The following is a 114,695-nucleotide window of genomic DNA, read 5'->3' as shown; positions in this document are numbered from 1 at the left end:
GAGCGTTCCATCCTGTTCAACCAGAGCCAGGTTGTCGGCCATGCGCAGCTCGCCTGGATCTTCGATTGCGTCGCCCGGCTCGGCTGGATGAACCGGATGACCCAGTTCAAGGACAAAGCTGGCAAGAATGCCGAAGCCGTGTCGCTCGGGCTGTTCGCCTATCCCGCGCTGATGGCGGCCGACATCCTGCTCTACCACGCCACGCATGTTCCCGTCGGCGAGGATCAGAAGCAGCATGTGGAACTGACCCGGGACATCGCGGCCAAGTTCAACCATGACTACGGCGTCGATTTCTTCCCGATGCCGGAACCGGTGATCGAGGGCGCGGCGACGCGGGTGATGAGCCTGCGTGACGGGTCGAAGAAGATGTCGAAATCCGACCCGTCCGACATGAGCCGCATCAACCTGACGGACGATGCCGACACCATCGCCAGCAAGATCCGCAAGGCCCGCACGGATGCCGAGCCGCTGCCGGAAACGCTGGAGGGGCTGAAGGACCGGCCGGAGGCGCGCAACCTCGTCAACATCTACGCGGCTCTGGCCGACACCAGCCCGGAGGCCGTGGTGGCGGAGTTCGCGGGTCAGGGCTTCGGCGCGTTCAAGCCGGCGCTTGCGGATCTGGCCGTAGCACAACTCACCCCGATCTCCGGCGAGATGCGGCGTCTCACCTCCGACCCGGCGGAGATCGACCGGATCCTCGCCCGCGGGGCGGAACGCGCCAACGCCATCGCCGCGCCCGTCATCGACCGGACCTACGATATCGTCGGCATGATCCGGGGGGCGCTATGATCGTCAGATCTCTGGCGGATGTGATCTCCGGCCCGAACCACGCAACTGGTCCGGGCTGGGAAAGCCGCCGTATCCTGCTGAAGCCGGACGGCATGGGATTCTCCCTCCACGATACGCTGGTGAAGGAGGGGGAAGAACTGCATCTGGAATACAAACACCACCTGGAAGCCAACTATTGCATCTCCGGGGAGGGTGAGGTGACGGAGGTCGCAACCGGGCGCACATGGCCGATACGGCCCGGCACGCTCTATGCCCTCGACCGCAATGACGCGCATGTGCTGCGGGCGACGAAGGGCGATCTTCGGTTGGTCTGCGTGTTCAATCCTCCTCTTTCCGGCAATGAACGTCACCGCGAGGACGGAAGCTACGCGCCAGAGGAATAGCGCGGGTCGCGGCGGTTCCATCGAGAACATGCCCGGAGACACGGCTGCAGAGTCATGACTGGGGAATGCTGTTTTCTCCTTGCCCAACCATTTTCTCGTACTCCGATGGCCTGAAACAAGCTCAGGATGGACCTGCACTCCATATCGCTGCTGGTAGAGATGAGCTTTCAAGCAGCCTCCGCCCCTGCGACGGGATGGTCGATGCCTTCTGCCGGCCTTCGGTCACTACGGGATGCGTGTGAGCATTTTCCATCGCTCGAGAGCCGGAGAGGAACTCCACCCCGAAAAGGTCGAACGCGGCTCCCGGTGCTACCCCCGCACGGCGCGGCACCCACCCCAACGCCATAGAACACATGCTTGCTGATCGGAATGACATCTCGCCCGACATTCCGGCGAAGCCCCAGCCGAAACGCCCGTCCGCTTCCAGCCCCCGGCAGGTTCGGGATTGGCCACTCCAGCCGCAAATCTTTCGGTAGCTATGAGGATCCTACCCTTCAGACTGGCGACAGGACGCGCGCCGCGCTAGGAGGCGGGCGGCATCCTGCCTTACAGAAGGAGACATCCATGTCTGACATCACCCGTATCGAAACCGGCGCCCGCATGAGCGAGGCGGTCGTCTACAACGGCCTGATCTTCCTTGCCGGGCAGATCGGCGCGCCGGGAGCCAGCGTCCGTGAACAGACGGAAGCCGCCCTTGCCGAGGTTGACCGGCTTCTGGCGGCTGCGGGTTCGGACAAGACCCGCATCCTCTCCGCGCAGATCTGGCTCGCGGACATCGCCGATTTCGCCGAGATGAACGCTGTTTGGGATGCCTGGGTCGCGCCCGGCCACACCCCTGCCCGTGCGACGGGCGAGTCAAAACTGGCTGCGCCGGATTACAAGGTCGAGGTCATCGTGGTTGCCGCCGCGAAGTGACTGCCGCCGCCGCGACCGGTTCGGGTGCCGCAGGACGCGGCGCCCGACCCCTCGCATGGTTCTGAATGACCGCCTTCAACGGCAGGGTTCAGACCTCGGCGTTGGCCTCCGCACGACTCTTGCCGGCCACGTCCATCGCAAGCGTCGCCGCCATGAACTGATCCAGATCCCCATCCAGAACGCCCTGCGTGTCAGAGGTTTCCACCCCCGTGCGCAGATCCTTCACCATCTGGTAAGGTTGCAGCACGTAGGAGCGGATCTGATTGCCCCAGCCGGCATCGCCCTTGTTTTCGTGCGCGGCATTGATGGCCGCGTTCCGCTTGTCGAGTTCGAGCTGATAGAGCCTCGCGCGAAGGGCATTCATCGCCGCTTCCCGGTTCTGGTGCTGCGACTTCATGGAGGACGTCACGACGATATTGGTCGGCAGGTGGGTGATGCGCACGGCGGAGTCGGTTGTGTTGACGTGCTGGCCGCCCGCGCCGGAGGAACGGTAGGTATCAATGCGGATATCGCGGTCCGGGATGTCGATCTCGATATTGTCGTCCACAACCGGATAGACCCAGACAGAGCTGAACGAGGTGTGCCGTCGGGCGGCGGAATCATAGGGCGAAATCCGCACGAGGCGATGCACGCCGGACTCGGACTTCAGCCAGCCATAGGCATTGTGACCGGAGATCCTGTAGGCGACGGAGCGAATACCCGCCTCCTCCCCTGGCGTCTCCGCTATCATCTCGACCGTATAGCCCTTTTTCTCCGCCCAGCGGACATACATCCGCGCGAGCATGGAGGCCCAGTCACAGCTTTCCGTACCGCCCGCTCCCGCGTTGATCTCAAGGAAGGTATCGTTGCCGTCGGCCTCTCCATCCAGAAGCGCCTCCAGCTCCTTCTCCGCGGCAGAGTCCTTCAGAGAGCGTAGCGCGGCTTCAGCTTCACGCACGACCTCATCGTCGCCCTCGGCTTCCCCGAGTTCGATCAGTTCCATGTTATCGTTCAGATCACGGTCGATGCTGTCGTAATTGGACACGGCATCCAGCAGCGACTGCCGCTCCCGCATCAGCTTCTGCGCACGCGCCGGATCGCCCCAAAGCTCGGGATCCTCAATAATGGCGTTGAATTCTTCAAGCCGGTGCTTCGCGGTTTCGCCGTCCATGCGCTGCCACAGCAGCTTCAGGCTCTTGCGGATGCTCTCGACAAGGTTCTGGGCCTCAGCGCGCATGGGTCTGCCTCCTTCGGATCAGGCCGGGGTGATATCCTCTTGCTCGGCTCAGGGCAAGCGGGCGCCGGCAGCGGTCAGTAAAGCCCGCCTGAGGACATGGTGCCGAAATCCGCCTTTTTCGGAATGACACGAATCTCTCCCGTCGAGGTGCGCACTTCCGTGCCTTCATCCGTCTCGCCCCGCCCGAAGAGCGGCAGGTTCTGACCCATGGCAAAGCCGCCATCCACATAGACGCCGATCCCCATGCTTTCCGTCCCGTTGCGGAAGTATTCGGCGATTACGTTGTCGCCGGTGGCGTCCGCGGGAAGCGGCGCACCGGAAAAGCGGTCGATCTTGACGAAATGTCCACCCGGCGGCACCACGAAATCAGTGCCGCCGAAGCGTTTTACCGCCTCCTCCATGAACGCCTGGAACACCGGCACGCAAAGCGTTCCGCCATAAGCGGAGGAGCCAAGCGTCCGCGGCTGGTCGTAACCCATGTAACAACCCGCCACGATATTGGAGGTGTAGCCGATGAACCACACATCCTTTGCGTCGTTCGTCGTCCCCGTCTTGCCGGCCACCGGAACCCGCAGCCGGACACCGGAGCCCGAGCCACGCTGGATGACCCCCTGCAGCATCGACGTGACCTGATAGGCGGTCACCGGGTCCATCACCTGCTCATTGTGTGAGACGACGTTCGGGGCCACGCCGGGCGCCAGATAGGGGCTGTCACAATCCACGCAATCGCGCTGATCATGGCGGTAGATCGTCTTGCCGAAACGATCCTGCACACGGTCCACCAAGGTCGGCTCCACGCGCTCGCCACCGTTGGCGAGCATTGCATAGGCAGAGATCATCTTGAAAAGCGTGGTCTCCTGCGCGCCGAGCGCGTTGGCCAACAGGGGTTGCAGAGGGGCGTAGATGCCGAAGCGATCAGCATATTCAGCAACCCTCGCCATGCCGATCTCCTGCGCGAGACGGACGGTCATCAGGTTGCGCGACTGCTCGATCCCTGTCCGCATAGGCGTCGGACCATAGTATTTATTGGACGAGTTCTTGGGCCGCCAGATACCCTGCGGCGTGTTCACCTCGATGGGCGCGTCCACGATGATCGTGGCCGGGGTGTAGCCCTCGTCCAGCGCGGCGGCATAGACGAACGGTTTGAAGGAGGAGCCCGGCTGACGCATCGCCTGCGTGGCGCGGTTGAAAACCGAATCCTGATAAGAGAAGCCGCCCTGCATGGCGAGAACACGGCCCGTGCTCACATCCATCGCCATGAAGGCACCCTGCACTTCCGGCACCTGCCGGAGCGACCAGTTTCCGCTGCTTTCCTTGCGGACCATAACCACATCGCCCACATCGACAAGATCCGCGGGCACCTTGGCTTTCTGAGCCAGCCTGCCATTCGAGATGAGCTTCCGCGCCCATGTGACATCGCTGGCCGGAACCGTCCCGGTGCCCTCCTCACCCTGAATGCCGATGGTCGCGGCGGATTTGTCGAGCGAGAGAACCACCGCCGGATACCAGCCATCGATGTCCCGCGGCACATCGGTGGAGGCCAGCGCGGCGCGCCAGCTCTTGTCATCCTTCAGCGCCTCGGCGGGAAGGGTCTTCCCGGTGCCCCGCCAGACGCCACGGCTGCGGTCGAATTTCTCCAAACCTTCACGCAGCGACTCGGCGGCTAGGTGCTGAAGCGGCGGGTCGATCGTAGCCCGGATAGCGAGTCCGCCACCGAAGAACTCCTGCGTCCCGAAGGTGGAGGACAGCTGGCGACGGATTTCGTCAGTGAAATAGTCGCGGGGCGGCAGGCTCTCCCTGAACGCGGGAAAGTCGCCGTTCTGGACGGACCTGAGGGGCTCCGCGAGGGCGGCGTCGCGGGTTGCGGCGTCGATGTACCCGTTCTGGAACATCTCCCGGATGACGTAATTCCGCCGCTGGGTCAGGCGTTCCTTCGCCCGAACAGGATGGTAGGAGGACGGAGCCTGCGGCAGCGACGCGAGGAAAGCCGCTTCGTCCACGGAAAGCTGGCCCAGCGTCTTGTTGAAATAGGTCTGTGCGGCGGCGGCAACGCCGTAGGCGTTCTGACCGAGGAAAATCTCGTTAAGGTAGAGTTCGAGGATTTTGTCCTTCGAGAGCGTCTCCTCCAGACGGGTGGCAAGGATCAGCTCCTTGATTTTCCGCTCCCCCGTCCGGTCCCCCGAGAGCAGGAAGTTCTTCATCACCTGTTGCGTGATGGTGGATGCCCCCCGCACACTCTGTCCCCGCGAGGCGATGGCTTGCCATGCGGCCGCGACGATGCCCCGGGTGTCGAACCCGTGGTGATGGTAGAAGTTCTTGTCCTCGGCAGAGATGAATGCCTGCTTGACGATATCCGGGATCTCGTCGATCGGCGCGAAGATACGGCGCTCCTCGGCGAATTCGTCGATCATGCGGCCCTCGCCGGAATAGACGCGGCTGATGGTCGGCGGTGTATACTGGGCAAGCTGCTCATGGTTGGGCAGATCGCGGGAATAGCTCCAGAACACCCCCCCGATAAGGAGTGCGCCAAAGACCAGTGCCAGCGTGATAAGACTGAACACCGTCCCGAAGAATGAGAATATCGCCCTGAGCACTCGGTTCGTCCCTCGCTGCCTGAACGGGCTCTTATATGTCGCCGGGGCCCTGGGGTCAAAATAGCACAGGCCTCCCATCGTGGCGACCGGGCGTCACTTTGCCGCGAGTGGCTCGTGTCACCTGCGGCGAAGAACCGCCGCCACCGCATCATCCTGCTGCCAGACCGCGAGTCCCGTGGCTATGGCCTCCGCCATCCGCGCCCGCCAATCGGGGTTGGCGATGCGCGCAAAATCGGCGGGGTTGGAAAGATAGCCCAGCTCGATGAGCACTGAGGGCATGCTTGGCGATTTCAGCACGGAGAAGCCCGCCGCACGCCGTGGCGTCTTGTAAAGCGGCCCCGCCCCAGAGCCGATAGCGGCAACCAGCGCGTCGGCCAGATGCTCCGCGCGCGGACCGGTATCGGTCCGCGCCAGATCCACCAGCACCTGCGCGATACGGTCGTCATGACCATTCAGGTTCACTCCCGCGAGAATGTCCGTCCGGTCGTGCCGCTCCGCAAGCGCTGCCGAGGCTCGGTCGGAAGCAGCGGTTGAAAGGGTATATACGGTCGCACCGCTCGCCTGCCCCTCCGCCAGCGCATCCGCATGAAGAGACAAGAACACATCCGCTCCCACCGCATGGGCGCGGCTGATGCGTGTCTCCAGCGGCACGAAGACATCCTCCTCCCGGGTGAGGCCAACCGTGAAACCGGCGGCCTCCAGCACGTCTCGAAGCTCCAACGCAAAGGCAAGCATCAGACGCGCCTCGTTCGTGCCGCCATGCTCCGCGCCGGGATCAATCCCGCCGTGACCGGGATCCAGCATCACGTAGGTAGCGCCGGAGCCGCGGGGCAGCGGAGCCGTTTGCGTCGGCCCGACCACATCCGGGCGTGCAGCGGAAGCAAAGACCTCTGGCCCTGCCGGAGAAAGGCGCAGCCGAAGCACCGGATTGGCAGGTGAAAGGAGGGCTTCCGTCACCACTCGTGGACGATCCAGCGTGAGTACCAGCCGTGCCACCCCGTTCCCCGCCTTTTCCACCCGGGCATCCAGCAACCCACCACCGATCAGTCCTCGCGGATCGAACGCGGAGAGATCGGCATCGTTCAACTCCACGACCAGGCGCGGGGGATCGGCGCGAAGCGTGAGCCGATAGGGCACTGCCCTGTCCAGAGCCAGAGCCAGCCGCAGCTCCCACCACCCCGTCTGCGCATGGGACCGGCTCGCGTCGATATGGGCAGGCGCCGCTGCAACCGGCAGGGATGGCAGGCAAAACAGGAACAACAGCGCGGCCAGCGCGCGGACAAGGGGGTGGTGCATATCGCTCTCCGGACGTCTGGCGCGCCCTGGAACTGAAGCTAACCTATTGTGCGGGGGTCGGAAATCCCTCTCTTTCCGCCATGAAAACCGCAAGCCGGCGCAGCCCCTCCCGAATGTCCTCCGTGGCGCGGGCATAGGAAAACCGCAGTGTCCGCGCGCCGCGCACCGGATCGAAGTCCAGCCCCGGCGTCACAGCGACGCCTGCCTTGTCCAGAATCTCGGCGGCAAAGGCCAGACTGTCCGATGTCATCTCCGATACATCGGCATAGATATAAAAGGCACCATCGGGCGGGGCGATCCGGGTGAACCCCGCCTTTGGCAACCCCTCCAGCAGCAGTCTCCGGTTCTCCGCGTAGACGGCGAGATTTCCGTCCAGTTCCGCCCGACAACCGAGTGCGCCCAGAGCCGCCACCTGACTGGCGTGGGACGGACAGATGAACATGTTCTGTGCCAGCCGCTCCACCAGCCGCACATGGTCGGGGGGAACCACCATCCAGCCAATCCGCCAGCCCGTCATGGAGAAATATTTGGAGAAGGAGTTGATGACATAGACATCATCCGAAATCTCCAGCGCGCTCACCGCCGGAGCTTCGTACTGGATCCCGTGATAGATCTCGTCAGAGATGAAAGCGGTGCCGGAGCGGGCACAGATGTCAATCAGCCGCACCAGCGAGTCGCGGTCCAGCATGGTGCCCGAAGGGTTGCCGGGAGAGGCCACGATCATCCCCGCCAGATCGCCTGCCCGGCGGATATCCTCCGGCACCGGCTGATAGCGGTTTTCCAGCGCGGCCTGAACGCCCACAGGCTCCAGTGACAGCGCGCGGAGGATCTGACGGTAGGAGGGGTAGCCGGGCTCTGTCACGCCGACGCGCTCCCCCGCGTCGAAGAGCGCGGAGAAGGCCAGCAGGAACGCGCCTGAGGAGCCCGCCGTAACCACGACCCGCTCGGGATCAAGCTCGATGCCGTACCAGTCGCGATAAAGCCCTGCGATGCCCGCGCGGAGAGCCGGCAACCCCAGCGCCACCGTATATCCCAAGGCGTCGCTCTCCAGCGCCCCACGCAGCGCATCCCTTGCGCCACGTGGGGCGGGCGTTCCCGGCTGGCCCACTTCCATGTGGATGATGTGGCGGCCTCCCGTTTCGGCCCGACGCGCGGCTTCCATCACATCCATCACGATGAAGGGATCCACCTGTCCCCGCCTTGAACTCCGCATCGCTCCCTCCTTATGATGGCCGCATACCGACGGCGTCGTTGTCTGCCGCGGCATTGGGTGGGTCAAGACCCGTTCCGCCGTGAGGAGAGCCGCCCGAGACCCTATTTCCGCTGTTCAAGGAACCCCAGATGCCCCTGCCCCTTCGCCGCTTCGCGCTCGGTGCGCTGCTCGCCCTCGGAACCGCGATGCCGGCCGCCGCGTTCGACATCAAGTCAATGACGGCAGAGGAGAAGGCCGCCTTCGGCGCCGCCGTTCGGGACTATCTGATGGAACACCCGGATGTTCTGATCGACATGTCGCAGGCTCTCGAATCCCAGCAATATGCCCAACAGGCACAGGCGGATATCAAGATGCTACAGAACAACCATGACGCTATCTACAACGATGGCTACTCTTGGGTGGGTGGTAATCCCGAAGGGGATGTCACGTTGGTCGAATTCATGGACTACCGCTGCGGCTACTGTCGGAAGGCTAATCCGGAAGTGGAGGAACTGATCCGCGCCGATGGAAACATCCGTTTCATCCTGAAGGAATTTCCCATTCTGGGCGAGGCTTCGCTCACCTCTTCCAAGTTCGCGATCGCGGTCAAGAACCTTGGAGGGGATGCGGCCTACAAGACGGCGCATGACGCGCTCATGGAACTCAGAGGCGAGCCTACGGAAGCGACGTTGGCCGATCTCTCCAAGAAGCTCGGGCTGGATGCTGCCAAGGTGAAAGCCGAAATGGACTCGCCAGAGGTGACAGCAGTCATTCAGAAGAACCATGATCTGGCGGAAGCCCTGCAGATTCAGGGGACCCCGATGTTCGTGATCGGCAACACTCTGGTTCGCGGCTACGTTCCGATCGACGGACTGCGCAAGATTGTGGCTGACGCCCGCGGTTAAGCTCTCGCGATTGCCGTGGTTCGGACAGGAGCGCCGAGCCACGGTAGTCAGTTATTCCGCAGCAGTGGCCGCGGCAGCTTCCTCATCTTCACGCGCTCTGATTTCTTCGGCGCGCTGCTCCACAAGTCCGACGATATGGTCCACCATTTCATCGTTCGACATGCGGTGCGACTGCTTGCCCGCCATGTAAACCATACCGTTGCCCGCACCGCCCCCGGTGAAACCGATATCTGTCATCAGCGCCTCGCCCGGACCGTTGACGACACAACCAATGATGGACAGCGACATGGAGGTGGTCACATGGGCCAGCCGCTCCTCCAGCTTCGCGACGGTCTCGATCACGTTGAACCCCTGACGCGCGCAGGACGGACAAGAGATAATCGTGACACCCCGGTGACGTAGCCCCAGTGATTTCAAGATATCGTAACCGACCTTCACCTCCTCGACAGGATCGGCGGAGAGCGAAACCCGGATCGTATCGCCAATCCCCATCCAGAGCAGATTGCCCAGTCCGATCGCGGATTTGATCGTGCCGGACATCAACCCGCCCGCTTCGGTGATCCCAAGGTGGATCGGGCAGTCCGTCACCTCACCGATCGCCTGATAGGCGGCGGCGGCAAGGAACACGTCCGACGCCTTTACCGAGATCTTGAATTCGTGAAAGTCGTTGTCCTGCAGAAGCTTGATGTGATCCATGCCGGATTCGACCATCGCATCCGGGCAAGGTTCGCCGTATTTCTCCAGCAGATGCCGCTCGAGCGAGCCGGCATTCACTCCGATACGGATGGAACACCCATGATCGCGGGCAGCCCGCACCACTTCCCTAACCCGCTCGGCCGAACCGATATTGCCGGGATTGATGCGCAGACAGGCGGCCCCTGCCTCCGCAGCTTCTATGGCACGCTTGTAGTGGAAATGGATATCCGCGACGATCGGCACCGGGCTTTCGCGCACGATCTCCCGCAGCGCCGCGGTGGATTCTGCATCCGGCGTCGACACACGCACGATATCCGCGCCAACGGCGGCAGCACGATTGATCTGGTCGAGCGTTCCGGCGACATCGGTCGTCAGTGTATTCGTCATCGTCTGCACCGAGATCGGCGCATCCCCTCCGACGAGGACAGAACCTACCCGGATCTGGCGTGATTTGCGGCGGTAGATGTTGCGCCAAGGGCGCACATGGTTGAGCGACATTCTGCTCTCCTCTCGCACCCCTAGATAGCTGCGCCAGCATGGGTCGGCAACTACTCGGTCGCCTCCGCCATGGCGACGACCTTCGCAAGCGCGGGATCCTTTGCAAGATCGGCCACCTGAAAGCTGGTTTTCAACGCGTCTGGCGAGAGCTTCACATTCTTGACAACCTGTGCACCCGCTGCGGCAGGTCCATAAGTCTCACCGTTCACTGCGAAATACACGGCCCCGGAATTGCCGGCACGGAGCGTCGCCGGTTCTTCGCTTTGCGGAAGGGGGAAACGCTCGCCCGCGTCCAGTATCTTCTCGAGGATGATCGTGCCATTGGACGCTTGCACACGAACCCAAGCGGGACGCACCGCAATGATCGCAACCTCCGGCGCTGCAGCAGCGACTACCTGCGGCAAGGCGACATTGGGCGTCTGCATGGGAATGGGCAAGGGGAGCGCGGCTTCCGCGAGTTCCACAGGAGCGTTGTGCGCCAGAATACCGGTAGTCGCGGGATCAATGGCGGCAATCGGCCCGTCACGGCTCTCGATAACCGGAACGTCCAGCGCTTGCGGGCGGTAGAGCCGATCAAAGGCCTCGGCCGAAGGCCGCACCGGATCGAGAACCGCGGAATCGGCCGTCACCAGCGGCTCGACTCCCGCGAGCGGATCAAGCTCCGCCGTCACTCCCGGGGACTGATCCACGGGAGAAAGCTTTACACGCTGAATTTGCTGAAGCACGGACCAGCCGCCGTATCCCAACCCGGCGATGAGTCCAACCAGCACAAGCACAGAACCGATGGCGCGCGGTTCCACGTGACTGAAAACGCTTTGCTTGCGCGGCAGGAACTTGGGATTCGGATCGGCCAGCGGATCGCGATATTCCTTATGTGCCTTCCGCAGAGGAACCGGCGCCGGGCCGCGCAGGCTCGACGCTTCCGCCGACATACCATGAGCCACGGCAAAATTGGCCTCGGCGCAGAATCGCTGAAAGGTCTGTTCCGGGTCCATTCCCAAGTATCGCGCATACGAACGGACATATCCGGCGATGAAGCTCGGCGCCTCGAACGCGGACGCGTCCGTATTCTCTATTGCCGCGATGTATGTCGCCTTGATCCGCAATTCACGTTGGACATCCAACAGCGATTTGCCCAGCGTCGCGCGCTCTCCGCGCATGATGTCGCCGAGCTTCAGATCGAAGTCGTCAAAACCCTTGGGTCTGTCCACGTCCCCCACCGGGAGTGAAGACCTCCGCCCGATCATGCGCTCTGCCCCATGCCCTAAAACCTGCTGCCCCAGGTCGATTCGCCTCGCACAGGATGACTTCGACCTTTTGATTATCTCTTAACACAGGACAAGGGGTTTTGCACTAAGGGAACATCCTCAGGCAGAAAGTTCGGCGCGATTCAGCGCGCAATGGGACCAGAGTGCATCCATCGCACGAACAAGCTGATCCATGTCTGCCGCGGAGTGAACCGGGGACGGCGTGAAGCGCAGCCGCTCCGTGCCGCGTGGGACGGTAGGGAAGTTGATCGGCTGGACGTAAATACCGAAATCCTCGAGCAGATGATCCGAGAGCATTTTGCAATGCCGCGGATCACCGACCAGCACCGGCACGATATGAGAGCCATTGTCCATCACCGGCATGCCCAGACCGCGCAGGCGCAGCTTCAGCGCCGCCGCTTTCGCCTGATGGATATCGCGACGGCCCTGATCGCCCTTCAGATGCCGCACGGACGCCGCCGCCCCTGCCGCGACAACGGGGGGCAGCGAGGTGGTAAAGATGAATCCCGGAGCGTAGGAACGCACGGCGTCGGCCATCTTCGCAGAAGTCGCGATGTAGCCGCCAAACACACCAAAAGCCTTGCCCAGAGTACCGTTAATGATGTCGATCCGATGCGCGAGCCCGTCACGCTCCGTCACGCCGCCGCCGCGCCGGCCATACATCCCGACCGCATGCACCTCATCGATATAGGTCAGGGCACCGAATTCTTCCGCCAGATCACAGATCTCCCGAATAGGACCGAAGTCGCCGTCCATCGAATAGACCGATTCAAAGGCGATCAGGACGGGCCGCCCCTTCTCGACCTTTTCCAACAGCGCTCGCAGATGGGCCAGATCGTTATGACGGAAGACGTGACGCTCGCACCGGGCATTGCGGATGCCCTGGATCATGGAGGCATGGTTCAATTCGTCCGACAGGATCACCAGCCCCGGAAACAAGGTGGAGAGGGTGGAAAGCGTCGTGTCGTTGGCCACATAGGCAGAGGAGAAAACCAGCGCCGCTTCCTTGCCGTGCAGATCGGCAAGCTCGGCTTCCAGCATCCGATGGTAGACGGTGGAGCCTGAGATGTTGCGTGTGCCGCCCGAACCCGCTCCGGTCTCTTCAAGCGCTGCATGCATCGCATCCAGCACGACGGGATGCTCCCCCATGCCCAGGTAGTCGTTACCGCACCAGACGGTGATATCCTTCTTCGACCCGTCCGGCCGCGTCCAGACGGCCTTCGGGAACTGACCCTTCCGACGCTCTATGTCGATGAAGGTCCGGTAGCGGCCTTCGGTGTGCAGATGGCCGAGGGCTTCGTCTAGGGCCAGTTCGTAATTCATCCGTCGCTCCCTGGCGGCTTGCTTGGGCAGGGCGGCCAGAGCCGCACATCTCTTTTTTCAGAACGATCCGGCCGCACCGGAACGTCTTTAACCAAAATCCCCGACTCGCCTCCTGTCAACCGCCGCTGGCTTGCCGGTGATGAGACTTTGGTCGGAGAGACTCAATCCGCCAGAAGCACGCGGCAGTCTCCCGCGCCTTTCGTGGCACAGTCCTGAACGGCCTTTTCGCGCGCCCCGGCTCCGGTTGCAATGGCCCAGTGTCCTGTCTCAAGCGACCCGGCCAGCGCCTTTGGGGCCTTCGCGGACAGATAAACCTGCTCGAATCCCGCCGTCGCATCGGTGGAAAGCTGCACCGGTCGACCCTTCTTCCAGCCCACGGGCAGGATGTCTCCCACGAGGACGCAGGGCTTCGAACCCTTCTTGCGCCGTGCGTTGCAGGCGGCCAGAGCGGCCTTCCGCGCAGGCTCGACGGCGTGATAGTTCGCAGCGGCGAAAGTCGCTTCCGACATCAACCCCTCGTCCGGCGACAGGGCCACGGCACCATAGTATTTCTGCGTGGCGGCAACCTGCTCTAATACTTTGATATCGCTGGCAGATAGGAAGGGTTGCGTACCGATGGACGCCTGAGCCCCTTTCGGGGAGAACAGCGCCCCCTTCGCGACCGCCCCACTCACCGGCTCCGCCGCAGCAGCACCGGCAACAAGCATCAGGGCCGCCGTCATGCTCCAGATCCGCATCCGTCTTCTCCATCCTCAGGGAAACTCTGCCGGGGTCGTCTCTGGACAGGGCTGATATGCCTGATAGGCTCCGTCCGCAATCGGAAGGAGATATTCCATGTCACTCGATCAGGATAGGCTAGACGAGGTGCTTGCCCGGGTGGACGCGCAGTTGCCTGATTCGCTCGACCGCCTCATGGACCTGCTGCGCATCCCATCGATCTCCACCGACCCGGCCTTCGCGGGCGATTGCAACCGGGCGGCGGACTGGCTGGTGGATGAGTTGACGGCGATCGGGTTTGAGGCGTCCAAGCGACCCACACCAAAGCATCCCATGGTCGTGGCACATTCGGAAGGCACGGGTCCGCACCTGCTGTTCTACGGCCACTATGACGTACAACCCGTTGACCCGCTTAATCTGTGGGACCGAGATCCGTTCGATCCCCAGCTTGAGGATACACCTGCGGGCAAGGTCATCCGCGGGCGCGGCTCGGCGGATGACAAGGGGCAGCTCATGACCTTTGTCGAGGCGTGCCGTGCCTGGAAGGCAGTGACCGGAACGCTGCCCGGTCGGCTGACGATCTTCTTCGAGGGGGAGGAGGAATCCGGCTCCCCCTCCCTCGTTCCGTTCATGAAGGAGAACGCAGAGGAGCTGAAGGCGGACATCGCACTCATCTGCGACACGGGCATGTTCGGGGACACACCCGCCATCGTGACCCAGCTTCGCGGGCTTCTCGGGCAGGAGGTGATCCTGACCGGAGCGGATAAAGATCTCCACTCCGGCTCCTTCGGCGGCATCGCGATCAATCCGATCCGGGTTCTGGCGGATATCATCGCCGGCCTTCACGACGAAAACGGCCGCATCACCCTGCCCGGCTTCTATGATGGCGTGCCGGAACTGTCGGATGAGATGCGGGCCCAGTGGCAGCGGCTCGCCTTCGACAGCGCGGATTTTCTTGGGCAGGTCGGCCTGTCCGTACCCGCAGGTGAGACCGACCGGACCCCCTTGGAGATGATCTGGTCCCGCCCCACCTGCGAGGTCAACGGCATCTCGGGCGGTTACGAAGGCGCTGGTTTCAAGACCGTGCTGCCGTCGAAAGCTTCTGCCAAGATAAGCTTCCGTCTGGTCGGCACGCAGGATCCGAACAAGATCGAAACAGCGTTTCAGGACTATGTCCGCTCGCGTCTTCCGGCGGATGTAAAGGTGGAGTTCAAGGACCACTCCGCCTCTCCCGCAAGCCAGGTGGAGATATCCAACCCGGCATTCGAAAAGGCACGCCGCGCGCTGTCGGACGAATGGGAAATTCCTGCCGCCTATATCGGCGCGGGCGGGTCCATTCCGATTGCGGGATATTTTCAGAACATCCTGCACACCGATCCCATGCTCATCGGCTTCGGCAAGGATGACGACCAGATCCATTCGCCGAATGAGAAATATGACCTTGAGAGCTATCACAAAGGCATCAGGAGCTGGGTAAGGATACTTTCAGCTCTGACTTGAGATATCTGATACTTACGTGGCGAAGGTGATGTGATATCTCACCTTCGCCGATCAGCGTGCTTCGGTTTTTTCCGCGCGTTTGGCTTCAGTCCAGAGAGCCTCCATCTCCTCCAGCGACGCATCCTCCGGGCGGCGCCCGTCGCGAGCAAGACCTGCCTCTATCGCGGCGAACCGCCGGGAGAACTTGGCATTCGCGGCCCTTAGGGCCGCCTCCGGGTCCACCTTCAGGTGACGGGCGAGATTGGCCATGACGAAGAGCAGATCGCCAAACTCCTCCTCCACCTCACTCTGGCCGAGTTCGGCCCGCGCCTCCACCAGCTCGCGCGATTCTTCCGCCAGCTTGGCCAGAACATCCTCCGCCGATGTCCAATCGAAGCCGACGCGAGCGGCGCGTTTTTGCAGCTTCACTGCGCGGAGCAACGCGGGCAGGCCCAGTGCCACGCCATCCAGCACTCCCGTCTCCGCCCGGGCGGTCCGCTCTGCGGCCTTAACGCGCTCCCATTCGACGGTCTGGGCGTCTGCCGTCCTTTCGGGGTCGGGCTTGTCGAAGACATGCGGATGACGGGCGACCATCTTGTCCGCGATGGATGTTACCACGTCGCCAAAATCGAAAAGACCCCGCTCCTGGGCCATCTGCGCATGAAAGACGGATTGAAAGAGCAGATCGCCCAGTTCTCCCTTCAACTCTCCCCAGGCCTGCCGTTCGATCGCATCAGCAACCTCGTAGGCTTCTTCTATCGTGTAGGGAGCGATGGTGGCGAAGTCCTGCTCCAGATCCCAGGCACAGCCCGTTTCCGGGTCACGCAGCCGCCGCATGATCTCCAGCAGTCGCGGCATGCCCCCTTCCGGGTCTGCCACCAGCCGGTTGCTCGCATCACGGTCCATCCTGACCCTCCGGTAACGCTGATGCACCGGGCATAGCCAGAACGGCAGCGTCTCTCAACCCAGCACCCGATCGGCGACGGCAGCGGCTTCCGCCGCCCGATGCTGAAGCTCCCCTGCCAGGGCCTCCAGCGATTCGGCACCCGTTTCGCGCAGCAGGAACTCCATCCCCCCGGCGCCGACGGTCGTGGGATCAAGCGGCCCGTCCGTCAGCAACCGCGCCGCCGCGACCAGCCGCCAGCACAGCCGGTAGGAGGCGAGCACCGCCTCCGCTTCCTCCCGCGACAGAATGCCGGTACGCCGTCCGGCAAGGATCTGCGTTTCCACCCGCCGCGCCGAGTCACCCGCGAGCAGGGCGCAGGTCTGAGCCAGAAGCTCCACGTCCTGCAAGCGCCCCCGACCGAGCTTCCCGTCCCACATGCTGCCGGGCTTTGCCTCTTGCAAGCGGATGCGCATGGCCTGCACATCGGCGCGCACAGTCTCGCCACCCGATTTCTCCACCAGAAGCTCCCGGCGGAAATTCTCCACGTCCAGCGCCAGTTCTTCCGCCCCCGCCAGAACGCGGGCGCGGGTCTGGGCGAGGTGTTCCCATGTCCATGCCTCCGTCCGCTGATAATCCCGAAAGGCGCCGAGGGAGGTTGCGACAGGTCCCGCCCGCCCGGACGGGCGAAGACGCATGTCGACCTCGTAGAGATGCCCCTCCGCCGTGGGCGCGGAATGCGCGGTGAGCAGCGCCTGCGTCAGGCGGGCGTAGTAAGTGCGGGCGGCAAGCGGCTTCGGTCCCTCCGACACCTCCGCCCCCGCGGCATCATAGATGACGATGAGGTCGAGATCGGAGGCTGCGTTGAGCCGCCCGGCGCCGAGCGACCCCATACCCATCAGGACGGCCCCCCTGCCGGGCATCGGGCCATGACGACGGGCGAATTCCGCTGTTCCAAACTCCCACACGGCCGAAACGACCGCCTCCGCCAGTTCTGCATACTGCTGCCCGGATTCGAAGGCGTCGATCAGGGCGCGGAGATGATGGACGCCGATGCGGAAATGCCATTCCTTCATCCAGCGACGCGCGGCATCCAGCTGTCGCTCATAATCGGTCTCCGTGCCCACCCGCGCCACCAGATCCGCGCGAAGCGCCGCTATTCCCGGCCAAGGAGAGAAGAAGCTGCCGCCGATCACCGCGTCCAGCACCGTCGCATTCCGCGAAAGATATGCCGCAAGACGCGGGGCCGTCGCGCAGATATCCACGATCAGATCGACCAGAGTCGGATTTGCATCGAACAGAGAGAAGACTTGAACCCCGGCGGGCAGGCCTCGCAGGAAACCGTCGAACCGGCCCAACGCCTCATCTGGATGGGCGGCCCGCTGCATGCGGGAAAGGATCTCGGGCCGGACCCGGGCGAAAAGCTCGCGCGCGCGGGCGGAGCGAAGGGCGGGATAGGCCGGCCAGCCATCGACCACCGCTTGCGCCTGCGGGCTGAGTGCAGGTCCGCTCGCAGGGACGGAAGGGGTGAAGAAATCGCCCGTCAGGTCCACAACCTCACCCAGCCGGGCTGAGATTCCCGCCCGAAACTCTTCCGTATCACCGGATCCGCAGAAGCGGGCCAGCCGGTCGAACCCCTCCTCCGTGACGGGCAGATCATGGGTCTGTGCGTCGTTTATCATCTGGAGCCGGTGCTCCACTTCCCGATGATCGCGATAGAGCGCACCCAGCCGATCGGCCGCCGTCTCCGGTATCCAGCCTTTCGCCGCCAGCGCGGCCAGCGCGGCCTCGGTGCCGCGCACACGCAGATCCGGATCACGCCCCCCGGCGATGAGTTGGCGCGTCTGGGCGAAGAACTCGATCTCGCGGATACCACCCGTCCCGAGCTTCAGGTTCCGCCCCTCCAGCGCCAGTGGCCCGCCGAGACCCCGATGATCCCGGATGCGCTGGCGCATCTCCTGAATGTCCTGCACAGCCGCGAAGTCGAGGTTCTTGCGCCAGACGAATGGCCGAAGCGCCTCCAGATATCTCTCGCCCGCCGCAATGTCTCCAGCGCAGGGACGGGCCTTGATATGCGCCGCCCGCTCCCACGTGCGCCCCACGCTTTCGTAATATCCCAGCGCCGCTCCCGCGGAGATGCAGACCGGCGTCACCGAGGCATCCGGACGCAGCCTGAGATCGGTGCGGAACACGTAGCCGTCCTGCGTGGTATCCGATAGCAACGAGGTCATCCGGCGTGTGGCGCGGATGAAGGCGGTACGCGCCTCCGCCGCCTCGGCTCCGGGGAAGCGTTCTTCATCGAAGAGGCATATGAGGTCGATATCGGAGGAATAGTTGAGCTCTCCCGCCCCGGTCTTGCCCATGGCGAGCACGAACATGCCCGCGCCCCAAGCCTCGTCGCCCAGCCTGGCGCCGGGAATGCGGCCCCGGCGGATCTCGTCCGCCACGGCGCTGCGGATCGAGGCCTGCACGGCATGGTCAGAAAGCGCGGTCAGCGCGTCCGTGACTTCGGCGAGCGTCCAGACACCGCCCAGATCGCACAGTCCAACCAGCAAGGCCACCCGCCGTTTCGCCTGCCGCAACGTCGCGGCCAGCGCCGCTCCGCCCGCGATGCCCGCAGCTTCGACGGTGGAAAGTTCTGCTGCCAGCACTTCCTCCGGCTCCGCATGGGCGACCGTGTCGAACCAGGGCGCCTCCCGCCTGAGCAGTCCCGCCAGATAGGGGCTGCACCCTGCGGTACCTTCGATCAGGCGGGACAACGATTCCGGCAGTCCCGCGAAACCGGCGGCCAGATCGGATCCTCGATCGGTATCATAGGGCAAGGGAAAGCGGGTTATGCGGTCGGCAATGCTCATGGCGCGAAGGTGCTTCGGCGACCGGTCCGGGTCAACCGGCTTGTGGGAGCGGGTGGAGGCGGTGATAGTCGCGCGACACAAAGGGAGACAGTCATGAGCAAGAGCCTCGCGCGGGTGGTAGCCGCCCTCGAAGCCGCCGGAGTGGCAACGGAGGTCAAGGAGATGGCAGCGGAGACCCGCACCGCCGAACAGGCAGCTGCCGCCGCTGGCTGCACACCGGACCAGATCGCCAAATCGATCATCTTCCGGGGTGAGGAAAGCGGCGAGGTGCTACTGTTCCTCACCGCCGGCGGCAACCGGGTGTCGGATGAGAAAGCTTCCTCCCTGGCCGGTGAACCGCTGGGCAAGGCCGATGCCGCGCTGATCCGGGAGCGGACCGGCTTCGCCATCGGCGGCGTATCGCCTGTCGGGCATCTGCTGCCGGTGCGGAGCTTCCTCGACCCCCGCCTTATGGAGTTCGAGCAGGTCTGGGCCGCCGCCGGCACGCCCCGTCACATCTTCGCCATCAATCCGGAGGTATTGGCTCAGGTCACGGGAGCGGAAGTCGCGGATTTCGTCTTTTGACGACAGCGTGAAGGGCTAAATGTAAATTAGTTTCACATAGCTCTTGACCGGGAGGGGTGGCGTGACGATCTTTCCCAATGTGAAAAGCATTCACATCAAGACAGGAGACCGAAGATGACGGCAATCACCGCTTGGCCCTCTGCGGCCGGGGACTGGCTCGACCAACGGGGCAAGGGCGCGTGGATCGCCGCGATGATCCTCGGCTTCATCCTGTTCTGGCCCGCGGGCCTTGCCCTTCTCGCTTACATGATATGGAGCAAACGCATGTTCAGATGTTCTGGTGCCGACAATTTCCGTGAGCGTATCCGCGAAAAGCATGCGGCCTATCGCTACGGCTTCCGTTCCTCGGGCAATACTGCGTTCGACGCCTACAAGGCAGATACGCTGCGCCGGCTCGAGGATGAGCAGAAAGCGTTCGAGGACTTCCTCGCCCGCCTGCGCGAAGCCAAGGACAAGTCCGAGTTCGACCAGTTCATGGACGAACGCGCCCGCGTTGCCCGCGCCCCGCGCGAGGATGAGCAGAACGAGAACGTCTGAGCCCCTTTCCTCACCGGGCGGGAATACCCAGATGAAGGTCGCCTGCGACCTTCATCGCACGGTCCTTCCTGCGGCCCCAACCCATAACCGGAGCCATTGACGAGATGACCATGACCAGCACCGACGACACCTTCTTCGCGCGGGGCCTTCCCGATCCGGCGACAGAGGGCGCCTTCTACCGCGACGTGGCGGTCAAGCGCTTCATCGCCTGGGGCGTCGATGTGGCAATCATCGCGCTCATCACGGCTATCCTCGTGCCTCTCACCGCATTTACCGCGCTCTTCTATCTCGTGGGGCTCTATATGGTGGTGGCCTTTCTCTACCGCTGGATCGGGCTGGCACGCAAATCCGCGACGATCGGACAGCGACTCGTTTCGCTGGAGTTTCGCACCTTCCGCGGCGAACGGCTCGATGCGTTGACGGCGTTCCTGCACGTCCTCGGCTATACTGTGTCGTGGAGCTTCGGCATTCCGCAGCTCATCTCCATCGCCACGATGTTGATAACGCCCAAAGGACAGAGCCTTACGGACATGCTGCTCGGCACTGCGGCGATCAACAGGGCTGCTCGCTTCTGACCGTTCCCCCCAAAGACTGTCGCAAGATAGTCATGAAGGCCCTTGGCGATTGCCAAGGGCCTTGTTAACGTTGGAGCAAGGCCCATATCAGACCAGTTCAGCTACCGGCGGATGCCGACGCCAGCACTCCCCCTGACGCTTGCCGACCTAGCCGACGATGGACAAATAAATGCGCCACACGCTTCCGATCGTTCCGCAGTTCTACGTCACTGCCCCGCAACCCTGCCCCTATCTGGACGGCAGGATGGAGCGAAAATTGTTTACGGCGCTGCAGGGAGATCAGGCGGAGCGTCTGAACGACGCTTTATCGAAACAGGGCTTCCGCCGCTCGCAGAACGTGCTTTACCGCCCCTCCTGCACAGAATGCTCCGCCTGCTACTCCGCGCGGATCAGGGTCGCTGACTTCACCCCGTCGAAAAGCCAGAAGCGCGCGCTCCGCCGCAACGCCGATCTGCGCCGCGAGGCCACGAGTCCATGGGCAACGGAGGAGCAGTTCGCTCTGTTCCGCCGTTATCTGGACAGTCGTCATTCGGATGGTGGCATGGCGGATATGGATGTGCTGGAATTTGCCGCAATGATCGAGGAGACGCCGATCCGCTCCCGGCTGGTAGAATATTCCGCCGATCCCGAGCCGGGAGAGCGTCGCCGCAGGCTGACCGCTGTCTGCCTGACCGATATCCTCGATGATGGGGTATCGATGGTTTATTCCTTCTACGAACCGACACGGATCTCCGATTCTCTTGGGACTTTCGTGATTCTCGACCATGTGGAAATCGCGCGGGAGGCGGGTCTTCCCTATGTCTATCTGGGCTACTGGGTGCCCGGCAGCCGGAAGATGGGCTACAAGGCGAATTTCGACGCGCTCGAGGTCTATATTGGCGGTCGCTGGCAGCCCATCGGTAATCCCGAGGATTACAGCAGCGATACCCACCCGCTCTCTGTCGATCCGATCGCAGAGCAAGTGGCCAAGATCAGCCTGCCTGATACCCGGCCAACCCGCGGCTAGGGGCGCGCTCTTCAGCGCCCCTTGAACAGCCCTCCCAGGATGCCCCGCACCAACGCCTGCCCCGAGCGTCCGCCCAGTTGGCGCGCAAAGGATTTGGCGAAGGCATCCACGACGGAGTCGGTGTTGCTCCGCCGCGGAACGGGAGAGGTCTTGCGCCCCTGTCCCGCGGTCGAGCCACCATACCTCTGGCCCGAATTGAACTCCCGATCCTCTTGCGGGCCGGGTGACTCCGCTGCCTTGGCAGAGCGTGCCGCGAGAATTTCAGCTGCCGATTCCCGGTCGATGAGGCGGTCGTATTTCCCCGCAACCGGCGAAGCGGCCAGAACCTCCGCCCTTTCCTCCTCCGTAATCGCGCCCAGACGAGAAACCGGCGGGCGGATCAACGTGCGTTCCACCATCCCCGGCGCGCCCTTCGCCTCCAGAAAGGAGGTGACGGCCTCTCCCGTGGCGACTTCCTTGATCGCGCTTTCGGTATCGAAGCGCGGGTTGGGACGGTAAGTCTCCGCCGCACGGCGCAGGGCCTTCTGATCGCGGGCGGTGAAGGCGCGAAGCGCGTGTTGCACCCTGTTGCCGAGCTGGCCGAGGATCGTCTCCGGCACATCATCGGGGTTCTGCGTGATGAAATACACGCCGACACCCTTGGACCGGATCAGGCGCGACACCTGCTCCACCTTGGCCACAAGCGCCTTGGGCGCATCGTCAAACAGCAGATGCGCCTCGTCGAAGAAGAACACGAGCCGGGGTTTTTCCGGGTCACCGATTTCGGGCAGTTCCTCGAACAATTCGGACAGCAACCACAGCAGAAAAGTCGCGTAGAGCCGCGGCGAATTCATGAGCTGATCCGCCGCCAATATATTGATCTGCCCCCGACCGTCTGGTGCAGTCGTCATAAGGTCCGCCAGCTGAAGGGCCGGCTCCCCGAACAATTTGGACCCGCCTTCATTGTCCAGCACCAGCAGACGCCGCTGGATCGCTCCGACGGAAGCCGCTGTGACATTGCCGTAGCGGCCGGAAATCTCTGTGGCATTCTCGGACAGGAACTGGAGCATCGCCTTCAGGTCGGCGAGATCGAGCAGCGCCAACCCTTCATCGTCCGAGATACGGAAAGCGATGTTCAGCACCCCCTCCTGCGCCTCGGTGAGGTCGAGCAGCCGCGACAGCAGCAGCGGCCCCATCTCCGCCACGGTCGTGCGGAGGGGGTGGCCCTTACGCCCGAAGATATCCCAGAAGGTGACGGGATAACCGCGGTAGTGGAAGTCTGTGTAGCCGATCTGCGCGGCCCGGGCGGTGAACGCGGCATGCGTGGGCGCGTCCTCTCGACCCGGAAAGGCGATACCGGAAAGATCGCCCTTCACATCGGCCATGATGACGGGAACGCCCGCATCGGAAAATCCCTCCGCGAGGATCTGGAGCGTGACTGTCTTGCCCGTCCCAGTTGCGCCCGCGATCAACCCGTGCCGGTTGCCGTATTTCAGAAGAAGGCTCTGGGGCTGGTCATGCTCCTCACCCCCGCCACCGACAAAGATAGCATCGCTCATTGCCGCTTCTCCCGCTGCCTGCCATGAGCCTAGCGGGTTCGCGCACTACTTCAACACCCGTCAACAGAGTGGATTTCATCTTTGTGGAGGAGCTGTGCATTGCGCATATATTTTGTGCATATGCTCTAAATCCGTCATCTGATCGTGACGAAACCGTTGACCCGCTCAACCCGAATTCGTAGCGTCAGCTTCAATAAGTCGGCCGAGGTTCGACAGGGAAAAGGAGAGGGGTTCCTAACGGGAGCCCCTTTTCTTTCATAAACAACACCGTGCGAAACCCGCCGATACCCCGATTTTTCCTGACAGACCGCTCTGCCCGTGATAGATCGCGCTGATCGAGCCAGTAACGGAACGTCTCATGTCGAACTTGCCCAAGCGCCTTGCCCTTGCCGCAGCCGTGGCGCTCGCCCCGGCGATCGTTTTTGCGCAGGACACGGCGACCCAGCCGCAAACCCCCGCTCCGGCCGCTCCGGCTCCGGCGCAGCAAGCCGCCCCCAGCAACCAACTTGTGACCGGTGCAGAGAATGCCGCTGTCAACCAGCCCTACATCGCCGCGACCTATGGCGACTGGCAGATGCGCTGCGTCAAGACGGACAACGGGAAGGATCCCTGCCAGCTCTATCAGCTTCTGAAGGATGAGCAGGGTAACAACGTAGCTGAGTTCAGCCTGTTCGCGCTGCCTCCGGGCCAGCAGGCCGCTGCGGGTGCGACGATCATCACACCGCTGGAAACACTCCTCACCCAGCAGGTCAGCTTCCAGATCGACAGCGCCCCGGTGAAACACTATCCGTTCGGCTGGTGCGCTCCGGTGGGCTGCATCGCGCGGGTTGGCTTCACCTCCGCCGAAGTCGACGCGCTGAAAAAGGGCAATGCCGCGACGATAACCATCGTTCCCGTCGCCGCGCCGGATCACAAGGTCAATCTGAAAGTCTCGCTGAAGGGTTTTACCGCCGGCTATGACGCCGTGAACAAGGCAAATGCTGACAATCAGTGATCGGCCCCCTATCGGCTGATCCGCGGGCGCCTTCGGGCGCCCGTCGCATTTCAGACCCGCCGCAGCGCCAGAACGGCATTCATGCCGCCGAAAGCGAAGGCGTTGGAAAGCACCACGTCCACCTGCGCGTCACGCGCGACATTCGGCACCACGTCGAGCGCGCATTCCGGATCCGGCTCTTCATAGCCGATGGTGGGCGCGATGATGCCGTCCCGCAGCGCCATGATGCAGGCCAGAAGTTCCACGGCGCCCGTGCCCCCGATAAGGTGGCCGTGCATGGATTTTGTGGAGGAGATCATCAACCGATCCGCGTGATGGCCAAAGACGTCGGCGACAGCCGCGCATTCCGTCTTGTCATTCGCGGCCGTGCCGGTGCCGTGGGCGTTGATATAGCCCACGTCCTCCGGGTTCAGTCGCGCATCGCGCAGGGCACCCAGCATCGCCCGCTCCGCGCCGTGCTTGGAGGGCATGACGATATCCGCCGCGTCGGAAGTCATTGAAAACCCGATGACTTCGGCAAGAATATCGGCACCCCGCAGGCGCGCGTGCTCATATTCTTCAAAGACGAAGACAGCCGCGCCCTCCCCCTGCACCATGCCGCTGCGGTTGGCGGAAAACGGGCGGCAGGCGTCTTTCGACATCACGCGCAACCCTTCCCATGCCTTGATCCCGCCGAAGCACAACATGGATTCCGAGCCTCCCGTGACGATGGCCCGGGCGGCACCGGAGCGGATCATCCAGAAAGCCGTACCCATCGCATGGTTGGAGGATGCACAGGCCGTGGCCACCGTGAACGACGGCCCCTTCAGGTTCCACTCCATCGATACATGGGCGGCGGCTGCGTTGTTCATCAGCTTGGGGACGACGAAGGGATGAACGCGGTTCTTGCCCTCCTCATAGACGGCCCGGTAATTCTCGTCCCAGGTATTCACGCCCCCACCAGCGGTGCCAAGAATGACACCGGCCTCATGAGAAAGCTGGCCCTCGAATACCAGCCCGCACTGCTCTATCGCCTGCTCCGACGCGAGCAGCGTGAACTGGGTGAAACGGTCATAGAGGGCGATCTGCTGGCGATTGAAGATCGTCTCGGGATCCCAGTCACGCACCTGCCCGCCGATACCGATGGACAACCGTTCCTGGTCGCGCAAGGAAAGCGGGCCGATCCCCGAGCGCCCCTCCCGAAAGGCCATCAGCGTCTGAGCGACATCATGGCCGAGCGCGTTGATCGTTCCTGCTCCGGTGATCGCTACGCGGTTCATGCAGTCTTCTGCATGCGAACCAACTCGCGCACCGCCGCAACCACGGAAGCGACAGAGGAGATATCGAATTCATTCGAATCCGGATCATTCGCGTTGAAGGGAACGGAGATGTCAAACGCCTCTTCTATGGCGAAGATAGCCTCAACCAGCCCCAGGCTGTCGATGCCCAGATCAGCGGGCGAACTCTCCAGCGCGACCTCCGATGGCGCCAGCAACGCCTGTTCTGCAAGGATAGCGACAACCGTATCCCGAACCTTGTCAGACATGCGCATCCTCCTCAAAACCGGGATTTTCTACTCGCCGCCATCCAGCTTTGAAACCCGTTTCTGAAGGTCCGCAAACTGTTGAGCCATTCTGGGCAGCCGACGGACAGCCTTGTTGATCTCAAGCTGCGTCTCCATCTTGACGGCAGGAGTACCCATCAACACGCGCCCGGCAGGTGCATTGGTGAAGATGCGCGCGGCACCGCCCGCGATCACGTCGTCTCCGATGAAGATGTTGTCGTTGACGCCGACGCCCCCGCCAAGCACGACTCGGTTACCGATCTTGACCGAGCCCGCCACGCCCACCATGCCACAGAGCAGACAATCTTCCCCGATCTGGCAATTGTGGCCGACCTGAACGAGGTTGTCGATCTTCGTGCCGTTGCCGACACGCGTGGCACGGATTGTGCCGCGATCCACGCATGCATTGCAGCCGACTTCCACGTCATCGCCGATTTCCACCCCGCCGACGGAGCTGATGCGCGTCCATTTCTGCGCATGGATCTCGCCACGATGGCCGGGCGTCTCACGCACTTCCTCCACCCCTGATTTCTCGGGCGTGACGAAGGAGAAGCCGTCACCGCCAATCACGCAACCCGGATTGCCAATGAACCGGTCGCCTATGGTGACCCGATGCGCGATGCGGACCCCCGCTTGCAGCAGCGCATCATCCCCGATCACGCTGCCTTCGCCCACGAATACCTGCGGCGCAATCCGGGCCCGCGCGCCGATACGTACGCCGCGCCCGATATATGCAAACGGGCCGATGGCCGCGTCAGTCCCGATCTCCGCCTCGGGGTGAACATAGGCAAGCGGATGAATGCCCGGCTCGATTCCCGGGCCAGGATCGAGGTAGCCGGTGAGCCGAGACATGGCATAGCGCGGGCGCGTGACGAAAATCGCCGCGTCCAGACCTAGCGATTCCCAATCCGCATCCGCCCAAAGGATCGCCGCGCGCGCATGACCCTTCTGCAGCCCATCCGCGTATTTCGGATCCATCGCGACGGCGAGCTGATCTGCCCGCGCCTCCTGCGGCTCCGCGACGCCGGACACCCGGATTTCGCCGTCGCCTTCAACCCGCGCGTCCAGCGCAGCCGCAATTTCCGTGACGGTATGGTCCATGCGCAAGTCCCCCTAGGCGCCGGTCGCCCGGTCGGGATCTAACCCTGAATGCCCGGCAGTGCCACCCCGGCCTTTTCCAGCGCCGCGGCGATCTTTCCATCCCGCCCGTAGACATCCGCGCGATAGACGATGTGGCCCTGATCATCAGAGAAGGCCGTCCGGTAGTCGAGATGGATGGGAACCGGTTCCTTCAAGCGGATGGTCGTCTCCTTGCCGGTGGCCAGCACACGCTGAAACCGCGCCACCGGATCGCTCTCCTGCGCGGAGAGAAGCGCGTAGGCGAAGTCGAAGGGATCGGCCAAACGGATGCAGCCGTGGGAAAATGCCCTGACATCCTTTCCAAACAAGGATTTGGAAGGCGTATCATGCAGATAGATATTATACCTGTTAGGGAACATGAACTTCACCAGCCCCAGCGCATTGTCGTCTCCCGGAGCCTGCCGAATGCGATAGGGGAAGCTCTGAGGCGTGAACTGAGTGAAGTCCACGGCATCCCGCGGGATTACATTGCCCGCTCTGTCCACCACGTCCAGATGCGCAACGGCGTTCGGGTTCTTCTGCAGCTTCGGCAGATATTCCTTGGTGGAGATAGAACGCGGCACGTTCCAGCGCGGATTGACCACCATGAACTGCATCATGTCGGAGAATTCCGGCGTTTCATGATCCTGCTCAGCCTTGCCGACAACGGAACGGGTGGAGAAGGTGACACGACCGTTCTCGACAATCTTCACCTGAAAGTCGGCGATATTGACCCAGATGTGCCGCCGTCCCCGGTCGAAGTTCGACCACCTTTCCCGCTCCAGCGCGGCGAGAACCGCGGCGAGCTTGCCCGCGGAATTCCGGTTGAGTTCCTGCAATGTGGCACGTCCGGCAACGCCATCGGCGTTAAGACCGCGGTCCTGCTGAAAGTGTTTCACCGCCGCCCGAAGGCTCCCATCATAGCTCTGCCCATCCCCGGCCGGATAACCCAGAACCGTCAGCCGGCGAGCCAGCGCAACCACATCCGGCCCAACCTGCCCGGGCTTCAGCACCTCAGCAGTGATGACAGGGCCGGACGGACGGGAGAGCATCGCTTCCAGATGGGCTTTCTCCCGAAGCAGGGCGGCATATTCGGCACTGTGCGGTGGGAGCGAAGCCAGGAACCGCGCGGGCGCCTCCCCCGCGATCCCATCCATCAATCCCAGCACCTGGGGGCGGCGCACCTGCCGGACGATAGCGGGGTCGATGCGCGCGGGCGTCAGCACTCCGCTGTTCACATCCCGCGCATAGGACAGGAAGGCACGCGTCATCGCGGCCTCAAGCAGACCCCGATCACGCTCCCCCAGCACGTCGTGAAACTGTCGCACCAGCCCTTCGGCATCGTAGCGCCGCTCCGGCAGGCCCTGCGGGCCCGCTTCCGCCAGTACACCGAAGAAGGCCGCACGCCGCGGCGCATCCTCAGCCCCCGTCCAGACCGGGGCCCAGTCCCGGCGCGCGTAGAAGCCCACAAGCGTCTCGTCACCGGCCAATGCCTCGGCCAGGGTACGGGCGAAGAGGGTCGAAGGCACGGGCAGCAGTTCAGCCGGTGGCTCGAGCGACGACATCTCCATCGGCGCTCCGGGCAGGACCACGGGGGTGACCATTGCCTCCTGCGCGAATGCGGGCGTGAGGGTGGCGATCAGACAAAGCGCGGCCATCGCGGTGCGGCCCGACGCCCGCCTGCGACCTAGGGCGAAGCAGGTTGCACGGTTCATGGCTGGCCCCTCGTTATACGGCTCTTGAAACCACATGCGGGGAAATCGCGACCTCTGTCCACCGCCTGTCCCCTCCAACCCTGCACCTGTCACGGAAAAGCCATAGGCCAGAGCCCACGCGCGCGCCCACAAACCGAAGCGAGGATTCCGGCGGCATTCCGCCGATGATTGAAAAACCGGCCGGTACTCGCGGAACTACGGCTTGGTCGATAGCGCAGATGATGCCATAAAACGCTGGCCGGCAACGACCGGCGGCAGCGGCGCAAGACCGCGGTAGTCAACAACGAGCGACGGGACAGGCAATGAGCGACATCGAGCCGAAAGGCATTTCTCGGCGCGGCCTTATGCGCGTCTTCGCGGCGACCACTCTGGTCGCGGCGCCTACTTACGCTAACGCCTTCGGCTTTTTGCGGGGCGCGGGCGATGTGCGGCGAATCAGCATGTATTCGGGCCGCACCGGGGAAAGCATCGACACGATCTACTGGGTCGAGGGTCAGTACGTTCCCGAAGCGTTGGCAGAAATCACGCATTTCATGCGCGACTGGCGTAACAATCAGAAGATCACCATCGACCCGCGCAACGTGGACATCATGGCCGCGTCGCACCGGCTGATGGATGTATCAGAGCCGTATATGCTGCTCTCTGGCTACCGCTCGCCGCAGACCAACGACATGTTGCGGCGGCAGAGCAGCGGTGTGGCAAAGAACTCCCTTCATCTCAAGGGAATGGCGGCGGACCTTCGGCTCAAATCCCGTTCCGTTGCGCAAATGGCCCGCGCTGCGAAATCCTGTGCAGCTGGCGGGGTCGGCACCTACTCCCGCTCCAACTTCGTCCATATGGATTGCGGCACGGTGCGCACCTGGGGCGCCTGACACCGGCTCCACCGACGAACGATGCGCCGGCGGCCCGATGGGTGCGCCGGCATCGTCTTTTCGTCGTCTGTTCGGCCGATCCCCTCGTTGCGGCCAGCGCCGCGCCGTTCAGCGCGGCAGTTCGTCCGCGATCAGGCGCGTGACCACGCCGGGATCTATATCGTCAGCAACGAAAGCCCGTCCGATATCATGGGCAAGGATGAACCGTAGCCGACCGTCCACCACCTTCTTGTCCTGCCCCATGAGAGTCACCAGCCGTTCGGCCCCGGGCAGTTCACCCGGAATGTCCGACAGCGAGGCTTTCATCCCCATCGCCTGAAGATGGGCGCGCACCCGTCCCGGCAACTCCTGCGCGCAAAAGCCGAGCCGAGCCGACAGGTCGAAGGCCAGCGCACAGCCAATGGCCACCGCCTCGCCATGCAGAAGCCGGTCAGAATAACCCGTCGCGGCCTCGAGCGCATGGGCGAAGGTATGCCCGAGATTGAGGAGCGCACGATCCCCCTCCTCCGTCTCGTCACGCTCCACGACGCGGGCCTTCATTTCCACCGAGCGGACGACTGCCTTTTGCCGGAGTGCGCGATCGCCGGCGGCGAGCCGGATGCCCTCCACCTCCAGCCAGTCGAAGAACACCGGATCACCGAGAAGGCCGTATTTCACCACCTCGCCGTAGCCGGCCAGAAAGTCCCGCGGAGGCAGCGTCGCAAGCGCGCCGGTATCGGCAAGGACGAGGCTGGGCTGATGAAAGGCGCCCACTAGGTTCTTGCCTTGGGCCGTGTTGATTCCGGTCTTGCCCCCTACCGAGCTGTCCACCTGCGCCAGCAGCGACGTCGGGATCTGTACGAAACGCACACCCCGGCGCAGCACGGCAGCGGCGAATCCGGCCAGATCGCCGATGACCCCACCGCCAAGCGCAATGACGATGTCCCGACGCTCCACCTTCGCCTCAAGCAGCCACTCCACCGCACGGGTGAACTGCGGCCAGCCCTTCGTCGATTCGCCAGGAGGGAGCGCCAGCGAGGTCATTTCGATCCCCGCCTTGGCCAAGCCCCGCCCCAGTGTCTCCAGATGCAGGGCCGCCACGTTTTGGTCCGTAATGACCGCCACCCGCGGTCGATGGAGAAGATCGGAGATCTCTTCTCCCGCGCGGGCGATGAGACCGCCTCCGATTCGCACCTCATAAGCGCGATTGCCGAGATCGACGTGAACAGTTTCCATCATTTCCTCTGCAAAACGTCGGGACGGGTCGCAAGCGCTTCGATCAGCCGTCCGGTCATGTCCTCGATGGAGCGGCCCTGCGCGCTTTCCACCATCAGCTCTGCCTGTGCATAATGCGGCTCTCGCGCGCGATGCATCTCACCCAGGGTAGCCCGCGGATCGGCGGTTCGCAGCAGCGGACGATGTGTCCGGTGCCGCACGCGCGACCAGAGCAGGTCGACGTCCGCCTTGAGCCAGACCGACACGGCGCGCTCCGCGATCACGCGGCGATTCTCCTCCGACAGGAACGCCCCGCCCCCGGTGGAAAGCACCCCCGCCGGGCGTTCATCTATGAGACGGCTGATCACCTGCGATTCCTTCCTGCGAAAGAAGGGCTCCCCGTCGCGTTCGAATATCTCCGCGATGGTCCGGTTGGCCGCCTTCACGATCTCCTCATCCGAATCGCGGAAGCGGACCCCGAGCGCACGCGCCAGAGACTGGCCGACCGCCGTCTTGCCCGCGCCCATCATTCCGACGAGCACCACCGTCTTGTTGAGCCGCCAGGTCACTCCCCCGCCTTCCGCGTTCCCGTATTCCGCCTCACGAAATCTTTGCGCCTGAATGGCGTGAACTCGCGCGGAAAGCCAGTTATAATCCGCACTGACCCGGCATAAGACCGGGCGCATAGCCGGATCCGCCCCCGGATCGGCGCGGGACGAGAGCAGGAACAGAACCCTATGACGATCCTTCTGAAGACCATTGCGGTCATCCTCATCCTCGGCTTTCTTGGCCTCGTCGGCTGGTCCTACCTGCCGGGATCGCTGACCCCGTTGCAGGCACAGGTCACGCAGCCGGTGACGCTGAATGTCGATTGAAATACGTGGCCTGCCGCTCATCGCTCTCCTTGCCTTGACGGTGGCATTCCCTGCCAGGGCAGAGCGGCCGCTCTCCGCGATCGACTGGCTCTCCCAGAGCGTCTCGCGTCCTCCGCCGCCCCCCGTGACGGATGAGCCCCGGCCCGCGGCTCCGGTGGAGATCGGCGTTGCGCCGCTGCCGGGCACCAATGCAGATGCCGCCGGCCTGGTCGATGCTGATCGGGCGGAACTGCCGCAGGATCTATGGGGGATCACACCCTCCGCCGAACTCGCGCGGTTGATCGCGGCTCAACCGGTCGATGCGCTGCCGGCGGCGAATGAGACGCTGTTCCGCATCCTTCTGGCCGAGCTCAACCCTCCGGTCGATTCCGATGGCAATGCGGCGCTGTTCCTCGCCCGGATCGACAAGTTGATGGATCTGGGCGCAACGGAGCAGGCGCTGGCATTGCTGGACCGCGAAGGCGCCGATACGCCGCAGAGCTTCCGCCGCTGGTTCGACCTTTCGTTGCTGGCAGGACAGGAGGACCGCACCTGCCCGGAGATGCTGGGACACCCTTCGCTCGCGCCGGGGCTGGCCGCGCGTATCTTCTGCCTTGGTCGGGGGGAGGATTGGGCGGTGGCGATGACCACCTTGCAGGCGGGCCTCGCGCTGGGGGAGATCGATGCCTATGATGGAGAGTTGCTGACCCGTTTCCTCGAGCCGGAAATGGCGGAGGAAAGCGCCCCTCTAGCGCCGCCATCCCGCCCGACAGCTCTGCAATGGCGGTTGTTCGAGGCAGTGGGTGAGGCTATCCCCTCCGGCTCGCTGCCGCTGGCCTTCGCCACCGCGGATCTGCGCAACAACACCGGATGGAAGGCGCGCATCGAGGCTGGCGAGCGTCTCGCCCGGACGGGCGCGCTCGACCCGAACGCTCTCCACGGACTTTATACAGAGCAGCGCGCCGCTGCCTCCGGCGGCGTCTGGGACCGGGTGCGGATCATCCAGCAACTCGACACCGCCGTCACGGAAGCTGAGGCAGGCGATACCGGCCCGCTTTCGCTCATTCTACCGCAGGGTTGGGATCTGCTTGCGCAGAGCGAACTGGAGGTGCCGCTGTCCGCCATGTTCGGCGATCGCGTGGTCTCCCTGACACTGGAGGGCGAGGCTGCGGCAACGGCCTACCGCATGGGCCTGCTCACCGATGCCTATGCCAAGAACGCCCGTGTTCGTGCACCGGGCGGCGCAATGGAAGCTTTCCTGAAAGGCGTGGCCGCAGGCAGCCTGCGCGGTGTCGTTCCTCCGGACCGTATGGCTGGCGCGGTGCGCGACGGGTTGAGAGCCGACGCGGTTCCCGCCGACCTGAAGGGGATGCTCGATTGGCAAAGGCGCGGCGAAGCCGTGCTGAATGCCCTTCTCCGAGTCCGCGCGGGGGCGAGCGGCGATCTCCGGGCGGTCACCGAAGGACTGGCCACGCTCCGCGCTGCGGGCCTGGAGGACGACGCGCGACAGATCGGCCTTCAGCTTATTCTGCTGGATCGCCGGGGATGACCGGCAAGCGCGCCTCGCTGACGTTGATGGAGCGCTGGATCTCTGCCTTTCTGGAGGCCGAAGCGGCAGAGCGTGATGCGGCCCGTAATACGCGGCTCGCCTATGGACGGGATCTGAAGGATTTCGCGGGCTGGCTCGCGCGGCGAGACCTGGACTTTCTGACCGCAGGCCGCGCCGATGTGGAGGACTATCTCGTGTTCTGCGAGGCGCAGGGTCTGTCCCGTGCCACGCGCGCGCGGCGGCTGGCGGCGATCCGGCAGCTTTACCGCTTCGCCGTCGATGACGGTCTGCGCGAAGATCACCCTGCCATCCGCATCACAGGCCCAGGCCGGGATCAGCGTCTGCCCGGCACCCTCAGCGTGGCGGAGGTGGAGCGGCTGCTCGACGCCGCACGCAACTTCGGCAAGACACAGGGGGAGCGGTTCCGCAACGCCTGTCTCATGGAAGTGCTGTATGCGACGGGGATGCGCGTCTCGGAGCTGGTGAGCCTGCCAGTTTCCGGTGCCCGTGGCGATCCCCGAATGCTGCTTGTCCGCGGCAAGGGCGGGCGGGAACGGATGGTGCCGCTTTCTACCCCCGCACGGGAGGCGCTGGTAACCTGGCTCGCCCACCGCGACGCCGGGGAGGAAAGCGAGAAGCTGGCAGGCCGTGCGCCCTCCCGCTACTTGTTCCCCTCCTTCGGGCGCGAGGGGCACCTGACACGGATCCACTTCCACACGCTGATCAAGCGGTTCGCTGTGGCGGCGGGCGTCGATCCCGGTCAGGTCACCCCTCACACGCTTCGCCACGCCTTCGCCACCCATCTGCTGGAGCGCGGGGCGGACCTGCGGGTGATCCAGACCCTGCTCGGCCATGCCGACCTCGCCACCACTGAGATCTATACGCACGTGGTGGAGGAGCGGCTGAAAGAACTGGTCCTGACCCGACATCCGCTTGCCCGGACAGCCGGGGATCCTCCTCCGGCCGAAGCGGGCGACGACTGACAAGGCAACGCACGCCAAGGGAAATCACCCCATGAACGGCGCGCGATCAGGTTGCACACCGGATCGCGCTACCAGGATCATCGGGCCGGTCTGCCGGTATCGATCAGATCACCGCCTCGATCAGGAAAGGACCTTCGCGCGACAGGGCGGCGCGAAGCGCGGCACTGAAGGCTTTCGGCGTCTCCACCCGTGTGCCCTCCACACCCAGACCCGCCGCCAGTGTCACCCAGTCGATATCGGGATTGCCCAGATCGAGCATCCGCGTGGCATTCACGCCCGGCGCGCCGGCACCGACATTCGCAAGTTCCCCGCGCAGAATAGCATATTCGCGATTGGCATAGATGATGTTGACGATGTTCAGCCGTTCCCGCGCCTGCGTCCACAAGGCCTGCACGGTGTACATGCCACTGCCATCTGCCTGCATGGCGATCACCTTCCGCCCCGGCGCGCCTATAGCGGCACCGGTCGCCATCGGAAGGCCCTCTCCGATCGCACCTCCGGTCAGCGCAAGCAGGTCATGCGGCGCGGCAGAGGCCGTCATCGGAGCGATCTCCGCGCCGGAGGTGATCGCCTCATTGATGATGACGGCGCCTTCGGGCAGCAGCGCTCCGACCGCCTGTGCAATCGCGCGGGGGGTCAGCGCACCCTCATCCTCCGGCAGAGCAGGGGGAGAGAATGGGGAGAGCTTCGCCCGTACGGACGCGGGGAGCGAGAGGACACTCGCAACGCCCTCCAGCGCCTCCAGCATGTCCTGACCGGGTTCGGCGAGGGTGAGCACCTCGCAGCCCGGCGGAACGAGACTCCCCGGCTTGCCCGGATAGGCAAAGAAGGCGACCGGCGCGCGCGCGCCGACGAGGATCATCACCTCCACCCCTTCCACGGCCTTCAGAGCGAGATCGACCGGATAGGGCCTGCACGGGATATCCACCCGCCCCGCCCCGCGCGCGATGCGGCGGTTCGACTGCTCGGCCATCAGCCGCGCACCCGTCGCCTCAGCTAGACGCCCGGCGGCCTCCAGCGGATCGGACAGCAGCGCACTGTCGCCAAGGAGCAAAAGCACTTTCTTGCCGCTGCGAAGGGCGCGGGCCGCAGCCTCCACCGCCTCTGAGGGAACCCGTGGGCGACGCGGGGCAGCAGGTGTCACAAGGGCCGCGTCAGACGGCCCCCAGGCCACGTCCGCCGGCAGGATCAGCGTGGCGATACCGCCGGGCTCTCCTCGTGCGGCAACGATCGCATCGGCGGTATCGCGTGAGACGGTGCCGTGGCTGACCCGACGCACCCAGTTGGACATGGGCCGCGCGAGGCTGTCGATATCGCTGGTCAGCGGCGCATCGAGGGCAACGTGATAGCCCGCGTGATCCCCTACGACGTTGATCATCGGCGTGCGCGCCCGACGCGCATTGTGCAGGTTGGCCAGCCCGTTGGCCAACCCCGGCCCGGTATGAAGCAGTGTCGCTGCCGGTTTGCCGGCCATACGGGCATATCCGTCCGCGGCCCCCGTCACCACGCCTTCGAACAGGCCGAGCACGCAGCGCATCGACGGTTTGCGATCAAGCGCGGCGACGAAATGCATTTCAGAAGTGCCAGGGTTGGCAAAGCAGGTATCGACCCCGGCCGCCAGAAGCGTGTCGCAGAGAGTGTCCGCTCCCGTGCTTCCGGGTTTACCCTCTGCCGAAAGGCGTTGCCCGGCATCCTTCGTCTCTGGCCTGTCCATTCCCAGCTCCTTCTCCCCTTGTCGCCACCAAACCTGACAGCGAGTCGGCGGCATCCTAGACCGGGGAGGGTGAAAGATCCCATAGCGGAGCGTGCGCCATCACGGCTTTATCCGGACTGGGCCGGATACTTGCCTTTGGAAGCCGACGGGAGGATAAGCTCTGCGCTTTCCAGACAGGTCCGCACCGATGTCCTCCCGCCCTGCCCGCGCGCTTACCACCTTGGCCGATCTTAGACGCGAAGGGTTGATACCTGACTCTGCGGAGGCATCTCTGGCTCCGGTAGCGGAGGCGTTCCGCATCCGTCTTACCCCCGCCGTGCAACGGTCACTGGGGGAGACGGCGGAGCCAGGGGTGGCGCTGCAATATGTGCCCACGACGGCAGAGCTGACCATCCGGCCAGAGGAGCTGGCCGACCCCATAGGCGATGCGGCCCACAGCCCGGTAAAGGGGCTCACGCACCGCTACCCCGACCGGGTCATCCTCCACATCACCCAGACCTGCGAGGTCTATTGCCGTTTTTGCTTCAGGCGGGAGGCGGTGGGCGGCGCCGGCACCTTGACTGAGACGGAGGTGGAGGCGGCGCTGGCCTATGTGGGCGCGCATCCGGCGATCTGGGAAGTGATCTTGACGGGGGGCGACCCCATGGTCCTGTCCGCCCGGCGCATCGGGCAGATCCTCTCCCGCATCGCCGCTATCCCGCATGTGGAGATCATCCGCTTCCACACCCGCGTTCCCGTGGTGGCCCCGGAACGCATCGACGACGCACTGCTCGACGCGTTGAGGGTCCGGCCGCAGGTCATGGTCGTCCTCCATACCAACCACCCGGCCGAGATGACCGCGGAGGCGGCGGGTGCGCTCTCCCGGCTTGCGGGCGCGGGGATCGTATTGCGGTCGCAGAGCGTCCTGCTCCGTGGCGTGAACGACGATGCCGATACACTGGAGGCCCTGTTCCGCGGGCTTGTCCGCAACCGGGTGCAGCCCTACTACCTCCACCATTGCGACCTTGCACGCGGCACGGGGCATTTCCGCACGACGATAGCCGAGGGCCAGCGTCTGATGGCGGAGCTGCGCGGGCGGCTCTCCGGTCACTGTCTGCCGACCTACGTGCTCGACATTCCCGGCGGCTACGGCAAGGTGCCGATCGGACCGGGCTATGTCGCGGAAGGCGCGGAACCGGGAAGCCATGTCGTGACGGACCCGAAGGGCGGGCGGCACGGCTACCGCGATCCGTCCCGGTCGGCGGAGGCCGCCGCAGCAGAAGGCCCGGAAGCCTCCCCTGTCGTGTGACGACCTCTGAAAGGAGTCAAGCTTCGCGGCGGCGCCCCGTCTCGCTGTCGAAGAAATGCGCCTCGCCCGGCGCGGCGGCGATACGGAGCTTGTCCCCTTCCGCGACGCGCGTATGGCCCGGAAGCCGCACGACGAAACCCGGCACCTCCGGCCCCGCACCCGGCAGGCGCGCGTGAACATAGGCATCCGCCCCCAAAGTCTCCACGGCAAAGGCTGTGACATCGAGACCAGGCGTATCCGCCCCCACCAGCTGCACATGTTCCGGCCGGAGACCGAAGGTCAGCGGACCCGCAGGCACGCTATCGGCCAGCGGGAGGAGACCACCGCCGGGAAGCTGCACACCACCCGCAGCGGCCGTCCCGGGCAGGAGGTTCATCGCGGGCGAGCCAATGAAACCCGCGACGAAAGCCGTGGCGGGCCTGTCATAGATCGCCATGGGGGTGTCGATCTGCTCCGCCACACCGGCATTCATCACGATGAGCCGGTCGGCCAGCGTCATCGCCTCCACCTGATCGTGGGTCACGTACAGCGTTGTCGTGTTGACGGTGCGCTGCAACTCCTTGATCTGCAGGCGCATTTGAACGCGTAGCTTGGCATCTAGGTTGGAAAGCGGCTCATCCAGCAGGAAAGCCGCCGGATCGCGCACCAGCGCCCGCCCCATCGCGACACGCTGCCGTTGACCGCCCGACAACTGGCGCGGCTTGCGGTCCAGATACGGCGCCAGTTCCAACATCTTCGCGGCACGGCTCACACGCTCCGCGATCTCCGCCTTCGACAGCCCCGCGATCTTCAGCCCATAGGCCATGTTGTCCCGCACGCTCATATGCGGATAGAGCGCATAGTTCTGGAACACCATCGCGATGTCACGCTCGCGCGGTTCCAGATCGTTGACGACACGGCCGTCGATGAAAACGCTGCCGCCGGTGATCCTCTCCAGCCCCGCGACCATGCGCAGCAGAGTGGACTTGCCGCAGCCGGAAGGGCCGACGATCACGATGAACTCGCCATCCGCGATGTCGATGGAGACACCATGGATGACTTCCTGCGGCCCGTAGGATTTGCGCAGGTCGGAAAGGGTGATGCGGGCCATTATTTCTCCGTCTCGACGAGGCCCTTCACGAACCACCGCTGCATCAGCACGACCACGAGGATCGGCGGCAGCATGGCCAGGACCGCGGTCACCATCACAAGGTGCCAGGGGGTATCCGCATCGGCAAAGGAGATCATTTTCCTCAGCGCGATGACGATGGTGTTCATGTCATTGGAATTCGTCACCAGGAGCGGCCAGAGATACTGGGTCCAGCCGTAGATGAACAGGATGACGAACAAGGCGGCGATATTGGTATAGGAAAGCGGCAGCAGGATATCCTTGAAGAAGCGCCACGGCCCGGCACCATCGACCCGCGCGGCCTCCAGCAATTCGTTCGGGATGGTCATGAAGAACTGGCGGAACAGCAACGTCGCGGTGGCGGAAGCAATGAGCGGCAGGATCAGCCCGGCATAAGTGTCGATCAGGTTGAGGTCCACCATCACCTTGTAGGTAGGCAGAATCCGCACCTCCACCGGAAGCATCAAGGTGATGAAAATCACCCAGAAGCACACCATGCGCAGCGGGAAGCGGAAGAACACGATGGCATAGGCGGAGGCGAGCGAGATCACGATCTTGCCGACCGCGATGCCCAGAGCCACGACGGTTGTGTTGAACAGCAACCATCCCACGCTGACCCCGCCGATACGGGAAACCCCGCCCGACAGCGCGTCGCGGTAATTTTCCACCGCTTCCGGCCCCGGAACGAGAGGCAGCGGCGGACGAAGGATCGTCATCAGAGAATGCGTGGAGGCGACCCAGACATAATAGATCGGGAACGCCACGACCATCACGGCCAGGATCATCCATAGATGCGCCCAGGCGCGGGAGCCGGGGGTGGAGCCGACGGGTTCCTCAACCATAGTGAACCCTCCGTTCGATGTAGCGGAACTGGAAGGCGGTCAGCGCGATGACGATCACCATGAGGATCACCGATTGCGCAGCCGAGGAGCCGAGCTGAAGGTTGACGAAGCCGTCGTTGTAAACCTTGTAAACCAGCGTCTCCGTCGCCTTCCCGGGACCGCCGCCCGTCACGGCATGGATGATGCCGAAGGTATCGAACAGCGCATAGACGGTGTTGACCACCAGCAGGAAGAAGGTGGTGGGCGCCAGCAGCGGAAAGACGATCGTCCAGAAGCGCCGGATCGGACGCGCGCCGTCGATGGCTGCGGCCTCCAGCAGTGAGCGGGGAATCGCCTGGAGTCCAGCGACAAAGAACAGGAAATTGTAGCTGATCTGCTTCCAGCTCGCCGCCGCGACGACAAGCGTCATCGCCTGCCCGCCGTTCAGGAGAGGATCCCAGTGCAGGCCCATCTGCCGAAGCGGCCAGGCGAGCGTGCCGAAGGAGGGGTTGAACATGAAAAGCCATAGCATCCCGGCGATGGCCGGGGCGACCGCATAGGGCCAGATCATCATGGTGCGATAGAAGCCCCTACCGCGCACGACCTTCTCCGCCTGCACGGCAAGGAGCAGGGCGATACTCATCGACAGGAATGCCGTTGCCACCGAAAATACCGCGGTCACGTGAAGGCTGTTCAGGTAGGCGGGATCGGACAGCACCCTGCGGAAATTCGCGAAGCCCACGAAGGTGGTTTTCAGCCCGAAGGGGTCCTCGCGCAGCATGGACTGCCAGAGCGCTTGTCCGGCGGGCCAGTAAAAGAAGATCGCGGTTATGACGAGTTGTGGAAGGACCAGCAAGAGAGGTAGCAGCCGGTGAGGAAAGACGACCCTGTTCATTCAGGACTCCGATAAGGCCCGCCCGTCGCCGGACGGACCCGCTTCATTTACGCGCTCAGTTACCCAGCGCCTGACGGATCGCGGCATTGCCCCGCTCGACGGCATTATCAAGCGCCTGTTGCGCCGTCTGCTGGCCGGCGAGCATCTTCTCGAACTCCTCGTTCTCGATGTCGCGGACTTGCGGCAGATTGACCAGACGAACGCCCTTGGAATTCTCCGTCGGAGCCTTGCCCATCATCTGCAGGATCGGTGTCTCCCGGCCGGGGTTCTTGTCATAGAAGCCGCTGGCCTTTGTCGCCTCATAGGCTTTCAGCGTCACGGGCAAGTAGCCCGAGGTCTGATGCAGGTATTCCTGCACCTCCGTCTGCGACAGATACTGGAAGAAGGCCGCGACGCCCTTGTAGATTTCATCCGACTTGCCGCCCATCACCCACAGGCTCGCCCCGCCGGGCGTCGTGTTCTGCGGCGCGCCGGCGGCCTCGCTGTCATAGGGAAGCTGCCCGATGCCGTAGTTCATACCCGATTTGACGATATCTCCAAGCCCGCCAGAAGATTCGGTCAGGATCCCGCATTCGCCGGACAGGAAGATCTGCTTGGCCTCCGATGTCCGCCCGCCGTAGCGGAATGCCCCTTCCTTGGCGAGATCGGCGATCGCCTGAAAGTGGTTCACGTAGATCGGCGCATTGATCTTGAGTTCCACGTCCGAGCCGGCAAGCCCGTTTTCGTTGGTGCCGAAGGAGACGTTGTTCCAGGCCGCAAAATTCTCGGTATGAATCCAGGTGAGCCAGGTGGAGGTATAACCACAGGGCGCGGCCCCGGAAGCCTTGATCTTGCGGGCCGCGTCCCAGACTTCGTTCCATGTCTTCGGCGGCGCGTTGGGATCCAGTCCGGCTTTTTCGAACACGTCCTTGTTGTAATAGAGAATGGGCGAGGACGAGTTGTACGGGAAGGACAGCATCGTCCCGTCGGGCTTGGAATAATAGGCCACGATCCCCGGCAGGTACTGCGTTCTGTCGAATGTCGCGCCCGCATCCGTCAGAACATCCGCCACCGGCTTGATTGCGCCTTCTGCCGCCATCATGACGCCCGTTCCGACGTCGAATACCTGAATGATGTCGGGTGACTGACCGGCGCGGAAGGCGGCGATGCCGGCGTTCAGCGTCTCAGGATAGGTGCCCTTGAAGACCGGTTGGAGTTCGTAGTCGGACTGCGAGGCATTGAAATCGCTGGCGATCTTGTTGACCACTTCCGAGTTCGCGCCCGTCATCGCATGCCACCAGCTGATCTGGGTCTTGGCCTCAACGCTCAGCGGGACGAGTGCGATCGTCGCTGCGAGAATTGCCTTCAGTGTCATTCGGAGGACCTCCTGGGATTCGGTACACGCGGGCTTACGGAAAAGACATGGCAGGTTTGTGAAACCCGTCCGGCAAGCGGCATCTGTCAGGAGGAAATAACTGGATGACATCAGAAAGCGCCGCGGCTCTGCTATGCCGGGCGTATCAGATCAGTCATCTGCGCGAGGGGAACCCTCAAGGGAGTGAACCCCGGCACCGGAGGGGACCATTAGGCCCACACCTCAAACGGTGCCGGGGAAGCAGACCGGCCACGGCGACCTCCCCAACCGCGCGTAGCCGGCGAACAACGCCCCGAACCACCCCTCCCCTGGCTGGTGCGTGGAACGTTTGTTCTGCAACAAACATGACAATTCGTTCCAAACCTGTCAATAGAGAAAGCGGCGAAGCGTATATATGCCTGATATTTGTGCACATATAGTGCGCAATGCGTTAAAAACCGGGAAATCAGCGCTGGTGGGGTCGAGTAAAATAGAATATATGTTCCAAAATATACTCTGGTACCGCTCACATTTACAGTTCATGCCCAAGAAGACAGACACCCAGCCCGCCTCAGCCTTTGCTCCCCCTGGCGATATCGACACGCTACGGGAACATCTTCGCGCGAGAGAATCACGCCTCCCCCGTCGTCTTGGAGAGGTGGCGGCCTTCGCCCTCACAAGGCCGGAAGAAATGGCGCTGGGCACGACGGCGGAAATTGCGCGCGCGGCTGGGGTCCAACCCTCCACCCTTGTGCGTTTTGCCCAGACACTTGGATATGACGGTTTCAGCGACATGCAGGCCGTCTTCCGCAGCCCCTATCTGCAGAAGCCACAGACCTCCCCCGCCACGGGTACGCTGGGCGGCTTCCTTGATGCGGCCGCCCGCTCCGTGGAATCGGCTCGCCAGTCCATCACCGAGGAGCGGTTCGAGACGGCGGTTGACCTGCTGGCCCGGGCGGAGACCATCTTTCTGATCGCCCGCCGCCGCGCCTTCCCCATCGCCAGCAGCATGGCCTACACCTTCGGCCGCATGAAAATCCGCTCACAGCTCATCGGAACCGCTCAGGGGATCGAGGATGAGATGCTGGACCTCGCGCGGCCCGGAGACGCGGCGCTGGTGGTGAGCTTCTGGCCCTATTCGCGCGATGCGGTGCACCAGACGCGCAACCTCCGGGAGCGCGGTCTGCCCGTCATTGCGCTGACTGACGGGCCGGACAGCCCCGTTGCCGCCCTCGCTCGCGTATCGCTCATGCTCACAGAAGCGGAGCATGAGGGGTTGCGGCTGCTCTCCGGCAGCATAGCCGTCGCCACGGCGATAACGGCGGCGGTGGCCGAACGGCGGGGGATTGGCGAGTGAGATTTGCCTCTCCCTGACCGGATCCGCGCTCACAGCCATGGCCACCTGGCGCAGAGCAGGACACGGGCTTCGCCCGCAGCCGCAGTCGAAGGCTGGCAAACGAGCAGTGTCAGAACTCCTGCCCGCCGATCCGCTCTCCCCAGGCAGGGCTACCGGTCTTGTCAGACTGGCGACAGGCCCGCGCGGAAGCGGCGCATGTTTGCCTGATAGCTTTCCGCGCTCCTGTCCAGTCGAGCGCGGGCTTCCTCGTCCAACGGGCGGATGATGCGACCGGGAGCACCCATCACCAGGCTGCCGTCCGGGATTTCCTTACCCTCCGGGATGAGAGCACCTGCGCCGATGAGGCAGTGCCGCCCGATGCGCGCCCCGTTCAGGACGGTCGCGCCCATGCCGATGAGCGTGGAATCGCCAATGGTGCAGCCGTGCAGCATGGCCTTGTGACCGATGGTGCAGTTTCGTCCGATCACCAGAGGAAAGCCGATGTCGGTATGGCAAACCACGTTCTCCTGCACATTGGAGCCTTCGCCCACCGTGATGCGCTCGTTGTCGCCCCGCAGCACGGCACCGAACCAGACGGAGCCCCCGTCCTCGATCAGCACATCGCCGATGAGCACCGCCGTCGGCGCGATCCAGTAGTCTCCGCTTGGCGGCACCTGCGGTGCCACGCCATCCAGCGCATAGATCATGTCCCTCTCCCTTTCAGCCCTTGTTGCGGCGGGTGAATTCCTCATTCAGACCGCGCACGAATCCCACCAGACCGCTCCGCCGCTTTCTTTCCAGCCGCTCCGCCGTGACGATGGCCCTCAGTTCCTCTTCCGCCGCGTCAATGTCATGGTTGATCAGCACGTAGTCATATTCCGACCAGCGGCTGATCTCATCCAGACTCCGCGCCATGCGCGCGGCGATGACCTCGTCAGGATCCTGCCCGCGCCCGCGAAGCCGCTGCTCAAGCTCCTTGATGGAGGGCGGAAGGATGAAGACGGACACGACATCCTCCCCCAACCCGGAGTTTCGGATCTGCTGGCCACCCTGCCAGTCAACGTCGAACAGCATGTCCTTTCCCTGCGAAAGCGCGGCCTCCACCGGCCCTCGAGGGGAACCATAGAGGTTCCCGAACACTTCAGCATGCTCAAGCATCTCGCCCGCGGCCACCATCGCTTCAAACTCATCCCGCGTGCGGAAGAAGTATTCCCGCCCCTCGACCTCTCCCGGCCGAGGCGAGCGCGTCGTTGCGGAGACAGAAAACCCGATGGTCGGATCCCAGGTTGTCAGTCGCTTGGACAAGGTCGATTTGCCCGCGCCGGAGGGCGAGGACAGGATGAGCAGGATGCCGCGACGCGCGATGCTGCGCCCTCCCGGGTCATCGGAGAGCGGAACTTGCGTCGGTATCTCAGGCGGCATGGGTTAACCTTTTGTTCACTTTTCGCTGCCGCCCTGCGGCAAACAACGATATTAAAGTTTCGGTAAGGACGCTGACTGCGCTTGGCAACAACCAACCGGTCGACGCGCCCCGGTTTGGAGTACGAGTGTCATGAGTAACATCCGCATGGACGGGGTCGAGAGCGATCCCGTCCACCTTATCCGCACGGCTTGGGAAAAGGCTTGCCGGGAGCTTCCGGTTCATGGATTGCCGCCCCGTTCCGCCCTCGCAGGGACGGCAATTGCCGGTGCACTCCACGCCTGTTTCCTGTTGACCCGCGATGCGTCCTGGGGCTGGCGTTTCCGCTACGCGGGAAGGAGCCTGTCCGCCCTCACCGGAGAGGAGCCCGAACGCCTCCCTTTCGGCGCGATCTTTGAACCGGGCACGCGCGGGCGTATCGCCGCCTGCCTCGAAGCCGTGACGATCGACCGGGCACGCGCCGAACTCTCCCTCACCGAAAGCGGGTGCGAGCGACGCATGGTGCTCCTGCCGCTTGCCCCGGACGCTGCCGGTCGCCCGCTTATCCTTGGTGCAATTCAGAACGTCGCCAGTAACCGGAAGCCTGCGGCGAATGGCACCCCGCTCCTGACCCTCGGTACTGTACGCCTTGTCCCGGCCGAGGAAAGCAAGGTTATCCGCGTGACATTCGGACGCTCGATTCCCGGCGCACGCCCTGATGGGGCGGACGGCCTTTACACCCGCCGCTCGTGAGGCCATGCGGAACCCGGGCGGGAGGTAAGCTGTTCTTCCTTGACCTTGCCGGCGGCACGCGCCTTATTCCTGCTGCCGATCACCAAAGCGCGAGAGGAGTCTTCGATGGCTTTCACACTTCCCGATCTTCCCTATGCCCATGATGCGCTCGCATCCCTCGGCATGTCCAAGGAGACGCTCGAGTTCCACCACGACATCCACCACAAGGCCTATGTCGATAACGGCAACAAGCTGATCGCGGGGACCGAGTGGGAATCCAAACCGCTCGAAGACATCGTGAAGGGCACCTACCAGGCCGGTGCCGTCGCGCAGTCCGGGATCTTCAACAACGCCTCGCAGCACTGGAACCACATCCTGTTCTGGGAAGTCATGGGTCCGGGCGAGGACAAGAAGATTCCGGGCGAGCTTGAAAAGGCGCTGACGGAAGCCTTCGGCTCCGTCGCCAAGTTCAAGGAAGAATTCGCCGCCGCGGGGGCTGGACAGTTCGGTTCCGGCTGGTCCTGGCTGGTCAAGGATGCCGATGGCGGCCTGAAGATCACCAAGACGGAGAACGGGGTGAACCCGCTCTGCTTCGGCCAGACGGCTCTGCTGGGCTGCGACGTGTGGGAACATTCCTACTACATCGACTTCCGCAACAAGCGGCCTGCCTACCTCACCAACTTCCTCGACAAGCTGGTGAACTGGGAAAACGTGGCCTCCCGCCTCTGAGGTCAGCATCGACCCCGACTTCCAGCCGGTAGCGTTGGAACGTATCGGGACGTCGGACAAGTAACCCGGCCCCCGCGCTCCAAGGCGCGGGGGCTTTCCACTATAGGGAACCGGAGCCATGCCGGACAGTCAGCGCGGCCTCATCGCCGTCATTTGCAGCAGCGTGATCTGGGGAGTGCTCGGACTTTATTACAAGCTGCTGTCCCATGTTCCCGCGCTCGAAATCCTCTCTTACCGGACTCTCTGGTCGGTCGTGTTCTTCGGCGCCGTCCTTGCTGTGCAGGGCCGACTCCCGGCCCTTCGGCGCGCGATGACGTCGCGTGAAGGTGGGCTCATTCTCTTCGGCGCGCTGATGATGGGCGTGAACTGGTTCGTCTATATCCTGTCGATCCAGATGGGCCACGCGCTCGAATCGAGCCTTGGCTACTACATCTTTCCGATGGTCGCGGTCCTGATCGGGCTGCTGGTGTTCCATGAACGCCTGTCATGGCTCCAATGGATCGCCGTCGCACTGGCCGCGACGGGGGTTCTGACGCTGACCATCGGCCTTGGGGTAGCGCCATGGTTCTCGCTCGCCATCGCGGTGAGCTTCGGGCTTTACGGGCTCGCCAAGAAGAAGATCACCGCCGATGCCACGGTCTCCGTGACGGCGGAGGTGATGTTTCTGGCCCCGCTGGCGCTGGTCTGGCTGATCCTGCCGCATACGGAGGTTCCGGGCGCGGAGCATTTCGGCTCGGATTGGCGCACGACACTTCTGCTTATCGGAACAGGGCCGCTCACCGCGATTCCGCTGATGCTGTTCACCTACGCCTCCCGGCGTATCCCGATGTCAACGCTGGGTGTCGTGCAATACATCAACCCGACCATCCAGTTCCTCATCGCCACACTGGCGTTCGGGGAGCCGTTTACCCACGCGCACGCATTGGCCTTCCCGATGATCTGGCTGGCCGTGCTGATCTATATCGTCGCTCTGCGCCGTCAGGCGAGCGCGGCGCGCAAGCTGGCGGCGAGCCTCGGCACATCCGGCACTACCGTGTAGAAGTCGCGAATTTCAGCGCCCGCGAAACCTTCGTCTATCAACTGGTCGATGAGCCGAGCCAGCGGATCCCAGAATCCCTCGACGTTGAGGATGAAGATCGGCTTGTCATGGAGCTTTAGGTAGCGCCACGTCAGCACCTCGAAGAATTCGTCAAGCGTGCCGATACCGCCCGGCAGCACGACGACGGCATCCGAGTTCTGATACATGACCGTTTTGCGCTCGTGCATGTTTGACGTGACGATATAGGTGGAAAGATCGCGCTTGCCGACCTCCCACTTCACCAGATGCTCCGGGATCACGCCGAAGGTTTCAGCCCCCGCCATCTGAGCCGCGCGTGCCACTTCCCCCATCAGGCCGACATCCCCCGCCCCATAGACGAGCCGCCAGTTCTGCTCGGCCAGCATACGGCCCATCTCGGCCGCCGTCGCCGCATAAGGCGCGCGCGTTCCGGGACGGGCGCCACAGAAGACGCAGACGGATTTTTCGGGCCGAGTCATGACATCGCTCCGTGAAGGTGGCTTTTCGGCGCTGTTCCTAGGGCGTCCCCTCGCTGCTCGCAAGGCCGTGGGGCTTTGGCAGGTTTTGCGCGCGCACCGGATCCACGCGGAACCGGTTGAGGCTGCCCAGGGACGGGCCGCGGCCTCCGCTCCGGTAGAGTGAGCCCGGTGAGGGTGAACCCGCCGACCAGCATAGAGGTAATCCCATATGTGAAAGGCCCGACGCCTCTGGCCTTCCGGCCCCCGGTCCGCTAGTGTCGCCACCCTTCCAGACGGAACCCCCCATGTCCCATACGCCAGAAACGATGAGCGAAAGCCGCAGCGCGTGGCGCACGATCCGGCGTGTGGCGCCCTATCTGTGGCCGCAGAATACGCCATGGGTCCGGCGGCGCGTCGTCATCGCGATGGCGATCCTCGTGCTGGCCAAGCTCATCTCGGTGGTGGTGCCGTTCTTCTACAAAGCTGCGGTGGACAGCCTGTCTCACGAGGTGACAGGGCCGCTCGGCATGCTCGGGCTGGGCGCAGTGGGGCTGACGGTCGCGTATGGTGTCGCGCGGCTCATGTCGGACGGCTTTGAGGAGTTGCGCGACGCAATCTTCGCCAAGGTCGGGATGCGCGCGCTGCATGGTCTCGCCATGGAGACGTTCGAGCATATCCACCGGCTGTCCATGCGCTACCACATCACCCGGCGCACCGGCGCGCTGTCTCGCGTGATGGAGCGGGGGGTGAAGAGCATCGACTTCCTGCTGCGCTTCATGCTGTTCTCCATCGGACCGCTGATCCTTGAGTTGGTGCTGGTGGGCATCATCCTCGCCCTTGTGTTCGACCCCACCTATACGCTGGTCGTGGGGGTGGTCATTGCCCTCTACATCCTGTTCACCACGATCGTCACCGAATGGCGCGTTCGTATGCGCAAGGAGATGAACGACCGGGATCAGGAAGCCAATCAGAAGGCGCTGGACAGTCTTCTGAACTACGAAACTGTCAAATATTTCAATGCCGAAGGGCGTGAAGCCGCGCGCTATGACGTCGCCATGACGGGCTATCAGCGCGCCGCGCTCAAGACGTCCTATTCGCTGGCCTTCCTCAATGCCGGACAGACGCTCATCATCACTTCCGGCCTTGTGATCGTCATGGTCATGGCCGCGCGTGGCGTGCAGGCGGGGACGCTGACCGTGGGCGATTTCGTGATGGTCAACTCCTACATGCTCCAGATCACCCTGCCGCTGGGCTTTCTCGGGACAGTCTATCGGGAGATACGTCAGGCGCTGGTGGACATGGCGGCGATGTTCGACCTGCTGGAGCAACCGACCGAAGTCGTGGATGCGCCCGATGCCCACCCACTTCGCATCAGCGGCGGCGAGGTGGTTTTCGACGATGTGCACTTCGGCTACGATCCCGCCCGCCCGATCCTGAAAGGGCTGACCTTCCGCGCCGCTCCGGGAGAGACGGTGGCCATTGTCGGCCCGTCCGGGGCGGGGAAGTCAACCGTCGGTCGTCTGCTCTTCCGCTTCTACGATGTGCAGAGCGGTGCAATCCACATCGACGGACAGGATATCCGCGATGTCACGCAATCGAGTCTGCATGCCTCCATCGGGGTAGTGCCGCAGGACACGGTCCTGTTCAACGACTCGATCTTCTACAACATCGCCTATGGTCGCGAGGGCGCAACGCGGGAGGATGTGATCGGCGCGGCGCGGGCTGCCCGCATCCACGATTTCATCGAGAGCCTGCCCGAAGGGTATGACACGCAGGTGGGCGAACGCGGGCTGAAGCTCTCCGGCGGGGAGAAGCAGCGCGTCGGCATCGCGCGGACGTTGCTGAAGAACCCCCCGATCCTGCTGCTGGACGAAGCCACTTCCGCACTCGACACGCAGACGGAGGCGGGGATTCGCGATTCGCTGGCAGAACTCGGCCGGGGGCGGACGGTGATTACCGTGGCGCACCGCCTTTCCACCATCGTGGATGCGAACCTAATACTCGTGCTGGATAACGGCACCGTGCAGGAAGCGGGCACGCATGCAGAGCTGCTGTCGCAGAAGGGCCGCTATGCCGCGCTTTGGATCCGGCAGGCGCTGGAAGAGGACGCGGCCTGAGGCGCCAGCACCGTCAGAACGACAACCGCATCGCGTGACTGCCCCGCTCCCGGTAGGGGGTGGTCGCGTAATGGGCCCGGTAGCATTTGGAGAAATGCGACGGGCTGGCGAAGCCGCAGGCCAAGGCCACGTTGATGACGCTCATGTCGGTCTGCATCAGCAGGTTCCGCGCCTTCTGTAGCCGTAGCTCCATGTAGTATCGCTTGGGACTGCGGTTGAGATAGCGCCGGAACAGCCGTTCGAGCTGACGGGTGGACATCGCGACATCTTCAGCAAGCCGGGTCGGGCTGATCGGCTCCTCGATGTTGCGCTCCATCATCTGGATGACCTGGCTGAGCTTCGGGTGGCGGACCCCGATACGAGTGGGGATGGAAAGGCGCTGCGTGTCCTGCCCCGTGCGGATGGAGGAATAGACCATCTGGTCCGCGACCGCGTTGGCCAGATCCTCTCCATGATCGTCGGCGATGATCTTCAGCATCATGTCGATGGCGGAGGTGCCGCCCGCGCTCGTCAGCCGGTTTCCGTCGGTGACGAACACCGCCTTCGACAGCCGGACGTTCTCGAACTCCTCAATGAAACTGTCCTGATTTTCCCAATGGATCGTCGCGCGCCGCCCATCCAGCAGGCCCGCCCGCGCCAATGTCCAGGCGCCGGTGCAGATCCCGGCCATCCGCCCGCCGCGCCGCGCTTCCCGCCGGAGCCAGGCGAGCACCCGCTTGGAGGAGGCCGCCTCTATCTCCAAGCCGCCACAGATCACCAGCGTCTCCTCCCGGTCGAGCACGTCGAGCCCCATGTCCACCCGGAAGGCGCAACCGTTGGAGCAGACAGCCTGCACGCCGTTCTCCCCAGCAAGCTGCCACGAATAGAGCGTCTGCCCCGACATCATGTTGGCGATACGCAATGGTTCCACGGCGCTCGCGAACGCGATGAGCGTGAAGCGGTCCAGCAGAAGGAAGACGAACCGGCGCGGCTGGACCTCTCCCGCACGGCCATTCATGACACTTCTGCCAACCTCACGGGGTGGGCGGTCTTCATGGGGGCGGCCTTCGGGGGAGCGGCCAGAGACGATGGGCCCGTCGGGTCTCACGTCGCGCATGGATTGCGACCCTTCATGGCGTTTTCGCGACAAGAAAAGCAGGTCTCTCCTGCCCACGCAAGAGGTCACTTCTTAAGAGCGATCGGATGGGATTGGGGTTTGCATGATGGGGCCAACGCCCATATAACGGCAAGCCACTTTGTGCGGAGGCCATCATGAGCAAAGGCTGGAGCAAGTCGGACTGGCGTACGCGCCCCCGGGTGCAGATGCCCGACTATCCCGAACCTGCGATTCTCGCGGAGGTGGAGTCGCAGCTCGGGAACTATCCGCCGCTCGTGTTTGCGGGGGAGGCCCGCAAGCTCAAACGCGCGCTGGGAGAAGTGGCGCAGGGCAAGGCGTTTCTGCTTCAAGGCGGCGACTGCGCGGAGAGCTTCTCCGCCTTCTCCGCCGATGCGATTCGCGACACGTTCAAGGTGCTGCTCCAGATGGCCGTCGTGTTGACCTGGGGGGCCAAGGTGCCTGTCATCAAGGTCGGGCGCATGGCCGGACAGTTCGCGAAGCCCCGCTCCGCCCCGAACGAGATCGTGAACGGCGTCGAACTGCCGTCCTACAAGGGCGACATCATCAACGGTTTCGACTTCACCCCTGAGGCACGGACGCCCGATCCCCGGCGGATGCTGCAAGCCTATACCCAGGCTGCTGCGTCGCTGAACCTGCTGCGTGCCTTCTCCACCGGCGGTTACGCGGATATCCACCGCGTTCATGCCTTCACCTCCCGCTTCACCGATCATGACGCGGCGGAGCGGTACCGGGAGATCTCCAACCGCATCTCCGATGCGCTCGACTTCATGAATGCGGCGGGCGTGAACGCCGACACAGCGCATGAGCTGGCAAAAGTGGATTTCTACACCAGCCATGAGGCGCTCCTGCTGGAATATGAGGAGGCGCTCTGCCGGATCGACTCCACCACCGGCCTTCCGGTCGCGGGGTCGGGTCACATGATCTGGATCGGGGACCGTACCCGGCAGGTCGATGGCGCGCATGTCGAATTCTGTCGCGGCGTGCAGAACCCCATCGGGCTGAAATGCGGGCCATCGCTTTCCAGCGATGACCTAAAACGCCTGCTTGCGAAGCTGAACCCGACGAACGAGGCCGGGCGGCTGACGCTGATTGCCCGGTTCGGCGCAGGCACCGTGGGCGACAATCTGCCCCGTCTCATCCGCGCGGTGCAGGAAGAGGGCGCGCAGGTGGTCTGGACCTGCGATCCCATGCACGGCAATACGATCAAATCGGCCTCTGGCTACAAGACTCGTCCCTTCGAATCGGTGCTTCGCGAGGTGCGGGAATTCTTCGACGTTCATAACGCAGAAGGCACGATCCCGGGCGGCGTCCATTTCGAGATGACCGGCGCGGATGTCACCGAATGCACTGGTGGAGTTCGGGCCGTAACGGATGAGGATCTGTCCTCCCGCTACCACACGGCCTGCGATCCGCGCCTGAACGCCAATCAGGCATTGGAGCTCGCCTTCCTGGTATCAGCGGAGCTTTCCACCCGCCGCGAGTCACAGAGGATCGTTGCGGGCGCGTGATTCCGCCCTACTTCGCCGCCCGGCAGGTTTACTGCGGGCGGCGGAAATCAATTCGCCTGTCGTAAACAGGGACAAAAGCCAAGTCCAGCACGGCTCGATCGTCGGACTGGCACCGTGCACGAAGAGGATCAGCTTTCCGCTTTCTTCTCCCAGCGGCCGCTTTCCTCGCTCCAATATTGCGCGCTGACGCCTGCGCCGGTCAGACGTCGCCATTGACCGCGCGCCCCTTCCACTGCTCCGGGATCAGTTCCGTCGAAAAGAATGCACACCCGGTCGAGGGTCGCTGCCTCCTCGGGTTCCGCCTCTGCGCCGTCGATGCACATCAGGCAGCGCGCACCGTTCGTCACTGGCCCGGGTGTGAGCAGAACCGGTTGCGCCGCGTCCCATTCCCCCCCGAGAAGACCATGCGGCAGGAAGCCGTCCTCCGGCTCCAACCATAGCCGCTCATCAAGCCAGGCGAGCCTGTCCGGCCGCGTTCCCCGCACAGCCACGCGCCAGCCTGCCTTCAACGACCGGTCGATGAGAACCGGCAGAAGCGATTCTGCCGGGGATCGCGTCAGGTGATAGAAAAGCGCAGCCACTCGTCCTACGACTCGTAACGATCGCGGATCAGCCGGTCGAGGCTCATCACCCCCCAGCCGGTCGCGCCCTTCGGTCCGACGGTGGTGTCGCGCTTCACATGCGCCGTGCCCGCGATGTCCAGATGGATCCACGGTGTGCCGTCGGCGATGAACCGCTGGAGGAACTGTGCCGCGGTGACCGATCCGGCCTCCCGTCCGGCAGAGTTCTTGATGTCGGCGATGTTCGACCGGATGAGCCGGTCATAGCCATCGCCCAGAGGCAGCCGCCACGCACCCTCGCCTTCCGCCTTCGCCGCCGCGAGGAAGGCATCGCAGAAGGCATCATCGTTGGAAAAGACGCCGGTCATCTCATGCCCCAGGGCCACGATCACCGCGCCTGTCAGCGTGGCGAGATCGACGATGCCGGAGGGCTGGAACCGCTCCTGCGCATACCAGAGCACGTCGGCCAGAACGAGCCGCCCCTCGGCATCAGTGTTGTTCACCTCGATCGTCACGCCGCGCTTCGATTTCACCACATCACCGGGGCGCTGTGCCTTGCCGTCGGGCATGTTCTCCACGAGCCCCACGAGCCCAACGACATTCGCCCGCGCCTTCCTTAGCGCGAGTGTCCGCATGACGCCCGCCACGACGCCCGCGCCCCCCATGTCCATGGTCATCTCCTCCATGCCGGCGCTTGGCTTCAGGGAAATGCCGCCCGTATCGAAGACCACCCCCTTGCCGACGAGCGCGAGCGGCGGCGTGCCCGCCTCTCCGCCCCGCCAGTGCATGACGACGACCTTCGAGGGGCTTTCCGACCCCTGCCCCACGCCCAGCAGCGCGCGCATGCCCAGATCGGCAAGATCGGCTTCCTCCAGTATCTCCACATCCAGCCCGAGTTCCTGCATCGCGGCCAGACGCGCGGCGAAATCGGTGGTTGTCAGGACGTTGGCGGGTTCATTGACCAGATCACGGGTGAAGAACACCCCTTCCGCCAGCGCGGCCATAGGCTGCGCAGCGGCGGCGACCTTCTCCGGATCCGCAACCATCAGCGTGACGGTGCCCCGCTCCGCGGGGGGCTCGGACTTGTAGAGGCCGAAATCATAGGCGCGGAGCGCGAGCCCGAAGGAAAGCTCCGCCGCGCCGCCATTGCCGCCGACAAGCACGATCGCCCCTTTCGGCCCGACAGCCCGCCCGATGGCCGCGCCGGCCTTTCGGGCGATGGCGGCTTCCGGCTTCCGCGGCAGCTTCACCACCTGAACCGCCTCTGCCCCGATGCCTGCGGGCCAGGTCAGATCAACGGCATCGCCCGGTTTCATCTTCTCGAACGCTTCAGAGGAAGCGAAACGCTCGATCGCTCCCTTCACAAGCCGGTTCAGCGGCCTGACCGTGGCATCCGGCTTGCCCGAGGGATCGATCAGAACGACGATGCGTCCCTCAAAATCGGCGAGCCCCTCGGAGGACATTTCGCGAAAATGGATGGCGACGGGTGAGGTCATGGCGGTCTCCGGTCTGAAACTGGCCGATCCGGCGCACAAAAAGCGACGCAGGACGGCAACGGTCCGCGCGAGGCTAGTGCCCGCGCCCCGGAATGGCCAGATAGCAGTTTTCCGTCCCTCTGTTTTCAGCTAGCGTCGCCCCACACCCGCCGAGCAGAGCGGCGAGCAGAGAAGGATCCTCCCCGCGTGCCCAGATTCGACAGATACATGCTGTCGCAGCTTCTGGCGGTGTTCGGCTTCTTCTCTCTCATTCTGGTCGCCGTCTATTGGGTGAACCGGGCGGTTTCGCTGTTCGATCAGATCATAGGATCGGGTCAGACAGCGCTGGTGTTCTTTGAACTCTCGGCGCTGAGCCTTCCGAACGTCATCCGAATCGTCCTGCCGCTCTCCGCCTTTGCGGCCACGGTTTTCGTGACCAACCGGCTTGCCTCCGAGAGTGAACTGGTCGTCATGCAGGCTACAGGTTTTTCTCCCTTCCGCCTTGCGCGGCCGGTGCTGATCTTCGGACTGATCGTTGCGGCCATCCTGTCCGTCCTCGCGCATTACCTCGTGCCTGCGAGCCGGGAACGCTTCTCCGAGCGCAGCACCGAGATCTCGGAGAGCGTCTCGGCCCGGTTCCTGACGGAGGGGCAGTTCCTGCATCCTTCCGACGGGATCACCTTCTATATCCGCGATATCTCCTCCACCGGAGAGCTGCGCGACGTGTTCCTGTCTGACAACCGGCAACCTGACGAACTGACATTCTACACGGCCAAGCGTGCGCTGTTCGCCCGCGGCCCACAAGGGCCGCTGCTCATCATGCTCGACGGCATGGCCCAGGCGCGCGAGGGTCGTACCCAGCGGCTGTCCGTCATGCGATTCGACGACTTCACTTATGACATCGGCGCGCTGATGCAGGAAGACAGGCGCATTTATACCGATGTCCGCAGCCTGCCGACGTCGATGCTCATCAATCCCACGGCAGGGGTGATCGCCAATCTGCGCAATCCCGATCCCGCGGCACCGTTCCGCGAACTCCAGAGCCGGCTCTCCGCGCCGTTCCTCGCACCCGTGGCAGCGATGATCGGTTTCGCCACTCTGCTGCTCGGCGCCTTCAGCAGGTTCGGCCTGTGGAGACAGGTGCTCGGTGCGATTCTCATGCTGGTGCTCGTGCAGTTTCTGGATAACGCCTTCACCAATCTCGCGCTCAGGAAGGCGTCCTACTGGCCCGCCTATTATGCCGCCCCTGTCATCGGCGCGCTGATTTCGGTTGCGATGCTGGCGTGGGCGGGGCGGTCCCGCCGTGTCAAACCACATCCCAAACGCAGCGAGGCAGCAGCATGACGCTCTGGCTCTATCTTGGGCGGAAATTCCTGCTGACCGTTGCGGGGACTTTTCTGGTGTTCTTCGGCGTCATGTTCCTCATCGATCTGGTGGAGCAGGTCCGGCGCGGGGCCAATGACGGGCTGTCGGATGCTGCCTGGATCGCATTCCTGCACAGCCCGCAGGGGGTTTATGAAATTCTCCCGCTGGTGGTGCTGCTGGGCGCGATCGCGCTGTTCCTTGCGCTTGCCAGAACGAGCGAACTCGTGGTGATCCGGGCCGTGGGAGTCTGGGTTTTCGAGGCTCTGTCACCGGCGCTGATCGGGGGTCTTATCGTCGGGATGCTGGCAGTGACGGTGCTCAACCCCATTGCTTCGGCCACCAGCCGCAAGGCCGATGCCTCCGCTGAGGGTGGGGGGGATAACATCGTCTCCGTCAGTGGAGAGGCGATCTGGCTTCGTCAGGGGGATCGGGCGGGGCAATGGGTGATCCGCGCCGAACGCGCCACTCCGGAAGGGACGGAGCTGTTCAACGCCATCTTCATCGGACTGGATACCGAAGGAACGCCTGTTCGGCGCGTGGAGGCCACGCACGCGGTGCTGGGCCGCGGGGCCTGGGAGCTTACCGGCGTGAAGGATTGGCCGATGGACGCCCCGAATCCCGAAAAGGATGCGGAGCGGCATGAGACGCTGACCCTCAACACCAACCTGACTCAGCAGGAGATCCGCAACAGTTTCGAGGCGCCCGGCATGATCTCCTTCTGGCAACTCCCGGAGCAGATCCGAAGGCTGGAGCGGGCTGGCTTTTCGTCGCGCAGTCATAAGGTGCTATTCCATATGGAGCTGGCGACACCGTTCCTGATCGTCGCGATGATCCAGATCGCGGCGGGTTTCACAATGCAGCCCGCGCGCGCCGGTAGAACGGGGGTAAAGGTGCTTATCGCCGTCCTGTTAGGTTTCGCCCTGTTCTTCCTGCGGAATTTCGCGCAGATACTCGGCAACAACGGCCAGATTCCCGTCCTGCTCGCGGCCTGGGGCCCGCCCATCGCGGGGCTGCTCTTTTCGGCAGGGCTTCTGCTTCACATGGAGGACGGATGAAGTCGCGTCCCGCCCTCACCCGCCTTCTGGCGCTTGCTCTCACCACGGCGCTCGCTTCTCCGGCCAGCGCAGAGGACGGACTTGCGACGCTCGTTGCCGACGATGTGCGCATCCTGTCCGATAACAGGCTTCTGGCTGAGGGCAATGTGGAGGTGCTCTGGCAAGGGGTCACCTTGAAAGCCCGGCGTATCCTGTACGATCGCAACCAGGACGAAGTGACGATCGAAGGGCCGATGACGCTGGTTGAGGGGCCCGATCAGATAGCCCTCGCCTCCAGTGCGGAGCTGTCCTCCGACCTCACACGCGGCGTGCTGAAGAGCGCGCGGATCGTGCTCGATCAGCAGATGCAGATCGCCGCGAACGAAATCGCGCGAACCGGCGGGCGTTATACCAAGATGACCCGCGTCGTGGCCTCCTCCTGCCAGGTCTGTCCGGGCGGGCGGCAGGTGCCGTTGTGGGAAATCCGGTCGGCGGAGGTGCTGCACGATCAGGAAACCCGGCTGATGTATTTCAAGGACGCCACCTTCCGCATCATGGGCGTTCCAGTGATGTATCTGCCAAGCCTGCGGATGCCGGATCCGAGCGTTGACCGCGCTCCCGGCCTGCTACCGTTGAAATTCTTTCATCAAAGCGATCTTGGCTATGGCATGCAGGTGCCATACTTCCTGCCGCTCGGCGACCATGCCGACATCAAAATCGCTCCGCTCGTGACCACGGACGGGGCTGTCATGGTCGAAAACACCTATCGTCAGGCATTGAATGGCGGCTGGATGGAATGGACGGGTGCGGTAGCTACCGACGATCTCGATCACGGCCCCTCGCTCCGCCACTTTCTGCGGGGAGAGGGTCAGGTTGCATTCCCCGCGCAGTTCACGATGAAGTTCGACGTCTATTCGATCAGTGACCCCAATTTCCTCAACGATTACGAAGTGGACGACAAGGACCGGCTCGAATCCACCGTTCAGGTCTATCGGGCGCGCCGGGATGAACTCATCAGCCTTGAGGCACTGCATTACCGGTCTCTCAACGAGGCGGAGGATAACTCCGATCTGCCCAATCTCATGCTGGACGGAACTTGGGAGCGGCGGATGCCCATGCCCGAGGCCGGCGGCATCGCGACCTTCGGTGCACAGGTGATGACCTATCACAACCGATCGGATTCGCTTTATGACCTGAACGGCGATGGGGTGGCAGACGGTCGCGACATGCGGCGCTTCAGCCTTTACGGCAACTGGCAGCGCGACTGGGTCACGACTCCCGGTCTCATTGTCACTGCAACGGGCAATTTGCGGGCCGATGCTTTCTGGTTCAGCAACACACCCGAAACCGACCCCGAGTTCACCCGCGTCGTCCCCACCTTCGGCACCAAGCTGAGTTGGCCCTTCGTTCGCAGCACCGCGGGCGGCGGCAGTGAGGTGCTGACACCCGTGGCTCAGGTCGTCTGGAGCCCGGACGGCCGTCGCAGCCCGCTGAACGAGGACAGCCTGCTCGTCGAGTTCGACGAAGCCAACCTGTTCTCCCTCGACCGATTCCCGGGAGAGGACGCCTATGAGGAAGGTTGGCGGGCAAATCTGGGCGCCACATGGACCCGTATCGACCCGGCGGGCTGGACGCTCGGCATCACCGCCGGACGTGTGTTCCGCTGGAGCGGCGATGAGGAGCAGTTCAGCCCGGCGAGCGGCCTCGATGGTAAAGGATCGGACTGGCTGACCTCCGTCCGCCTCGACTGGGGCAACGGGATCAGCTTCGTCAACCGCTCTCTGTTCGAAGGATTGCTGGACTTTTCCAAGAATGAGTTCCGTCTGGGCTATGACCGGGGACCGATGAATCTGGCGACAAGTTTTGTCTGGCTGGATGCGGATCAGCGGGAAATGCGCGAAACTTCTCGCTCCGTTTGGGCATGGGATGCCCAGTATGATTTCAACGACCGCTGGACCGGGACCTCGGAATGGCGTTATGACTTCTCGGAGCACAGGGCGGCACGCGCAGCGCTCGGAGTGGTTTATCGCAATGAATGCGTTCAGGTGGATCTGGAAGTCTCCCACCGTCTGACAAGTTCGCTCAGCGATGAGACCAGCACCCGGGTGGATCTGTCGGTGGAGCTTCTGGGCTTCGGCAATGGCGGACGACGGCCGCCCGTGACAAGAACCTGCGCCGGCTGAACGGCGCGAGAACCGGCCGCGCCCGCGCGGCGAGGAAGAGCAGAACGGACGACCGATGCGCCTCATCCCGCTTGCTACCGCTTTGGCCCTGACCTTCGGCGCCATGTCCCCCGCTCCCGCCGTGGCGCAGGGGCTGTTTACCGCGCGCGCCTATGTGAACGGCGCCGCGATCACTGAATTCGAACTCCGGCAACGGATGCTGTTCATGCAGCAGCTCGGCGCGGGCGGTCTGACAGAGAAGCAGGCGATGGAGGCGCTGATCGATGATCGGCTCTACCTCATCGCGGGCAAGATCCAGAAAGTCAGCGTCACCGACGACCAGCTTCGCACGGGCATGCGGGAATTTGCCGAGCGCGGGCAGTTGACCGTTGAGCAACTCACCCAGCGGCTCGCGGGCGTGGGGGTATCGGAGGAGACCTTCCGGGAATTCGTGCGCGCCGGACTGATCTGGCGTGAAGTGGTGCGGGTGCGGTTCGCGGGGCGCGTCACCGTCAGCGAGGCCGATATAGATCGCGCCATGCAGGTGGAATCCATCCGGCCGGAGCGGGAAATCCTTCTGTCGGAGATCATCCTTCCCACCGTCGCGCCCTATACGGAACAAAGCCGCCAGATTGCGGACCTGATCCGAGAGAACGTGCATAACAGCAATGATTTCGCTGAAGCGGCGAGCCGTTTCTCCGCCTCCCAATCGCGCGAGCAGGGCGGAAGACTCGAGTGGATCAGGGAGGCGAACATGCCCCCACAGATCCGTGAAGTTCTGGACGGCATGCGGCCCGGGCAGATGTCGCGCGAGGTGCAGGTGCCGAATGCCATCGCCATCTTCTTCCTTCGTGAACGCCGGGACACGCCTCGTCCTGCGCCCGCAGCCACCACGCTCGACTATGCCGAAGTGCTTCTGGCGAATGGGCGTGCACCGGAAACAGTGGAGGAAGCCGCGAAGCTTCGCGGCCGTGTCGATAGCTGCGACGATCTTTATGCGGCACTCCGGGGCGCTCCGGCCGCCGTGCAGCGTCACAGCGCAAGTTCTGGCCAGCTCCCCGCCGATGTCGCGATGGAGCTTGCGCGCCTCGATCAGAACGAGATGTCAACGAGCCTCGTTCAAGGCGATTCGCTGCGGGTGCTGATGCTGTGCAGCCGTACGCTGACACAGGCCGAGCCGCCCAATCGCGATCAGATCCGCACGCAATTGCTGAACCAGCGGGCCGGCAAGCTCGCGGACAACTACCTTGCGGAACTTCGCGCCAACGCGATCATCCGTGGCCAATGAGCAGCTTTGACATACCCCCCATCGCTCTGACCTGTGGCGAGCCTGCGGGCATCGGCCCGGAAATCGCCGCCCGCGCCTGGGAGGAGATCGGCAGCCGCCTGCCCTTCTTTCTGATCGGCGACCCCTCGCATCTGCCGAAGGGGACGCCCGTGCGAGAGATCGGCCATCCGCGGGAGGCCGAGCGCGCGGCGATGCATGGGCTGCCCGTCCTGCCGCATCCGTTCGACGGTCCGGCCATTCCCGGCAACCCCGACCCGCGCAATGCGCGCAGTGTGATCGATGTCATTTCCCGCGCCGTGCAACTCGTTCAGGCGGGAGAGGCTGGGGCGGTCTGCACCGCGCCTATCAGCAAGAAGGCATTACAGGACGGGGCGGGTTTCGCCTTTCCGGGACACACTGAATATCTTGCGCATCTTGCGGGTGTAAGCCGAGTGGTGATGATGCTCGCCTGCCCCGATCTGCGCGTGGTGCCCGCGACGATCCACATTCCGCTGGCCGAGGTTCCGCAGCAACTCACGCGGCGCCTGCTGACGGAGACGATCCAGATCACCCACAACGCACTCCGCCAGGACTTCGGCATCGGCGCCCCCCGCATCGCCATCGCCGGGTTGAACCCCCATGCCGGCGAGGGGGGTGCCATGGGGCGGGAGGAGATCGAAACAATCCTTCCGGTGATCGAGAGTTTCCGCAGCGAGGGCTACTCGCTCGCCGGGCCACTTGCGGGGGATACGATGTTCCACCCCGCGGCGCGGGCGAAATATGACGCCGCGATCTGCATGTATCACGATCAGGCGCTGATCCCGATCAAGACGATCGACTTCGCCCATGGTGTGAATGTGACGCTTGGCCTGCCCTTCATCCGCACCTCGCCAGACCACGGCACCGCCTTCGACATCGCGGGCAAGGGCGTAGCGGACCCCGCCAGCCTCATAGCGGCACTGGAAATGGCTGCGGAACTTTCCCGGACCCGCCGGACGTGAGCGCGATCGACGGCCTGCCGCCGCTCCGCGAGGTGATCGCGGAATACGGCCTGTCGGCGCGCAAGCAGCTCGGCCAGAACTTCCTGCTCGACCTCAATCTGACGGCGAAAATCGCGCGCTCTGCTGGCGATCTGACCGGAGCGGATGTGCTGGAAGTCGGCCCCGGCCCCGGCGGGCTGACGCGTGGTTTGCTGGCGGAAGGGGCGCGGCACGTGCTCTCCATCGAAAAGGATCCCCGCTGTATTCCTGCGCTGGAGGAAATCGCGGCGCACTACCCCGGCCGGCTGGACATCGTGGAGGGGGATGCGCTCACGGTGGACCTGACGGGACGCCTGACCCCGCCCATCCGCATCGTCGCCAACCTGCCCTATAACGTGGGCACGGAACTGCTGGTCCGCTGGCTCACGCCGCCGCAATGGCCGCCGTTCTGGCAAAGCCTGACGCTGATGTTCCAGAAGGAGGTGGCCGAGCGGATCGTGGCCAAGCCCGGCAGCTCTGCCTATGGGCGCCTGGCCCTGCTTGCCCAATGGCGAACGGAGGCACGGATCGTCATGACCCTGCCGCCCGACGCCTTCACCCCGCCGCCCAAAGTCCATTCCTCCGTCGTGCATCTCGTCGCGCGGGCCGAGCCCGCCTACCCGGCCGATCCCGTCATTTTGTCGCGAGTTGTTGCTGCGGCCTTCAACCAGCGGCGGAAGATGCTGCGCTCCAGCCTCAAGGGGCTCGCGCCGGATATCGAGGATCGTCTGCTCTCCGTCGGCATCAAACCCACCGAACGGGCGGAGCAGCTCTCTCTGGAACAGTTCTGCGCCCTTTCCCGGACTTTCGGCTGAGAGGCTTCAAGCAAAAAGCCGGGCGTCATTGCCCGGCTTTCTGCTTGATTCACAAAGAACCTGCGCTGTCATTCGGCGGCAGGCGCCTCACTGTTTTCTGACTTCTTCCGAGCGGGAGAACGGCGGCGCGGGCGCGGCTTGACCTCTCCCCCTTCTTCCGGCGGCGGCATGGCCTTAGGCGTGCGCGTGCGGCGCGGACGGGCTTCCACAGCCTCCGCCGCAGGCTCCGCTTCGGAAGCCGCCTGTACAGCCTCCACCGGATTGACATCGGGACGCGGTGCCGCTGCGGGAGCCACCTCTTGTTCGGCGGTCGGCTCCGGCCGCGGGGCAACAGGTGCCTGCATCTCCGGTGTCACAACGAGACCGCTGTCCCCATCGCCATCCAGTTCGATCACATCGGCGGAGGATTCCGTCGCAGGCCGCTGCGAGGGGGTATAAAAAGCGGGCTGTTCCTGTGAGCGACCGTCATCCTCGCGGTGGCGGCGGGGCTGCTGCCCCTGATCGCGATAGTCACGCTGACCGTCGCGGTTCCCGCCATTGCCCTGCTGGTTGTTGCCTTGCTGGTTATGGTGGCCGTTGCTTTCCTGATATTCCCGGCGGGCATCGGCTTCCCGCTGAAGCTCGCGCTGCGCTTCTCCCAGCATGCGGGTATAGTGCTCGGCATGCTGCAGAAAAGCTTCCGCTGCAACCCTGTCGTTCGACAGTTGGGCATCGCGCGCAAGGATAAGGTATTTTTCAATAATCTGCTGGGGCGTGCCCCGAACCTTTCCCTCAGGCCCGGAGCTGTCGAAGACCCGGTTCACGATATTTCCCATCGTGCGCGGGCGGTTCGACTTCGAACGCGAACGTGACTTGGATGATCTCATGTGTACTGTTTTTCCAGCTTTGATCTGGGGTCCGTCAGAACCGCGGCAGCGCCGCGCCGCAAGATCCCGGTCCGTGCTCTTGGCTAATCCGCGCCGGTCAACCTCGAAACGGGTTTCCTCTGCGCAGGGCCGAATAAGCACGGTGACTTCGACAAAACAAGTGAATTCTAGGCTTCAGTGCAACTTTCTGCTGCCTGCTACCCAAGAATGGCGCATTTTCACCTTATTGGGTCACCGAGCCCTCACGACCCGGTCCCTTCCATCCATATCTGGGGCGATATCTACCGATTGAAACCCCTCATCACGAAAAAGCTGGGTGACATCCCTGCCCTGTGTCGGGCCGATTTCCACCATGACACGCCCGCCCAACTTCAGATGCGCGGAGGCCCCCCGGGCGATCCGGCGATAGGCGTCTAGTCCATCTCCACCGGGCGTAAGCGCCAGATGCGGCTCCCAGTCACGCACCTCCGGGTCAAGTGCCGGCATTTCAGCTGCCGTGATATAGGGCGGGTTGGAGACGATAAGATCAAACTGAGCGCCGACGTCGGAAAACCAGTCCGACAGTATGAATTCTGCAAGGAGACCCAGCCGCGAGGCGTTGTTGCGTGCCACTGCAAGCGCCGCGGGACTGACATCTACGCCCATCCCCATCGCCTCTGGCCGCTCCGCGAGCAGGGTCAGCAAGATCGCACCAGATCCTGTTCCAAGATCCAGCACCGTATCGAACGGCTCCGCGAGAGCACACTCCACCAACGTTTCCGTTTCGGGCCGTGGATCCAGCACGTCACGAGTTACTTGAAAACTCCTTCCCCAAAACAGCCGCTCTCCAATGATCTGCGATAGAGGGCGGCGCCTGGCGCGCTCATCTATTGCCGCGTTGAACTTCGTAATACCAGTATCTTCTACGGGATCGTGAAGGTGAAGTATGAGCCTTTCCTGCGACACACCCAAAGCAAAGGCCAGCAGCCGCCGGGCATCCCGAGTCGGGTCGGCCACGCCAGCGGCCGCAAGACGACGCACCGCATCCGGTAACAGCTCCGCCGCTCTCACCCTTCCATCTCGGCGAGTTTGGCCGCCTGATCTGCAGCGACCAGCGCGTCGATGACCTCTGTCAGATCGCCATCCATGATCTGATCCAAACGATAGAGCGTCAGATTGATGCGGTGATCCGTCATACGCCCCTGAGGGAAATTGTACGTGCGGATCCGCTCACTCCGGTCGCCGGAGCCGACCTGAGCCTTTCGGTCGGCAGCTCGGGCTTCCTCCGCGCGGTGCCGTTCAAGGTCGTAGAGCCGTGCACGGAGCACCTGCATTGCAATCGCCCGGTTCTGATGCTGCGACTTCTCGGAGGAGGTTACCACTATTCCTGTCGGAAGATGGGTGATCCGCACAGCGGAATCGGTTGTGTTCACATGCTGCCCACCGGCACCGGAAGCTCTCATCGTATCTATGCGGATGTCCCCGGCGGGAATATCGATATCCACTTCCTCCGCTTCCGGCAGCACCGCGACCGTGGCGGCGGAGGTGTGGATACGGCCACCGGACTCGGTCTCCGGCACCCGTTGCACCCGATGGACCCCGCTTTCATATTTCAGCCGGGCGAATACGCCCTCGCCCTGCACGGAGGCCACGACCTCCTTTACCCCGCCAAGCTCGGTTTCCTGTAGATCGAGCACCTCAAACCGCCAGCCCTGCCGATCAGCATAGCGTTGATACATACGCAGGAGATCGCCCGCGAACAACGCCGCCTCTTCCCCGCCAGTGCCGGGGCGTATCTCCAGCATCGCGGGCCGCGCATCTGCAGCGTCCTTCGGCAGCAGCGCGATGCGCAACGCCTCCTCCAGCGCGGGCCGTGCGGCCCGGAGAGCGGGAATCTCATCCTCTGCAAGCGCCCGCATTTCCGGGTCAGCCAGCAGCGTCTCCGCCTCCTCCAGATCGCGCAAAAGCTGGCGATAATCTGCGATCCGGGCGACGACGGGCTTCAGCTCCGCATATTCTCGAGCGATGGAGGCAATCTCCGCCGGGCTAGCACCGCCGTTCAGCTTCGCCTCCAGAAACTGGAAGCGGTGGTCGATCCGGTCGAGTTTATCCAAGGGCACCATGCCAGCGGGTTTAGTCGAACAGCGGACCGGGTCAAGCGCAAGCCGCAAGGCGGGTCGGTGGAAATTGGATGGAGAATAGTTGCGCGGTAAATCATGATGATCGAATATTGTTCGATGATATCACATATTCCCCGTGTTTAATTCGCAGAATTCCACTATCAGCGGGGATCTTTGCCCGGAAATTTCATCGCTGATGCCCCATATTGTCTTTCAAGCACAACAGGGGTTCGCAACCATGAAAGTCATCGTTCTCGGATCAGGCGTGATTGGCGTGACATCGGCGTGGGAACTCGCCCGCGCCGGGCATGAGGTGACGGTGATTGACAGGTCCGCCGGACCCGCGCTGGAGACGAGCTTTGCGAATGCCGGTGAGGTTTCTCCGGGCTACTCGACCCCTTGGGCTGCGCCGGGAATTCCGCTCAAGGCACTGAAATGGGCCTTCCAGCGGCATGCGCCGCTTGTGTTGAACCCGCTTGCCTCACTCAAGGCGGCGGGTTGGCTTGGGCAGATGCTCTCCAACTGCACCTCCGAAGCCTATGCGATCAACAAGGGCCGCATGGTTCGCGTTGCCGAATACAGCCGTGACAGGCTTGCGGCACTGCGGCAGGAAACCGGCATCTCCTATGACGAGCGGACGCAAGGCACCTTGCAGCTCCTGCGGAGCCAGAAGCAACTCGACGGACTTGAGAAGGATATCGAGGTGCTGCGGGAGGACGGGGTTCCGTTCGAACTGCTGAGCGCCGAGGAGTGCCTGTCGCATGAACCGGGACTCGCCGGCTCCAAGCACCTGATCGCGGGTGGTCTGCGCCTGCCGGGGGATGAGACAGGCGACTGTTTCAAGTTCACCAATCGGCTGGCAGAGATGGCCAAGGCGCTTGGCGTGACTTTCAGACAGGGCGTTACCATCAAGCAGCTGGATAAGGAGGGCGATCGGATCGTGGCGATCCAGACCTCCGAAGGGCCCATGGTGGCGGACGCCTATGTGGTGGCGATGGGCAGTTTCTCACCGGCGCTGGTGAAATCGCTGGGGATGAAGCTGCCGGTCTATCCGCTGAAGGGATACTCGCTCACCATCCCGATCACGGATGCGGCCAAAGCGCCGGAATCGACCGTGATGGATGAGACATACAAGGTCGCGATCACCCGGCTTGGAGATCGCATCCGTGTGGGCGGGCTGGCAGAGATTGCAGGTTTTGACACTTCGCTGAACGACCGCCGCCGCGCCACGCTCGAGAAATCGGTGGGAGAGCTGTTCGGAGGGGCGGGCGACATGGCCGCCGCAACCTTCTGGGCGGGCCTGCGGCCGATGACGCCCGACGGGACGCCCGTGATAGGCCGGACGCCGGTGCAGAACCTGTTTCTGAACACGGGGCACGGCACGCTCGGATGGACCATGTCCATGGGCTCGGCCAAAGTGCTGTCCGATATCGTCTCCCGCCGCCCCACGGAAATCGATGCCTCCGACCTTGGCATCTCCCGGTACGGGCATGGGTTAAAGGCCGCACATGGCGGGCTGAAACCCGCCCCGGCCTGAGCGTTCAGTAGCGGGCAAGCCGCTCTGTCAGCAATCCAAAGAACCCCTCGGCGTCCACATCGCCGAGGAACAGGGCGTTGGGCTCCCGCCCGCTGACCCCCCACCAATCGGCGACGGTCATGCCGGTGGTGAACTCGCCCCTCGTCTCGATCATCACATTGATGAAACGGCCCGAGAACAGTTCCGGTCGGATCAGCCAAGCGATGACACAAGGGTCGTGCAAGGGGGCACCCTCTCCGCCGTATTTCTCCTTGTCGAACCGCTCGAAGAAATCAGTCCATGCCGCGACCATGCGGCCAACTTCCGTTCCCAGTGCCCGGAATGCATCGACGCGACGCTTGTTCGTCATGGCTTTATGAGTGACATCAAGAGGAAGCACGACGATCTTCGCACCGGACCTGAAGACTTCGTCCGCTGCCTCCGGATCAACGTAGATGTTGAATTCAGCCGCCGGAGTTATGTTTCCGACCTCGAAATACGCTCCTCCCATCAGAACGATTTCCTGCACCCGCCCCACGATATCCGGCGCACGGCGAAAAGCGGTGGCGATATTGGTAAGCGGGCCAAGCGGGCACAGCGTCACTGTCCCTGCAGGTTCGGAGCGGAGCGTGTCGATGATGAAACCCACCGCATCCTCCCCCGCCAGCGGCATAGTGGGCTCGGGCAGTTGCGGGCCATCCAGCCCGGTCTTGCCATGAACGTGCTCGGCGGTGACAAGGGGCCGGGACAGCGGCGCCGCTTCACCCGCAAACACCTTCATCTCGCGCCGTCCGGCAAGTTCGCAGATGATGCGGGCATTCCGCTGGGTCAGCGGCAAAGGCACGTTCCCCGCCACGGCGGTAATCCCAAGAACCTGCATATCTTCAGGGCTGGCAAGGGCGAGCAGGATGGCGACGGCATCGTCCTGCCCGGGGTCGGTATCGATGATGATCTTGCGGGGGGGCATGGTCTTTCCCTTCGGGCGATGGGCTGGCGGCAACCGGGGGCGGAGTTGCCCGCCGGACATGGGCTACGAGGGAGGTGCTCCCCCGATCTGTGTCAGACAGGGTCGATCTGGCTTCCCCGACGTGCGGCGTAGGAGAGCAGGTCGCGCGCATAGCCGGCGACGGAGCGGAAACAGATCACCGTCATCTCCGCGTCGCCGGAGTGCCAGAAGGCCGCGGCGATCTGTCCGATACGGCTGCGCCTCACCTCTCCCCGCGCCGGCAGGAGGGCGGGGCTGATCTTTGACAGGACCTCTTCGGCCCCCGTACCGGTCAGCCGGAACATGACGCGAGCGTCCGAGACATCCACGATGAGAGCTGGCACCTTGTCGAGCGCCTCCCGCAGATTGGCCATCATGCCCGCGACGTCTTCCGGCGACAGCAGCAATAAAAGCTCGTCGGGTGACATCCAGAGAACTTCGCCCCGCTCCGTCACGCTTCGTCCGCGGTGATCGGGGAACGTCAGGCCCACCCCCGTCAGCGCCGCCGTCAGTGCGGCACCGTCCCGACAACGGAGCGTCACCATGCCGGGTGGCGGGGCCTCCACGACGCTCACATAGCCTTCGGAGGCCAGGCTCCCCAGATCAGACATTCTGCCGCGCTCCTTCGACATCAAGAAATACCGGGTTCACGATGCGTGTGCGCACAAGTGGCGAGTCCTCAGTCGGTCCCTGAAACGCGATGAATTCACCCATCCTGTCCACGCCGCGATGAACCAGCCCGAGCGCGATCCCGCGGTCCAGCGTCGGCGAGAAGTAAGTGGAAGTCACCCTGCCCTGCACCCGTCGCTGCCGGTTCGCATTTTCCGCCCCGAGCGGCGCCAACGCGCCATCCGGAAGCACCGAACCATCTACCGTTTCGAGGCCGACAAGTTGCCACCGGTCCGGGTTGTCCATGAAGCTTCGCTGCTGCGCCCGCTTGCCGATGTAATCGGCTTTCTTGCGCGAGATTGCCCAGCCCAGCCCCAGGTCCTGCGGGATGACCGTGCCGTCCGTCTCATCGCCGATCATGATGAAGCCCTTTTCCGCCCGCATCACATGCAGCGCTTCGGTGCCATAGGGTGTGATGCCGTACGCTTCGCCAGCCGCCAGAACCGCATCCCAGAGCGCCCGCGCCCGGCTTGCAGGGACAGCGATTTCAAAGGAGAGCTCACCCGAGAAGGAAATACGGTAGATCCGCACCGGATGACCCGCCAGCTCCCCCTCCACCCAACCCATGAAGGGCAGCGCCTCTCGCGAGACGTCCATACCACCGAGGGCTTCCAGCACAGCGCGCGCCTTCGGTCCAACCACGGCGATCTGGCCGTATTGCTCGGTCACGTTGGCAGTGAACACCTGCCAGTCCCACCATTCGGTCTGGAGCCATTCCTCCATATGCGCGTGGATTCGATCGGCCCCGCCTGTCGTAGTGTGGACGAGGAAGCTGTCCTCCGACAGCCGCGCCACCACACCATCGTCGATCAGAAAGCCGTTTTCGTTGCAGATCAGCCCGTAACGACATTTGCCGACTGCGAGGGACGACATCAATCCTGTATAGATCATGTCGAGGAACCGCCCGGCGTCAGGCCCGCTCACCACGATCTTGCCGAGGGTGGAGGCATCGAGCACCCCGACCCGCTCCCGCGTGGCACGGATCTCCCGCGCGACGGAGGCGGCGTGATCCTCCCCCTTGCGCGGATAGGTATAGGGCCGCCGCCATTGGCCGACCGGCTCCCAATGTGCGCCATGCTCCGCATGCCAGTCATCCATCGGGGTCCGCCGCAACGGTTGAAACAGCTCACCCCGTGCCTCTCCCGCGATGGCCCCGAAGGAGATCGGCGTGTAGGGGGGGCGGAAGGTCGTCGTTCCGACGGCAGGGATGGGCGCGGCCAGCGCCTCGGCCAGAATGGCAAGGCCGTTGATGTTCGACAGCTTGCCCTGATCCGTCGCCATGCCGAGCGTCGTATAACGCTTGGTATGCTCAACGCTTTCATAACCTTCGCGCGCGGCAAGCTCCACGTCGGAGACCTTCACGTCATGCTGGAAGTCGAGGAACATCTTCTCCCGCAAGGCCGGCCCTGCCGCCTCCGGCATATGCCAAAGCGGGCGGAGCGGCTTCTCTTCCGGCGATGTGGCGACCGGCAGATCGGGCTCCCCCACCTCGCGACCCATGGCGATGGCAGCACGCCGCCCGGCCGCCGTTGCGTCTGCCAGCGTCGTCTGAGCCGAGAGCGCGCCGTTCGCGGCACCCGCGGCAATGGCGACGATCTGCCCCCGGTCACCCGTGGGCGCACGCAGGGCATCGGGACGGAACATGGCAAGCTGGCCATCCCAGAAGAGCTTGCCGCCCGCCTGGCTCCACAGATGCACGACCGGCGACCAACCGCCAGACATCAGCACGGCATCGCAGGGAATGCGCTCCCCCTCCACGCCGGTGCCGTCAATCACACCCAGCGTCACAGCGTTCACCCGCTTGCCGCCGAGGGCGCGCACGATGCCACGACCGGTCTCCACCGGGATTCCAAGCGCCCGCGCCCGATCTGGCAACGGGCCGATGGCGGCGGGGCGGGCATCAACCACCGCCACCACTGTCACACCCGCCTCGGCAAGCGCGATGGCACTCCGATAGGCATCGTCATTCGCCGTCGCGAGGATCACCCGCTGGCCCACTGCCACGCCCCAGTTCACTAGGAAATCCCGCCCCGCAGAGGCGAGCATGACCCCCGGCAGGTCGTTCCCGGCAAAGGCAACGGGCCGTTCGATCGCACCGGTCGCCATGACGACCTGACCTGCCCTGATACGCCAGAGCCGCTGACGCGACCGACCGTCACCCGGTGTATGGTCCGCCAGCCGCTCCATCGCGACCAGATAGCCGTGATCGTAAAGCCCTGCCGCCATCGTGCGGAGGCGCAGGCTCACATTCGGCAGGGCAGAGAGCCGGGCCAGCGTCGCAGCGATCCACTCGGCTGCGGGGCGGCCCTCGATCTCCTCTCCGTCCACCGGGGCACGACCACCCCAAGTGGAGCTCTGCTCCAGCAGAAGCACGCCAGCGCCAGCCTCACCGGCGACCAACGCGGCCTGAAGCCCGGCGATACCGCCACCCGCGATCACCACATCCACGTGGCGATGAACGTGTTCATAGCGATCCGCGTCCGGCTCAGCAGGCGGTTTGCCAAGGCCCGCGCTATGGCGGATCACCGGCTCGAACAGCTTCTCCCAAGCGCGGCGGGGATGCATGAACGTCTTGTAGTAGAAGCCTGCCGGAAAGAACTTCGACAGCCGCCCGTTGATCGCTCCGATGTCGAAGGCGAGGCTCGGCCAATGGTTCTGGCTGACGGCGGTCATTCCGTCGAAAAGCTCCGCCGTGGTGCCTCGCTGGTTCGGCTCGAAACGCCCGCCACGCCCGATGCCGAACAGCCCGTTCGGCTCCTCCGCGCCCGAGGCGACAAAGCCGCGCGGCCGATGGTACTTGAAGCTCCGCGCCACCAGAACCTGCCCGTTCGCGAGCAAGGCAGAAGCCAGCGTATCGCCCGCATACCCCGTGAGCGCGCGTCCGTTGAAGGTGAAGGTCATGGGCCGAGTGCGGTCGATCAACCGGCCGCCGGCAGCAAGACGCGCGCTCATGCCTCCACCTCCGCGAAGGGGGAGTTCCAGTCGGGGCGGCGCTCCCTGATATGCGCGATGAGATCGGCAGGAGGGGTCTGCACCTGGGCGGGATAGGTGCCGAACACTTCCATCGTCACGGTGTCCCGTGCGGCGTTGAACCACTTGCCGCAGCCATAGGCGTGACGCCAGCGCTCGAAATGCACGCCCTTCGGATTCTGCCTGTTGAACAGGTAGTCCTCAAAGGCAGAATCGTCGGACCCGGGGCCTTGGCGCATCAGATGCGCCTCTCCGCCGGGGTGAAGCTCGGTCTCCTCCGCGCGGAGACCGCAGTAGGGGCAGGTCAGGATCAGCATTGCCGGTCTTTCAATGCGCGACGCCAGCGGCGACGCTTTCGTCGATGAACCGCCCCTCGCGGAAGCGGTCGAGCCCGAATTCGGCGGCCAGCGGCCCCGGCGCGCCCTTGTGAATCAGTTCTGCCATCGCCCAGCCGGAGCCGGGAATCGCCTTGAACCCGCCCGTTCCCCAGCCGCAGTTGACGAAGCAATTGCCGAGCGGCGTAGCCGAAAGGATCGGTGAGCGGTCGCCCGTCATATCCACGATCCCCGCCCATTGTCGCATCATCCTGAGGCGAGAGATGATCGGGAAGGTCTCGATCAGGGCGCGGACCGTCTCCTCCACATGCTGGAAGGAGCCGCGCTGTGCGTAGTTCACAAAACCGTCGGTGCCGCCGCCGATGACGAGTTCGCCCTTATCTGACTGGCTGATGTAGCCATGCACCGTATTGGCCATCACGACCGTGTCGAGCACCGGCTTGATCGGTTCCGACACCAGCGCCTGAAGGGCCAGCGACTCGATGGGCAGGCGGAAGCCCGCCATCTCCGCCAACACGCTGGAATGTCCGGCGACGACGAGGCCGAGCTTGCCGCAGTTGATCCGGCCCTTGGTCGTCTCCACCCCCGTTACTTGCCCGTTAGCGGAGCGGATGGCCGTCACCTCGCACTGCTGGATGATGTCCATGCCCATCGCGGAACAGGCGCGCGCATAGCCCCAGTTCACCGCATCGTGCCGCGCGGTTCCGCCCCGCGGCTGCCAGAGCGCGCCGAGAACCGGGTAGCGAGGCCCGTCGATATTCATGATGGGCGCCAGCGATTTCACCCGCTCCGGCCCGATCCATTCCGTCTCCACGCCTTGGAGACGGTTGGCCTGCACGGTCCGCAGGTAACCCCGCATCTCATGCGGGGTCTGTGCCAGCATCATCACGCCGCGCGGAGAGAACATGACATTGTAATTCAGATCCTGGCTCAGTGTCTCATACAGCTTGCGCGCCTTTTCGAAGATGGCGGAAGATGGATCCTGAAGGTAGTTGGACCGGATGATCGTGGTGTTCCGCCCGGAGTTGCCGCCTCCGAGCCAGCCCTTCTCTATCACGGCGACATTCCGCACGCCGAAATTCCGGCCCAGATAGTAGGCGGTGGCAAGGCCATGCCCCCCCGCACCCACGATCACCACGTCATATCTCGGTTTCGGCTGGGGCGAGCGCCAGGCGCGCTCCCACCCCTTCTGGTGTCGCATCGCTTCCCTGGCGAGGGCGAAGACGGAATAGCGTTTCATCGAACGGTCGGTTCCCTGTGGTGGGGTTTCCCCTTGGGCGCTTGTGCACCGTTCGGGACTATCGGCCACGCCGCAAAGCGGCACAATCGGGAAAATTCCGACATCGGCGCTTCGGCGACGACATGCCTTTCAGGGTCTGCGACTTATTGTGACTTTCTCCCCACCGCGGGAGGTCCTAAATGGAACAGGTCATGAGATCGGAGAAGCCATGCCTTTCTGGATCGCCGCGGCGACCCTTACGCTCGCCATAGCGGTCGTTCTGCTTCTTTCCCTCCGCTCCCGCCGGGAGGAAGGCACGGAGCACGCCAATGTCCGCGTCTATCGCGACCAACTGCGGGAGGTGGAACGTGATCTCGAACGCGGCACCCTCCCCGCAGCGGAAGCGGGTCGTCTGCGCACGGAGATTTCCCGGCGGCTGCTGGAGGCGGACCGCGCGAGGGAACTGCCGGCGGGACGAGGCGCGCCGCTGGTCGCCGGGCTGATGGTGATCCTGCTTCTCGCGGCTGGCTTCGGGCTTTACCTGAAGCTCGGCGCTCCGGATTATCCCGACATGCCGCTCGCATCCCGTTATGCTGCGGCGGCCGACTTGAAGGCCAACCGTCCGACACAGGCCCAGATGGAGGCCGCCGCCCCGCCCCTCACGATCGACGGCGCACAGGACCCGGCTTTCCTTGATCTCGTGGAGAAACTCCGCGCCGCGGTTCATGCCAATCCAGACGATCTCCGGGGCCAGCAATTGCTGGCCAGAAACGAGGCGGCCCTCGGCCGGTTCTCCCCTGCGGCGGCAGCCCAGTCGCGGGTCATCACCCTGAAGGGGAGTGACACGGCGGCCTCCGACTATGCTGATCTTGCGGATTACCTGATCCTCGCCGCTGGCGGCGGGGTGTCATCGGAAGCCGAAGCGGCGCTGACGGAAACCCTGCGTCGCGACCCGCAGAACCCGGCGGCGCGTTTCTACAGCGGCCTGATGCTGGCTCAAACCGGACGCCCGGATCTCGCCTTCCGCCTGTGGAGCGATCTGCTGGAAACCAGCCCTCCCGGCAGTCCCTGGATACCTGCGATCCGGCAGGACCTGCCACGCCTGGCCCTGCTTGCCGGGGTGGACTACACCCTGCCCCCGGAAGCGGCACCGCCCATCGCAGGTCCCTCCGCAGCCGACGTATCCGCAGCGGAAAACATGACCCCGCAGGATCGCGACGCCATGGTGCGCGGCATGGTGGACCGCCTTTCCGAACGCCTCTCCCGCGAAGGAGGGCCACCCGAGGATTGGGCCCGGCTGATCTCCTCCCTCGGTGTGCTGGGGGAGGAACAGAAAGCGGCCGCTGTCTGGGCCGAAGCGCAGGAAGTGTTTGCCGGACGCGACTCCGCCCTTGCCCCCATCCGCGATGCGGCGGAAAAGGCGGGCGTAACCGGATTGTGAGACGCCAATGGTCTATGACGACATCGCGGATTTTGCCGCTGCGCTGCCCTCCGCCCGCGGCATCGCCGGATTGGATCTCGGGGAAAAGACCGTGGGGGTCGCGGTGTCGGATATCCTGATGGGCGTCGCCACGCCGCTGGAAACCATCCGCCGGTCCAAGTTCAGCGCGGACGCGGCGCGGCTTCTGGACATTGCCAAGGGCCGCTCGCTGGGCGGGTTCCTGCTTGGCCTGCCAAAGAATATGGACGGCAGCGAAGGCCCACGCGCCCAGTCCACTCGCGCCTTCGCCCGCAACCTTTCCCGCCTGACCGACCTGCCCATCGGTTTCTGGGACGAGCGCCTCTCCACCGTTGCTGCTGAGCGGGCACTTCTGGAAGCCGATACGTCACGTAAGCGACGGGGTGAGCTTATCGACAATGTCGCCGCTGCCTATATCCTTCAGGGCGCACTGGACCGGATGCGTTACATGAAGGAGGAGCGGAAGAATGCGGATTGAACGTGGGATTGAAACGCCCTGCGTCAAAGTCTGCCAGATCGACCCGAAGGAGCGGATCTGCACCGGATGTTTCCGCACCACGATGGAGATCGGCATGTGGACGCGTATGAGTGCCGAAGAGCGCGCCGAGATTATGGCCGAACTCCCCTCCCGCGCCGGTCGCGTAAGCCGCCGCGGGCGCCGTTCGGCCTGAGTGTGAATGGCCGCAGCGCGGCCACTCTCGTGGTCAGCGCCGCCGTCTTGCTGTGAGGCCCATTGCCCCCATCCCTGCAAGAAGCAGCGGAAGCGCAGCGGGCAGCGGTACAGGGGCCGGCGGAGGTTCGGGGGGCGTGAAGTTGCCTTCCGTGGGCCTGAGATGGACTTCACTGTCGAGCGTCGCCGTGCCCGCGATCAGCGCGCCCTCTACCGGGTTCGCGACGATGACATGCGTCAACGGAGCCAGGACGGAACCTACGATGCCATGTAGGGTGAGGTCCGTAGCGTCGACGAAGTTCCAGAGCACATGTTCTGCGGCACCCGTTCCGCCAAGCGGATTGGCAAGGAAACTGCCGGTTCCCGTCCCCGTCACGTTGATGAGGATGCTTTCCCCTGCGCCCAGCCGCGAGAAATCCACCTGCCCCAGAGACGAGACCTGAGCCAGCGTCATGTCATAGACGGTCAGGCCCGCCATGCCGGCTCCGAAATATGCCGTATTTCCGGTAATGGGAGCAGCGGTTCCACTGAGCGAGCCGAAGGACAGCGAAGAGTCCTTCACTGTCTGTGCGATCGAGGTCGGAAACAGGTCCGAGAAGCCGGGGCTTACTGCAGCCCCCGAGGTGACAGGACCACCCTGAACCTGGGTTGCCACACCCCCAATTGTGGCGCTTCCCCCTCCGTTAAGGTCTACGCCTGTGGCATCGCCACCCACCACGACGTTACCGCCCCTGTTCACCTGCACCGGGCCGGTCAGGTTTCCACCGACGGTCAGGGTCGCATAGTCCGAAGGAGCTTGGGGCGCATGTGAACCGCCGATCCAGTAGTTCGAAGTCCCGCTGAGGTTGCCAGCAACATAGCTCCGCCCCTCAACCTCACTGTCGCTGGTTGCGTCGCCCAGAACGACCAGATTGAACTGTTGCAGGATATCCTGAAAGCTCAAAGGCGCGGCGACGACAGGACCTGACACCAGCATCGCCAGCGCCGTGAACCCGAAAATCTTCGACATTGTGAAACCCCCTGCCAACTCTTTACAAAATTAATATAACTGAATCGCAATTCTTTAAAATTATAGAGTTTAAAGTTGGTTAACGAGAGCCGAAGCCTTGCTGCTCGGGGTCATGCGGCTTTCGCCGAGAGCACCGATTTCCTCAAGGATAGGATAGGCGACGGAGGCAAGATGGGCATTCACCCGCTTCAGATCGCGCAGCAGGTCGAGATGGATCGTGCTCGTTTCGATCGTTTCGACACGTCCGGCACGAAGCCGTGCGAGGTGACGCTCGGCGGAGCCTGCCTCGATCTTGCGTGCCATCACCTTGCCATTAATGAGCTGGCGGGCGAGGTCGGTGTCGCGTGACAGGAAGATCGCCTGCGCAAGCCGCAGATTTTCCCGCGTATGGTTGAAGAAGCGCGAAAGCTCGTCCAGCCCCTCCGGCGATAGGGTCAGGCGCTTTCGGATGCGTTTTGCGGCGATCTCCGCCAGCCCGCTTTCGACGATGTCGCCCACATGCTCGAGGTTGATGGCATAGGAAATGATCTCGCTCGCCCGATGGCTGTCCACCGCATCCATCTCCTGCTGGCCCAGACGGGCGACATAGAGCTTGATCGCCTCATGGAGACGATCCACCTCTCGCTCCAGACGGGCGACTTCCTGCACAGCCGTCTCATCCCCGGAGCGCAGGGATTGTTCGGACCGATCGAGCATCTGACCGACGAGATCACCAAGCCGGAGCGCTTCGCGCGTAGCGACGGCAAGCGCCAATCCCGGTGTCGCAAGAAGACTGTCGTCGAGATAGCTCGGCGCACCTTCTGTTCCCGGTCCCTGTGGGAGAATCCGTTCCACCAGCCGCCCCAGCGGGGCGATGAGCGGCAGAAATACGACCAGCAGCGTGAGGTTGAAAAGTACGTGCAGTCCCACCGCCAACATGCCCTGCGACAGGTAGGGTTGCAACAAGGCCGCAATGTCGCCGGCGAAAAGCGTGGCGACTGCCGCCCCTGCGGCGCGAACCAGAAGGTTGGACAATGCGAGACGCCGCGCCGCCACACCTTCACCTGCGACGGCCAGATAGGCGGGGATCGCGCCCCCCAGATTGGCGCCAGCCACCATACAAACGACCAGCGTCGGTGAAACTGTCCCGGCGCTCGCGAGCGCCATGATCAGAAACACCACGGCAAGGCTGGAGGAGCCGAGGACCGCAAGTCCTGCAGCCAGCAGCACGGCAAAGATCGGAGCATTGTCGAGCGAGCCCATCACCACGGCGAGCGTCGGTGAATGACGGAGCGGCTCGGTGACCCCTCCCAGCAGCCGGAGCGCGAGCAGCATCAGACCGAGGCCGAGCAGGCTCCTGCCGATGGCCTGCACCCTGCCGGTGCGTGACGGTGTGGAGAGCACCACGCCCACGGCAATCAGGCCGCTCCCCACCCAGTGAATATCGCGAGAGAGAATCAGCGCGACGATAGCGGTACCTAGGTTCGCTCCCAGCATCACCGCCTGCGCCATCCGTGGGTCCAGAATATCGCGCGCGACGAAAGAGCCCGTCATTGCCGCGGTCGCCGTGCTGGACTGCAAGCCCAGCGTGGCAAGGAACCCCCAGAATGCGGCTGCCACCCGGTTGCGGGTGCCGCGCGCGATCCACTGCCGCAACGTCGCCCCGAAGGCACGGAGCACGCCGAGCTTGATAAGCCGCAGTCCCAGCAGCAGAAGTGCGGCGGCGCCGATCAGGTCGATGAATTGAACAGTTGGATCAGACGTTGGCACCATGGCGCAAGCCCCCCGGTCACCGGGCCTGCAGAGGTCCGTGTCAGAACCTCAGAGTTGCAGCATTCCATTGCGGTTGCAAGGATTGTAACAGTTTTGCGACAGACCCAGCAAATCAAGCGCTGCCGACAAATCGGAAAGCTCGCTGAATTTCGAAGAAATCCTTTGAGATGAATCGGATACTGCGCGGCCCTGTTTGCTCGACGCCCGGATACCAGCTTCCGCGATAGGCGTCGCCGGGGGTGGAGAATTCGATGACCATCTCATAGTCAGAAGCAAGCGCAGGCAGGGCGGCACGGAAATCGCCGCGGAGAACCTTTTCCACACCTGCGCGAATGCGGCGCACGGACTCGATCGGGGTAAGGGAGACCGTCGCATTGCCATAGCCCTGCCCGGTCGTAAGCGTCGCGATGCCCGGCACCAGGCTGGCTGCATCGGCACAGATGCCAGCATCCCCCGCGAGAAAGGCCGATGGCACGCCATAACGCGCGGCACAGAGACTGTTCATCGTGAATTCGGAGGCAACCTCACCGTTGATGAGCAGCCGACCGATACGCCCGTTCATCGTATGCGCCAGCGGGTTCGTATCGCTCCCCGCCTTCGCGTGATATCCGGTGTAGATGGCGGCATCGAAACTGCTGTCGATGCCGAACATCATGGAGTCCGGATGACCGCTCCAACCCCGGATGATCCGGACACCCTCTGGCAGCCTGTCAAGGATCAGGTTACGCGCGCTTTCGTGCGCATCCTTCACCACGATTTCGGTCGCCCCTGCGGCGCGAGCGCCTTCGCACGCAGCAGCAACCTCCGCCGTCATATAGCCTTGAAACTGAGCATAATCGGGGTGAGCGCGTTCCAGTTCGTCCCAAGCGGTGATGCCGGCGGTGCCTTCCATGTCCGCGCTGATGAAAACTTTCATGCGTCCTCTCCCGTCCTGGGCGGCCATCATCCGGCATCCCTCCTGCAAGGGGAAGCCATGCCGGATGGGACGCGTCAAGAGGCTCGGTGGCCGGTCAGCAGATCATTTGGGATTGAGGCTCTGCAGATAGGCGACGATATCCGCACGCTCTTCGGGCTTTTTCACGCCTGCGAACGCCATCTTGGTTCCCGGCACCATGGCCTTCGGGTCGGTGATGAAGTGGTCAATCTCCTCGGGTGTCCAGATGTGGCCCTCGTCACCCAGCTTCTTCATCGCATCGGAATAGGTAAACCCCTCCAGCGAGGCCGTCTTGCGCCCGACGACGTCATGCAGGTTCGGTCCTGCCTTATTCGGCGCTCCTGCCTCGACCGCATGGCAGATCGCGCATTTGCGGAAGGATTTCTCACCCTTGGCAGGGTCACCATCCGCAAGCGCAGGCAGTGCACTCACCGCCAGTACGATCGCTGCAAGCGATGCGGGAACGGACTTGGTCAGACGAAACATGGCTTTTCCTCCATTGGCCAGAGTTTGGCGAGTTCGCGCCTGTGTTCTGACTGGTAATCCTGCCGGAGCACATCCGCTTCTCCATAACCGAACCGACAGCGGGATAGGAGAGGTTCAATCCGCAGACGGAGCGATTTTTGCATTCTCAACAGGCAGGATCACTCGCTCTCACCGCCCGTGGCATGTCCCTCAGTAAATCACGACCGACCGTATCGACTTGCCTTCCCGCATCAGATCAAACCCGGTGTTGATCTCATCGAGGGTCAGGTAATGGGTGATCATCGGGTCGATCTCAATCTTGCCCGCCATGTACCAGTCCACGATCCTCGGGACATCGGTGCGTCCCCTCGCGCCGCCGAAGGCGGAGCCTTTCCATACCCTGCCAGTGACAAGCTGAAACGGCCGGGTCTGTATCTCCGCCCCGGCGGGAGCCACGCCGATCACGACAGAGACACCCCAGCCACGATGCGTGCACTCCAGCGCGTCGCGCATCACCTTCACGTTGCCCGTGCAGTCGAAGGAATAATCCGCACCCCCGATCTGATCGAAAGGTGTCTTTGTCATGTCCACGATATGCTGAACGACAGAGCCTTCGATATTCCGCGGGTTGACGAAATGCGTCATGCCGAAGCGTTCGCCCCAGCTTTTCTTGTCATCGTTGAGATCCACGCCGATGATCATGTCGGCCCCGGCGAGCTTCAGGCCCTGAATGACGTTCAGGCCAATTCCCCCGAGGCCAAAAACCACCGCCTTGGAGCCGATCTCCACTTTCGCCGTGTTGATTACCGCTCCCACTCCCGTGGTGACGCCACAGCCGATGTAGCAGATTTTCTCGAAAGGCGCGTCATCCCGAACCTTGGCCAGTGCGATCTCCGGCAGGACCGTGTGGTTGGCGAAGGTCGAACAGCCCATGTAGTGTAGGATCGGCGTGCCATCCAGCATGGTAAACCGGGTCGTTCCATCCGGCATCACACCCTGCCCTTGAGTGGAGCGGATCGCTGTGCAGAGGTTCGTCTTGCGGCTGAGACAGGAGGGGCATTGGCGACATTCCGGCGTATAGAGCGGTATGACGTGATCGCCGGGTTTGAGCGTCGCGACCCCCGGGCCGACCTCCAGCACGACCCCGGCACCCTCATGCCCGAGAATGACCGGAAAGAGGCCTTCGGGATCGGCCCCTGACAATGTGAACTCATCGGTGTGGCAGATGCCGGTCGCCTTCATCTCTACCAGAACCTCACCCGCCTTCGGGCCTTCGAGGTTCACCTCCATCACCTCAAGCGGTTTACCGGCTTCTAGGGCGACGGCAGCACGGGTGCGCATCGAAATCTCCATCTCGCTATGCAGGGCGTTCAGGCCCCGCACGGGTGGCGCCGGCGCAATTGTTCGCGCCGGCACCCCAGGCACTGCTAATCAGGCCGCGGCCAAAACCCCGTTCTTCTTGGCCACGAAGGTGGAGATCGCATCCATAAGCGGCGGCGAAAGGCAATCATAAGGCTCCAGCTTCAGCTCGCGCAGCCGGCCCCGGATACCTTCCATACGGTCAGGAGCGACACCCGATTCGATCACCGAAGAAACGAAGGCGGCGAATTCGGGTGCCGACCAGCCATCCTCGGCGGAGAGCTCGGTATGAACAAAATCCAGACCGTGGAAGGGGTGATCCGTCGACTCGATCCGGCCATACATGTGCACGCCGCAATCCTTGCAGGCGTGACGCTGAATAGCCGCCTGTTCGTTGACGATCTTCAGTTTGTCCGCATTCTGCGTTACCTTCACATGGTCCCGCGGAACCACCGCGATCTGAGCGAAGGTCGCGCCTTCCGGCTTCCAGCATTTGGTGCAGCCACAGACGTGGTTATGCGCGGTCTGGTGCGAAACCTTCACTTCGACAGGATTGCTGGCGCAGTGGCATTTCAGCGTTCCTCCCGCAAAATCCGCTTTTCCGGGGTGAACGCCCCCGTCCACCGCCGGATGAATCTCTACATTTTCATAAGTCATGGAATACCCTCCCTTGCTTCGGCCGGCAGCCAGCCACAAACCGAACACGCTGGAACTCTGCGCAGAGGGCGCGCATGAAACAATTCAGCAAAAGGGTGGAGAAGAAGAGATCCCCCTTTTCCGACCATTTCCAGAAAGCAAATGATTTCCGTCTCGGGATTGCGCGTTCGCTGCGGACGTTGCAATAGCGCAAGCAGAAATTTTGAAATAAAATCAAGGTGCAAGTGTCTGACATCAGCTGCGGTAGCACCTTTGTATTCAATAATTTCTCGGGATTACTCTCCCCATGAAGGTCCAACGCGTCCCGCCTCCACCCGGGCAGTCAGGTAGAACCGCGTCGCGCTGCCCGGCGACCGGCATTGCGGAGAAAACCGTGCCCTGAACGGCCGATCCAGCCCGCCGACGCTTCGCTCTCCTGATCGCTCAATTCGACCCTATTGAGAGCGGGTAGGTCAACGAGATCACTGTCGGAAGTCGCCGCCGCATCATGGCCATGCTCCGCGAATTCCAGAAGCGAACGGCGCGGAGAACCGCCTCTTCCCGAAAGTTATCTTAAATAGTTACAACAATAGAAAATTTATCTTACTTTCGGCGGGTTTTATGCTTCCATACACGCTCCGGCCCAAGAAAATTTGATTGCGTTGTCCTCCACCCTGCTTTCCCAGAGGCGCGACGATTTTCATTATATTGATTGAGAATGATCCGATGACCCACGAAGACCATGAGCGCCTGCTGAGAGAGTTGGAGACGGGCAAAATTGAGTATGACAGTCGCAGCGACGATATCTGCCTCGCGCCTGGTGTCCCGCTAACGGAGGCGCATATCCGGATCGTGGCGCAGCGTCCGTATCTGGCAGACAGCTGGCCCCAGCATCTACGGATCTCGATCGGGGTGCCACCGATCCCCGGGGCAGAGGTGCATCCCGATGATCTTGCCGCGGATCCCTTTGCCACCGCAATGAAGATCCGGCGGGCGAAATAGCCCGGCGACAGTCGGGGCAGATGGAAAATCCTGAAGTCGGCGCCAGTATCCTGCCGGGAGCACGTCGCGACGGGCGACCTGCTGGGCGTGGGCAGCCCTGCAATGCTGTTCCGCTCGCGATAGACAGTCCCTTCATTCGCAGCTGGAGCAATCGTTAACCGACCTCGCATCGGGCGCGTTCCTGAGAAGGCATCCGGTAACCCTGCGTCAAGCCATGATGAACGAGCCACAAACCCGACGGTTCATCCGAGGGAACTCGCGCCGAGGATCGCCGGTGACAGAAGCCGATGGTCTGCAGAGGTGAGACCCGATGCCGCCTCCGTTCCATAGACCCGCACGCGCGGCAGCCGTGACGGGGAAAATTACTCACCAAAGGGGTTCAGAATTTTCGACGGGTTCCGCTTGGCCGCATATTTCGCCGCTGATGCCATAAGGCGATCTGGAAAATCGCCTCTTCCCCGGTATCGGAAAGCGACAGGGCTACCCACTCCCGGCCATAGCTCATCACCGTGTGTGGCCATTCTCAGGCCGAACTTTCCGAACTCCATGAAAAGGGCATGGATCGACGGCGAGTCGCCCGGTTGCAGTAGCGGCGATGGAGGTTCGACCCGGATTTTCGTCGAGACACAACACGCTATATTGCTGCACATTTCTGAGGAAATGGAGCGGGCGATGGGAATCGAACCCACGACATTCAGCTTGGGAAGCTGACGTTCTACCTCTGAACTACACCCGCGCGCGGATCGTGTAACATCCCCTATCCTCGCTGCGCAAGGGGCGATGGCTGCATTCGCCACGCCCCCAACGCGATCTTCGGATTACCTATCGCTCGTCGGCGATAACTTTACCGTCGTTCGGCAGCGTTCCTGGCGGTACGATGCGTACCACCCCCTTCAGCTTGGTAACTTCGGTGAGCTTCTTGCCCAGTTTGTCAGCGGCAGCCGCAGCGGCATGTTCAGCCCATAGCTCCATCCGATCCTGCTCGCCTTCGCGTTTAACGACGAGCCTCACCTTGCCGGTTCCTGACACAGAGCGGGCAACGGTGGCCACCTGCTCGGGCCGGACGAACATGCCCTTCACCTTTGTCGCTTGGTCCGCCCGACCGAGCCAACCACGGATCCGCCGGTTGGTTCTGCCGTCCTCCAAAGGACCGCTCAAGATCGCGGACAGATCACCCGTGGCAAAGCGGAAGAGCGGGTAATCAGGCGAAAGCCGCGTCACCACGACTTCGCCCACCTCTCCGTCCGGCAAAGGCTCCCCCGTGCCGGGATGCACGATTTCCAGCAGCACACCTTCGTTCACCACCATGCCGGGGCCATCGCCCTCATAGGCGACGATGCCCAGATCCGCAGTACCGTAACACTGGCGAACCTGCACGCCGCGCCCGGCAAGCTCTAGCCGAAGCGACTCGGGGAGGGCCGCACCGGAGACGAGCGCCATCCGAAGAGAACTGGTATCCGCGCCCTGCTCCGCCGCCTTGTCCAGAATGATCTTGAGGAAGTCCGGCGTGCCCACATAGGCGCTTGGCTGGAATTGCTCGATGGCGATGAGCTGATCCGCGGTATTGCCCGGGCCTGTCGGGATCACCGCGCAACCGATCGCCTCTGCACCGCTTTCGAACATGAAGGCCGCGGGCGTCAGATGGTAGGAGAAGGTATTGAGCACAACGTCCCCCTGCCGAAGCCCCGCCGCGTGCAGCGCTCGCGCCGCGCCCCACCAGTCCGGTCCCTTGCCCTCCGGATCGAAGATCGGGCCGGGGGATATGAAAAGCCGCCGAAGCTGCCCCCGCTCGGTCGCGGTGAGGCCGCCGAAGGGGGGGGTAGCCTTCTGCAGGGCGGAAAGCTCGGATTTTCGAAGCACCGGCAGCGCTGACAACCCGGTCCAGTCCTCCACCCGTTCAGGGCTGTCCCGCAGGCGATCCGCCCAATAGGGCTGTTCTCCGCGCGCGCGGGCCAGCGCCGCGTTCAACCGTGTGAAAAGAACCTTGTCACGTGCAGGAGGATCCAGGGTTTCCGCCTGGTCGTAGGGTTCGCCCATAGCGTTCTCCTTCAAGCCAGCCAGCGTTTGCGCCGGCGGTAGTGCTTCACGTTGCGATAATCGACCTTGCCGCCACCGCCGAGGTAGAAGTCCTGCACGTCCGGGTTGCTTTTCAGCACCTCCGCTGCACCCGACATCACCACCTGACCGTTCTCTATGAGATAGGCCCGGCCCACCACATCCAGGGTCGCGGCTGCGTTCTGTTCGACCAGCAGCACAGAGAGACCCTGCTCTTCATTGATCTTGCGAATGATCGCGAAGATCTCCTGCACCAGAAGCGGTGACAGTCCAAGCGAGGGCTCGTCCAGCATGACGAGCTTCGGCTCGGTCATCAGAGCGCGTCCGATGGCGAGCATCTGCTGCTCCCCACCGGAGAGATATCCGGCCTTGGACCGGATGCGCTCCTTCAGGCGTGGAAAGTAGTCGTAGACCTGTTCGCGAAGCTCGTTGTAGCGGGCGGAATTGCCGCCGCGATAGGCGGCGATCAGGTTTTCATCCGGCGTAAGGTGGCCGAAGATCCGCCGGCCTTCCAGCACATGCACCAGACCGTCGGCCACCCGTTCCGGCGGTCCCATCTTCAGCAGGTCATGTTCCCCAAAGCGGATCGCGCCGCGTGTGACAAGCCCGCGCTCCGGCCCGAGCAGGCCGGAGATCGCTTTCAGCGTCGTCGATTTCCCCGCGCCGTTGGAGCCGAGAAGGGCGACAACCTCGCCCTCCCCGACTTCCAGGGACACGCCCTTGATGGCGAGGAACACCTTGTCGTAGATCACCTCGACATTCTCGAGGACGAGCCCCGGCATGGGTCAGTTCCCCGCCTTGTATTTCGCGGCTGAACTTTCGATCTCCGCCCGCACGACGTCCTGATAGGCCGCGTGCCAGTCGGAGACAGGCACCCAGGCGGAACCGTCCCATTCGGACACCCGTCCCGCACCGCCGCCCTGATGATCGTTTGCCGTGATCGTAATCGGCGGCATCAGCCCCTCGGCGTCGAAATCGGTGATCTTCTCGAACCCGGCCTTCAGCTTCTCCCCCGTCAGCGGACCACCGCCATCGGCCAGCGCGAGCCGCGCCGCCTCCACCGCGACAGCCATGGTGGCTACGCCGAGATTGTAATAGCTGGTGCCGACATTGGCCTTGTCGCCCGCCCCGTGACCGGCATCGATCACCTTGGACTGGATGCGCTCGAGGATGGGGCTATCCACCCCGGAAGCCGTCGCCTCGAAGCGCTTGACGCCCTTCATCTGGGCCGCGCCCACGTTCGCGGCATCCGTCTCCGCCAGCCAGATGACGGAATAGATGCTGTTCGGATCGATGCCGTTCTGGATCGCGGAGCGGACGGAGACCGCCTGCCCGCCGCCCGCACCCCAGATCATCACGTAATCCGGGCGGTAACGCCGGACCTCCGACCATGCGGCGGACTGCTCGTTGCCGGGGCTGGCATAAGGGAATGCCTTGACCTCGAACTTCTCCTTCTCCGCAAGATCGTTCAGGATCGGCAGAGGCTCGCGGCCGAATGGGCTGTCGATGTGCACGATGGCGATCTTCTTGCCTTCCAGGCCACCGTTCGATTTCATGTATTCGACAAGGTTCGCCGCCTGCGACCAGTAGGTCGCCATCATCGGAAAGACATAGGGGAAAACCTCCCCGTCCGAGGCGTCGCCACGGCCGTGAACCGGCGTGATGAGCACCACCTTGTCCTTGTCCACGCTGTCGATCATCGCCGCGGAAACCGGCGTTGACAGGAAGTCGAACAGGATCGCGCCTTCATCGCGGGCGCGGTTATAGGCTTCGATGCCACGTTGCGGCTGGTTGCCGTGATCGCGCACGATGGCCTCGAACTTGGTCCCGTCGACGCCGCCTTCGGCGTTCACCAGCGTCAGGTAATCCCGCTGACCCTGATTGTATTGCCCGGTGACGAAGGTGTAGACAGCCGTGAAATCCTGCAGCAGTCCGATCTTCACGTCATCCGCACGGGCGGGGCCGCCAAGAGCCATTCCCGCCAGAACCACGGCGGTCATCGCGCCGCCACGCATCCATTTCAGTCCCATGCTTCCTCCCATTTTCCCGGCTCCTCCTTCCGGTCAACTCGTCAGCTTCTGGCGTGGCGGAATGGCCAGACCAGGAAATACTTGCGGATGTTGTCGTAGATTTTCGCCAGCCCCAGCGGCTCGAACAGCAGAAATCCGATGATCATTGCGCCGTAGATCATGAGCGGCAGATGCGAGATGAAGTTCTGGCTGACCGGAACCCACCCTGCATCCGCCAGAGCGGCGATCCCATTCGTCAGAACGATGGGCGCAAGCAGCACGAAGCCAGCGCCCAGATACGAACCGACGACCGAACCGAGTCCTCCGACAAGCACCATGGCGACGAGCTGGATGGAAACGTTGAAGCCGAACTGCTCCGGCGTCACCGCGCGGTAGTAGCAGAAAGCTAGGATCGCCCCGGTCACTCCGCCCATGAAGGAGGAGGTGAAGAAAGCCATCAGCTTGTAGCGGAAGGGATCAACTCCGATGACAGCCGCCGCGAAATCCTTGTCACGGATGGCCACCAGCGCGCGCCCGAAGCTCGTCCGTTTCACGTTCAGGAAGAACAGCGTCATCAGGACGGCCCAGCCCAGCGCAAGCCAGTAGCGGGAGGCGAGGCTCTCGATCGGCATGAACAGGAAGCGGACCTCCGGCGTGCGCAGCGTGGCATGGGCACCGCCGGAAATCGCGGGAACGTTCACGATCACCCAGTCGACCAGATACTGCATCGCGAGCGTCGCCATGACGAGGTAAAGCCCCTTCACCCGGAGCGCCGCCGCTCCGAACACCGTACCGATCACGGCGGCGACAATACCGGCTGCAAGCAGGGCTATCTCGAACGGAACACCGGCGCGAACCATGTGGATCGCCGCATAGGCCCCGATCGCCATCACCGCCGCGAAGCCGAAGTGCAGTTGCCCCGCCAGCCCCATCAGAAGGGTGAGCGACAGCGCCGCAGCGCTCCAGATCACCCAGGGCAGAACGTAGGAACCAAGGTAGAGGTCCGACAGATACAGGGGCGCGGCCAACGCCAGCAGCAGCAGAAGGATGACGATTGCCCTGTCGGCAGGCACTGGCCAGAGAGCGCGGGCGCTTTCGTAGCGGCTGTGATGGACGCCGGAGAGACGGTAATACATATCAGATCCTCTCGATGTCCTCGCGCCCGAAGATGCCGTAGGGGCGGATCATGATGGTCAGAAGAATGATGAGCGAGGTCACGACATCCCGCGTACCTCCGCCGACGATGCTGTCGAGATAGCCGGGGATCACGGCCCCCAACACACCGACGAGGATGCCGCCCACCAGCACCCCGATGATCGAGTCGAGCCCGCCCAGGATGACCACTGCCACCGCAGGGAACAGCAAGGTGGAAAGCGTCCAGTCCACCCCCTGTGCGGATCCCCAGAGGGTCCCCGCGACAACCGCCGTCACCCCCGCCAGACCCCAGGAGATGCCGATGGCGCGTTCCACCGAGATGCCGACCGCCCAAGAGGAGATATGGTCGTCCGAGACGGCGCGGAGCTTGGTACCGAGCCGGGTGCGGAAGAACAGCAGCGCGGCGATGACCATGACCACGCCGATGGCTCCGCCGATCAGATAGGTGCGGTTGATGAATACGTCCCCCACGATCACCGGCGCAAACCCGATGCCGAGGTCGAGCGGCTTCGGCGTGGTGCCGAGAATACCGGGCACCAGCCCGCGCAGCAGGATATCCAGTCCGAGGGTCAGCATCACGATCATGATGATCGGCTGACCGACCATCCGGCGCAGCAGCAACCGCTCCACCACCAGACCCAGCGCGAACATGGCCAGCGCAGCGCCGATCACCGCCAGCCACATCGGCAGCCCGAAGGAGAGCAGGAGCCAGACGGCATAGCCCGCCGTCATCACCAAAGCTCCTTGCGCCAGGTTTGGCACGCCCGCGGATTTGTAGATCAGCACGAAGCCCAAGGCGACGAGGCTGTACATCAGCCCGGTCAGCGCGCCATTGATCACAAGTTCAACGAAATAGGCCATCAACGCCCCTCCCCGCCGTTGACGTCGCGGATGGACAGGCGGCGCTCTATCGTCCCCGTCTGCCCGTTCTCATAGGTGATCTGAGCGCGGTAATCGACGCTGTCCTGTCCGGCATAGATCGCATCGATGATCGCGGCATAGCGGTCGTCTATCAGGTTGCGGCGCAGCTTGCGGGTGCGCGTCACTTCCCCATCGTCCGGGTCGAATTCCTTGTGAAGATTGACGAACCGGCTGATGTTGAGGTTCGCGGGCATGGCCGCATTCACCTGCGCCACCACGTCGCCGATAAGCCCATAGACCTCCGGCCGCTGGGACAGTTCGGCGTAGGACGTATAGGCCACGCGGTTTTCCTGCGCCCACTGCCCCACCGCGGCAAAGTCGATGCAGATGATCGCCGAGAGGAAGTCCCGCCCTGCGCCGATCACGCACGCATCTTTGATGAAAGGCGAGAATTTCAGCCGGTTCTCGATATAGGTGGGGATGTAACGCGTGCCGCTGGCGGTGTGCATGACCTCCGACACGCGGCCCAGAACGACGAGTTGGCCATCCCCCTCCACCTGCCCGGCGTCACCGGTGTGCAGCCAGCCGTCGCGGAGCGTCTCCGCGGTAGATTTGTCATTCTGGAAGTAGCCGTCGAAGATGTTGTCGCCCCGCAGCAGGATCTCCCCGTCCTCGGCGATCCGCATCTCCACGCCGGGAAAGGGGCGCCCCACGGTGGTCAGCGAGATGTCCTCCGGCTTCTGGGCGACCGCCAGCGCGCAGTTCTCCGTCTGACCATAGAACTGCCTCAGGTTCAGGCCGAGCGCGCGGAAGTAGAGAAACACATCCTCCCCGATCGCCTCGCCCGCCGTATAGGCACGCTTCACACGGCTGAGGCCAAGGTGATCGCGGATCGGGCCATAGATCAGCACCTCTCCCATCGCGCGACGCAGCCGTTCCGTCGCCGTCGGCACATGGCCGGAAAGGCGTTTGCGCTCCAGTTCGACCGCGAAAGGCACGAAAGCATCATAGAGCCGCCGCTTCATGCCCGCCGTCTCCGCCACTCCGACCTGAATTCTTGTCAGCATGGCCGACCAGGCGCGCGGCGCGGCGAAATAAAGCGTGGGAGCGATCTCCCGCAGGTCATGCAGCGCGGTTTCCTGCCCCTCCGGCACATGCACGGTGAAGCGGAGCGCCATGGCCGCGCCCACGGAAAAGATGAAATCCCCGACCCAGGCCATCGGGAGATAGGCCATATGGACCTCCCCCTGCTGGAAGTATCCCGCCGCCGCAGCGTTCCGCACACCGGCCAGCACATGCCCATGCTTCAGGGGAATGCCCTTCGGCGCGCCTGTGGTGCCGGAGGAATGCAGCAGGATCGCCACATCATGCACGGAGGGACGCGAGAGCAGATCTTCCGCCAGCCCCGGCTCCGCCGCCAGCCGCGCCCTGCCCCGCTCGGAAATCTCGCTGAAGGCGACGACGCCCGGCGCCTCCTTCCCCTTCAGCCCGCGCGGGTCATCATAGATGATGAGCCGGAGACCGGGATGGGTTTCGCGGGCGGCGAGCAGCTTGTCCACCTGCTCCTGATCCTCTGCGATGGCGACATGAACGCCTTCGCGCTTCATCTGCTGCGCCAGCTCCTCCGCCGGGGCATCCGCATAGGCAGGCGACGGGATCGCGCGGAGCGCTACTGCTCCCAGCATGCCGAAATACAGGTTCGGCCGGTTGTCCCCGATCACCAGAACGATGTCACCCTGCCCGACACCCTCCGCCTCCAGGCCGGCGGCAAAGGCAAGCACCGCGTCGTGGTAATCCTTCCAGGTGTATTCCTGCCAGATACCGTGGTTGCGTTCCCGCAGGGCCACATCGGAGCCGTGATCGCGCGCATTCCGGCCCAGCAGGCTCATCAGGTGGTCATCGGCGACCCAGTCGGGATGCAACGCCTCGGGCGCGGACAAGGGCGCGGCGCGGACAGGCTCAAGCTGCATGGCGTGCCTTTCCGATATAGGCTTCGACCACCTTCGGATCGGCGATCGCCTCGCGCGCCGGCCCCTGGGCGATTTCGGTGCCGTTGGACAGGACGAGCACCCGGTCGCAGATTGCGGTGATCACGTCCATATGGTGCTCGATGATGAGAACGGTCAGGCCCAGCGCCTCCTGGGCATCGAGGATGAAGCGGACCATGTATTCCTTCTCCTCCTGGTTCATGCCCGCCATGGGCTCGTCCAAGACCAGAAGCCGCGGCTCGGCACAGAGAGCCCGGGCCAGTTCTACCCGCTTCTGAAGGCCGAGCGGGATGACATCCACATGCTCGTCCCGAGCGCTTTCGAGCTGCAGCAGGTCGATGACCTCCTCCACCTTGCGGCGATGCGCGACCTCTTCCTTGCGCGCCCACCATGGATAGAAGAACGACGCCAGCGGATTGGGCTTCATGTAGATGTGCCGGCCCATCAGGATGTTGTCGAGTACGCTCATCCCATGGAACAGCGCGACGTTCTGAAATGTCCGCGCCACTCCCATACCGGCGATACGATAGGGTTTCAGGCCGTTGATCTGCCTGCCCTCAAGCGTGATCGTCCCTTCCTGCGGCGGATAGAACCCGGTGATCGCATTGACGAGGGTCGTCTTGCCCGAGCCGTTCGGACCGACCAGTCCGAAGATCTCTCCCTGCCGCACGGCGACAGACACGTCGGTCAGTGCCTTCACCCCACCGAAACGGCGGCTGACATTGTCGCAGACCAGTACCCCTTCCGCCGGTGTCAGCGCTTCTGCGGTTGCAACGGCAGGTGAAGCCGACGTCATGCGCGCGGCCTGTTGAGCGATGTGAAATTAAACAGCGGCGGCTGCGCGTGAAGCGCGACCCGGCGATCCTCCCGCATTCCCGTTCCTCCCAAAACAGGTCCGGCATGCCTTAGGCATTTTCCGGCAATTTGGAGGGTAGCATGATTCTGATTTCTGGTAATATGAAAATAATCGTAAATATCTTTCAGGATATCGGAAAGTGCATCCCAACCTGGTCGATCACCTGACCGCTTTCATTGCTGTGATAGAAACGGGCAGCCAGTCAGCCGCCGGGCGCGCCCTGCGGCGGCCGGTCTCCTCCATCAACTACTCGCTTGTCCAACTGGAGACTCAGTGCGGTTTCCCCCTGATCGAACGCGCCCAGCGCCCCGCCGCGCTGACGGAGCAGGGCCGCGCGCTTTTTGCCGAGGCGAAATCGGTGGTGGAGCGAGCGCGGCGTTTCACCTCGCATGCCGCCTCTCTGGAGCAGGGGCTGGAAACACGCATCAGGGTGGCGGTGGATGTGCTTTTCCCCCGTGCGCGGCTGACGCAGGCTTTGGGCCGGTTCGCGGATCTGCATCCCCGCGCCACCTTTCAGTTCTTCAACTCCTCGCTCGCCACATTGTGGGACGATCTGCGTGGGGGGCGGTTCGACATGGCCTTTTCCCTCGCCGCGGCCATTCCGCTGGACATGGAGGCGCGCTCCTTCGCGATAGAGACCTTGTCACCCGTTTGCGCAATGACGCATCCACTCGCGGCGCTTCCCGCGCCCCTCGCGGCCCGCGCCTTCGACCGCGAGCGCCAGATCTATTATGTCGGCGCGCCGGAAATCGACATGGAACGTGTGGGCCGGATCTTCTCGACCGATGTCTGGACGGTGAATGATGTGGAGCAGATCCGACAGATCGTTCTTCTGGGCCTAGGCTGGTGTTTCGCGGCCTCCGGCACATTCGAAGATGAGGTCCGTTCGGGTCGTATCCGACGGTTGACCTGCGCCGATGCCCAGTTCCACCCGGCCCGCACCATCATCGCGGCATGGCCGGTCGAGCGCCGTCCCGGCCCCCTTGGGCGCGCGTTGATAGACACGATGTCAGAGGTGATGGCCGAACAGGATGACGCATGAGGAGGCAGAACTTCCGCTTGAACCCACGACAAGGGCCGCGCTACGCCTTTAGGCGAAGCAACAAGGGCACAAGCCATGACACGGACGCTCCCCTCCCTCTCCCTCATCGCCGAAGAACGGGGGACCGTCCTGTTGGGCTGGTCGGAGATCGCCTCTCCTGCCGTGGTAGGCCTGATGGCGCGTTCGGGTTACGATGCGGTCCTGATAGACCTTCAGCACGGTCAGCACGATATAGCCAGTACGCGTGACAGCATCACGGAGGCGACACTCGTACAGACGCCCGCCCTGGTGCGGGTTCCGGTGCGGGATTGGGCAATGGCGGCGCGCGCGCTCGACCTCGGCGCGGCAGGGATCGTCGCTCCGATGATAAACTCGGCGGAAGACGCCGCCGCCTTTGCCGCAGAGATCAAGTATCCGCCGCTCGGGCGCAGAAGCTGGGGGCCGGGTCGGGCGCTTCAGGCCCATGGCATGACCCCGGCCGATTACTTCAGCGGAGCGAACGGTTCGACCGCCGCCATCGCCATGTGCGAGACGCGGGAAGCTCTCGCAGTGCTGGACGATATCCTGTCCGTGCCGGGCATCGACGGCATCCTTGTCGGCCCGGCCGATCTGTCGATCGCGCTTTCTAACGGGACCATCGAACCGGAGGGCGCGGCCGTGCGAGAGGCGATGCGGGAGATCGCCCGGCGCACGCGGGCGCGGGGCAAGCTCGCCTGTGCCTTTGGCGGCCGGACGGAACGCGCGGCGGAGCTTATCGCCGAAGGCTATCAGGTCGTCTCCGTCGGGCATGACACCTTCACCCTCGCCAATGCCTTTTCCGGCACAGTGGACGGGGTGAGACAGAAGATCGCCGGCTGACGGAAGCGGAACGGGAAAGGAACTCCGATGGAGCAGGAGCGTATCGGACGGCATCGTGCGGGGCTGCCCAGCCGACTCGCTCCCTTTCTGCCAGCGCCGCGCAGAAATCCCGGCACGCCGCTCAACCCGCGGCTTTTCGATGAACGGACGGTGGACACCACAGCCGCGGAGCGAGATGCGCCGCGTATCGCCCGAAGCCGCGCGCTTTCGGGAGAGAACAGGGTGGCATGGCTGTTGAATGCGATCCGCTGCATGGACCTCACCACCCTCGCTGGCGACGATACGGCGGAGCGTGTTGCGCGGCTCTGCGACAAGGCCCGCCGGCCGCTCCCCCCTGCGATCCGCGAAGCGCTTGGGGTCGAGGGGCTGACCACGGGTGCTGTCTGCGTTTATCCGACGATGGTACCCCACGCCGTCCGCGCCCTCCACGGGTCGGGCATTCCAGTAGCCTCGGTCGCGACGGGCTTCCCCGCCGGGCTGATGCCGCTCCGCCTGCGTCTGGAGGAGATCCGCTATGCCGTGGCGGAGGGAGCTGCGGAGATAGACATCGTCATCACACGGGAATGGGCGCTGAAGGGCGCCTGGGGCGCGCTCCATGACGAAGTCGCGGCGATGCGGGAGGCATGTGGCGCGGCCCATCTGAAGGCGATCCTTGCCACCGGCGAACTGGGCGACCTCTCCCGCGTCTATCAGGTTTCCATGGTGGCCATGCAGGCCGGGGCGGATTTCATCAAGACATCGACCGGCAAGGAAACGGTGAACGCCACGTTGCCGGTAAGTCTGGTAATGATGCGCGCGATCCGAGATTACCACGATGCGACAGGCCATGCCGTGGGCTTCAAGCCGGCCGGTGGCCTGAGAAGCGCCGAAGACGCCCTCGACTGGCAGGTTCTGATGCGGGAGGAACTGGGCCGCGCCTGGCTGGAGCCGCATCTTTTCCGGATAGGCGCCTCCTCCCTGCTATCGGGGATCGAGCGTCAACTTGAGCAACACGTGACGGGTCGGGGCACTGCCGACTGGCGTCAGGGCATCGCCTGAGGGGGAAGCAGGATGACCGGTCTTACCGATCTCATGACGGATCTGGATTACAGCCCGGCGGCGGAAGAACTGACACCTGTCCGCCGCTGGCTCGCAGGTCATGGAAACCGGCTTGGCGCCTTTGTCGATGGCAGGTTCACCCGACCGGGCGCCGAGCTTCCGGTCATCACCGCGCTCGACGGGGCGATGATCGCTCACGCAACCGAAACGACAGTGGAGGAAGGTCTGCGTGCCCTGCGGGTCGCGCGCCGTTCGGGGAAACGCTGGGCCGCACTCGCTCCGTGGGAGCGGACGGACCATCTTTTGTCCTTCGCCCGGAGGGTGGAGGAGAACCGCACCCTGCTGACCCTGCTTTCGGTGCTGGAGACCGGTCGCCCCATCACGCGAGTGCAGGAGGAGACCGCCGCGCTTCCCGGCCGGCTCCGTGCCGCTGCAACGGCCCCGTCCGACGCGCCGTTGGGTGTCGGGCTGATGCTCCTCTCGGCCGATACGGGGCTTGGCGACATAGCGCATGACCTTGCGGCGGCTCTGGCGGCGGGAAATGCGCTCGTACTGAAACCGGCGCCGAAGACCCCGCTGACCGCCCTCGCCCTCGCCGCCATTGCAGCGGAGGGCGGGCTCCCGCGCGGTTTGCTGAACGTCGTGAGCGGCGGGGCTCCGCTGGGCTCCGCGCTGGCGCAAAGCGAAATCCCGGGGCGGATCGTGCTTTTCGGCAGCGAGGAGGCCGGGCGCGCTCTGGTCAGGGAAACGGCGGGTCTGAACAAGTCGCTGGCGCTTCGCCTCGGGGGAACGCCGGTGTTCATCGTCTTCGGCGATGCCGATCCCGATGCTGCCATCGAGGCGATCGTAACAGGTTTCGGCAGGCAGGGCGCGCGGGTGCTGATCGCGGCGGACATGGCGGCGCGGTTCGAGACGCTGCTGCTGCGCAGGTTCGAGCGGCTCCGCACTGGCAATCCGCTGGCGCGCGGCAACGATCTGGGCGCGCTTCGCTCCGCTGCGACGGCACGGCTCGCGCAACTCCTGTCCACAGCCTCGGCAGAGGGGCTGGAGATCGTCCGCGGGCGCGCGGCAGAAGGCGGCGTTGCGCCCGAGTTGATCCGGGCGGTATCGCCCTCTTCAGCGCTCTGGGATGCGTCGATCGCTGGCCCGGTCGCGATCACCGCGACTTTCCGCTCGGTGGAGGAGGCGGTGGCGCTCGCGAACAACAGCCGCTTTGCCGCGCCGGTATCTGTCTGGAGCGGCAACGGCGGAAGAGCCCTGCAACTTGCTCTCCAACTCGGCTCGGGCAGTGTCGCGGTAAATGCGCCGGTCGAGGCCAGCGCACCACCGCGGGCCGACAGCGGCTTCGGCGGCTGGTCACTTGCGGAGTGGTCGCGTTCGGATCTTCCATCGCGCGGGCGCCCGGAGCGGCCCTCGGCTTCGCCGCAGGCAATGCCGCTGAACAGCGGAGCCCGGCTGGTGATCGGGGGCGTGGCCCGATCGCCCGCAGGCGGCGAAGGCTATGCGGCGGCAACCGGCGTGGCACCGCTCGGCTCTCCCAAAGACGTGGCAGACGCCGTCGAAAGCGCCCGGAAGTCCTCCGCTTGGAGCCGCCTCCCTCCAGCGGAGCGTGCGCGCGTCCTGCATGCCGCCGCGGAGCGGTTTTCCCGCGAGGCGGGACGCATTGCGGGCACCACCGCGCGGGAGGCGCTGGGGCCGGCCATCGACCGCTTCCGGAAGGCAGTTCTGCCCATCGGCACTGGCGAGAGCCAGATCGGAGCGGAGCGGCTCCTGCTGAGCCAGCCGGACCCTTTCGGCATCGTCGCCCTTGCCTGCCCGGCAGAGGCTGCGCTGATGGCGCCCCTCTCGCTCCTGCTGCCGCTCCTTGCCCTGGGCAACCGTGTGGTCATGCTGCCCTCCCCCCGCGATCCGCAACCTGCGATCGGGCTGGCCCTGCTTCTGGCTGGGGCCGGACTCCCTTCCGGCACGGTCAGCGTCATCAGCGGGGACCGGGATGCCCTGCTTCCCCCTCTCGCCGCATATGACGCGGTCGATGCGGTCTGGTGCTTTGGAACGTCCGAACTGGCGGCCCATGCAGAGGGAACGGCGGCTCTCTCGCTGAAACCGGTGCTCGCACGGGATGGAGGTCGCATCGACTGGACTAGCAGGGAAATGGACGGCTCCTGGCTCCTTCACGCAGCCGGGCGGGAAAGGAGCATCAGCCTTCCGACCCGACCCTGATACGCCTTACGGCGGGATTCTGCCGCGAACCCTTTTCTTCCGGCCCAAAACGCCTATTGTTTGGTTCCACCGCCGCCCCGTCGGGCAAGGGAGAAAAGAACGGATGCACGACACGATAGACTACGGTCGCCTCATGCACGAACAGATGCGGGGCCTGACCCGTCAGGTGCTTCAGCAGGTCGCGGACGAAGGTCTTCCCGGAGAGCATCATTTCTTCATCAGCTTCGACACCACCCATCCCGAGGTGGAGCTGGCCAACTGGCTCCGCGCGCGCTACCCGGAGGAGATCACCGTCGTCATCCAGCACTGGTACGAGGATCTGGAGGTGGACGAGGACGGATTCGGCATCACCCTGAACTTCGGGGATCAGCCGGAGCGGCTCTATGTGCCTTTCGACGCGCTTCTGACCTTTGTCGATCCTTCGGTGGAGTTCGGGCTGCGCTTCGAAAGCCAGGTGGCCGATGACGAAGAGCTGGATGATCTCGAAGAACATGGCACGGGAGATGACGACACCGATCCCGACGGGTCGGGCGGCAGTTCCAATGGCGGTTCGGGAGAGGTCGTCAGTCTCGACAAGTTCCGCAAACAGTAATCCCGGACCGGCGATCCCCTTGCAGGGATCGCCCGAGGAAACCTCAATCAGCCAGCCGGGATCGGCGGGTTGACCTCCGGGGGCAGCGGGCAGACATAGGGTTCCCGCTTCAGCGCAAGCCGATGTTCCTCCTGCGCGGCGGCCAAAGCGGCGGGATCGGCAATGAGATCCTGCGCCGTCGCCGCCATGATCTTGGCCGCCAGTTCCATTCCCTTGTGGGCAACGGGCGACTTTCCCTGCGCCGTCAGTTGCCAGCTATGGAATGGCGTGCCGATCGCGCATGTGGCGACCCAGGCCTGCACCGTCGGAACGGCCCAGGACACATCGCCGACATCCGTGGAGCCTTGCCCACCGGGCAGCGCCGCGCCGAGCGGTGCGACGAAGTCGCAAAGCGGCAGATCGGCGTCTAGCGGGCGCTGTAACCGGCGAAAGGTCTCCGAAACATGCGTGGGTGTCAGCGTGGACCGGATCGCCTGCGCGAAAGCCCGGTCCGCGTCGTCGTAGGACACGGGACCAAGCCGATCCATATGGGCCTGCATCAGCCTGTCCAGCACGCTGTTGCCGAGCAGGTTGGAGACGGCGCTGACCACCTGTTCGGAAACGGTTGTCTCCGTCATGAGCGCCGCACCCTGCGCGATCTTGCGTACCCGCGCCACAAGATCCAGAAGCTCCCGGTTGGTCTGGGCGCGGATAAGCTGGCGCACCGTCGCCTTCGCTTGCACTACGTTGGGCGCGACCCCGCCGGCATCGAGATATGCGTAATGCACGCGCGCGCCGTCTGGCATATGCTCCCGCATGTAGTTTACGCCGACATTCATCAGCTCAACCGCATCGAGCGCCGACCGGCCCAGATCCGGCGCCGCAGCTGCATGGGACGCTCGGCCGTTGAAGGTAAAATCGATCCGGGTATTCGCCAGGCTGTTCGCCTCGAACACGCCATTATAATCTGCGGGATGCCAGGAGATCGCCGCATCCACATCATCGAACAGGCCCGCGCGAACCATGAACGTTTTGGCCGCGCCGCCCTCCTCCGCGGGACAGCCGTAGTACCGGATGCGGCCCGGCGTGCCCGTCCGCTCCAGCCAGTCCTTCACCGCTGCCGCCGCCATGAGAGCGGCTGACCCAAGGAGGTTGTGCCCGCATCCGTGCCCGGCGCCGTCAAACTCCGCCGTTGGCCTTGGCTCCGCCACGCCGGGTTCCTGCCCCAGAGCCGGAAGCGCGTCATATTCACCGAGAATCGCGATCACCGGGCCACCAGCGCCCGCTTCCCCCATCACCGCCGTCGGAATACCAGCAAGATCACGCGTGACGCGGAAGCCCTCTGCCTCCATCTGCGCCAGATGCGCATTGACGGAGCGGCGTTCGTTATAGGCGATCTCCGGGGTATCAAACACCTGATCGGCCAAGGCCACGTAAGGCGCCCGCCGCTGCTCCACCAGATCCCATATCTCTGCGCTGTTCTTCATACCATGCCCCTGTCGTTTGGCTCATAAAGCGGAAACGACAAATGGGACGCAACACTCTTCTTCCTTCGGCAAGCGCCGCCTTTTCAACATGTTATGATGAAGAGGGAAGAAGAGAGTGGCGCGGTTGACGGGGCTCGAACCCGCGACCCCCGGCGTGACAGGCCGGTACTCTAACCAACTGAGCTACAACCGCGCATCTCTTTTTCGCCCGATCCCGTCGGGCGTGGGGGTCTAATAGGCAACGCCGCGGGTGGCGTCAAGCGCATTGCGCAAGGAAAAATAGATCGCATGGAAAAACTTTTGCCCACGCCTCGTCAGAAGCCCTTACCGCTCCGGCGCGGGTACGAATTCGCGGTCATCTCCCGGTGGCAGGCGAAAGCGGCCATGCTGCCAGTCACCCGCCCGCCATGCCTCCCGCGCGGCATCGATCCGGTCTTTGGAGGACGCGACAAAGTTCCACCAGATGAAGCGGGGACCGTTCAGCGTGGCGCCACCCAGAATCAGGATGCGCGCGCCTTTCGGTCCCGCAGCAAGGCTGATCCGGTCGCCTGGGCGAAAGACCATCATCCGGCCCGCCTCGAAGGATTGCCCCGCAACCGTCACCTCTCCCGTAAGGACATAGACGCCGCGATCCTCGTGGTTGTCAGGCAGCGGAACCGAAGCACCGGGCTCCAGCATGGCATCCGCATAGAAAGTCTCGGAGGGCAGCGCCACAGGCGCCCGCTCTCCCCAGGCGTCGCCGAGGATCAGCCGGACCTGCTTGCCCTCCCCCTCCAGCAGGGGGAGCGAGGCTTTTTCGATATGCTGGAAGGCGGCGGGATCATCCTCGTTGGCTTCCGGCAGGGCCAGCCACGTCTGAATGCCGAACATCGACAGCGGCTGCTTCCGCGCCTCGCCATCCGTGCGCTCCGAATGTGTCACGCCGTTGCCCGCCGTCATCAGGTTCACCGCGCCCGGCTCGATCCACTGGTCCGTGCCAATGGAATCGCGGTGGTGGAGACGCCCGCGCAACAGATAGGTGACGGTAGACAGACCGATATGCGGATGCGGGCGTACGTCTATCCCCTGCCCCGTCAGGAATTCGGCCGGCCCCATCTGGTCGAAGAACACGAAAGGACCGACCATCCGGCGGGAGGCGGCGGGAAGCGCGCGACGCACCTCGAACCCCCCGATGTCGCGTGCGCGGGGGATAATGACCGTCTCGATGGCATCGACTTCGTCACCGATCGGGCATGTGGGGTCGAGGGCGGGGTTCCAGCTCATTCTGGCCTCCTGACTGTTTTCTTGCGGACAGAGTTCCCGAATGCCACCCCATTGGCAAGCCGCACCAGGCCGTGGACCTGCGGGCGCGCAGCAAAAGGAAAGCCCTCCCTGGCCTTCGGGACATAAGATTTGCCTCGGGTCGGCGAACATGGCAGAAGAACCCGCCCAGAAGACGGATACGCCCATGACGACCCCTCGCATCTCTTTCGAGTTCTTCCCCCCGCAGTCGCTGGAGGCGAGCTTTCGCCTGTGGGAGACGGTGCAGGCGCTCGCGCCGCTGAACCCGGCCTTCGTCTCCGTGACCTACGGTGCAGGCGGGACGACGCGGAAGCTCACGCATGAGGCGGTAACGACAATCCACAGGAACTACGGGCTGAACGTCGCCGCGCACCTGACCTGCGTGGATGCCACGCGGGAGGAGACGCTGGAAATCGCGCGCGCCTATGCCGAGGCCGGGGTGAAGGAAATCGTGGCTCTCAGGGGCGATCCGCCCAAGGGCGCCTCCGGTTTCACGCCGCACCCGGAGGGGTTCGCGAGTTCGGTGGAGCTGGTGGAGGCGCTGGCCGCGACGGGAGATTTCCGGCTCCATGTCGGCGCTTACCCGGAGCCTCATCCCGAGTCGTCCGACACCCCCTCAGATGTCGCCTGGCTCCGCCGCAAGGTGGCCGCTGGCGCTTCATCGGCAATCACCCAGTTCTTCTTCTCGCCCGACATCTACTTCCGCTTCCGGGATGCGGCTGTCGCGGCGGGGGTCGACGTGCCGATCATACCGGGCATCATGCCGGTGAACAGCTGGAAGGGCGTGCGCGGCTTTGCCGCCCGCTGCGGCGCTTCCGTGCCTGCCTCGCTTGATGCGCGCTTCACCGCTGCAGTGGACTCGGGCCGCGAAGCCGCCTTCGCCGTCGAGCAATGCACCGAACTCTGCGAGGCGCTTATCGCGGGCGGGGTCGAGGACTTGCACTTCTACACGCTGAACCGTCCGCAACTGACGCAACAGGTCTGCGCCAATCTCGGCATCCGTCCCGCCTCCGAAAGCGCTGCCTGAACGGGGTCAGCCCCGGCAGAGAGGGCCCGCATGCGGGACACAAGGATGCCCCCCGCCGTTCACGGAATCGGGACATCACCGGCAGTCCCGCGGCTCCCCGAAGGTAGACCGCGAGGCAGGGGCGAGGGCGGGCAGCGCCCGCCTGAGCCCGTGCCTTCCCCCGATCAGGCGATCTCCGCCAGCCGGGCCAGCGCGGCACGGAGTTTCGCGGCCTCTTCCTCGCCGAGCTCCAGCTTCTCACGGGTTTCCTCGACCACATCCTCCGGCGCGCTTTCGGCGAACTTCGGGTTGCCAAGCCGCCCGCGCAGCCCCGACAGGTCCTTGTCGAGCTTCTGCAGCGTTTTCTCCAGCCGCGCCTTTTCCTCGGCTATGTCGATCACGCCATCGAGCGGCAAGGCGAAGGTCGCGCCCTCCACCGCAATGGTGACGGAGCCGCGAGGCGCCGTCTCCGCTTCGGTCAGCGACTCGATTCGCGCCAACCGCCGGATCAACGCCTCGTTACGCGCCCAGGCGGCGCGCCCAGCCGCGTCGATTGACGTCACGACGATGGCCAGCTTCAACGCCACAGGCACATGCATCTGCGCCCGCGCGGAACGTATTTCCTCGATCAGCGCTATGACCCACCCCATCTCGCGGTCGGCTTCGGCATCGCCCAGTTCCGCGCCGTAGGTCGGCCAATCGGAATGGACGAGCATCTTTGCCCGTTTGCCGGTCGTCTCCCACAGTTCCTCGGTTACGAAGGGCATCATGGGATGAAGCAGGATGAAGCACTGGTCCAGCACCCATGCCATCATAGCGCGGGTTTCCGCCGCGGTCGCTTCATCCGCCAGCAAGGGCTTGGCGAATTCCACATACCAGTCGCACACCTTGCCCCAGACAAAGGCATAAAGCGCGTTCGCCGCGTCATTGAACCGGTAGGCGGCCAGCGCCTCGTCCACCGTCGCGCGGATGCGGCCCGTCTCGCCGAGGATCCAGCGGTTCGCTGTCGCCGTCGCCGGAGGGGCGGAACCGGTCGCGTGGTTTTCCCAGACGCCATTCATCTCGGCAAAGCGCGTGGCGTTCCATAGCTTCGTGCCGAAGTTGCGATAACCGGCAATCCGCTGAGTGGAAAGCTTCAGGTCACGCCCCATCGCCGCCATCGCCGTGAGCGTGAAGCGCACCGCATCCGCGCCGTATTCATCGATGAGTTCCAGCGGATCCAGCACGTTGCCGAGCGACTTGGACATCTTTTTGCCCTTTTCGTCGCGCACGAGCGCATGGACATAGACCGTATGAAACGGCACCTGCCCGACAACCGCAAGCTGCATCATCATCATCCGCGCCACCCAGAAGAAGATGATGTCGAAGCCGGTGACCAGTACATCCGTCGGGAAATACTTGCGCAACTCCGGCGTATCCTCCGGCCAGCCCAGCGTGCCGATCGGCCAAAGCCCGGAGGAGAACCAAGTGTCCAGCACATCCGCGTCGCGCCAGACCGGATAGACGAGTTTCGTCGGATCCTGATCGATGTTGTATTGGGCGAGGCTCGCGGCCAGGCGCTCGATGGCCTCCGCCTTGTCCGCCACCTCTACGACCATCGAATGGCTGAAGGGCGCGGGGATATCGGCGATCTCGTCGAGGAACCGCTCCCGCACGGCATCGAAATCGGTCGCGGCGTAATGGACCTCGCCCCGATGCAGCATGCCGCCGTTCATCAGCAGGTCGAAGATCTCGACCTCGTCGATCTCCCCGTCGTGATCCTCGTCCCCCAGACCGCTGCCCTGCGACAGGCCCAGATCCAGCCCGTACCACACCGGGATCTGATGACCCCACCAGAGTTGGCGCGAGATGGTCCACGGCTCGATATTCTCCAGCCAATGGAAATAGACCTTCTCGTCCCGCTCCGGCAGGATGCGCGTGTCACCGTTGCGCACCGCGTCCAGCGCCGGGCCGACGATCTTGGTCGTGTCCACGAACCACTGGTCGGTCAGCATCGGCTCGATGACCACCTTGGAGCGGTCGCCGAAGGGCTGGGTGATGATCTTGTCCTCGATCTTCTCCAGAAGCCCCAGCGCATCGATATCGGCGATGACCTGCTTGCGCGCCTCGAACCGGTCGAGGCCGCGGTATTTCTCGGGCACCATGTTATCGTCGGCGGCGTCGTCCCGCATCCGGCCCTTGCCGTCCAGCAGCACGTAAAGCGGCAGGCCGTGCCGCTCCGCGACCTTGTAGTCGTTGAAGTCGTGCGCGCCGGTGATCTTCACCGCGCCGGAACCGAAGGCCGGATCAGGATACTCGTCTGCGATGATTGGAATGTAGCGATCTGCAAGCGGGAGAAGCACACGTTTTCCGACGATTGGCGCATAACGTTCATCCGACGGATGAACCGCTACGGCACCATCGCCCAGCATCGTCTCGGGCCGCGTGGTAGCGATGGAGATATAGTCCCGCACCTCGCGGAGCGTGACATTGCCGTCGGCATCCTTCTCCACGTATTCGTAGGTTTCGCCGTTCTCCAGCGGGTATTTGAAGTGCCACATGTGGCCCTTCACCTCGACGTTCTCCACCTCCAGATCGGAAATCGCCGTCTCGAAATGCGGATCCCAGTTCACCAGCCTCTTGCCGCGGTAGATGTAGCCCTTGTCGTACATGTCGACAAAGACCTTGATCACTGCCTGCTGGAAGTTCGGATCCATGGTAAAGGCGTTGCGCGACCAATCGCAGGAGGCGCCGAGACGCTTCAACTGGTTGATGATCGTGCCGCCCGACTGCTCCTTCCACTCCCAGACCTTTTCCAGAAAGGCTTCGCGCCCCATTTCCCGGCGGCCCGGCTGCTGGCTGCGTGCCAGTTCCCGCTCGACGACCATCTGGGTGGCTATCCCGGCGTGGTCCTGTCCCGGCTGCCACAGCGTGTCGAAGCCGCGCATCCGGTGCCAGCGGACCAGAATGTCCTGAAGGGTATTGTTGAACGCATGCCCCATATGGAGCGATCCGGTGACGTTCGGCGGCGGGATCATCACGCAGAAAGTCTCCGCGCGCGACGCATTCGCGCCCGCCTTGAAGGCACCCGCCTTTTCCCAGGTTTCGTAGATCCGCGCTTCCGCGGATTGCGCGTCGAACGTCTTTTCCATGGTCGGGTTCCACTTTCTTAACGCCCGCAGGTCTATCCAAGGACTGCCCCGCCGCCAAGGCGCGGTTTGCAGCTTTTTTCAGGAGACCATATTGTTCACCAGTCCGACCCCCGGCGTTTTGCCGTTCTTCCGTCCGATGGCGGGTCGCAACGCTCTGCTGCTTGCGGCGGCCCTGAATCTCACCGCCTGCGGAACCACCTATCAGGTTGCCCGTCCGGGCGAGGGTCATGTCACCGCCGCCCGCGCCATGTTCGCGGAGGAGCAGTCCCGCAAGACATCCGCTCCCGCCATCAGTGACTCAGCCGCCCTCTCCCGGCATCAAAGGGTGCTTGCGCGGGTGAAGCCGGTGGCGGAGCGGTTCTGTCGTGAGGAAACCGTCGAGTTAAAGGGCTTCGACTGCGACGTGCAGCTCGCCGTGGATGGCGCGGCGCGGCAGCGCAATGCCTACCAGCATTATGAACATGGCAAGCCGACCGTCACAGTCACTCTGCCGCTCATCCGCGACGCCCGTAACGATGACGAGATCGCCTTTGTGCTCGGCCATGAGTTCGGACACCACATCGGCCAGCATATCGAGAAGAAGCGGCAGCAGATGCTTGCCGGAACGGTCATCATGGGTGTGTTGACCGCAGCCGCGCAGGTGAACGCCAACAACGCGAATCCCTATCGTTCGCGGGCCGACGACCTGCAGCAGATGCAGGCGAACATGGCGCTTGGCGGCGCGGTGGGCGGCATGGCCTACAGCCAGACCTATGAGCTGGAGGCAGATGCGATCGGCACGGTGATCGCCGAACGGGCCGGGTATGACCCGGTGAAGGGCGCCCGGTTCTTTGCCCGGCCAGAGGCGGCGAAGACCGCCGACGGGAAGCTGTCGTTCTGGGGAACCCATCCGCCGGATGAGAAACGCCTTTCCACCGTGATTGCGACCGTGGAGCAGGTCGCCCGCACGGGCGGCCTCAAGCGCCGCGACTAGGTCGGCAGCCCCCCCGCCACGACACGGTCGAGCTTTGTCGTCAGATGGATGAAGCTCTCCGACGCCTTGACGCCCGGTATGGCGCCGATGGCGTCGAGCACCGTATCCAGCGATTGTGTTGTGGCGGCGGCCAGCGTCAACAGAAGATCGACGCGCCCGGAGGTGGAATGGATCGTCTCCACCTCCGGCATCGCCTTCAACCGGTTCACGATTCCGGATTGGAGCCGGAGGTCGATCGTCAGGAGCACGGTCGCCCGCAATCGCCCCCGTTGCCCCGCTTCTCCTAGCCTGACCGTGTAGCCGGTGATGACGCCGGAGGTTTCCAGACGCTCCAGACGCGACTGCAGGGTGGAGCGCGCCACCTTCAGCCGCCGCGCCAGCGTGGCGAGGGAAATACGCGCATCCGCGGCCAGTTGGGCAACGATGGACCTGTCCAGATCGTCCAGAATCTCACCTCGTGAATCTGTCAGCGGCTTTCGTCATTTTAACGAAGCCACAGGCAAAAACAACACTTCCCACGGCACCTGTTTGGCTCCATATGCGACATCCTCGTTTTCAGGAAAAGGGCGGCTCATACGCACCTGGCCTGGTTTGGTTTGACGCGTAAGCGGCTCCGAACTGGTTGTTCCAGGGCTGGGGTAGGCTGCGCTCTGTTGGCAGAAGAAGGAACACGCCGATGGGGCTCTCGAAAACGATCTGGACGACTCCGTCCGAATACCTCCGCATTCAGCAACCCGACGCGCCTGTTATGTTTTTCTCGCCTGCCGTTCTGCAGGCGACGGCACGGCGGTTCATCGACGGTTTCCCCGGCTTGGTCACTTATGCCGTGAAATCGAACCCCGATGAGATCGTCATCGAAAACCTTGCCGCCGCTGGTGTGCAGGGCTTCGATGTCGCCTCTCCCGCCGAGATGCGGCTGATCCGCCGGATCGCGCCCAGTGCGGCCATGCACTACAACAACCCGGTGCGGGCGCGTTCGGAAATCCTCACGGCTGTCGAATTGGGCGTAGCGTCCTACTCCGTCGATTCGCGGAGCGAACTGGCCAAGCTCATCTCTCTGGTCCCCGCACAGGGCACCGAGATTTCCGTGCGGTTCAAGCTGCCCGTCGCCGGTGCGGCCTACAACTTCGGTGCAAAGTTCGGCGCGACGGTGGAGCTTGCGGCGGACCTGCTGGCGATGGTCGCCGACGCGGGCTTCATCCCCTCGCTGACCTTCCATCCGGGCACTCAATGCACGGATCCCACCGCATGGGAGGCATATATCCGCGCAGCGGCCGAGATTTCAGCCATGGCGGGGGTGAGGATCGCGCGGCTCAATGTGGGCGGCGGCTTTCCCTCCCACCGGCTGAACGAGATCGAACCGCAGCTGGAGGCGATTTTTCGGCTGATCGACACGGTCGCCACGGAAGCCTTTGGCGCGGATCGTCCGGCGCTGGTCTGCGAGCCGGGCCGGGGTCTCTGCGCTGGGGCCTTTTCGCTCGCCAGCCGGGTGAAGGCGGTGCGCGACGATGAGCACGTCTTCCTGAACGACGGTGTCTATGGCGCTTTCGCGGAACTCCCGCTCATCGGCATCATCGACCGGACGGAGGTCATCTCTCCCGCTGGAGTGAAACGTAGCGGCGAGACGGTGGAGCGCATCGTTTTCGGCCCGACCTGCGATAGCGTTGACCGTCTGCCAGGCGTCTTGGCCCTGCCTGGCGACATGCGCGAGGAAGACTACGTGCTGTTCCACGGCATGGGCGCCTATTCGATCGCCACCAATACGCGCTTCAACGGGTTCGGCGAACTCAGCGTCGCGACGGTGCTCAAGCTGAAGGGCTGACGGCCCGCTCACAGGCCAACACATAACTGCCCGAGGCGCGTCCATTGACGCGCCTTTTTCATGCAGAAAAAGTATTTTTCCGCCCGCAGGCAACCCGCAGCGGTCGTGCCGCATTGTCATAAAGTCGATGGGCTTTCGCCGTGTTACGGTGATCTGGCTGTGTCACTCCTTCAGGGAGACGGTCAACCGGTATCGGCAGACGGCGGAGCGGAGGTCGGAATGGGCATCTGGCGTTTCACGGATATGCGGCGGCTCCTCGGCCTCGCGGATGTTGCCCCGATCACCGCCACGACTCCCCTGCCAAAGCGCCGGAAGGCGCGCCCTGCGATGGATCACGTCATCATTCTCGACGGCACGCTTTCCAGCCTGACATCAGGGCAGGAAACGAATGCCGGCCATACCTTCCGCCTGCTCCGAGAGGCTGGATGTGCCTCTCGGCTTTCGCTTTTCTACGAGGCGGGGATTCAATGGAAAGGGTGGTCCAGCCTGCCGGACATCATCACAGGTGCCTCGATCAACGATCAGATACAGCGCGCCTACGGCTTCCTTGCCTGCCGATACCGTCCGGGTGATCGGGTGTTCCTGTTCGGATATTCACGGGGCGGGTTTGCCGTCAGATCGCTTGCCGGGATGATTGACCGGCTGGGTCTTCTGCGTGCGGAAGAAGCCACGGAGCGCAATATCCGGCAGGTCTTTCGTCATTACCGGCTTGCCCCCCAGAGCGACAGTGCTTCCTCTTTCCGCGTGGCCCACTGTCATACGCAGGTCGAAATCGCGATGATCGGCGTCTGGGATACTGTGAAGGCGCTCGGCCTCCGGCTACCGCTGCTCTGGCGCCTGACGGAGGCGGAGCACGCATTTCATCAGCTCGACCTCGGTCCTTCGGTTCGCTATGCCGCGCAGGCTTTGGCGCTTGACGAGACGCGTGTCGCCTTCAGCCCCTTGCCGTGGCAGACCCTGCCTGACTGGGAAGGACGGGCAGAGGACACGTGGTTTCGCGGCGCCCATCCCGATATCGGCGGACAGGTGCATACCGGCCGGCAGGGTCGGCAGCTTGCCAATATTCCGCTGGTCTGGATGCTTGAACGCGTGGAGGCGCAAGGCGTGCCGCTGCCGCAGGACTGGCGGCTCCGTTTTCCCTGCGACGCCAGTGCGCGCCCGGTTGGCACGTTCGATGGCTGGGGCAAGGTATTCCTGATCCGCAGCCCCCGCGCAAACGGGCCGGTAAAGGGTCGCCTTCACCCCACGGTCCGGTTCCATACGCCGACACGGCAGGTGCGGCGCATAGACACGCCCGCACAGGCGGAAACCTCCGCGCGTCTCGCTGCGCTTTTCAGTCCCTTCCGCCGGCAGAGCTGATCCCCCCTTGCGCGGCGCGCGCGTTTGCGCTTGTCATGCGCCATGACCGGACCGCGCTATACCCCCCTTGTCGATGCACTTCCCGCCACAGTGCCGTTCGTCGGCCCCGAAACGCTGGAGCGGCGAAGCGGCACCCCTTTCCGAGCCCGGCTCGGCGCGAACGAGAATGTCTTTGGTCCCTCGCCGAAGGCTATCGAGGCCATGGCGCGTGCGGCCAGCGATGTATGGATGTATGGCGATCCCGAAAATCATGATCTGCGGGAGGCGCTCGCCACATATCATGGTCTCCGGCCGGAGAATGTGGTGGTGGGCGAAGGGATCGACGGACTCCTGGGTTATCTCGCGCGGCTGGTCATCGCGCCCGGCGATGCCGTCGTCACATCGGAGGGGGCCTATCCCACGTTCAACTTCCATGTGGCGGGTTGCGGCGGGGTGCTGCACAAGGTGCCCTATCGGCAGGATCATGAGGATCCGGCGGCGCTTGTTGCACTGGCTTCGACGCTGCGGCCCAAGCTGATCTACCTTGCAAATCCCGACAATCCGATGGCGAGCCACCATCCCGGAAGACTGATCGAACAGATGGTGGAGGCCCTGCCCGACGGCACCCTTCTCGTGCTGGACGAGGCCTATGTGGAGCTGGCCCCCGAAGGTACAGCGGCACGGATCGCGGCGGATGATCCGCGGGTGATCCGCATGCGGACCTTCTCCAAGGCCTATGGCATGGCGGGGGCGCGGGTCGGCTACGCCCTGGCTGCCGCCCCCCTCGTCCGCGCCTTCGACAAGGTACGCAACCATTTCGGCATGTCGCGTATCGCGCAGGCCGGGGCGCTGGCCGCGCTGGCCGATACAGGATGGCTGGAACAGACCCGTAGAAACGTTGGCATCGCGCGGGAGAGGATCGGCGCGATTGCCGCTGCTAACGGGCTGCATGCCCTACCCTCCGCTACCAACTTCGTCGCCATCGACAGCGGCGGAGATGGGGCGCTCGCCCGCCGGATCGTCGCGGAACTCGGCGCGCGGGGCGTATTCATCCGCATGCCGGGGGTCGCACCCCTCGACCGCTGCATCCGCATCAGCGCGGGGCGGCCGGCCGATCTCGACCTTCTGGAGGAGGTGCTGCCGGGGGCGCTGGCCGCCGCACGGGAGGGCGTCACGCCCGCGTGACTTGCCTTCCCCCCGCTGGAAGGTCCGACGGTGCGGTTTCCCAGTAACGGAGGCCATCATGCAACCGATCACCGCCGCTCTCTGCGCAGCGACACTCAGCCTTTTCACCCTCCCCGCGCTTGCGCAGGATCATTCGGCGCATGGCATGCAGGGGAGTAGCATGGAAAGCCCTTCCACCGCCGCCTACATGGAGGCGATGGAGAAGATGCATTCCGCGATGAGCGTGCCCTATACGGGCGATGCCGATGTGGACTTTATCCGCGGCATGATCCCGCACCACCAGGGTGCCATCGACATGGCGAAGGTCGTGCTCGAATACGGCAAGGATCCGGAGGTGAAGAAACTTGCCGAGGAAGTGATCTCCGCTCAGGAGAAGGAAATCGGCTGGATGAACGACTGGCTCGCCAAGCACGGATACTAAGCGAGCCGATCGGGTTCAGCAGCTGGAGGCGATCACCTGCGCCGCCGCGTCCAGCGCGCCCGGCCCGTGCGGAATGTCGAGGGCGCGCAGCCCTGCTTCCATCACCGACAGAACGCCCAGTGTCATATGGGCGTTCACATGCCCCATATGGGCCACGCGCAGGAAACCGTGCCACAAGGGGTCACCCGGCTCCGCCATGCCAAGCCCGATGCCCAGCGTCACGCCCACGTTCTTTTCCGTCCATTCCCGCAGCGCGGTGCCGTGCGGCGCGCCCATGCGGGCTGCAGTCACGGAATGGCCGCGGAAAGCCGGATCAGCGATGTTGAGGGCAATCTCGCTCCCGTGGCTCCAGGCATCAAAGGCAGCCCAGACGGTGCGGGCAAGTGTCTTGTGACGCTGCATCACCGCCTCATATCCCTCCTCGCGCAGGATCATGTTCAGCGCCTCGGCAAGACCCAGCAGCAGATGCGTGGGCGCGGTGCCGTAGAAATGCTGATAGAACTCCTGCGGCTCCGCCCGCGGCTGCCAGTCCCAATAGGGCGTGCGCAGGTCGTTGCCGCGGGTCGTCTGCTTCGCCTTGTCGGAGAAGAACAGGATGCCAAGCCCCGGCGGCGTCATCAGGCCCTTCTGGCTCGCCGTTACCAGAACATCCACACCCCAGGCATCCATCTCGAACGGATCGCAAGCGAAGGAGGCCACGCAGTCCACCATCAGCAGCGCCGGATGCCCCGCCGCGTCCATCGCCTGGCGCACGGCCTGCACGTCGTTGCGGACAGAGGTCGCCGTATCCACATGAGTCAGCAGGACCGCCTTGTAGCTGTGCCCGGTGTCTGCGCGCAGCGCCTCCTCCACCCGTTGCGCATCTACCGGCGCGCGCAGGCCGAAGTCGATCATGTCGATCTCCACCCCCATCTCGCGCGCCTGTGCGGCCCAGTTGATGCCGAACCGCCCGGTCGCAAGGCTGAGCGCCCGGTCACCCCGGCTGAACACATTGGCATTCGCCGCCTCCCAGGCCCCGTGACCATTGGCGATGTAGATCGCCACATTGTCCTTCGTATGAGCCAGCGTGCGAAGATCCGCCACGATACCGTCCACCGTATCGACCAGCGCGCCGGTATAGATGTTCGGCGCCGGCACGTGCATGGCGTTCAGAACCCGGTCGGGCATGACCGACGGACCGGGGATGGCAAGGTAATGACGACCGAAGCCGAGGCTCATCGAAAACTCTCCATGCAAGGCGCGGTTCAACCCCTAGTGCGCCCCGCCGCACGGGTCAACCGGGCGCACGGCTTGCCCTTGGGCCGCAGAGCCGCTACACCGCAGCCAACGCCCCCTAGGCAGAGCGCCCGGATGTCTGACCCGAGCAAGTCCCGCCACGCGACGGGCGATTCCTATACCTCCCGCAGGCTGTTCGGCCGGCTGTGGCACGATTACCTGCGCCACCAGATCCCGGCTATGTCGCTGGTCGCCGTGCTGATGGTGATCGAGGGCTCCACCCTCGGCGCGCTGAGCTACATGCTCCAGCCGCTGTTCGAAAAGGTGTTCGCAGGTGCCGACCCTTCCGCGATCTGGTGGGTGGGCGCGGCGATCTTCGGGCTGTTCCTGATCCGCGCGATCACCTCCATCCTCAGCAAGACGATGCTGTCGCGCATCGCACAGCGCACCTCGACAGCCATGCAGGCCGACCTGCTGCGCCATATCCTGACGCTGGACAGCCGGTTCTTTCAGGAAAACCCGCCCGGTGCCCTCATCGAACGCGTGCAGGGTGACACGATGGCCATTCAGGGCATCTGGATCACCCTGATCTCCGCAGTAGGTCGGGATGGCGTGGCGCTGGTGTCGCTGTTTGCGGTGGCTATTTCCATCGACCCGCTCTGGACGATGGTGGCGCTGGTCGGCACGCCGCTTCTCATCCTGCCGATTGCCAGCATCCAGCGCTACGTCCGTCGCAAGACAACGCAGAGCCGCCGCCAGGCCAGCCTCCGCGCGACGCGGCTGGACGAAATCTTTCACGGCATCATCCCGATCAAGCTGAACCGGATGGAGGGTTATCAGTCCAGTCGGTTCGAGCGAATCATCGACACGATCGTGCGGGCGGAAGTGAAGAACGCCGCCGGCCGCTCGACCATTCCGGCGCTGATCGACGTGGTGACGGGCCTTGGCTTCTTTGCCGTCCTCGTGCTTGGCGGGCGGGAGATCATCGCGGGCGAAAAGACTCTCGCGCAGTTCATGTCGTTCTTCACCGCCATGGCGCTTACCTTCCAGCCGATCCGCAGGCTCGGCGATACGGCAGGTACGTGGCAGGTCGCGGCGGCGAGCCTTGAGCGGGTCTACCGGCTGATGGATACGCTTCCCTCCATCAGCGCGCCTGCCCACCCGCGCCTGCCCGCACCGGGCGAGACTGAGATCCGGTTGCAGGACGTGACCCTCGCCTATGGCGAGATGCCGGTGCTGCGCGGCGTTACCTTCACGGCGGAAGCGGGCAGGACGACGGCGCTCGTCGGCGCCTCTGGCGCTGGCAAGAGCACGGTGTTCAACCTGCTCACCCGCCTTGTTGATGCGCAGTCAGGCCTTGTGACGGTGGGCGGTGTGGACATCATGGACATTCCACTGCCCGACCTCCGCGCCATGTTTTCCGTCGTAACCCAGGATGCCGCGCTCTTCGACGAGACGATCCGGGAAAACATCACACTGGGCCGACAGGACGTGAGCGACGAGCGGCTCCGCGAAGTGATGGATGCTGCCCATGTGACAGAGTTCGTGGAGCATCTGCCTCTTGGCGTGGACACTCCCGCCGGGCCGCGCGGCTCCGCCCTCTCCGGCGGACAGAGACAACGCGTGGCCATCGCGCGCGCCCTGCTCCGTGACGCGCCCATCCTTCTTCTGGACGAGGCGACCTCCGCCCTAGACGCCCGCTCGGAGGCTCTGGTGCAGGCGGCGCTGGACAGGCTCTCCGTCGGCCGCACGACGCTGGTCATTGCGCACCGGCTGTCGACCATCCGCGACGCGCACAAGATCATCGTGATGGATCAAGGCCGCGTGGTCGATGAAGGCACGCATGAGGAACTACTGTCCCGCGATGGACTCTATGCGGGCCTCTACCGGCTGCAATTCCAGTCGACCATGCCCATATCGGTGAATGACAGGGAGCCAAGGGCATGACGGGCGAACGCGCATCCAATCGAAGGATCTATGAAATAGCCGGTGCAGATCGGGTCAGCTTTCTTCAGAACCTTGTCACCAACGATCTCGGTCGGCTGAAGGATGGGCTGGTCTACGCGGCGCTGCTGACGCCGCAGGGCAAGTATCTGGCGGATTTCTTCCTCGCCGATGCGGGGGACCGGATCCTGCTCGACGCCGATGCGGAACAGGCGGAGGGCCTCGCTCGTCGTCTCCAGATGTATCGGCTCCGCGCCGATGTCACCATCACGCCCAGCCCTCTCCACGTGCTGCGCGGCTTGGGGGAGCCGCCGGAAGGTGGGCTCCGCGATCCGCGCCATCCCGCAATGGGCTGGCGGCTTTATACAGATGAAGAAGGCGCCCCGCCCACCGTGGACTGGGATGCCATTCGGGTGGCGGAGACCATTCCCGAAGCGGGGGTGGAGCTGCAACCGGACGACACGTATATCCTCGAAGCCGGGTTCGACCGCCTCAACGGCGTCGACTTCCGCAAGGGTTGCTACGTGGGACAGGAAGTGACGGCCCGCATGAAGCACAAGACAGAGCTTCGCAAGGGCTTCGTTTCGGTCGTTCTGAACAGTCCCGTGACACCCGGAGCTGAGGTTTTGGCAGAGGGAAAGCCTGCGGGCCGCGTCTTTACCGTCGCCGGAAATCGCGCCATTGCCTACCTCCGTTTCGACCGCGCCGCCGGACCGCTCACCGCCGATGGCGTTGCGGTCCACAGAACATGACGCGACGACACTGCGCCTGCGGCAAAACAACAGGACGTCGCAGCCGGATAAATGCTTGATCGAAAGACAGGGGGGCCTATATATCGGCGGCACTCCCCCGGTAAGGTGACTGCATATTGTGATGGGCCCCGTTTCGGCATGCTATGCCTGCATGGCAGGTATTCCCGAACGGTAATACCGAAGCTGGCCCTAAACACGATATTCGGCGACCTCCCGAAGAACGCAAGAGCAATAACAAGAAAAGGACCGGATATCATGGCCGACTCCGTCGACGGCAATGCCTTCAACTTCGAGCAAGGCGCGCGGGCTCGTAAACTCTTCGCCGCGGTTGTCCTTGCTGCCTTGGACGATGCGATTGCTGATGACAAGAAATACGGGAATGGACCGGAACAGATCGCTCGCTGGGCAAGGTCTCGCGATGGGCGCGAAGTTCTTTCCTGCGCCGGGATCGACCCGAACGAGCGTGTCGTGAAGGGCCTCATGGAGTTTGTCGCGAAGGGCATCCGCACTTCCGTTGCCCTCTCCCGTGAGGAAAGCGAACGCCGCCACCTTCTGGAACAGGCTGAAGCTGCCTGAACCGAAGAATTGGCATCAAAAAGGGCGCGCCCCGTTGCGCGCCTTTTTTTATTGGCTATCCGAACATTGTGGTCAGTAAAGATCATGCAGGCCGCCGTCCGTTCAAACAGGACACCCTGCGGCTCTGCCAGCCGGATATCGTTCAGGGCGGCGGGGATACGGGGATGGGACGCTCTCCTCATCTCACTTCTTTCCGCATCTCCCGGCATTGACATCGTGTAATGCCGAACACCTACAGGATGGTGTCAATGCGTGGAGTCGAATCGGCTCACTCTCTTGAAACGATCCTTCATCATCGAAGACGGTGAAGGGTTTCGGGATTCTGAGACGCGTGCCAGCGGAGACGTCAAGGTCTGCCGATATTGCGGTCAAAAAACCGGTGGTAAGTTCTGCCGTTATGCAAGGTCACGCCTCCATATGCGTTCTAAGTCCCTTGCCGATCCTCCTCTGATCAAAGGAGGCAACCTGTGCGACCTGCTGCGCGGCATGCTCATCGTTAACCGCCTATCCGATCCGCACCAGGTCATGCATCCCGTCGAGGACAGCATTGATATCGTCCGCGAACATGAAACGCCGTGATCACCCGCGGCCACGGCCTTTCGATCCGACGGCGTGATTAACCTTGATCGACTATCCCTGAAAATAGAAAGCGAGCGTTCGATCCATGCGGTCATCGCACGGCAAATTCGCAGAGCACAGCAGCGACCGGCCAAGTTGGCTGAGTCTGCCGTCCTGAACTATTCGAACTCTCTTTCCGCGAACGCCTTGCGAATTTCGCTCCGAACGAGTTTGCGGACATTCCGCGTCATACGCTCTCCCAGCGAACCCTGAAGTTCTTCCCTCAGAACCTCCGCTACAAGCATGCGTATATGTTCATCATCCAGTACTGATCTGTCATCCGCGAAAAGACCGATGTCATCATCCAGATCAGGCGGCGCTGCCGAGGGCACGTCTTTTGAACCTTGATCGAGGCGCACCTCTTCAGGAAGATAGGTTTGTGCCTCCGCCTCAATCCTGCCGATGGCAGAAGAGAATTCCATCTGCTCCGCGCCTGGGTCTTCAAGAGGTATCTCATCTGGCACGTCGGGGGGGGTCTCTACCGGTTCCTCAACAGGGATCTCGGCAGGCTCCTCCACCGGATCTTCCGGAATATCGGCCGGCGGCGCCTCCTCCGGTGAATCCGGTGGCAGTTCGGTAGGCGCATCGGGCTCTGGAGGAACTTCCACCGGGGGGCGACCGGCCTCCGCATGTAGTTCGTCTTGGTCCTCGCTCTCATCGGTATGGGAGAAGGAGTTCCGCACAAGCTGGAATCGGCGGGCTTGAGGTTGACGGAAAGCGATCGGCTCCGCCGTATGCGGTTCCGGCTCGTCAATGGAGATAAAGGGCGCTTCATCGACATCATGAAGATCGTCGCGGAAGATCTTGGACTCCATCGTCTCGGGTGCGTTTGCCCGCGCCGCGACTGCTGCTTCGAGCACGGCAAGCGCATCCTCTATGGAAGCACGTCCGTCGCTGTGCTCCACCCGTAATTCCGGGGTAAGCATGAGACGTTCCCCGGCAGCACGTTCGCCCTGGAGTCGCATCTCCAGCCCCTCACCGTCCTGT

General features: G+C 63.7%; 102 protein-coding genes and 2 tRNA genes (2 of these 104 only partly in view). 47 read left to right on the top strand and 57 right to left on the bottom strand.

Translation table 11 applies throughout. The features are described 5' to 3' along the window. The 3 genes from trpS to CG51_RS01355 form a co-directional block, all read left to right on the top strand. Positions 1-789, top strand: the 3' portion of a protein-coding gene (trpS, locus tag CG51_RS01365; protein ID WP_035740963.1) for a tryptophan--tRNA ligase. Its footprint begins 252 nt before the window's first position; 789 of the gene's 1,041 nt are visible here — the last part of the coding sequence; the start codon falls outside the window, past its left edge; its stop codon occupies positions 787-789. Beyond that, complete coding sequence (locus CG51_RS01360) at positions 786-1,172, top strand: ectoine synthase (protein ID WP_035740962.1); 387 nt, start codon at positions 786-788, stop codon at positions 1,170-1,172. The genes trpS and CG51_RS01360 overlap by 4 nt, the downstream gene beginning before the upstream one ends. Positions 1,173-1,736: 564 nt before the next feature. Next, a complete protein-coding gene (locus CG51_RS01355) occupies positions 1,737-2,087 on the top strand; it encodes a RidA family protein (RefSeq protein WP_035740961.1) in 351 nt (116 codons plus the stop codon). A gap of 88 nt (positions 2,088-2,175) precedes the next feature. Here CG51_RS01355 and prfB read toward each other — a convergent pair whose 3' ends face one another. The 4 genes from prfB to CG51_RS01335 form a co-directional block, all read right to left on the bottom strand. Next, a complete protein-coding gene (prfB, locus tag CG51_RS01350; RefSeq protein WP_035740959.1) occupies positions 2,176-3,303 on the bottom strand; it encodes a peptide chain release factor 2 in 1,128 nt (375 codons plus the stop codon). A 74-nt stretch (positions 3,304-3,377) separates the two neighbouring features. Continuing rightward, the gene (locus tag CG51_RS01345) at positions 3,378-5,897 is read right to left on the bottom strand and encodes a penicillin-binding protein 1A (RefSeq protein ID WP_035740958.1); all 2,520 of its coding nucleotides are present in this window, start codon (positions 5,895-5,897) and stop codon (positions 3,378-3,380) included. A gap of 117 nt (positions 5,898-6,014) precedes the next feature. After that, positions 6,015-7,193 (bottom strand): N-acetylmuramoyl-L-alanine amidase, encoded by a 1,179-nt coding sequence (locus CG51_RS01340; protein ID WP_035740956.1) that lies wholly within the window; start codon positions 7,191-7,193, stop codon positions 6,015-6,017. A gap of 43 nt (positions 7,194-7,236) precedes the next feature. Further along, a complete protein-coding gene (locus CG51_RS01335) occupies positions 7,237-8,406 on the bottom strand; it encodes a pyridoxal phosphate-dependent aminotransferase (protein ID WP_035740955.1) in 1,170 nt (389 codons plus the stop codon). A gap of 128 nt (positions 8,407-8,534) precedes the next feature. Between CG51_RS01335 and CG51_RS01330 the strand changes: the two genes are divergently transcribed. Further along, a complete protein-coding gene (locus CG51_RS01330) occupies positions 8,535-9,290 on the top strand; it encodes a DsbA family protein (RefSeq protein ID WP_035740954.1) in 756 nt (251 codons plus the stop codon). Between the two features lie 51 nt (positions 9,291-9,341). Here CG51_RS01330 and ispG read toward each other — a convergent pair whose 3' ends face one another. The 4 genes from ispG to CG51_RS01310 all read right to left on the bottom strand — a co-directional run bounded on the left by ispG (position 9,342) and on the right by CG51_RS01310 (position 13,812). Continuing rightward, a complete protein-coding gene (gene ispG / locus CG51_RS01325; RefSeq protein ID WP_035740953.1) occupies positions 9,342-10,484 on the bottom strand; it encodes a flavodoxin-dependent (E)-4-hydroxy-3-methylbut-2-enyl-diphosphate synthase in 1,143 nt (380 codons plus the stop codon). A gap of 50 nt (positions 10,485-10,534) precedes the next feature. Further along, positions 10,535-11,731, bottom strand: a complete 1,197-nt coding sequence (locus CG51_RS01320; protein WP_035740952.1) for a helix-turn-helix domain-containing protein — start codon at positions 11,729-11,731, stop codon at positions 10,535-10,537. A gap of 120 nt (positions 11,732-11,851) precedes the next feature. Beyond that, positions 11,852-13,075, bottom strand: coding sequence for a 5-aminolevulinate synthase (hemA, locus tag CG51_RS01315; RefSeq protein WP_035740951.1), 1,224 nt, complete (start codon positions 13,073-13,075; stop codon positions 11,852-11,854). A gap of 161 nt (positions 13,076-13,236) precedes the next feature. Then, a complete protein-coding gene (locus CG51_RS01310) occupies positions 13,237-13,812 on the bottom strand; it encodes a hypothetical protein (RefSeq protein ID WP_035740950.1) in 576 nt (191 codons plus the stop codon). A 97-nt stretch (positions 13,813-13,909) separates the two neighbouring features. Between CG51_RS01310 and CG51_RS01305 the strand changes: the two genes are divergently transcribed. Then, positions 13,910-15,292 carry a M20/M25/M40 family metallo-hydrolase gene (locus tag CG51_RS01305; RefSeq protein ID WP_035740949.1) on the top strand — a complete coding sequence of 461 codons (1,383 nt, stop codon included), beginning with the start codon at positions 13,910-13,912 and terminating at the stop codon, positions 15,290-15,292. Positions 15,293-15,343: 51 nt separating this feature from the next. Here the strand turns inward: CG51_RS01305 and mazG are convergent, their stop codons facing one another. Then, positions 15,344-16,177, bottom strand: coding sequence for a nucleoside triphosphate pyrophosphohydrolase (mazG, locus tag CG51_RS01300; protein WP_035740947.1), 834 nt, complete (start codon positions 16,175-16,177; stop codon positions 15,344-15,346). Between the two features lie 54 nt (positions 16,178-16,231). After that, on the bottom strand, positions 16,232-19,009 hold the full coding sequence (locus CG51_RS01295) for a [protein-PII] uridylyltransferase family protein (RefSeq protein WP_035740946.1): 2,778 nt from the start codon (positions 19,007-19,009) through the stop codon (positions 16,232-16,234). A gap of 93 nt (positions 19,010-19,102) precedes the next feature. On the opposite strand from CG51_RS01295, the gene CG51_RS01290 reads away from it, so the two are divergent. The 4 genes from CG51_RS01290 to CG51_RS01275 all read left to right on the top strand — a co-directional run bounded on the left by CG51_RS01290 (position 19,103) and on the right by CG51_RS01275 (position 21,691). Continuing rightward, positions 19,103-19,573: a YbaK/EbsC family protein gene (locus CG51_RS01290; protein ID WP_035740944.1), complete on the top strand. Its 471-nt coding sequence runs from the start codon at positions 19,103-19,105 to the stop codon at positions 19,571-19,573. A 114-nt stretch (positions 19,574-19,687) separates the two neighbouring features. Further along, on the top strand, positions 19,688-20,110 hold the full coding sequence (locus CG51_RS01285; RefSeq protein WP_035740942.1) for a DUF2852 domain-containing protein: 423 nt from the start codon (positions 19,688-19,690) through the stop codon (positions 20,108-20,110). A 110-nt stretch (positions 20,111-20,220) separates the two neighbouring features. Further along, positions 20,221-20,685, top strand: a complete 465-nt coding sequence (locus CG51_RS01280) for an RDD family protein (RefSeq protein WP_088233446.1) — start codon at positions 20,221-20,223, stop codon at positions 20,683-20,685. A 169-nt stretch (positions 20,686-20,854) separates the two neighbouring features. Beyond that, positions 20,855-21,691 carry an arginyltransferase gene (locus tag CG51_RS01275; RefSeq protein WP_035740938.1) on the top strand — a complete coding sequence of 279 codons (837 nt, stop codon included), beginning with the start codon at positions 20,855-20,857 and terminating at the stop codon, positions 21,689-21,691. 11 nt (positions 21,692-21,702) lie between these two features. Here CG51_RS01275 and CG51_RS01270 read toward each other — a convergent pair whose 3' ends face one another. Further along, positions 21,703-23,229: a helicase HerA-like domain-containing protein gene (locus CG51_RS01270; protein ID WP_035740936.1), complete on the bottom strand. Its 1,527-nt coding sequence runs from the start codon at positions 23,227-23,229 to the stop codon at positions 21,703-21,705. A gap of 358 nt (positions 23,230-23,587) precedes the next feature. Here CG51_RS01270 and CG51_RS01265 point away from each other — a divergent pair, with 358 nt between their 5' ends. Beyond that, positions 23,588-24,223 (top strand): invasion associated locus B family protein, encoded by a 636-nt coding sequence (locus CG51_RS01265; RefSeq protein ID WP_035740934.1) that lies wholly within the window; start codon positions 23,588-23,590, stop codon positions 24,221-24,223. A gap of 50 nt (positions 24,224-24,273) precedes the next feature. Here the strand turns inward: CG51_RS01265 and CG51_RS01260 are convergent, their stop codons facing one another. Genes CG51_RS01260 through CG51_RS01245 form a run of 4 tightly spaced genes read right to left on the bottom strand, consistent with a single transcriptional unit; the run spans position 24,274 to position 28,600 of the window. Next, positions 24,274-25,482, bottom strand: a complete 1,209-nt coding sequence (locus CG51_RS01260; protein WP_035740932.1) for a beta-ketoacyl-[acyl-carrier-protein] synthase family protein — start codon at positions 25,480-25,482, stop codon at positions 24,274-24,276. Beyond that, entirely contained in the window at positions 25,479-25,748 is a 270-nt protein-coding gene (locus CG51_RS01255; RefSeq protein ID WP_035740930.1) for a phosphopantetheine-binding protein, read from the bottom strand. Before CG51_RS01255 ends, CG51_RS01260 begins: the two co-directional genes overlap by 4 nt. A 27-nt stretch (positions 25,749-25,775) precedes the next feature. Beyond that, the gene (lpxD, locus tag CG51_RS01250) at positions 25,776-26,867 is read right to left on the bottom strand and encodes a UDP-3-O-(3-hydroxymyristoyl)glucosamine N-acyltransferase (protein WP_035740927.1); all 1,092 of its coding nucleotides are present in this window, start codon (positions 26,865-26,867) and stop codon (positions 25,776-25,778) included. Positions 26,868-26,905: 38 nt separating this feature from the next. Then, on the bottom strand, positions 26,906-28,600 hold the full coding sequence (locus CG51_RS01245) for a L,D-transpeptidase family protein (RefSeq protein ID WP_233141181.1): 1,695 nt from the start codon (positions 28,598-28,600) through the stop codon (positions 26,906-26,908). A gap of 302 nt (positions 28,601-28,902) precedes the next feature. Here CG51_RS01245 and mepK point away from each other — a divergent pair, with 302 nt between their 5' ends. Next, a complete protein-coding gene (mepK, locus tag CG51_RS01240) occupies positions 28,903-29,472 on the top strand; it encodes a peptidoglycan L,D-endopeptidase MepK (RefSeq protein ID WP_035740925.1) in 570 nt (189 codons plus the stop codon). 108 nt (positions 29,473-29,580) lie between these two features. On the opposite strand, the gene aroB is transcribed toward mepK, so the two are convergent. Next, positions 29,581-30,690: a 3-dehydroquinate synthase gene (aroB, locus tag CG51_RS01235; RefSeq protein WP_035740923.1), complete on the bottom strand. Its 1,110-nt coding sequence runs from the start codon at positions 30,688-30,690 to the stop codon at positions 29,581-29,583. Beyond that, positions 30,687-31,235: a shikimate kinase gene (locus tag CG51_RS01230; RefSeq protein ID WP_035740921.1), complete on the bottom strand. Its 549-nt coding sequence runs from the start codon at positions 31,233-31,235 to the stop codon at positions 30,687-30,689. Before CG51_RS01230 ends, aroB begins: the two co-directional genes overlap by 4 nt. Before the next feature lie 168 nt (positions 31,236-31,403). On the opposite strand from CG51_RS01230, the gene CG51_RS19865 reads away from it, so the two are divergent. From CG51_RS19865 to CG51_RS01220, 3 genes are read left to right on the top strand one after another with little or no spacing between them, the layout of a single operon-like run. Next, entirely contained in the window at positions 31,404-31,541 is a 138-nt protein-coding gene (locus CG51_RS19865; RefSeq protein ID WP_156961323.1) for a hypothetical protein, read from the top strand. Next, on the top strand, positions 31,531-33,069 hold the full coding sequence (locus CG51_RS01225; RefSeq protein ID WP_035740920.1) for a hypothetical protein: 1,539 nt from the start codon (positions 31,531-31,533) through the stop codon (positions 33,067-33,069). Before CG51_RS19865 ends, CG51_RS01225 begins: the two co-directional genes overlap by 11 nt. After that, the gene (locus CG51_RS01220) at positions 33,066-34,052 is read left to right on the top strand and encodes a tyrosine recombinase (RefSeq protein ID WP_084694973.1); all 987 of its coding nucleotides are present in this window, start codon (positions 33,066-33,068) and stop codon (positions 34,050-34,052) included. The genes CG51_RS01225 and CG51_RS01220 overlap by 4 nt, the downstream gene beginning before the upstream one ends. Before the next feature lie 103 nt (positions 34,053-34,155). Here the strand turns inward: CG51_RS01220 and CG51_RS01215 are convergent, their stop codons facing one another. Beyond that, complete coding sequence (locus CG51_RS01215; RefSeq protein ID WP_084694972.1) at positions 34,156-35,766, bottom strand: acetolactate synthase large subunit; 1,611 nt, start codon at positions 35,764-35,766, stop codon at positions 34,156-34,158. 187 nt (positions 35,767-35,953) lie between these two features. Between CG51_RS01215 and CG51_RS01210 the strand changes: the two genes are divergently transcribed. After that, entirely contained in the window at positions 35,954-37,054 is a 1,101-nt protein-coding gene (locus CG51_RS01210; RefSeq protein WP_051929963.1) for a lysine-2,3-aminomutase-like protein, read from the top strand. Positions 37,055-37,070: 16 nt separating this feature from the next. Here CG51_RS01210 and CG51_RS01205 read toward each other — a convergent pair whose 3' ends face one another. The 4 genes from CG51_RS01205 to ugpB are packed head-to-tail and all read right to left on the bottom strand — an operon-like array spanning position 37,071 to position 41,232. After that, entirely contained in the window at positions 37,071-38,144 is a 1,074-nt protein-coding gene (locus tag CG51_RS01205) for a sn-glycerol-3-phosphate import ATP-binding protein UgpC (RefSeq protein WP_035740918.1), read from the bottom strand. After that, positions 38,144-39,004, bottom strand: a complete 861-nt coding sequence (gene ugpE / locus CG51_RS01200; RefSeq protein ID WP_035740917.1) for a sn-glycerol-3-phosphate ABC transporter permease UgpE — start codon at positions 39,002-39,004, stop codon at positions 38,144-38,146. The genes CG51_RS01205 and ugpE overlap by 1 nt, the downstream gene beginning before the upstream one ends. Further along, positions 38,997-39,878 (bottom strand): sn-glycerol-3-phosphate ABC transporter permease UgpA, encoded by an 882-nt coding sequence (gene ugpA, locus CG51_RS01195; protein WP_035740916.1) that lies wholly within the window; start codon positions 39,876-39,878, stop codon positions 38,997-38,999. Before ugpA ends, ugpE begins: the two co-directional genes overlap by 8 nt. A 55-nt stretch (positions 39,879-39,933) precedes the next feature. Beyond that, positions 39,934-41,232, bottom strand: coding sequence for a sn-glycerol-3-phosphate ABC transporter substrate-binding protein UgpB (gene ugpB, locus CG51_RS01190; RefSeq protein WP_035740915.1), 1,299 nt, complete (start codon positions 41,230-41,232; stop codon positions 39,934-39,936). Between the two features lie 520 nt (positions 41,233-41,752). On the opposite strand from ugpB, the gene CG51_RS01185 reads away from it, so the two are divergent. Beyond that, complete coding sequence (locus CG51_RS01185) at positions 41,753-42,568, top strand: MurR/RpiR family transcriptional regulator (protein ID WP_035741290.1); 816 nt, start codon at positions 41,753-41,755, stop codon at positions 42,566-42,568. A gap of 161 nt (positions 42,569-42,729) precedes the next feature. Here the strand turns inward: CG51_RS01185 and CG51_RS01180 are convergent, their stop codons facing one another. Together CG51_RS01180 and gmk are read right to left on the bottom strand one after the other, a co-directional pair. Next, on the bottom strand, positions 42,730-43,254 hold the full coding sequence (locus tag CG51_RS01180) for a gamma carbonic anhydrase family protein (RefSeq protein WP_035740914.1): 525 nt from the start codon (positions 43,252-43,254) through the stop codon (positions 42,730-42,732). A gap of 13 nt (positions 43,255-43,267) precedes the next feature. Next, positions 43,268-43,912 carry a guanylate kinase gene (gene gmk / locus CG51_RS01175; RefSeq protein WP_035741288.1) on the bottom strand — a complete coding sequence of 215 codons (645 nt, stop codon included), beginning with the start codon at positions 43,910-43,912 and terminating at the stop codon, positions 43,268-43,270. A gap of 187 nt (positions 43,913-44,099) precedes the next feature. Between gmk and CG51_RS19010 the strand changes: the two genes are divergently transcribed. From CG51_RS19010 to rarD, 3 genes are all read left to right on the top strand, one after another. Continuing rightward, a complete protein-coding gene (locus CG51_RS19010; RefSeq protein WP_051929962.1) occupies positions 44,100-44,699 on the top strand; it encodes a PAS domain-containing protein in 600 nt (199 codons plus the stop codon). Positions 44,700-44,804: 105 nt separating this feature from the next. Beyond that, complete coding sequence (locus tag CG51_RS01165) at positions 44,805-45,407, top strand: superoxide dismutase (RefSeq protein WP_035740913.1); 603 nt, start codon at positions 44,805-44,807, stop codon at positions 45,405-45,407. A gap of 118 nt (positions 45,408-45,525) precedes the next feature. Further along, the gene (gene rarD, locus CG51_RS01160; protein ID WP_035740912.1) at positions 45,526-46,446 is read left to right on the top strand and encodes an EamA family transporter RarD; all 921 of its coding nucleotides are present in this window, start codon (positions 45,526-45,528) and stop codon (positions 46,444-46,446) included. Here rarD and CG51_RS01155 read toward each other — a convergent pair. Then, positions 46,386-46,943, bottom strand: a complete 558-nt coding sequence (locus CG51_RS01155) for an LOG family protein (protein WP_035740911.1) — start codon at positions 46,941-46,943, stop codon at positions 46,386-46,388. The two genes, rarD and CG51_RS01155, sit on opposite strands and share 61 nt — an antisense overlap. 284 nt (positions 46,944-47,227) lie before the next feature. Here CG51_RS01155 and CG51_RS01150 point away from each other — a divergent pair, with 284 nt between their 5' ends. Beyond that, positions 47,228-49,039 (top strand): ABCB family ABC transporter ATP-binding protein/permease, encoded by a 1,812-nt coding sequence (locus CG51_RS01150; protein WP_035740910.1) that lies wholly within the window; start codon positions 47,228-47,230, stop codon positions 49,037-49,039. Between the two features lie 13 nt (positions 49,040-49,052). Here the strand turns inward: CG51_RS01150 and CG51_RS01145 are convergent, their stop codons facing one another. Further along, a complete protein-coding gene (locus CG51_RS01145; RefSeq protein ID WP_035740909.1) occupies positions 49,053-50,036 on the bottom strand; it encodes a GlxA family transcriptional regulator in 984 nt (327 codons plus the stop codon). A gap of 254 nt (positions 50,037-50,290) precedes the next feature. Here CG51_RS01145 and CG51_RS01140 point away from each other — a divergent pair, with 254 nt between their 5' ends. Further along, on the top strand, positions 50,291-51,664 hold the full coding sequence (locus CG51_RS01140) for a class II 3-deoxy-7-phosphoheptulonate synthase (RefSeq protein ID WP_035740908.1): 1,374 nt from the start codon (positions 50,291-50,293) through the stop codon (positions 51,662-51,664). 128 nt (positions 51,665-51,792) lie between these two features. On the opposite strand, the gene CG51_RS01135 is transcribed toward CG51_RS01140, so the two are convergent. Both CG51_RS01135 and CG51_RS01130 read right to left on the bottom strand, forming a co-directional pair. Further along, positions 51,793-52,245 (bottom strand): DNA polymerase III subunit chi, encoded by a 453-nt coding sequence (locus CG51_RS01135; RefSeq protein ID WP_035740907.1) that lies wholly within the window; start codon positions 52,243-52,245, stop codon positions 51,793-51,795. Positions 52,246-52,250: 5 nt separating this feature from the next. Further along, positions 52,251-53,720, bottom strand: coding sequence for a leucyl aminopeptidase (locus CG51_RS01130; RefSeq protein ID WP_035740906.1), 1,470 nt, complete (start codon positions 53,718-53,720; stop codon positions 52,251-52,253). A 186-nt stretch (positions 53,721-53,906) separates the two neighbouring features. Here CG51_RS01130 and lptF point away from each other — a divergent pair, with 186 nt between their 5' ends. From lptF to rsmA, 6 genes are read left to right on the top strand one after another with little or no spacing between them, the layout of a single operon-like run. Further along, a complete protein-coding gene (gene lptF, locus CG51_RS01125; RefSeq protein WP_035740904.1) occupies positions 53,907-55,043 on the top strand; it encodes an LPS export ABC transporter permease LptF in 1,137 nt (378 codons plus the stop codon). Then, on the top strand, positions 55,040-56,119 hold the full coding sequence (lptG, locus tag CG51_RS01120) for an LPS export ABC transporter permease LptG (protein WP_035740902.1): 1,080 nt from the start codon (positions 55,040-55,042) through the stop codon (positions 56,117-56,119). The genes lptF and lptG overlap by 4 nt, the downstream gene beginning before the upstream one ends. Continuing rightward, complete coding sequence (locus CG51_RS01115) at positions 56,116-58,281, top strand: LPS-assembly protein LptD (RefSeq protein ID WP_051929961.1); 2,166 nt, start codon at positions 56,116-56,118, stop codon at positions 58,279-58,281. Before lptG ends, CG51_RS01115 begins: the two co-directional genes overlap by 4 nt. Before the next feature lie 55 nt (positions 58,282-58,336). Beyond that, positions 58,337-59,548, top strand: coding sequence for a peptidylprolyl isomerase (locus CG51_RS01110; protein ID WP_035740900.1), 1,212 nt, complete (start codon positions 58,337-58,339; stop codon positions 59,546-59,548). Next, the gene (pdxA, locus tag CG51_RS01105) at positions 59,545-60,528 is read left to right on the top strand and encodes a 4-hydroxythreonine-4-phosphate dehydrogenase PdxA (RefSeq protein ID WP_035740898.1); all 984 of its coding nucleotides are present in this window, start codon (positions 59,545-59,547) and stop codon (positions 60,526-60,528) included. The genes CG51_RS01110 and pdxA overlap by 4 nt, the downstream gene beginning before the upstream one ends. Continuing rightward, positions 60,525-61,361 carry a 16S rRNA (adenine(1518)-N(6)/adenine(1519)-N(6))-dimethyltransferase RsmA gene (gene rsmA / locus CG51_RS01100; RefSeq protein ID WP_035740896.1) on the top strand — a complete coding sequence of 279 codons (837 nt, stop codon included), beginning with the start codon at positions 60,525-60,527 and terminating at the stop codon, positions 61,359-61,361. Before pdxA ends, rsmA begins: the two co-directional genes overlap by 4 nt. A gap of 68 nt (positions 61,362-61,429) precedes the next feature. On the opposite strand, the gene CG51_RS01095 is transcribed toward rsmA, so the two are convergent. The 3 genes from CG51_RS01095 to prfA all read right to left on the bottom strand — a co-directional run bounded on the left by CG51_RS01095 (position 61,430) and on the right by prfA (position 64,329). Further along, positions 61,430-62,227: a DUF4167 domain-containing protein gene (locus CG51_RS01095; RefSeq protein WP_084694970.1), complete on the bottom strand. Its 798-nt coding sequence runs from the start codon at positions 62,225-62,227 to the stop codon at positions 61,430-61,432. Between the two features lie 231 nt (positions 62,228-62,458). Further along, the gene (prmC, locus tag CG51_RS01090; RefSeq protein ID WP_035740894.1) at positions 62,459-63,277 is read right to left on the bottom strand and encodes a peptide chain release factor N(5)-glutamine methyltransferase; all 819 of its coding nucleotides are present in this window, start codon (positions 63,275-63,277) and stop codon (positions 62,459-62,461) included. Beyond that, positions 63,274-64,329, bottom strand: a complete 1,056-nt coding sequence (gene prfA, locus CG51_RS01085) for a peptide chain release factor 1 (RefSeq protein ID WP_035740892.1) — start codon at positions 64,327-64,329, stop codon at positions 63,274-63,276. The genes prmC and prfA overlap by 4 nt, the downstream gene beginning before the upstream one ends. Before the next feature lie 235 nt (positions 64,330-64,564). Here prfA and CG51_RS01080 point away from each other — a divergent pair, with 235 nt between their 5' ends. Continuing rightward, positions 64,565-65,863 carry a D-amino acid dehydrogenase gene (locus tag CG51_RS01080; RefSeq protein WP_035741280.1) on the top strand — a complete coding sequence of 433 codons (1,299 nt, stop codon included), beginning with the start codon at positions 64,565-64,567 and terminating at the stop codon, positions 65,861-65,863. Between the two features lie 4 nt (positions 65,864-65,867). On the opposite strand, the gene CG51_RS01075 is transcribed toward CG51_RS01080, so the two are convergent. The 5 genes from CG51_RS01075 to CG51_RS01055 form a co-directional block, all read right to left on the bottom strand. Continuing rightward, complete coding sequence (locus tag CG51_RS01075; RefSeq protein ID WP_035740890.1) at positions 65,868-66,809, bottom strand: nucleoside hydrolase; 942 nt, start codon at positions 66,807-66,809, stop codon at positions 65,868-65,870. A 92-nt stretch (positions 66,810-66,901) separates the two neighbouring features. Then, on the bottom strand, positions 66,902-67,438 hold the full coding sequence (locus tag CG51_RS01070; RefSeq protein ID WP_051929960.1) for a sarcosine oxidase subunit gamma: 537 nt from the start codon (positions 67,436-67,438) through the stop codon (positions 66,902-66,904). Then, positions 67,431-70,448 carry a sarcosine oxidase subunit alpha family protein gene (locus CG51_RS01065; protein ID WP_035740886.1) on the bottom strand — a complete coding sequence of 1,006 codons (3,018 nt, stop codon included), beginning with the start codon at positions 70,446-70,448 and terminating at the stop codon, positions 67,431-67,433. The genes CG51_RS01070 and CG51_RS01065 overlap by 8 nt, the downstream gene beginning before the upstream one ends. Then, positions 70,445-70,783 (bottom strand): sarcosine oxidase subunit delta, encoded by a 339-nt coding sequence (locus tag CG51_RS01060; protein ID WP_035740884.1) that lies wholly within the window; start codon positions 70,781-70,783, stop codon positions 70,445-70,447. The genes CG51_RS01065 and CG51_RS01060 overlap by 4 nt, the downstream gene beginning before the upstream one ends. Before the next feature lie 10 nt (positions 70,784-70,793). After that, positions 70,794-72,041: a sarcosine oxidase subunit beta family protein gene (locus CG51_RS01055; RefSeq protein ID WP_035740882.1), complete on the bottom strand. Its 1,248-nt coding sequence runs from the start codon at positions 72,039-72,041 to the stop codon at positions 70,794-70,796. Positions 72,042-72,249: 208 nt separating this feature from the next. Between CG51_RS01055 and ccmI the strand changes: the two genes are divergently transcribed. Genes ccmI through CG51_RS01040 form a run of 3 tightly spaced genes read left to right on the top strand, consistent with a single transcriptional unit; the run spans position 72,250 to position 74,150 of the window. After that, entirely contained in the window at positions 72,250-73,461 is a 1,212-nt protein-coding gene (ccmI, locus tag CG51_RS01050) for a c-type cytochrome biogenesis protein CcmI (protein ID WP_035740880.1), read from the top strand. Between the two features lie 7 nt (positions 73,462-73,468). Next, positions 73,469-73,957, top strand: coding sequence for a Holliday junction resolvase RuvX (ruvX, locus tag CG51_RS01045; protein ID WP_035740879.1), 489 nt, complete (start codon positions 73,469-73,471; stop codon positions 73,955-73,957). Next, a complete protein-coding gene (locus tag CG51_RS01040; RefSeq protein ID WP_035740877.1) occupies positions 73,947-74,150 on the top strand; it encodes a DUF1289 domain-containing protein in 204 nt (67 codons plus the stop codon). Before ruvX ends, CG51_RS01040 begins: the two co-directional genes overlap by 11 nt. 33 nt (positions 74,151-74,183) lie before the next feature. On the opposite strand, the gene CG51_RS01035 is transcribed toward CG51_RS01040, so the two are convergent. From CG51_RS01035 to gfa, 6 genes are all read right to left on the bottom strand, one after another. Next, positions 74,184-75,158, bottom strand: coding sequence for a collagen-binding domain-containing protein (locus tag CG51_RS01035; protein ID WP_035740876.1), 975 nt, complete (start codon positions 75,156-75,158; stop codon positions 74,184-74,186). A gap of 69 nt (positions 75,159-75,227) precedes the next feature. Further along, positions 75,228-76,910, bottom strand: coding sequence for a Na/Pi cotransporter family protein (locus CG51_RS01030; RefSeq protein ID WP_035740874.1), 1,683 nt, complete (start codon positions 76,908-76,910; stop codon positions 75,228-75,230). A gap of 112 nt (positions 76,911-77,022) precedes the next feature. Continuing rightward, a complete protein-coding gene (locus CG51_RS01025; RefSeq protein ID WP_035740872.1) occupies positions 77,023-77,826 on the bottom strand; it encodes a M55 family metallopeptidase in 804 nt (267 codons plus the stop codon). Positions 77,827-77,928: 102 nt separating this feature from the next. Then, complete coding sequence (locus CG51_RS01020; protein ID WP_035740870.1) at positions 77,929-78,330, bottom strand: c-type cytochrome; 402 nt, start codon at positions 78,328-78,330, stop codon at positions 77,929-77,931. A gap of 189 nt (positions 78,331-78,519) precedes the next feature. Further along, a complete protein-coding gene (locus CG51_RS01015; RefSeq protein ID WP_035740868.1) occupies positions 78,520-79,650 on the bottom strand; it encodes an S-(hydroxymethyl)glutathione dehydrogenase/class III alcohol dehydrogenase in 1,131 nt (376 codons plus the stop codon). Between the two features lie 90 nt (positions 79,651-79,740). Continuing rightward, positions 79,741-80,325 (bottom strand): S-(hydroxymethyl)glutathione synthase, encoded by a 585-nt coding sequence (gene gfa, locus CG51_RS01010; RefSeq protein ID WP_035740867.1) that lies wholly within the window; start codon positions 80,323-80,325, stop codon positions 79,741-79,743. Between the two features lie 705 nt (positions 80,326-81,030). On the opposite strand from gfa, the gene CG51_RS01005 reads away from it, so the two are divergent. Then, positions 81,031-81,306, top strand: coding sequence for a hypothetical protein (locus CG51_RS01005; RefSeq protein WP_035740866.1), 276 nt, complete (start codon positions 81,031-81,033; stop codon positions 81,304-81,306). A 661-nt stretch (positions 81,307-81,967) separates the two neighbouring features. On the opposite strand, the gene CG51_RS01000 is transcribed toward CG51_RS01005, so the two are convergent. The 8 genes from CG51_RS01000 to CG51_RS00965 all read right to left on the bottom strand — a co-directional run bounded on the left by CG51_RS01000 (position 81,968) and on the right by CG51_RS00965 (position 90,170). Continuing rightward, a tRNA-Gly gene (locus CG51_RS01000) sits at positions 81,968-82,042 on the bottom strand. Positions 82,043-82,128: 86 nt separating this feature from the next. Beyond that, on the bottom strand, positions 82,129-83,343 hold the full coding sequence (locus CG51_RS00995) for a phenylacetate--CoA ligase family protein (protein ID WP_035740864.1): 1,215 nt from the start codon (positions 83,341-83,343) through the stop codon (positions 82,129-82,131). Between the two features lie 11 nt (positions 83,344-83,354). Beyond that, the gene (locus tag CG51_RS00990; RefSeq protein ID WP_035740862.1) at positions 83,355-84,143 is read right to left on the bottom strand and encodes an ABC transporter ATP-binding protein; all 789 of its coding nucleotides are present in this window, start codon (positions 84,141-84,143) and stop codon (positions 83,355-83,357) included. Between the two features lie 3 nt (positions 84,144-84,146). Next, positions 84,147-85,391 carry an ABC transporter substrate-binding protein gene (locus tag CG51_RS00985; protein WP_035741279.1) on the bottom strand — a complete coding sequence of 415 codons (1,245 nt, stop codon included), beginning with the start codon at positions 85,389-85,391 and terminating at the stop codon, positions 84,147-84,149. A 41-nt stretch (positions 85,392-85,432) separates the two neighbouring features. Beyond that, the gene (locus CG51_RS00980) at positions 85,433-86,506 is read right to left on the bottom strand and encodes a branched-chain amino acid ABC transporter permease (protein ID WP_035740860.1); all 1,074 of its coding nucleotides are present in this window, start codon (positions 86,504-86,506) and stop codon (positions 85,433-85,435) included. Between the two features lies 1 nt (position 86,507). Beyond that, positions 86,508-87,386, bottom strand: coding sequence for a branched-chain amino acid ABC transporter permease (locus tag CG51_RS00975; protein ID WP_035740858.1), 879 nt, complete (start codon positions 87,384-87,386; stop codon positions 86,508-86,510). Next, a complete protein-coding gene (locus CG51_RS00970) occupies positions 87,386-89,356 on the bottom strand; it encodes an AMP-dependent synthetase/ligase (RefSeq protein WP_035740857.1) in 1,971 nt (656 codons plus the stop codon). The genes CG51_RS00975 and CG51_RS00970 overlap by 1 nt, the downstream gene beginning before the upstream one ends. After that, the gene (locus CG51_RS00965; protein WP_035740855.1) at positions 89,346-90,170 is read right to left on the bottom strand and encodes an ABC transporter ATP-binding protein; all 825 of its coding nucleotides are present in this window, start codon (positions 90,168-90,170) and stop codon (positions 89,346-89,348) included. Before CG51_RS00965 ends, CG51_RS00970 begins: the two co-directional genes overlap by 11 nt. A gap of 199 nt (positions 90,171-90,369) precedes the next feature. Here CG51_RS00965 and CG51_RS00960 point away from each other — a divergent pair, with 199 nt between their 5' ends. The 5 genes from CG51_RS00960 to CG51_RS00940 all read left to right on the top strand — a co-directional run bounded on the left by CG51_RS00960 (position 90,370) and on the right by CG51_RS00940 (position 95,980). Then, on the top strand, positions 90,370-91,272 hold the full coding sequence (locus CG51_RS00960) for a LysR family transcriptional regulator (RefSeq protein ID WP_035740854.1): 903 nt from the start codon (positions 90,370-90,372) through the stop codon (positions 91,270-91,272). A gap of 75 nt (positions 91,273-91,347) precedes the next feature. After that, positions 91,348-92,130 (top strand): HpcH/HpaI aldolase family protein, encoded by a 783-nt coding sequence (locus CG51_RS00955; RefSeq protein ID WP_035740853.1) that lies wholly within the window; start codon positions 91,348-91,350, stop codon positions 92,128-92,130. Positions 92,131-92,157: 27 nt separating this feature from the next. Beyond that, complete coding sequence (gene deoC / locus CG51_RS00950) at positions 92,158-93,168, top strand: deoxyribose-phosphate aldolase (RefSeq protein ID WP_084694969.1); 1,011 nt, start codon at positions 92,158-92,160, stop codon at positions 93,166-93,168. A gap of 12 nt (positions 93,169-93,180) precedes the next feature. Then, the gene (locus CG51_RS00945; RefSeq protein ID WP_035740852.1) at positions 93,181-95,388 is read left to right on the top strand and encodes an aldehyde dehydrogenase family protein; all 2,208 of its coding nucleotides are present in this window, start codon (positions 93,181-93,183) and stop codon (positions 95,386-95,388) included. A gap of 103 nt (positions 95,389-95,491) precedes the next feature. Then, on the top strand, positions 95,492-95,980 hold the full coding sequence (locus CG51_RS00940; RefSeq protein WP_035740851.1) for an SspB family protein: 489 nt from the start codon (positions 95,492-95,494) through the stop codon (positions 95,978-95,980). 47 nt (positions 95,981-96,027) lie between these two features. On the opposite strand, the gene CG51_RS00935 is transcribed toward CG51_RS00940, so the two are convergent. The 3 genes from CG51_RS00935 to CG51_RS00925 all read right to left on the bottom strand — a co-directional run bounded on the left by CG51_RS00935 (position 96,028) and on the right by CG51_RS00925 (position 98,709). Continuing rightward, the gene (locus CG51_RS00935; RefSeq protein ID WP_035740850.1) at positions 96,028-97,446 is read right to left on the bottom strand and encodes a M20 family metallopeptidase; all 1,419 of its coding nucleotides are present in this window, start codon (positions 97,444-97,446) and stop codon (positions 96,028-96,030) included. A gap of 116 nt (positions 97,447-97,562) precedes the next feature. Beyond that, positions 97,563-97,639: transfer RNA gene (locus CG51_RS00930), tRNA-Asp, on the bottom strand. Positions 97,640-97,770: 131 nt separating this feature from the next. Next, complete coding sequence (locus tag CG51_RS00925) at positions 97,771-98,709, bottom strand: pirin family protein (protein ID WP_035740848.1); 939 nt, start codon at positions 98,707-98,709, stop codon at positions 97,771-97,773. Positions 98,710-98,893: 184 nt separating this feature from the next. Here CG51_RS00925 and metF point away from each other — a divergent pair, with 184 nt between their 5' ends. Then, on the top strand, positions 98,894-99,754 hold the full coding sequence (gene metF / locus CG51_RS00920; protein ID WP_035741276.1) for a methylenetetrahydrofolate reductase [NAD(P)H]: 861 nt from the start codon (positions 98,894-98,896) through the stop codon (positions 99,752-99,754). Between the two features lie 164 nt (positions 99,755-99,918). Here the strand turns inward: metF and CG51_RS00915 are convergent, their stop codons facing one another. Further along, positions 99,919-102,864: a valine--tRNA ligase gene (locus CG51_RS00915; RefSeq protein WP_035740847.1), complete on the bottom strand. Its 2,946-nt coding sequence runs from the start codon at positions 102,862-102,864 to the stop codon at positions 99,919-99,921. A gap of 91 nt (positions 102,865-102,955) precedes the next feature. On the opposite strand from CG51_RS00915, the gene CG51_RS00910 reads away from it, so the two are divergent. Continuing rightward, positions 102,956-103,837 carry a M48 family metalloprotease gene (locus CG51_RS00910; protein WP_051929959.1) on the top strand — a complete coding sequence of 294 codons (882 nt, stop codon included), beginning with the start codon at positions 102,956-102,958 and terminating at the stop codon, positions 103,835-103,837. Here the strand turns inward: CG51_RS00910 and CG51_RS00905 are convergent. Then, the gene (locus CG51_RS00905) at positions 103,834-104,283 is read right to left on the bottom strand and encodes an Lrp/AsnC family transcriptional regulator (RefSeq protein WP_035740845.1); all 450 of its coding nucleotides are present in this window, start codon (positions 104,281-104,283) and stop codon (positions 103,834-103,836) included. The genes CG51_RS00910 and CG51_RS00905 overlap by 4 nt on opposite strands. Positions 104,284-104,513: 230 nt before the next feature. Between CG51_RS00905 and CG51_RS00900 the strand changes: the two genes are divergently transcribed. From CG51_RS00900 to copM, 4 genes are all read left to right on the top strand, one after another. Beyond that, positions 104,514-105,659 carry a type III PLP-dependent enzyme gene (locus tag CG51_RS00900; protein ID WP_035740843.1) on the top strand — a complete coding sequence of 382 codons (1,146 nt, stop codon included), beginning with the start codon at positions 104,514-104,516 and terminating at the stop codon, positions 105,657-105,659. A gap of 219 nt (positions 105,660-105,878) precedes the next feature. Further along, positions 105,879-107,018 (top strand): DUF2235 domain-containing protein, encoded by a 1,140-nt coding sequence (locus tag CG51_RS00895; protein ID WP_233141180.1) that lies wholly within the window; start codon positions 105,879-105,881, stop codon positions 107,016-107,018. A 42-nt stretch (positions 107,019-107,060) separates the two neighbouring features. After that, the gene (locus CG51_RS00890) at positions 107,061-108,182 is read left to right on the top strand and encodes a pyridoxal phosphate-dependent aminotransferase (protein ID WP_035740841.1); all 1,122 of its coding nucleotides are present in this window, start codon (positions 107,061-107,063) and stop codon (positions 108,180-108,182) included. A 58-nt stretch (positions 108,183-108,240) separates the two neighbouring features. Beyond that, positions 108,241-108,603 carry a CopM family metallochaperone gene (gene copM / locus CG51_RS00885; protein ID WP_035740839.1) on the top strand — a complete coding sequence of 121 codons (363 nt, stop codon included), beginning with the start codon at positions 108,241-108,243 and terminating at the stop codon, positions 108,601-108,603. Between the two features lie 15 nt (positions 108,604-108,618). Here the strand turns inward: copM and CG51_RS00880 are convergent, their stop codons facing one another. Further along, complete coding sequence (locus CG51_RS00880) at positions 108,619-109,821, bottom strand: pyridoxal-phosphate-dependent aminotransferase family protein (protein WP_035740836.1); 1,203 nt, start codon at positions 109,819-109,821, stop codon at positions 108,619-108,621. Between the two features lie 132 nt (positions 109,822-109,953). Here CG51_RS00880 and CG51_RS00875 point away from each other — a divergent pair, with 132 nt between their 5' ends. From CG51_RS00875 to CG51_RS19860, 4 genes are all read left to right on the top strand, one after another. Beyond that, entirely contained in the window at positions 109,954-111,765 is a 1,812-nt protein-coding gene (locus tag CG51_RS00875) for an ABC transporter ATP-binding protein (RefSeq protein WP_051929958.1), read from the top strand. Continuing rightward, on the top strand, positions 111,762-112,514 hold the full coding sequence (gene ygfZ / locus CG51_RS00870) for a CAF17-like 4Fe-4S cluster assembly/insertion protein YgfZ (protein ID WP_035740834.1): 753 nt from the start codon (positions 111,762-111,764) through the stop codon (positions 112,512-112,514). The genes CG51_RS00875 and ygfZ overlap by 4 nt, the downstream gene beginning before the upstream one ends. Positions 112,515-112,769: 255 nt before the next feature. Continuing rightward, the gene (locus tag CG51_RS00865) at positions 112,770-113,090 is read left to right on the top strand and encodes a DUF6280 family protein (protein ID WP_035706383.1); all 321 of its coding nucleotides are present in this window, start codon (positions 112,770-112,772) and stop codon (positions 113,088-113,090) included. A 276-nt stretch (positions 113,091-113,366) separates the two neighbouring features. Next, positions 113,367-113,669 (top strand): hypothetical protein, encoded by a 303-nt coding sequence (locus tag CG51_RS19860; RefSeq protein ID WP_143412829.1) that lies wholly within the window; start codon positions 113,367-113,369, stop codon positions 113,667-113,669. Between the two features lie 158 nt (positions 113,670-113,827). On the opposite strand, the gene CG51_RS19005 is transcribed toward CG51_RS19860, so the two are convergent. After that, a protein-coding gene (locus tag CG51_RS19005) for a hypothetical protein (protein WP_051929957.1) crosses the window boundary here: on the bottom strand, positions 113,828-114,695 show its 3' portion. Its footprint extends 65 nt past the window's final position; the window shows 868 of its 933 coding nt (coding positions 66-933); the start codon falls outside the window, past its right edge — the gene reads right to left on this strand; the stop codon is at positions 113,828-113,830.

Origin of the sequence: Haematobacter missouriensis (assembly GCF_000740775.1) — a bacterium.
Lineage (GTDB): Bacteria > Pseudomonadota > Alphaproteobacteria > Rhodobacterales > Rhodobacteraceae > Haematobacter > Haematobacter missouriensis.
This window is presented reverse-complemented; position numbering and strand designations above follow the sequence as displayed.

Bases quoted from the DNA above. Each gene is read 5' to 3' on its own strand.
- CG51_RS19865 (WP_156961323.1), top strand. From the start codon at position 31,404: ATGACGATCCTTCTGAAGACCATTGCGGTCATCCTCATCCTCGGCTTT.
- CG51_RS01270 (WP_035740936.1), bottom strand. From the start codon at position 23,229: ATGAGCGATGCTATCTTTGTCGGTGGCGGGGGTGAGGAGCATGACCAG.
- CG51_RS00980 (WP_035740860.1), bottom strand. From the start codon at position 86,506: ATGTATTACCGTCTCTCCGGCGTCCATCACAGCCGCTACGAAAGCGCC.
- CG51_RS00915 (WP_035740847.1), bottom strand. From the start codon at position 102,864: ATGGAAAAGACGTTCGACGCGCAATCCGCGGAAGCGCGGATCTACGAA.
- CG51_RS01155 (WP_035740911.1), bottom strand. From the start codon at position 46,943: ATGACTCGGCCCGAAAAATCCGTCTGCGTCTTCTGTGGCGCCCGTCCC.
- CG51_RS01330 (WP_035740954.1), top strand. From the start codon at position 8,535: ATGCCCCTGCCCCTTCGCCGCTTCGCGCTCGGTGCGCTGCTCGCCCTC.
- pdxA (WP_035740898.1), top strand. From the start codon at position 59,545: ATGAGCAGCTTTGACATACCCCCCATCGCTCTGACCTGTGGCGAGCCT.
- ispG (WP_035740953.1), bottom strand. From the start codon at position 10,484: ATGTCGCTCAACCATGTGCGCCCTTGGCGCAACATCTACCGCCGCAAA.
- CG51_RS01150 (WP_035740910.1), top strand. From the start codon at position 47,228: ATGTCCCATACGCCAGAAACGATGAGCGAAAGCCGCAGCGCGTGGCGC.
- CG51_RS00945 (WP_035740852.1), top strand. From the start codon at position 93,181: ATGACCGGTCTTACCGATCTCATGACGGATCTGGATTACAGCCCGGCG.
- lptG (WP_035740902.1), top strand. From the start codon at position 55,040: ATGACGCTCTGGCTCTATCTTGGGCGGAAATTCCTGCTGACCGTTGCG.
- CG51_RS00895 (WP_233141180.1), top strand. From the start codon at position 105,879: ATGGGCATCTGGCGTTTCACGGATATGCGGCGGCTCCTCGGCCTCGCG.
- CG51_RS01185 (WP_035741290.1), top strand. From the start codon at position 41,753: ATGCCCAAGAAGACAGACACCCAGCCCGCCTCAGCCTTTGCTCCCCCT.
- CG51_RS01005 (WP_035740866.1), top strand. From the start codon at position 81,031: ATGACCCACGAAGACCATGAGCGCCTGCTGAGAGAGTTGGAGACGGGC.
- CG51_RS01355 (WP_035740961.1), top strand. From the start codon at position 1,737: ATGTCTGACATCACCCGTATCGAAACCGGCGCCCGCATGAGCGAGGCG.
- CG51_RS00880 (WP_035740836.1), bottom strand. From the start codon at position 109,821: ATGAGCCTCGGCTTCGGTCGTCATTACCTTGCCATCCCCGGTCCGTCG.
- deoC (WP_084694969.1), top strand. From the start codon at position 92,158: ATGGAGCAGGAGCGTATCGGACGGCATCGTGCGGGGCTGCCCAGCCGA.
- CG51_RS01275 (WP_035740938.1), top strand. From the start codon at position 20,855: ATGCGCCACACGCTTCCGATCGTTCCGCAGTTCTACGTCACTGCCCCG.
- CG51_RS01095 (WP_084694970.1), bottom strand. From the start codon at position 62,227: ATGAGATCATCCAAGTCACGTTCGCGTTCGAAGTCGAACCGCCCGCGC.
- ygfZ (WP_035740834.1), top strand. From the start codon at position 111,762: ATGACGGGCGAACGCGCATCCAATCGAAGGATCTATGAAATAGCCGGT.
- CG51_RS01130 (WP_035740906.1), bottom strand. From the start codon at position 53,720: ATGACCTCACCCGTCGCCATCCATTTTCGCGAAATGTCCTCCGAGGGG.
- mazG (WP_035740947.1), bottom strand. From the start codon at position 16,177: ATGGACCGTGATGCGAGCAACCGGCTGGTGGCAGACCCGGAAGGGGGC.
- ruvX (WP_035740879.1), top strand. From the start codon at position 73,469: ATGGTCTATGACGACATCGCGGATTTTGCCGCTGCGCTGCCCTCCGCC.
- CG51_RS01115 (WP_051929961.1), top strand. From the start codon at position 56,116: ATGAAGTCGCGTCCCGCCCTCACCCGCCTTCTGGCGCTTGCTCTCACC.
- CG51_RS01310 (WP_035740950.1), bottom strand. From the start codon at position 13,812: ATGCGGATCTGGAGCATGACGGCGGCCCTGATGCTTGTTGCCGGTGCT.
- CG51_RS01030 (WP_035740874.1), bottom strand. From the start codon at position 76,910: ATGGTGCCAACGTCTGATCCAACTGTTCAATTCATCGACCTGATCGGC.
- CG51_RS01260 (WP_035740932.1), bottom strand. From the start codon at position 25,482: ATGAACCGCGTAGCGATCACCGGAGCAGGAACGATCAACGCGCTCGGC.
- CG51_RS00985 (WP_035741279.1), bottom strand. From the start codon at position 85,391: ATGGGACTGAAATGGATGCGTGGCGGCGCGATGACCGCCGTGGTTCTG.
- CG51_RS01110 (WP_035740900.1), top strand. From the start codon at position 58,337: ATGCGCCTCATCCCGCTTGCTACCGCTTTGGCCCTGACCTTCGGCGCC.
- CG51_RS01060 (WP_035740884.1), bottom strand. From the start codon at position 70,783: ATGCTGATCCTGACCTGCCCCTACTGCGGTCTCCGCGCGGAGGAGACC.
- CG51_RS01180 (WP_035740914.1), bottom strand. From the start codon at position 43,254: ATGATCTATGCGCTGGATGGCGTGGCACCGCAGGTGCCGCCAAGCGGA.
- CG51_RS00995 (WP_035740864.1), bottom strand. From the start codon at position 83,343: ATGGGCGAACCCTACGACCAGGCGGAAACCCTGGATCCTCCTGCACGT.
- CG51_RS01335 (WP_035740955.1), bottom strand. From the start codon at position 8,406: ATGCGGAGTTCAAGGCGGGGACAGGTGGATCCCTTCATCGTGATGGAT.
- CG51_RS01215 (WP_084694972.1), bottom strand. From the start codon at position 35,766: ATGGACAGGCCAGAGACGAAGGATGCCGGGCAACGCCTTTCGGCAGAG.
- CG51_RS01220 (WP_084694973.1), top strand. From the start codon at position 33,066: ATGACCGGCAAGCGCGCCTCGCTGACGTTGATGGAGCGCTGGATCTCT.
- CG51_RS01290 (WP_035740944.1), top strand. From the start codon at position 19,103: ATGAGCAAGAGCCTCGCGCGGGTGGTAGCCGCCCTCGAAGCCGCCGGA.
- prfA (WP_035740892.1), bottom strand. From the start codon at position 64,329: ATGGTGCCCTTGGATAAACTCGACCGGATCGACCACCGCTTCCAGTTT.
- CG51_RS00865 (WP_035706383.1), top strand. From the start codon at position 112,770: ATGGCCGACTCCGTCGACGGCAATGCCTTCAACTTCGAGCAAGGCGCG.
- CG51_RS01265 (WP_035740934.1), top strand. From the start codon at position 23,588: ATGTCGAACTTGCCCAAGCGCCTTGCCCTTGCCGCAGCCGTGGCGCTC.
- CG51_RS01055 (WP_035740882.1), bottom strand. From the start codon at position 72,041: ATGAAACGCTATTCCGTCTTCGCCCTCGCCAGGGAAGCGATGCGACAC.
- mepK (WP_035740925.1), top strand. From the start codon at position 28,903: ATGAGCGACATCGAGCCGAAAGGCATTTCTCGGCGCGGCCTTATGCGC.
- CG51_RS01295 (WP_035740946.1), bottom strand. From the start codon at position 19,009: ATGAGCATTGCCGACCGCATAACCCGCTTTCCCTTGCCCTATGATACC.
- CG51_RS01225 (WP_035740920.1), top strand. From the start codon at position 31,531: ATGTCGATTGAAATACGTGGCCTGCCGCTCATCGCTCTCCTTGCCTTG.
- CG51_RS00970 (WP_035740857.1), bottom strand. From the start codon at position 89,356: ATGCAGCTTGAGCCTGTCCGCGCCGCGCCCTTGTCCGCGCCCGAGGCG.
- CG51_RS00955 (WP_035740853.1), top strand. From the start codon at position 91,348: ATGACACGGACGCTCCCCTCCCTCTCCCTCATCGCCGAAGAACGGGGG.
- CG51_RS00925 (WP_035740848.1), bottom strand. From the start codon at position 98,709: ATGAGCTGGAACCCCGCCCTCGACCCCACATGCCCGATCGGTGACGAA.
- CG51_RS00965 (WP_035740855.1), bottom strand. From the start codon at position 90,170: ATGACGTCGGCTTCACCTGCCGTTGCAACCGCAGAAGCGCTGACACCG.
- CG51_RS01025 (WP_035740872.1), bottom strand. From the start codon at position 77,826: ATGAAAGTTTTCATCAGCGCGGACATGGAAGGCACCGCCGGCATCACC.
- CG51_RS01245 (WP_233141181.1), bottom strand. From the start codon at position 28,600: ATGAACCGTGCAACCTGCTTCGCCCTAGGTCGCAGGCGGGCGTCGGGC.
- CG51_RS01360 (WP_035740962.1), top strand. From the start codon at position 786: ATGATCGTCAGATCTCTGGCGGATGTGATCTCCGGCCCGAACCACGCA.
- CG51_RS01145 (WP_035740909.1), bottom strand. From the start codon at position 50,036: ATGAATGGCCGTGCGGGAGAGGTCCAGCCGCGCCGGTTCGTCTTCCTT.
- lpxD (WP_035740927.1), bottom strand. From the start codon at position 26,867: ATGGACCATACCGTCACGGAAATTGCGGCTGCGCTGGACGCGCGGGTT.
- CG51_RS01020 (WP_035740870.1), bottom strand. From the start codon at position 78,330: ATGTTTCGTCTGACCAAGTCCGTTCCCGCATCGCTTGCAGCGATCGTA.
- CG51_RS01165 (WP_035740913.1), top strand. From the start codon at position 44,805: ATGGCTTTCACACTTCCCGATCTTCCCTATGCCCATGATGCGCTCGCA.
- CG51_RS01210 (WP_051929963.1), top strand. From the start codon at position 35,954: ATGTCCTCCCGCCCTGCCCGCGCGCTTACCACCTTGGCCGATCTTAGA.
- ccmI (WP_035740880.1), top strand. From the start codon at position 72,250: ATGCCTTTCTGGATCGCCGCGGCGACCCTTACGCTCGCCATAGCGGTC.
- ugpA (WP_035740916.1), bottom strand. From the start codon at position 39,878: ATGAACAGGGTCGTCTTTCCTCACCGGCTGCTACCTCTCTTGCTGGTC.
- CG51_RS01035 (WP_035740876.1), bottom strand. From the start codon at position 75,158: ATGTCGAAGATTTTCGGGTTCACGGCGCTGGCGATGCTGGTGTCAGGT.
- CG51_RS00900 (WP_035740843.1), top strand. From the start codon at position 104,514: ATGGGGCTCTCGAAAACGATCTGGACGACTCCGTCCGAATACCTCCGC.
- CG51_RS01065 (WP_035740886.1), bottom strand. From the start codon at position 70,448: ATGAGCGCGCGTCTTGCTGCCGGCGGCCGGTTGATCGACCGCACTCGG.
- CG51_RS01340 (WP_035740956.1), bottom strand. From the start codon at position 7,193: ATGCACCACCCCCTTGTCCGCGCGCTGGCCGCGCTGTTGTTCCTGTTT.
- copM (WP_035740839.1), top strand. From the start codon at position 108,241: ATGCAACCGATCACCGCCGCTCTCTGCGCAGCGACACTCAGCCTTTTC.
- aroB (WP_035740923.1), bottom strand. From the start codon at position 30,690: ATGATGGAAACTGTTCACGTCGATCTCGGCAATCGCGCTTATGAGGTG.
- gfa (WP_035740867.1), bottom strand. From the start codon at position 80,325: ATGACTTATGAAAATGTAGAGATTCATCCGGCGGTGGACGGGGGCGTT.
- prfB (WP_035740959.1), bottom strand. From the start codon at position 3,303: ATGCGCGCTGAGGCCCAGAACCTTGTCGAGAGCATCCGCAAGAGCCTG.
- CG51_RS01255 (WP_035740930.1), bottom strand. From the start codon at position 25,748: ATGTCTGACAAGGTTCGGGATACGGTTGTCGCTATCCTTGCAGAACAG.
- CG51_RS01140 (WP_035740908.1), top strand. From the start codon at position 50,291: ATGAGCAAAGGCTGGAGCAAGTCGGACTGGCGTACGCGCCCCCGGGTG.
- CG51_RS01040 (WP_035740877.1), top strand. From the start codon at position 73,947: ATGCGGATTGAACGTGGGATTGAAACGCCCTGCGTCAAAGTCTGCCAG.
- rarD (WP_035740912.1), top strand. From the start codon at position 45,526: ATGCCGGACAGTCAGCGCGGCCTCATCGCCGTCATTTGCAGCAGCGTG.
- ugpE (WP_035740917.1), bottom strand. From the start codon at position 39,004: ATGGTTGAGGAACCCGTCGGCTCCACCCCCGGCTCCCGCGCCTGGGCG.
- CG51_RS00890 (WP_035740841.1), top strand. From the start codon at position 107,061: ATGACCGGACCGCGCTATACCCCCCTTGTCGATGCACTTCCCGCCACA.
- CG51_RS01080 (WP_035741280.1), top strand. From the start codon at position 64,565: ATGAAAGTCATCGTTCTCGGATCAGGCGTGATTGGCGTGACATCGGCG.
- CG51_RS01205 (WP_035740918.1), bottom strand. From the start codon at position 38,144: ATGGCCCGCATCACCCTTTCCGACCTGCGCAAATCCTACGGGCCGCAG.
- CG51_RS01075 (WP_035740890.1), bottom strand. From the start codon at position 66,809: ATGCCCCCCCGCAAGATCATCATCGATACCGACCCCGGGCAGGACGAT.
- CG51_RS01320 (WP_035740952.1), bottom strand. From the start codon at position 11,731: ATGATCGGGCGGAGGTCTTCACTCCCGGTGGGGGACGTGGACAGACCC.
- CG51_RS01305 (WP_035740949.1), top strand. From the start codon at position 13,910: ATGTCACTCGATCAGGATAGGCTAGACGAGGTGCTTGCCCGGGTGGAC.
- CG51_RS00940 (WP_035740851.1), top strand. From the start codon at position 95,492: ATGCACGACACGATAGACTACGGTCGCCTCATGCACGAACAGATGCGG.
- CG51_RS00990 (WP_035740862.1), bottom strand. From the start codon at position 84,143: ATGCCGGGGCTCGTCCTCGAGAATGTCGAGGTGATCTACGACAAGGTG.
- CG51_RS00975 (WP_035740858.1), bottom strand. From the start codon at position 87,386: ATGGCCTATTTCGTTGAACTTGTGATCAATGGCGCGCTGACCGGGCTG.
- ugpB (WP_035740915.1), bottom strand. From the start codon at position 41,232: ATGACACTGAAGGCAATTCTCGCAGCGACGATCGCACTCGTCCCGCTG.
- hemA (WP_035740951.1), bottom strand. From the start codon at position 13,075: ATGAATTACGAACTGGCCCTAGACGAAGCCCTCGGCCATCTGCACACC.
- CG51_RS01280 (WP_088233446.1), top strand. From the start codon at position 20,221: ATGACCAGCACCGACGACACCTTCTTCGCGCGGGGCCTTCCCGATCCG.
- CG51_RS01285 (WP_035740942.1), top strand. From the start codon at position 19,688: ATGACGGCAATCACCGCTTGGCCCTCTGCGGCCGGGGACTGGCTCGAC.
- CG51_RS19010 (WP_051929962.1), top strand. From the start codon at position 44,100: ATGAGTAACATCCGCATGGACGGGGTCGAGAGCGATCCCGTCCACCTT.
- CG51_RS01015 (WP_035740868.1), bottom strand. From the start codon at position 79,650: ATGCGCACCCGTGCTGCCGTCGCCCTAGAAGCCGGTAAACCGCTTGAG.
- metF (WP_035741276.1), top strand. From the start codon at position 98,894: ATGACGACCCCTCGCATCTCTTTCGAGTTCTTCCCCCCGCAGTCGCTG.
- CG51_RS00875 (WP_051929958.1), top strand. From the start codon at position 109,954: ATGTCTGACCCGAGCAAGTCCCGCCACGCGACGGGCGATTCCTATACC.
- CG51_RS00935 (WP_035740850.1), bottom strand. From the start codon at position 97,446: ATGAAGAACAGCGCAGAGATATGGGATCTGGTGGAGCAGCGGCGGGCG.
- CG51_RS01070 (WP_051929960.1), bottom strand. From the start codon at position 67,438: ATGTCTGATCTGGGGAGCCTGGCCTCCGAAGGCTATGTGAGCGTCGTG.